The 115,343-nt window shown below is 56.8% G+C and carries 97 protein-coding genes and 1 other RNA gene (2 of these 98 only partly in view); 35 read left to right on the top strand and 63 right to left on the bottom strand.

Annotation, left to right across the window (positions count from 1 at the left end; genetic code table 11):
* The 8 genes from ACO0LO_RS12235 to ACO0LO_RS12270 form a co-directional block, all read right to left on the bottom strand.
* Positions 1 to 1,151: the 5' portion of a UDP-N-acetylmuramoyl-L-alanyl-D-glutamate--2,6-diaminopimelate ligase gene (locus ACO0LO_RS12235; RefSeq protein ID WP_422964502.1), read on the bottom strand. 376 nt of this gene lie to the left of the window's left edge; the window shows 1,151 of its 1,527 coding nt (coding positions 1–1,151); its start codon is at positions 1,149 to 1,151; its stop codon lies off the left edge, out of view.
* Positions 1,151 to 2,917 (bottom strand): peptidoglycan D,D-transpeptidase FtsI family protein, encoded by a 1,767-nt coding sequence (locus ACO0LO_RS12240; protein WP_422964503.1) that lies wholly within the window; start codon positions 2,915 to 2,917, stop codon positions 1,151 to 1,153. The genes ACO0LO_RS12235 and ACO0LO_RS12240 overlap by 1 nt, the downstream gene beginning before the upstream one ends.
* Positions 2,914 to 3,189 carry a cell division protein FtsL gene (gene ftsL, locus ACO0LO_RS12245; RefSeq protein WP_422964504.1) on the bottom strand — a complete coding sequence of 92 codons (276 nt, stop codon included), beginning with the start codon at positions 3,187 to 3,189 and terminating at the stop codon, positions 2,914 to 2,916. Before ftsL ends, ACO0LO_RS12240 begins: the two co-directional genes overlap by 4 nt.
* Positions 3,186 to 4,166: a 16S rRNA (cytosine(1402)-N(4))-methyltransferase RsmH gene (gene rsmH, locus ACO0LO_RS12250; RefSeq protein ID WP_422964707.1), complete on the bottom strand. Its 981-nt coding sequence runs from the start codon at positions 4,164 to 4,166 to the stop codon at positions 3,186 to 3,188. The genes ftsL and rsmH overlap by 4 nt, the downstream gene beginning before the upstream one ends.
* A gap of 12 nt (positions 4,167 to 4,178) precedes the next feature.
* Positions 4,179 to 4,607: a division/cell wall cluster transcriptional repressor MraZ gene (gene mraZ, locus ACO0LO_RS12255; RefSeq protein WP_188567026.1), complete on the bottom strand. Its 429-nt coding sequence runs from the start codon at positions 4,605 to 4,607 to the stop codon at positions 4,179 to 4,181.
* Between the two features lie 541 nt (positions 4,608 to 5,148).
* A complete protein-coding gene (locus tag ACO0LO_RS12260; RefSeq protein WP_422964505.1) occupies positions 5,149 to 6,216 on the bottom strand; it encodes an aldose epimerase family protein in 1,068 nt (355 codons plus the stop codon).
* A complete protein-coding gene (locus ACO0LO_RS12265; RefSeq protein ID WP_422964506.1) occupies positions 6,213 to 7,535 on the bottom strand; it encodes a XylR family transcriptional regulator in 1,323 nt (440 codons plus the stop codon). Before ACO0LO_RS12265 ends, ACO0LO_RS12260 begins: the two co-directional genes overlap by 4 nt.
* Before the next feature lie 64 nt (positions 7,536 to 7,599).
* Positions 7,600 to 7,908, bottom strand: a complete 309-nt coding sequence (locus ACO0LO_RS12270) for a hypothetical protein (RefSeq protein ID WP_422964507.1) — start codon at positions 7,906 to 7,908, stop codon at positions 7,600 to 7,602.
* 78 nt (positions 7,909 to 7,986) lie between these two features.
* Here ACO0LO_RS12270 and xylA point away from each other — a divergent pair, with 78 nt between their 5' ends.
* From xylA to ACO0LO_RS12300, 6 genes are all read left to right on the top strand, one after another.
* Positions 7,987 to 9,303, top strand: a complete 1,317-nt coding sequence (gene xylA, locus ACO0LO_RS12275) for a xylose isomerase (RefSeq protein WP_422964508.1) — start codon at positions 7,987 to 7,989, stop codon at positions 9,301 to 9,303.
* 32 nt (positions 9,304 to 9,335) lie between these two features.
* Positions 9,336 to 10,853 (top strand): xylulokinase, encoded by a 1,518-nt coding sequence (xylB, locus tag ACO0LO_RS12280; protein WP_422964509.1) that lies wholly within the window; start codon positions 9,336 to 9,338, stop codon positions 10,851 to 10,853.
* 198 nt (positions 10,854 to 11,051) lie between these two features.
* Entirely contained in the window at positions 11,052 to 11,993 is a 942-nt protein-coding gene (gene xylF, locus ACO0LO_RS12285; RefSeq protein ID WP_422964708.1) for a D-xylose ABC transporter substrate-binding protein, read from the top strand.
* A 104-nt stretch (positions 11,994 to 12,097) separates the two neighbouring features.
* Positions 12,098 to 13,678: a D-xylose ABC transporter ATP-binding protein gene (gene xylG / locus ACO0LO_RS12290; RefSeq protein ID WP_422964510.1), complete on the top strand. Its 1,581-nt coding sequence runs from the start codon at positions 12,098 to 12,100 to the stop codon at positions 13,676 to 13,678.
* Positions 13,675 to 14,814, top strand: coding sequence for a sugar ABC transporter permease (locus ACO0LO_RS12295; RefSeq protein ID WP_422964511.1), 1,140 nt, complete (start codon positions 13,675 to 13,677; stop codon positions 14,812 to 14,814). The genes xylG and ACO0LO_RS12295 overlap by 4 nt, the downstream gene beginning before the upstream one ends.
* 471 nt (positions 14,815 to 15,285) lie before the next feature.
* Positions 15,286 to 17,514: a putative bifunctional diguanylate cyclase/phosphodiesterase gene (locus ACO0LO_RS12300; RefSeq protein WP_422964512.1), complete on the top strand. Its 2,229-nt coding sequence runs from the start codon at positions 15,286 to 15,288 to the stop codon at positions 17,512 to 17,514.
* Here the strand turns inward: ACO0LO_RS12300 and ACO0LO_RS12305 are convergent.
* Complete coding sequence (locus ACO0LO_RS12305) at positions 17,444 to 20,638, bottom strand: EAL domain-containing protein (protein WP_422964513.1); 3,195 nt, start codon at positions 20,636 to 20,638, stop codon at positions 17,444 to 17,446. The genes ACO0LO_RS12300 and ACO0LO_RS12305 overlap by 71 nt on opposite strands.
* 365 nt (positions 20,639 to 21,003) lie before the next feature.
* Positions 21,004 to 21,342, bottom strand: an RNA gene (gene rnpB / locus ACO0LO_RS12310) — RNase P RNA component class A.
* Positions 21,343 to 21,461: 119 nt separating this feature from the next.
* Here rnpB and ACO0LO_RS12315 point away from each other — a divergent pair.
* The gene (locus tag ACO0LO_RS12315; protein WP_422964514.1) at positions 21,462 to 23,165 is read left to right on the top strand and encodes a thiamine pyrophosphate-binding protein; all 1,704 of its coding nucleotides are present in this window, start codon (positions 21,462 to 21,464) and stop codon (positions 23,163 to 23,165) included.
* 68 nt (positions 23,166 to 23,233) lie between these two features.
* Here ACO0LO_RS12315 and gcvA read toward each other — a convergent pair whose 3' ends face one another.
* Positions 23,234 to 24,130, bottom strand: a complete 897-nt coding sequence (gene gcvA, locus ACO0LO_RS12320) for a transcriptional regulator GcvA (RefSeq protein ID WP_422964515.1) — start codon at positions 24,128 to 24,130, stop codon at positions 23,234 to 23,236.
* Between the two features lie 280 nt (positions 24,131 to 24,410).
* On the opposite strand from gcvA, the gene ACO0LO_RS12325 reads away from it, so the two are divergent.
* The gene (locus tag ACO0LO_RS12325; protein ID WP_422964516.1) at positions 24,411 to 25,319 is read left to right on the top strand and encodes a DMT family transporter; all 909 of its coding nucleotides are present in this window, start codon (positions 24,411 to 24,413) and stop codon (positions 25,317 to 25,319) included.
* Positions 25,320 to 25,595: 276 nt separating this feature from the next.
* Here the strand turns inward: ACO0LO_RS12325 and ACO0LO_RS12330 are convergent, their stop codons facing one another.
* Together ACO0LO_RS12330 and ACO0LO_RS12335 are read right to left on the bottom strand one after the other, a co-directional pair.
* Entirely contained in the window at positions 25,596 to 25,853 is a 258-nt protein-coding gene (locus tag ACO0LO_RS12330) for a hypothetical protein (protein WP_422964517.1), read from the bottom strand.
* A gap of 170 nt (positions 25,854 to 26,023) precedes the next feature.
* Positions 26,024 to 26,809, bottom strand: a complete 786-nt coding sequence (locus ACO0LO_RS12335) for a substrate-binding periplasmic protein (RefSeq protein ID WP_422964518.1) — start codon at positions 26,807 to 26,809, stop codon at positions 26,024 to 26,026.
* 242 nt (positions 26,810 to 27,051) lie between these two features.
* On the opposite strand from ACO0LO_RS12335, the gene ACO0LO_RS12340 reads away from it, so the two are divergent.
* On the top strand, positions 27,052 to 29,277 hold the full coding sequence (locus tag ACO0LO_RS12340) for a TonB-dependent receptor (protein WP_422964519.1): 2,226 nt from the start codon (positions 27,052 to 27,054) through the stop codon (positions 29,275 to 29,277).
* A gap of 28 nt (positions 29,278 to 29,305) precedes the next feature.
* A complete protein-coding gene (locus ACO0LO_RS12345) occupies positions 29,306 to 29,992 on the top strand; it encodes a Fe2+-dependent dioxygenase (protein ID WP_422964520.1) in 687 nt (228 codons plus the stop codon).
* A gap of 146 nt (positions 29,993 to 30,138) precedes the next feature.
* On the opposite strand, the gene ACO0LO_RS12350 is transcribed toward ACO0LO_RS12345, so the two are convergent.
* From ACO0LO_RS12350 to ACO0LO_RS12360, 3 genes are all read right to left on the bottom strand, one after another.
* Positions 30,139 to 30,897: an acetoacetate decarboxylase gene (locus tag ACO0LO_RS12350; protein ID WP_422964521.1), complete on the bottom strand. Its 759-nt coding sequence runs from the start codon at positions 30,895 to 30,897 to the stop codon at positions 30,139 to 30,141.
* A gap of 9 nt (positions 30,898 to 30,906) precedes the next feature.
* Positions 30,907 to 32,022 (bottom strand): patatin-like phospholipase family protein, encoded by a 1,116-nt coding sequence (locus ACO0LO_RS12355; RefSeq protein ID WP_422964522.1) that lies wholly within the window; start codon positions 32,020 to 32,022, stop codon positions 30,907 to 30,909.
* Positions 32,023 to 32,217: 195 nt separating this feature from the next.
* The gene (locus tag ACO0LO_RS12360) at positions 32,218 to 32,727 is read right to left on the bottom strand and encodes a hypothetical protein (protein WP_422964523.1); all 510 of its coding nucleotides are present in this window, start codon (positions 32,725 to 32,727) and stop codon (positions 32,218 to 32,220) included.
* A gap of 194 nt (positions 32,728 to 32,921) precedes the next feature.
* Between ACO0LO_RS12360 and ACO0LO_RS12365 the strand changes: the two genes are divergently transcribed.
* Positions 32,922 to 33,212, top strand: coding sequence for a HigA family addiction module antitoxin (locus ACO0LO_RS12365; protein ID WP_422964524.1), 291 nt, complete (start codon positions 32,922 to 32,924; stop codon positions 33,210 to 33,212).
* A gap of 27 nt (positions 33,213 to 33,239) precedes the next feature.
* Here ACO0LO_RS12365 and ACO0LO_RS12370 read toward each other — a convergent pair whose 3' ends face one another.
* Positions 33,240 to 34,508, bottom strand: a complete 1,269-nt coding sequence (locus ACO0LO_RS12370; RefSeq protein WP_422964709.1) for a PQQ-dependent sugar dehydrogenase — start codon at positions 34,506 to 34,508, stop codon at positions 33,240 to 33,242.
* A 360-nt stretch (positions 34,509 to 34,868) separates the two neighbouring features.
* On the opposite strand from ACO0LO_RS12370, the gene ACO0LO_RS12375 reads away from it, so the two are divergent.
* A complete protein-coding gene (locus ACO0LO_RS12375; RefSeq protein ID WP_422964525.1) occupies positions 34,869 to 35,432 on the top strand; it encodes a DUF4142 domain-containing protein in 564 nt (187 codons plus the stop codon).
* A gap of 54 nt (positions 35,433 to 35,486) precedes the next feature.
* On the opposite strand, the gene ACO0LO_RS12380 is transcribed toward ACO0LO_RS12375, so the two are convergent.
* The 3 genes from ACO0LO_RS12380 to ACO0LO_RS12390 all read right to left on the bottom strand — a co-directional run bounded on the left by ACO0LO_RS12380 (position 35,487) and on the right by ACO0LO_RS12390 (position 38,602).
* A complete protein-coding gene (locus tag ACO0LO_RS12380; RefSeq protein ID WP_422964526.1) occupies positions 35,487 to 35,843 on the bottom strand; it encodes a helix-turn-helix transcriptional regulator in 357 nt (118 codons plus the stop codon).
* A gap of 156 nt (positions 35,844 to 35,999) precedes the next feature.
* Positions 36,000 to 38,144, bottom strand: a complete 2,145-nt coding sequence (locus tag ACO0LO_RS12385; RefSeq protein WP_422964710.1) for a TonB-dependent receptor family protein — start codon at positions 38,142 to 38,144, stop codon at positions 36,000 to 36,002.
* 140 nt (positions 38,145 to 38,284) lie between these two features.
* A complete protein-coding gene (locus ACO0LO_RS12390) occupies positions 38,285 to 38,602 on the bottom strand; it encodes a hypothetical protein (protein ID WP_422964527.1) in 318 nt (105 codons plus the stop codon).
* A gap of 268 nt (positions 38,603 to 38,870) precedes the next feature.
* Here ACO0LO_RS12390 and ACO0LO_RS12395 point away from each other — a divergent pair, with 268 nt between their 5' ends.
* Complete coding sequence (locus tag ACO0LO_RS12395) at positions 38,871 to 39,530, top strand: DUF1345 domain-containing protein (protein WP_422964528.1); 660 nt, start codon at positions 38,871 to 38,873, stop codon at positions 39,528 to 39,530.
* 19 nt (positions 39,531 to 39,549) lie between these two features.
* On the opposite strand, the gene ACO0LO_RS12400 is transcribed toward ACO0LO_RS12395, so the two are convergent.
* The gene (locus tag ACO0LO_RS12400) at positions 39,550 to 40,455 is read right to left on the bottom strand and encodes a polysaccharide deacetylase family protein (RefSeq protein WP_422964529.1); all 906 of its coding nucleotides are present in this window, start codon (positions 40,453 to 40,455) and stop codon (positions 39,550 to 39,552) included.
* Positions 40,456 to 40,519: 64 nt separating this feature from the next.
* Entirely contained in the window at positions 40,520 to 41,446 is a 927-nt protein-coding gene (locus ACO0LO_RS12405; protein ID WP_422964530.1) for a LysR family transcriptional regulator, read from the bottom strand.
* A 116-nt stretch (positions 41,447 to 41,562) separates the two neighbouring features.
* On the opposite strand from ACO0LO_RS12405, the gene ACO0LO_RS12410 reads away from it, so the two are divergent.
* The 3 genes from ACO0LO_RS12410 (at position 41,563) to ACO0LO_RS12420 (ending at position 44,056) form a co-directional block, all read left to right on the top strand.
* Positions 41,563 to 41,952: a tautomerase family protein gene (locus ACO0LO_RS12410; protein WP_422964531.1), complete on the top strand. Its 390-nt coding sequence runs from the start codon at positions 41,563 to 41,565 to the stop codon at positions 41,950 to 41,952.
* Between the two features lie 86 nt (positions 41,953 to 42,038).
* Positions 42,039 to 43,151, top strand: coding sequence for a threonine aldolase family protein (locus ACO0LO_RS12415; protein WP_422964532.1), 1,113 nt, complete (start codon positions 42,039 to 42,041; stop codon positions 43,149 to 43,151).
* A 53-nt stretch (positions 43,152 to 43,204) separates the two neighbouring features.
* Positions 43,205 to 44,056, top strand: coding sequence for an AraC family transcriptional regulator (locus ACO0LO_RS12420; RefSeq protein WP_422964533.1), 852 nt, complete (start codon positions 43,205 to 43,207; stop codon positions 44,054 to 44,056).
* On the opposite strand, the gene ACO0LO_RS12425 is transcribed toward ACO0LO_RS12420, so the two are convergent.
* Entirely contained in the window at positions 43,995 to 44,903 is a 909-nt protein-coding gene (locus ACO0LO_RS12425) for a LysR substrate-binding domain-containing protein (protein ID WP_422964534.1), read from the bottom strand. The genes ACO0LO_RS12420 and ACO0LO_RS12425 overlap by 62 nt on opposite strands.
* A 130-nt stretch (positions 44,904 to 45,033) precedes the next feature.
* Here ACO0LO_RS12425 and ACO0LO_RS12430 point away from each other — a divergent pair, with 130 nt between their 5' ends.
* From ACO0LO_RS12430 to ACO0LO_RS12440, 3 genes are read left to right on the top strand one after another with little or no spacing between them, the layout of a single operon-like run.
* A complete protein-coding gene (locus ACO0LO_RS12430; RefSeq protein WP_422964535.1) occupies positions 45,034 to 45,357 on the top strand; it encodes a carboxymuconolactone decarboxylase family protein in 324 nt (107 codons plus the stop codon).
* A gap of 12 nt (positions 45,358 to 45,369) precedes the next feature.
* Positions 45,370 to 45,786 (top strand): tautomerase family protein, encoded by a 417-nt coding sequence (locus ACO0LO_RS12435; protein ID WP_422964536.1) that lies wholly within the window; start codon positions 45,370 to 45,372, stop codon positions 45,784 to 45,786.
* Positions 45,783 to 46,358, top strand: coding sequence for a DUF4865 family protein (locus ACO0LO_RS12440; protein ID WP_422964537.1), 576 nt, complete (start codon positions 45,783 to 45,785; stop codon positions 46,356 to 46,358). The genes ACO0LO_RS12435 and ACO0LO_RS12440 overlap by 4 nt, the downstream gene beginning before the upstream one ends.
* A 33-nt stretch (positions 46,359 to 46,391) precedes the next feature.
* On the opposite strand, the gene ACO0LO_RS12445 is transcribed toward ACO0LO_RS12440, so the two are convergent.
* From ACO0LO_RS12445 to glgA, 9 genes are all read right to left on the bottom strand, one after another.
* On the bottom strand, positions 46,392 to 46,700 hold the full coding sequence (locus ACO0LO_RS12445) for a HigA family addiction module antitoxin (RefSeq protein WP_422964538.1): 309 nt from the start codon (positions 46,698 to 46,700) through the stop codon (positions 46,392 to 46,394).
* A 94-nt stretch (positions 46,701 to 46,794) separates the two neighbouring features.
* Complete coding sequence (gene treY / locus ACO0LO_RS12450; protein WP_422964539.1) at positions 46,795 to 49,626, bottom strand: malto-oligosyltrehalose synthase; 2,832 nt, start codon at positions 49,624 to 49,626, stop codon at positions 46,795 to 46,797.
* Entirely contained in the window at positions 49,623 to 51,749 is a 2,127-nt protein-coding gene (gene malQ / locus ACO0LO_RS12455; protein ID WP_422964540.1) for a 4-alpha-glucanotransferase, read from the bottom strand. Before malQ ends, treY begins: the two co-directional genes overlap by 4 nt.
* A 10-nt stretch (positions 51,750 to 51,759) precedes the next feature.
* Positions 51,760 to 53,658 carry a malto-oligosyltrehalose trehalohydrolase gene (gene treZ / locus ACO0LO_RS12460; RefSeq protein WP_422964541.1) on the bottom strand — a complete coding sequence of 633 codons (1,899 nt, stop codon included), beginning with the start codon at positions 53,656 to 53,658 and terminating at the stop codon, positions 51,760 to 51,762.
* Positions 53,606 to 55,759 carry a glycogen debranching protein GlgX gene (gene glgX / locus ACO0LO_RS12465; protein WP_422964542.1) on the bottom strand — a complete coding sequence of 718 codons (2,154 nt, stop codon included), beginning with the start codon at positions 55,757 to 55,759 and terminating at the stop codon, positions 53,606 to 53,608. Before glgX ends, treZ begins: the two co-directional genes overlap by 53 nt.
* A gap of 4 nt (positions 55,760 to 55,763) precedes the next feature.
* Entirely contained in the window at positions 55,764 to 58,079 is a 2,316-nt protein-coding gene (glgB, locus tag ACO0LO_RS12470) for a 1,4-alpha-glucan branching protein GlgB (protein WP_422964543.1), read from the bottom strand.
* Positions 58,076 to 61,570, bottom strand: coding sequence for a maltose alpha-D-glucosyltransferase (gene treS / locus ACO0LO_RS12475; protein WP_422964544.1), 3,495 nt, complete (start codon positions 61,568 to 61,570; stop codon positions 58,076 to 58,078). The genes glgB and treS overlap by 4 nt, the downstream gene beginning before the upstream one ends.
* Positions 61,571 to 61,595: 25 nt before the next feature.
* A complete protein-coding gene (locus tag ACO0LO_RS12480) occupies positions 61,596 to 64,937 on the bottom strand; it encodes an alpha-1,4-glucan--maltose-1-phosphate maltosyltransferase (protein WP_422964545.1) in 3,342 nt (1,113 codons plus the stop codon).
* Between the two features lie 32 nt (positions 64,938 to 64,969).
* Complete coding sequence (glgA, locus tag ACO0LO_RS12485) at positions 64,970 to 66,520, bottom strand: glycogen synthase GlgA (RefSeq protein WP_422964546.1); 1,551 nt, start codon at positions 66,518 to 66,520, stop codon at positions 64,970 to 64,972.
* 844 nt (positions 66,521 to 67,364) lie between these two features.
* Here glgA and ACO0LO_RS12490 point away from each other — a divergent pair.
* The 3 genes from ACO0LO_RS12490 (at position 67,365) to ACO0LO_RS12500 (ending at position 69,511) form a co-directional block, all read left to right on the top strand.
* Positions 67,365 to 67,979: a 2-hydroxychromene-2-carboxylate isomerase gene (locus tag ACO0LO_RS12490; protein ID WP_422964547.1), complete on the top strand. Its 615-nt coding sequence runs from the start codon at positions 67,365 to 67,367 to the stop codon at positions 67,977 to 67,979.
* Positions 67,976 to 68,677 carry an SDR family NAD(P)-dependent oxidoreductase gene (locus ACO0LO_RS12495; protein WP_422964548.1) on the top strand — a complete coding sequence of 234 codons (702 nt, stop codon included), beginning with the start codon at positions 67,976 to 67,978 and terminating at the stop codon, positions 68,675 to 68,677. Before ACO0LO_RS12490 ends, ACO0LO_RS12495 begins: the two co-directional genes overlap by 4 nt.
* Before the next feature lie 261 nt (positions 68,678 to 68,938).
* Complete coding sequence (locus ACO0LO_RS12500) at positions 68,939 to 69,511, top strand: TetR/AcrR family transcriptional regulator (protein ID WP_422964549.1); 573 nt, start codon at positions 68,939 to 68,941, stop codon at positions 69,509 to 69,511.
* 127 nt (positions 69,512 to 69,638) lie between these two features.
* Here ACO0LO_RS12500 and ACO0LO_RS12505 read toward each other — a convergent pair whose 3' ends face one another.
* Positions 69,639 to 70,499 (bottom strand): oxidoreductase, encoded by an 861-nt coding sequence (locus ACO0LO_RS12505; protein WP_422964711.1) that lies wholly within the window; start codon positions 70,497 to 70,499, stop codon positions 69,639 to 69,641.
* A gap of 172 nt (positions 70,500 to 70,671) precedes the next feature.
* On the opposite strand from ACO0LO_RS12505, the gene ACO0LO_RS12510 reads away from it, so the two are divergent.
* A complete protein-coding gene (locus tag ACO0LO_RS12510) occupies positions 70,672 to 71,583 on the top strand; it encodes a LysR family transcriptional regulator (protein WP_422964550.1) in 912 nt (303 codons plus the stop codon).
* A gap of 460 nt (positions 71,584 to 72,043) precedes the next feature.
* Here the strand turns inward: ACO0LO_RS12510 and ACO0LO_RS12515 are convergent, their stop codons facing one another.
* Positions 72,044 to 73,051, bottom strand: coding sequence for a LysR family transcriptional regulator (locus ACO0LO_RS12515; RefSeq protein WP_422964551.1), 1,008 nt, complete (start codon positions 73,049 to 73,051; stop codon positions 72,044 to 72,046).
* A gap of 279 nt (positions 73,052 to 73,330) precedes the next feature.
* Here ACO0LO_RS12515 and ACO0LO_RS12520 point away from each other — a divergent pair, with 279 nt between their 5' ends.
* The 3 genes from ACO0LO_RS12520 (at position 73,331) to ACO0LO_RS12530 (ending at position 75,373) form a co-directional block, all read left to right on the top strand.
* A complete protein-coding gene (locus ACO0LO_RS12520) occupies positions 73,331 to 74,077 on the top strand; it encodes a nitroreductase (RefSeq protein WP_422964552.1) in 747 nt (248 codons plus the stop codon).
* A 62-nt stretch (positions 74,078 to 74,139) separates the two neighbouring features.
* On the top strand, positions 74,140 to 74,679 hold the full coding sequence (locus tag ACO0LO_RS12525) for a DUF4863 family protein (protein ID WP_422964553.1): 540 nt from the start codon (positions 74,140 to 74,142) through the stop codon (positions 74,677 to 74,679).
* A 136-nt stretch (positions 74,680 to 74,815) separates the two neighbouring features.
* Positions 74,816 to 75,373 (top strand): NADPH-dependent FMN reductase, encoded by a 558-nt coding sequence (locus ACO0LO_RS12530; RefSeq protein ID WP_422964554.1) that lies wholly within the window; start codon positions 74,816 to 74,818, stop codon positions 75,371 to 75,373.
* On the opposite strand, the gene ACO0LO_RS12535 is transcribed toward ACO0LO_RS12530, so the two are convergent.
* The 5 genes from ACO0LO_RS12535 to ACO0LO_RS12555 all read right to left on the bottom strand — a co-directional run bounded on the left by ACO0LO_RS12535 (position 75,345) and on the right by ACO0LO_RS12555 (position 81,468).
* Positions 75,345 to 76,946: a methyl-accepting chemotaxis protein gene (locus ACO0LO_RS12535; protein ID WP_422964555.1), complete on the bottom strand. Its 1,602-nt coding sequence runs from the start codon at positions 76,944 to 76,946 to the stop codon at positions 75,345 to 75,347. The two genes, ACO0LO_RS12530 and ACO0LO_RS12535, sit on opposite strands and share 29 nt — an antisense overlap.
* A 14-nt stretch (positions 76,947 to 76,960) precedes the next feature.
* Positions 76,961 to 78,316, bottom strand: coding sequence for an MFS transporter (locus ACO0LO_RS12540; protein ID WP_422964556.1), 1,356 nt, complete (start codon positions 78,314 to 78,316; stop codon positions 76,961 to 76,963).
* Between the two features lie 191 nt (positions 78,317 to 78,507).
* Entirely contained in the window at positions 78,508 to 79,773 is a 1,266-nt protein-coding gene (locus tag ACO0LO_RS12545) for a Rieske 2Fe-2S domain-containing protein (RefSeq protein ID WP_422964557.1), read from the bottom strand.
* 16 nt (positions 79,774 to 79,789) lie between these two features.
* A complete protein-coding gene (locus ACO0LO_RS12550) occupies positions 79,790 to 80,110 on the bottom strand; it encodes a non-heme iron oxygenase ferredoxin subunit (RefSeq protein WP_422964558.1) in 321 nt (106 codons plus the stop codon).
* A 122-nt stretch (positions 80,111 to 80,232) separates the two neighbouring features.
* Positions 80,233 to 81,468 carry an NAD(P)/FAD-dependent oxidoreductase gene (locus ACO0LO_RS12555; RefSeq protein WP_422964559.1) on the bottom strand — a complete coding sequence of 412 codons (1,236 nt, stop codon included), beginning with the start codon at positions 81,466 to 81,468 and terminating at the stop codon, positions 80,233 to 80,235.
* A 318-nt stretch (positions 81,469 to 81,786) separates the two neighbouring features.
* On the opposite strand from ACO0LO_RS12555, the gene ACO0LO_RS12560 reads away from it, so the two are divergent.
* Complete coding sequence (locus tag ACO0LO_RS12560) at positions 81,787 to 82,224, top strand: carboxymuconolactone decarboxylase family protein (RefSeq protein ID WP_422964712.1); 438 nt, start codon at positions 81,787 to 81,789, stop codon at positions 82,222 to 82,224.
* Positions 82,225 to 82,400: 176 nt separating this feature from the next.
* Entirely contained in the window at positions 82,401 to 83,084 is a 684-nt protein-coding gene (locus tag ACO0LO_RS12565) for a MarR family winged helix-turn-helix transcriptional regulator (protein WP_422964560.1), read from the top strand.
* Between the two features lie 166 nt (positions 83,085 to 83,250).
* Here ACO0LO_RS12565 and ACO0LO_RS12570 read toward each other — a convergent pair whose 3' ends face one another.
* The 4 genes from ACO0LO_RS12570 to ACO0LO_RS12585 all read right to left on the bottom strand — a co-directional run bounded on the left by ACO0LO_RS12570 (position 83,251) and on the right by ACO0LO_RS12585 (position 86,784).
* A complete protein-coding gene (locus ACO0LO_RS12570) occupies positions 83,251 to 83,784 on the bottom strand; it encodes a TetR/AcrR family transcriptional regulator (protein ID WP_422964561.1) in 534 nt (177 codons plus the stop codon).
* Positions 83,785 to 83,836: 52 nt separating this feature from the next.
* Complete coding sequence (locus ACO0LO_RS12575; protein WP_422964562.1) at positions 83,837 to 85,060, bottom strand: MFS transporter; 1,224 nt, start codon at positions 85,058 to 85,060, stop codon at positions 83,837 to 83,839.
* 182 nt (positions 85,061 to 85,242) lie between these two features.
* The gene (locus ACO0LO_RS12580; RefSeq protein ID WP_422964563.1) at positions 85,243 to 86,016 is read right to left on the bottom strand and encodes an SDR family NAD(P)-dependent oxidoreductase; all 774 of its coding nucleotides are present in this window, start codon (positions 86,014 to 86,016) and stop codon (positions 85,243 to 85,245) included.
* Positions 86,017 to 86,289: 273 nt separating this feature from the next.
* The gene (locus ACO0LO_RS12585) at positions 86,290 to 86,784 is read right to left on the bottom strand and encodes a winged helix-turn-helix transcriptional regulator (protein ID WP_422964564.1); all 495 of its coding nucleotides are present in this window, start codon (positions 86,782 to 86,784) and stop codon (positions 86,290 to 86,292) included.
* Between the two features lie 283 nt (positions 86,785 to 87,067).
* On the opposite strand from ACO0LO_RS12585, the gene ACO0LO_RS12590 reads away from it, so the two are divergent.
* The 5 genes from ACO0LO_RS12590 (at position 87,068) to ACO0LO_RS12610 (ending at position 91,226) form a co-directional block, all read left to right on the top strand.
* Complete coding sequence (locus tag ACO0LO_RS12590) at positions 87,068 to 87,895, top strand: enoyl-CoA hydratase/isomerase family protein (protein ID WP_422964565.1); 828 nt, start codon at positions 87,068 to 87,070, stop codon at positions 87,893 to 87,895.
* Positions 87,896 to 88,047: 152 nt separating this feature from the next.
* Complete coding sequence (locus tag ACO0LO_RS12595; protein WP_422964566.1) at positions 88,048 to 88,536, top strand: nuclear transport factor 2 family protein; 489 nt, start codon at positions 88,048 to 88,050, stop codon at positions 88,534 to 88,536.
* Between the two features lie 169 nt (positions 88,537 to 88,705).
* The gene (locus ACO0LO_RS12600) at positions 88,706 to 89,281 is read left to right on the top strand and encodes a TetR/AcrR family transcriptional regulator (RefSeq protein WP_422964567.1); all 576 of its coding nucleotides are present in this window, start codon (positions 88,706 to 88,708) and stop codon (positions 89,279 to 89,281) included.
* 208 nt (positions 89,282 to 89,489) lie between these two features.
* Positions 89,490 to 90,314, top strand: coding sequence for an SDR family NAD(P)-dependent oxidoreductase (locus ACO0LO_RS12605; protein WP_422964568.1), 825 nt, complete (start codon positions 89,490 to 89,492; stop codon positions 90,312 to 90,314).
* 27 nt (positions 90,315 to 90,341) lie between these two features.
* Entirely contained in the window at positions 90,342 to 91,226 is an 885-nt protein-coding gene (locus ACO0LO_RS12610) for a type 1 glutamine amidotransferase domain-containing protein (RefSeq protein WP_422964569.1), read from the top strand.
* Positions 91,227 to 91,397: 171 nt separating this feature from the next.
* On the opposite strand, the gene ACO0LO_RS12615 is transcribed toward ACO0LO_RS12610, so the two are convergent.
* The 7 genes from ACO0LO_RS12615 to ACO0LO_RS12645 form a co-directional block, all read right to left on the bottom strand.
* Positions 91,398 to 92,171: an enoyl-CoA hydratase gene (locus ACO0LO_RS12615; protein WP_422964570.1), complete on the bottom strand. Its 774-nt coding sequence runs from the start codon at positions 92,169 to 92,171 to the stop codon at positions 91,398 to 91,400.
* Positions 92,172 to 92,314: 143 nt separating this feature from the next.
* Positions 92,315 to 93,511, bottom strand: a complete 1,197-nt coding sequence (locus tag ACO0LO_RS12620) for an acetyl-CoA C-acyltransferase (RefSeq protein WP_422964571.1) — start codon at positions 93,509 to 93,511, stop codon at positions 92,315 to 92,317.
* Between the two features lie 15 nt (positions 93,512 to 93,526).
* Positions 93,527 to 93,943, bottom strand: a complete 417-nt coding sequence (locus ACO0LO_RS12625) for a PaaI family thioesterase (protein WP_422964713.1) — start codon at positions 93,941 to 93,943, stop codon at positions 93,527 to 93,529.
* 40 nt (positions 93,944 to 93,983) lie between these two features.
* Positions 93,984 to 96,383: a 3-hydroxyacyl-CoA dehydrogenase NAD-binding domain-containing protein gene (locus ACO0LO_RS12630; RefSeq protein WP_422964572.1), complete on the bottom strand. Its 2,400-nt coding sequence runs from the start codon at positions 96,381 to 96,383 to the stop codon at positions 93,984 to 93,986.
* A 75-nt stretch (positions 96,384 to 96,458) separates the two neighbouring features.
* Positions 96,459 to 98,249, bottom strand: coding sequence for an acyl-CoA dehydrogenase C-terminal domain-containing protein (locus ACO0LO_RS12635; RefSeq protein WP_422964573.1), 1,791 nt, complete (start codon positions 98,247 to 98,249; stop codon positions 96,459 to 96,461).
* A gap of 105 nt (positions 98,250 to 98,354) precedes the next feature.
* Positions 98,355 to 98,960, bottom strand: a complete 606-nt coding sequence (locus tag ACO0LO_RS12640; RefSeq protein WP_422964714.1) for a TetR/AcrR family transcriptional regulator — start codon at positions 98,958 to 98,960, stop codon at positions 98,355 to 98,357.
* A gap of 245 nt (positions 98,961 to 99,205) precedes the next feature.
* Entirely contained in the window at positions 99,206 to 99,583 is a 378-nt protein-coding gene (locus ACO0LO_RS12645; protein ID WP_422964574.1) for an RNA-binding S4 domain-containing protein, read from the bottom strand.
* 371 nt (positions 99,584 to 99,954) lie between these two features.
* On the opposite strand from ACO0LO_RS12645, the gene ACO0LO_RS12650 reads away from it, so the two are divergent.
* Together ACO0LO_RS12650 and ACO0LO_RS12655 are read left to right on the top strand one after the other, a co-directional pair.
* Positions 99,955 to 100,623, top strand: coding sequence for a TetR/AcrR family transcriptional regulator (locus tag ACO0LO_RS12650; RefSeq protein WP_422964575.1), 669 nt, complete (start codon positions 99,955 to 99,957; stop codon positions 100,621 to 100,623).
* Positions 100,620 to 102,617, top strand: a complete 1,998-nt coding sequence (locus tag ACO0LO_RS12655; RefSeq protein ID WP_422964576.1) for an acetoacetate--CoA ligase — start codon at positions 100,620 to 100,622, stop codon at positions 102,615 to 102,617. The genes ACO0LO_RS12650 and ACO0LO_RS12655 overlap by 4 nt, the downstream gene beginning before the upstream one ends.
* A gap of 174 nt (positions 102,618 to 102,791) precedes the next feature.
* Here the strand turns inward: ACO0LO_RS12655 and ACO0LO_RS12660 are convergent, their stop codons facing one another.
* The 13 genes from ACO0LO_RS12660 to ubiE form a co-directional block, all read right to left on the bottom strand.
* Positions 102,792 to 103,589, bottom strand: a complete 798-nt coding sequence (locus ACO0LO_RS12660; protein ID WP_422964577.1) for a DUF429 domain-containing protein — start codon at positions 103,587 to 103,589, stop codon at positions 102,792 to 102,794.
* Complete coding sequence (locus ACO0LO_RS12665) at positions 103,586 to 104,749, bottom strand: phospholipase D-like domain-containing protein (RefSeq protein ID WP_422964578.1); 1,164 nt, start codon at positions 104,747 to 104,749, stop codon at positions 103,586 to 103,588. The genes ACO0LO_RS12660 and ACO0LO_RS12665 overlap by 4 nt, the downstream gene beginning before the upstream one ends.
* 9 nt (positions 104,750 to 104,758) lie before the next feature.
* On the bottom strand, positions 104,759 to 105,583 hold the full coding sequence (locus ACO0LO_RS12670; protein WP_422964579.1) for an endonuclease/exonuclease/phosphatase family protein: 825 nt from the start codon (positions 105,581 to 105,583) through the stop codon (positions 104,759 to 104,761).
* A 33-nt stretch (positions 105,584 to 105,616) separates the two neighbouring features.
* On the bottom strand, positions 105,617 to 106,084 hold the full coding sequence (gene nudB, locus ACO0LO_RS12675) for a dihydroneopterin triphosphate diphosphatase (protein WP_422964580.1): 468 nt from the start codon (positions 106,082 to 106,084) through the stop codon (positions 105,617 to 105,619).
* 249 nt (positions 106,085 to 106,333) lie between these two features.
* Positions 106,334 to 108,139, bottom strand: coding sequence for an aspartate--tRNA ligase (gene aspS / locus ACO0LO_RS12680; RefSeq protein ID WP_422964581.1), 1,806 nt, complete (start codon positions 108,137 to 108,139; stop codon positions 106,334 to 106,336).
* A gap of 91 nt (positions 108,140 to 108,230) precedes the next feature.
* The gene (locus tag ACO0LO_RS12685) at positions 108,231 to 108,857 is read right to left on the bottom strand and encodes a DUF502 domain-containing protein (RefSeq protein ID WP_422964582.1); all 627 of its coding nucleotides are present in this window, start codon (positions 108,855 to 108,857) and stop codon (positions 108,231 to 108,233) included.
* A 75-nt stretch (positions 108,858 to 108,932) separates the two neighbouring features.
* Positions 108,933 to 109,295 carry an FmdB family zinc ribbon protein gene (locus ACO0LO_RS12690; protein ID WP_422964583.1) on the bottom strand — a complete coding sequence of 121 codons (363 nt, stop codon included), beginning with the start codon at positions 109,293 to 109,295 and terminating at the stop codon, positions 108,933 to 108,935.
* 74 nt (positions 109,296 to 109,369) lie between these two features.
* Positions 109,370 to 110,809, bottom strand: a complete 1,440-nt coding sequence (locus ACO0LO_RS12695) for a sodium:solute symporter family protein (RefSeq protein ID WP_422964584.1) — start codon at positions 110,807 to 110,809, stop codon at positions 109,370 to 109,372.
* Positions 110,810 to 110,974: 165 nt separating this feature from the next.
* Positions 110,975 to 111,571: a methyltransferase domain-containing protein gene (locus ACO0LO_RS12700; protein ID WP_422964585.1), complete on the bottom strand. Its 597-nt coding sequence runs from the start codon at positions 111,569 to 111,571 to the stop codon at positions 110,975 to 110,977.
* Between the two features lie 14 nt (positions 111,572 to 111,585).
* Positions 111,586 to 113,145 (bottom strand): ubiquinone biosynthesis regulatory protein kinase UbiB, encoded by a 1,560-nt coding sequence (gene ubiB / locus ACO0LO_RS12705; RefSeq protein ID WP_422964586.1) that lies wholly within the window; start codon positions 113,143 to 113,145, stop codon positions 111,586 to 111,588.
* On the bottom strand, positions 113,145 to 113,723 hold the full coding sequence (locus tag ACO0LO_RS12710) for a ubiquinone biosynthesis accessory factor UbiJ (protein ID WP_422964587.1): 579 nt from the start codon (positions 113,721 to 113,723) through the stop codon (positions 113,145 to 113,147). The genes ubiB and ACO0LO_RS12710 overlap by 1 nt, the downstream gene beginning before the upstream one ends.
* Positions 113,724 to 113,850: 127 nt before the next feature.
* Positions 113,851 to 114,777 carry a Tim44 domain-containing protein gene (locus tag ACO0LO_RS12715; protein WP_422964588.1) on the bottom strand — a complete coding sequence of 309 codons (927 nt, stop codon included), beginning with the start codon at positions 114,775 to 114,777 and terminating at the stop codon, positions 113,851 to 113,853.
* Positions 114,778 to 114,823: 46 nt separating this feature from the next.
* Positions 114,824 to 115,343 carry the 3' portion of a bifunctional demethylmenaquinone methyltransferase/2-methoxy-6-polyprenyl-1,4-benzoquinol methylase UbiE gene (gene ubiE, locus ACO0LO_RS12720; RefSeq protein ID WP_422964589.1) on the bottom strand. Its footprint extends 215 nt past the window's final position, so only the last 520 of its 735 coding nucleotides appear in the window; its start codon lies beyond the right edge, outside the window; the stop codon is at positions 114,824 to 114,826.

Consider the following 115,343-nt stretch of genomic DNA (forward strand, 5'->3'; position numbering starts at 1 on the left):
TGGCGCTCCTGCGCTACCTGCTGCAGGGTCTGCACGGTCTTTTCAAGAGCATCCGGCGTGTGCGCGTAGTCGATGACGACCATTGCATGCCCTTGCGAACCCAACTGCTGCATGCGACCCGGCACCGGCGCCAGCATTTCCAGCGCATCCACTGCCTTGTTCCAGCTGATGCCTTCGGCCAGCAGCACTGCCAGCACTGCCAGCACATTGCTGACGTTGAAACGGCCAATCAGGTGCGTCTTGACCAGGCCGGAACCGAAGGGCGAATCCACGTGGAAGGAAGTGCCGCTATGCTGCGTGCGCAAATTGCTCGCGGATAGCATTTCCACTCCGTCAAGCGCGCGCCCCTCCAGCGTATAAGCGATCAGCCTGGCGCCGGACTTCTTGTCCTGCAGGCGTTTTACCAGGCAGCTGCCGTAGGGGTCATCCATGTTGATGACCGCGGTTCCCAACGCAGGCCAGTCGAATAAAGCAGCCTTGGTTTCGGCATAGGCTTCCATGCTGCCGTGATAGTCCAGGTGGTCGCGGGTCAGGTTGGTGAATACCGCCGCATCGAAATGCAAGCCGTTCAGGCGCCCCTGCTCCAGTCCTATCGACGAGGCTTCAATTGCCAGCGTTGCCGCACCGGCATCGCGCAACTCGGCCAGGCGGCGCTGTAATTGCACCGCATCCGGCGTGGTAAAGCCGGTTTCTTCAAGCGTGGCAACGGCACCATCCTTATACAGCCCAACCCCGAGCGTGCCGACCACCGCGCTTGGCTTGCCGAGCGCAGAAAAGGCTTTGGCCAGCCACTGTGAACAGGAAGTCTTGCCATTGGTGCCGGTCACCGCTACCGAGCGCATGGCCTGGTCCGGCTGCCCGTAATACGCGCTGGCGATCAGGCCCAGCTGCTGCTGCAACTGGGCGATGCCCCTGTGCGGTACTGCCACGGCCTCGTCCCAGTTAAAACCATTGCTCTCATATACTACTGCCGCAGCGCCATTGCTGACAGCCTGCTGCACATGGCGACGGCCATCGCCGCTGCCGATGGGGAAAGCAAAAAATACATCGCCCGCCTTGATTGCGCGGGAATCGGAGCTCAGTTGCGCGCCGGGCGCGACCTGCCTGAGCCAGTCTACTATTTCTATCATTATTTTCTTAATATTGACCATTACAAACTCTCCTGTACGCTGGGCTCAGGAATGATGCTGGTCACCGATGAATCCGGAGAAACGTTCATTGAACGCAATACATTGGCCATGATGGACGCAAACACAGGCGCGGCGACGGTTCCGCCATAGTGGCCGCCGACAGAAGGTTCATCAATCATGACCGCAACAATCACGCGCGGATTGGATACCGGTGCGAAGCCGACGAAGTCGCCGACATATTTGTGCACATACTTGCCGCCTTCCACCTTGTACGCGGTGCCCGTCTTGCCGGCTACGCGGTAACCGGCAATCCTGGCTTCCGTCGCAGTACCGCCGGGCTGGGTAACGGTTTCCAGCATCTGCCGCAGTTCATGCGCCACTTTTTCGGAGATCACGCGGTGGCCGACCGCGGGGCCATCCATCTTCTGGAAACTCAGCGGTATCAGGTCGCCGTCACGCGCAAAGATCGTGTAGGCACGGGCAATCTGGATCAGCGACACGGAAACGCCGTGACCGAAACTCATCGTCGCCTGCTCGATGGGCTTCCAGGTTTTGTAATTGCGCAGGCGTCCTGCCACGGCTCCGGGGAAACCGAGTTTGGGGGGCTGGCCGAATCCCAGGGTTGTAAACATTTCCCACATCTCTTGCGGTTGCATCTGCAAAGCCATCTTGGCGGTGCCGATATTCGAGGATTTCTGTATGACCTGTGCAACGGTCAATACGCCTTCCTTGTGGGCATCGTGTATCACTGCGGGGCCGATCTGCATCACGCCCGGCGCGGTCTGGAACGGCGTATCCGGCGTCACGCGGCCGGTGTCCAGCGCCAACGCCACGGTGAACGGCTTCATGATGGAACCGGGCTCGAAGGTATCCGTCATTACCCGGTTGCGCAGCTGGGCGCCGGTCAATACGGAGCGGTCATTTGGATTATAGGAAGGCAAATTCACCAAAGCCAGCACTTCGCCGGTCTTCACGTCCAATACCACTGCAGCGCCTGCCTTGGCCTTGTGCTTTTCCACCGCTTCTTTCAGATGCGTAAAGGCAATGTACTGGATCTTGCTGTCTATCGACAGCGTCATATCCTTGCCGTCATGCGGTTCGCGGATGGATTCTATATCCTCGACAATCCGGCCCAGCCTGTCCTTGATGACGCGGCGGCTGCCAGTCTTGCCTGCCAGGCTTTTTTCGGACGCCAGCTCTATGCCTTCCTGGCCAATGTCTTCGACGTTAGTAAAGCCGACTACATGCGCCATTGCATCGGCCTCGGGATAGTAGCGTTTGTATTCCTTGCGGGTTTCTATGCCGCCTATCCCCAGCGCAACGATTTTCTCGGCGACATCTTCCTTGACCTGGCGCTTCAGGTACACAAACTGGCGGTCGGAGTCCAGCTTCTTGCGCAATTCCGCCTCGCTCATTTCCAGCAGCCCGGCCAATTGAAGTAACTTGTCTTTAGGCGCTTCCAGCACATCATCGGGAATAGCCCAGATTGCCTTGACCGGCACCGATGACGCCAGCACCTGGCCGTTCCTATCGGTGATGCGGCCGCGGGTCGCCGGCAACTCCAGCGTACGCGCGTAGCGGCTGGCGCCCTGTTTTTGCAGGAAATCGGTCGTCATGCCCTGCAGCCACAGCGCGCGCGCCACCAGCGCAACAAACGCGGCAAACAGCATGAACAGCACCAGCCGCGAACGCCACACCGGCAGCTTTACGGCCAGCAAAGGGCTGGACAGAAAAGGCACGCCCTTGCCGGCAGCGGTGCGGGCAGTGGAACGCGGCGCGCGGCTCACTTCGAGCCTCCCGCAGTCAGGTATTGTGTGCGGTCCGGCGTTACCGGCACCATGCCCAACTCCTTGGCCGCATTGTCTTCTATGCGCGAATGCTTGCCGTAGGTAGACTGGTCCAGCTTCAGCTGGGTCCATTGCAGTTCAAACTGCCGCGACAGGCTTTGCGCCCGCTCCAGCTCAATAAACAGCTGGCGCGCCTGGTATTGCGCATTCACCAGCGACAACGCGCACAGCATCAGCGCAGCCGCCAGCACCAGGTTCAGACGGGTGCTCATGCTTTGCCCCCGTCGCGATGAACTGAATGATCGAAGGGCAGACGCTCGGCCACCCGCAGCACGGCAGAGCGTGCCCGCGGATTGGCCTCCACCTCGGCATCGGAAGGCTTGATCCGTGCGATCAGCCTCATCTGCGCCTGCGGCAAATCCTTGGTGCGTATCGGCAGGCGGCGGTCCGGCTGGGGTACGTTCACCTTGGATGCAAAAAACTGCTTAACGATGCGGTCTTCCAGCGAATGGAAGCTGATGATCGCCATGCGTCCTTGCGGCGCCAGGCGCTCATAAGCTCCCGCCAGGCCTATTTCGAGATCTTCCAGCTCTTTATTGATGAAAATCCGTACAGCCTGAAAGGTGCGAGTTGCCGGGTCTTTGCCCTTCTCGCGAGTTTTGACGGCGTGTGCGACGATTTCGGCAAGCTGTCGTGTGCCAGAAATTGGTTCGACCTGCCGGCGAGCAACAATCGCCTTTGCAATCTGAAAAGCAAACCGTTCTTCCCCATAATCTTTTATAACCTCCCTGATTTTTTGTTCATCTTCGGTCGCCAGCCACTCCGCCGCGGACATTCCGCGGGTAGTATCCATGCGCATGTCCAGTGGGCCGTCCGCCCTGAAGCTGAAACCGCGTCCTGCGTCATCCACCTGCGGTGACGAAATACCCAGATCCATCAGAATGCCATCCACCTGCGGCATGCCGCGCTCCAGCAGTTCCTGCGAGATCGTTGCAAAACTGTCATGCACGATGGTGAAACGCGGATCCTGGATTTCATTGGCGCTGGCGATGGCCTGGGTATCCTTGTCGAACGCCACCAGGCGGCCATCGGGGCTCAGGTTTTCCAGTATCTTCTTGCTATGGCCGCCGCGACCGAAAGTGCCGTCCACATAGATGCCGCCGGCGCGTTCGCCCCCCAGGGCCAGCGCCTCAACGGCTTCGCCCAGCAGCACCGTACGGTGCGTGAAATCTGCTGCTTTCTGAGTCATCATTGCGGTCAATCAGAAAGAAAAATCACTCAGCACATCGGGCATGCCGTTGGCGATGGCTTTCGCCTCGTCTTCAGCCAGCTTCGCGGAATCCCAGATTTCAAAATGCGAGCCCATGCCAAGCAGCATCACATCGCGCTGCAGGCCTATCGCCTGGCGCAGTTCGGGCGCAATCAGGATACGGCCGGCGCTATCCATTTCCACATCCGACGCATTGCCCAGGAATATCCTTTGCCAGGTGCGCGCCGACATAGGCCAGGACGCAATCTGTTCACGATGGGATTCCCAGGTAGGGCGAGGAAACAACAGCAGGCAGCCGTGAGGGTGGCGGGTCAGGGTAATACGGCCTTCGCACTGAACCGCAAGGGCGTCACGGTGCTTGGCAGGGATGGACATCCTGCCTTTTGCATCGAGATTGAGTGCTGACGCCCCCTGGAACACGCTATTTACCTTTTTACCCTGAACTTATATTCAATAATTTTCTGGTGCGGCGGAAGAGTTTTTCCACCACAAAAATACACTTTTTCACACTATCGCCCACTTTAGAGGATGCGTTACACCCGGTCAAGCGAAATCAAGTACAAAAATGCGAAATTATTGAATGAAGTCAAGGACTTAGCGCATTTACTTAAAACACTCAAAAAGAAGAATATTTAAATAAATTAGGGACTTACACGACATTGTAAATGTTAGCTCTTAGCTATAACCATGTGTTTTGCTAAAAGATGCGCTAAAAAATGAGAGTCGCGCGATGCTTGAGAAATCGCGCGTGGGATGAGGGCTGACGCGCGCGATAAAAACCGGCGCGTATGATTGAAAATGGTGAACGGAGCGTAAAATTAATCTAATTTCAATAACTTACTGCAAACATCTTTCATTTTGGCCCACATTGATTTGCAATCAAAATGAAAACTTATTCAACCACAAAACGTCCCATCATTCTGGGGCGATGGGCCGGGTGAATGCGATGATTAACTTATTCTTAGCTCACCGTTAACTGATAGGTCGTGATCTGGTGATACTCCTGACCAGGCCGCAATATCACAGCTTCCGCGTCCGGACCGTTGACCTGATTGGGGTAAGCCTGTGCTTCCAGGCAAAAACCGTCATGTTTTGCATAGGCGGCCGCCGCCCTGCCCTGCACTCCCGCCAGGAAATTTCCGCTATAGAACTGCAGGCCATGCTCGGTAGTCGATACTGATAGCTGCCGGCCTGAACCTGGGTCGTAGACGGTCGCTACCTCTCGCAAAGGCTGGACGTTGCGGCTCTGGCCCGGCTCATACGGGCTGGAATGTTGCGGCCGAAGGCAATAACAATGGTCGAAACCTCCGGCTACCTTGAGTTGCGGATCGGGCCAGGCCAGGCGCGGCCCGATGGGGGCCGGCTGACGAAAATCGAAAGCGCTGCCTGCGACCGTGGCAACGTCTACCGGAATCAGCCGGGCATCCACTTGCAGATACTGGTCGGCATCGATAGCCAGGATGTGGTCGCAGATATCGGCAGCGCCGCCGTTCAGGTTGAAATAGCCGTGCGAAGTCAGATTAAGCGGTGTCGGCGCATCGCTGGTGGCGCGATAGTCAATACTGAGGCGGCCCTCATCATCCAGGTTATACAGCACCGACACATGCACGTTGCCTGGATAGCCCGCATCGCCTTCCGCCGATTCCAGCGTCAGCCGCAAGCCTTCCAGTTCTATGCTGGCCTGCCAGAGCGCCAAATGAAAACCTGCATCGCCGCCATGTAAATGATTGGTGCCGTCATTGCGGTCGACCAGGTAGTCGGCGCCGTCCAGCGTGAAGCGGCCATCCGCGATACGGTTGCCCCATCGCCCTATCAGCCCGCCGAAATAAGGCGGATTGCTTTGATAAGCCTCGCAGTCCGGATAACCGAGCAGGATGTCGGCTACCTTGCCGTAGCGATCCGGTGCCCACCATGAAATCAGAGTGGCACCGCGATCACTGATGGTGACTCGCATGTCATTAACGTTGCGCAGTGTGTAGAGGGTGACGCCGTGGTCGGCGGCAGTGCAGGTGATTTTGGCTTGAGTCATAAGACGTAGTTCTTTTCTGTTTTGTGTGCCTGAGGCGCTGCGGTCATCCGGTCCCGGTATTCGCGCGGGGTGCAAGCCAGTTCGCGCTTGAACACCGCGTGCATGTATTGCACGGACGTGAAGCCGCAACTGATGGCGATTTCAGCAATGCTGCGGACTTCTTGCCGCGCTTCGGGCTGATGGTTCAGCTGATTGTTTAGCGGGCTGTTCAGTTGATGACTCAGCTGATTGTTCGGCTCATTATCCGAATAATTATCCGGATAGGGATTTTCCAGCATGCTCTTGGCGGCGTCCAGCTTGAAGCGCAAGATTTCATCATGCACGCTGCGCCTGATCTCACGACGGAAGTACCCCTCCAGCGTGGAACGCGAAACGCCCACATAATCGGCGACCTGTTCGGTCTTGATGCCCTGGCACGCGTATTGGCGGATGAAGTGCATCGCCTGCATCACATGCGGATGGTTGAGTGCATCGTGGCGGCTTGACGCCAGCACGTTGATACCGGCAGGCGGCACCAGGATGCGGGTGCCGGACAGGCGTGCACCGTGCAGCATCTGGTGCAGCAGATGGGCTGCGCTGCGGCCCATTTCACGCGTGCCCTGGATGACCGAACTGAGCGGCACCCGGGTCAAAACACGCGCCAGCGGGTCGTTATCGATGCCGATCAGCGCCACCTGCTCCGGCACCGCAATACCGGCGCACAGGCAAGCCTGCAGCAACTGGCGCGCACGGGCATCGGTCACCGCGATGATGCCGACCGGCTTAGGCAGCGTCTGCAGCCAGGCGATCTGCTGCTCCACCGCCGTATCCCAGGAAGGAGCACTGGTGCCGACGCCGCGATAAATCTCCCCGTGCATGCCGTCGCGCTGCATCAGTGTAACGAATGCCTTCTCACGCTCCTGGGCCCAGCGGTTCACTGCCGCTTCCGGCAGGCTGAAGCAGGCAAAGTGGCGCAAGCCTGCTTCTATCAAATGATCGTAAGCCAGCTTGACGAGCTTGAAATTATCGGTTGCGACGTAGGGCGTGTCTGGCGGGTAGTCACTTTCCTCGGCGTACGATCCACCCACCGCCACCACAGGCAGGCTGACCCTCGCCAGCGCTTCGCAGACGGCAGGATCGTCAAAGTCGGCAATGATGCCATGGCCGTGCCAGCGTTCTATGCCTTGCAAGCGACATCGAAAATCTTCTTCCAGAAAAAGCTCCCAGGACGCGCGCGTACTGCCCAGATACTCGCCGATGCCGGCGATGATGTCGCGGTCGAAAATTTTGTTGCCGTTGAATAAAAGGGCAATACGGTGCATTGCCGGCATTTTTGTCATCCTGCGGTCTCCTGACTTTTTTTGCTTTTTCTCTTTTCTGCTTTTCTTACGTTTGTTGCGCTTATTACGTTTGCTGCGTTTGCTGCAATGCCGAACCTGCTTTCGGTGTCACACCACCTCCGCCGCGCCATCCTTGCTCCACCCTTACTGCTTTTGAGGCAAACGCTGCAATTTCATAAAAAATTATTAGTTTGACATCAATAGACCAGTTTAAATGACGGCCATCCATTTGTCCTGATTGTACCGAGCACGGCTCCTGGCCGTCAGCCCAATTGCTGTTTTGTGCAGTTGCAAACAAAAGAATCGCTACCGCGGCTGGTGGATTTCGTAATTGTGGAGCGCCGAACCCGGTTGTTAGTATGGCGCCAGACATTACAACGCAACACACACTGCCATTGCGAGACCTGCCTGAACGGCAAAATCCGCACCCACACCCGACTGGAGATTATTGATGAGCCATTTCCCTGCTGTTGCCCCTATCAAGTTTGAAGGACCGCAAACGAAAACACCGCTGGCGTTCCGTTACTACGATGCCAACAAAATGGTACTGGGCAAACCAATGCGCGAGCACTTGCGCATGGCAGCCTGTTACTGGCATAGCTTCGTCTGGCCAGGCTCCGACGTATTCGGCGCCGGCACTTTCCGCCGCCCCTGGCATGCAAACGGCGATGCCATGGAAATGGCGCGCATGAAAGCCGACGCTGCGTTCGAATTCTTCAGCAAGCTGGGAATCGACTATTACACCTTCCATGATACCGATGTCGCTCCAGAGGGGGCCAGCTTGGCGGAATACCGCAACAACTTCGCGCAATTGCTGGACGTGATGGAACGCAAGCAGGAAGAGACGGGCGTGCGCCTTCTATGGGGTACCGCCAACTGTTTCAGCAATCCACGCTATGCCGCCGGCGCCGCCACCAATCCCAATCCTGAGATGTTTGCCTATGCCGCGACACAGGTATTTACCGCGATGAATGCAACCCAGCGTCTTGGCGGCGCCAACTACGTATTATGGGGAGGCCGCGAAGGGTATGAAACACTGCTCAACACCGACCTGAAACGCGAACGCGAACAGCTCGGCCGCTTCATGAGTCTGGTGGTGGAGCACAAACACAAGATAGGCTTCAAAGGCAGCTTGCTGATCGAACCGAAACCGCAAGAGCCAACCAAACACCAATACGACTACGACAGCGCAACGGTGTACGGCTTCCTTAAGCACTACGGCCTTGAACAAGAGATCAAGGTGAATATCGAAGCCAACCACGCAACGCTGGCAGGACATAGTTTTCACCACGAAATCGCCACCGCTGCGTCGCTGGGCATCCTCGGCAGCATCGACGCTAACCGCGGCGATCCGCAGAACGGCTGGGATACCGACCAGTTCCCTAATAGCGTCGAGGAATTAACGCTGGCCACTTACGAAATCCTGAAAGCAGGCGGCTTCACCACCGGCGGCTTCAACTTTGACGCCAAGGTGCGCCGACAAAGCATGGATGAAATCGACCTGTTTCACGGCCACGTCGGCGCCATGGACGTATTGGCCTTATCGTTGGAACGAGCTGCCGGCCTGATAGAAAATGATCTGCTGGAAAAATTCAAATCCGAGCGCTACGCAGGCTGGGACAACAGTTTCGGCCAGCAGATGCTGAGCGGCAAGCTGAGCCTTAGCGATATCGCCGAGCACGCGTTCGCCGGACAGATCAATCCGCAGGCAGTCAGCGGTCGCCAGGAAATGCTGGAAAACCTCGTCAACCGCGCCATTTTCGGCTGATGCCGCATTCGTAAATTCATTCCTTAACCATTATGTTCATCGGTATTGATCTAGGCACTTCCGGCGTGAAGGCGATCCTGCTGGATCGTCAGGACCGGGTGTTGGCGAGCGCCAGCCGGCACTTGTCGCTATTGCCGCAAATGCCGCAAAACCCCTTGTGGCGCGAGCAGCATCCAGCGTCATGGTGGACTGCTTGCGAGCAGGCAGTCATGGCGCTGCTGCGGGCAGCAAAAGAACTTGGAATCGCCGCCGACGCAATTGAAGCGATCGGCCTCACCGGCCAGATGCACGGGGCAACCGTGCTCGACGATGCTGGCCACGTGTTACGGCCGGCAATTCTGTGGAACGACGGCCGCTCGTTTGCCGAATGCGCAGAGCTGGAGCGACGCGTGCCGGCGTCCCGGCAGATCACCGGCAACCTGATGATGCCCGGCTTCACTGCACCCAAGTTGTTGTGGCTATCCAGGCACGAACCGCAGGTATTCGAACGAATTGCCAAAGTACTGCTGCCCAAAGACTGGCTGCGCTATGAGCTTACCGGCGATTACGCCAGCGATATGTCGGACGCCGCCGGCACCATGTGGCTGGACGTTGGCCAGCGTACCTGGAACGATGAACTGTTGCACGCGACCGGCCTCAGTCGCGCGCATATGCCGGCACTGTACGAAGGCCCACAAATAACCGGGATGCTGAAACCTGAACTGGCGCAACGTTGGGGCTTGCAGCAGATACCGGTGGTGGCAGGTGCCGGCGACAATGCGGCGGGCGCGATCGGCGTCGGCATCGTGCGGCCTAGGCAAGCCATGCTTTCACTGGGCACCTCGGGAGTGTACTTTGCCGCCACAGACGGCTTCCATGCCAATCCGGAACGCGCTGTCCACAGCTTTTGCCATGCTTTGCCTGCAACATGGCATTTGATGTCGGTCATGCTGTCGGCTGCAGCCTGCCTGGATTTCAGCGCCCAGCTGACTGGTTATGCCGACGTGGCCGAGCTCCTGGCAGACGCAGAACAACACGGCGCCAATGACATTTCACCAGATGCTCCGCTGTTCCTGCCCTATCTGAACGGTGAACGCACACCGCACAACAATCCGAACGCGCAAGGCGTCTTTTTCGGCATGCGGACAGGTATAACACGCGCCGATCTGGCGTTGGCGACGCTGGAAGGCGTCGGCTTCGGTCTCAGCGACGGTATCGACGCTGTCAGTAGTTGCAATGGTAATGCCACAGCAGCCGCAGCCGAAGAAATCACCTTGATCGGCGGCGGTTCGCGCAGCGCTTTCTGGGCGCAAATGCTGGCCGATATCAGTGGCCGGCGCCTGGTGCGACGGCAAGGCGGCGACGTCGGTCCGGCGCTGGGCGCAGCACGGCTGGCGCGCATGGGCGTGGCGGATAAGAGCGGCGACAGCGCCTCCTTGCTCGACATCTGTCCGGTGCCGCCGCAGATTGCCGTGTATGACCCACATCCGCAACGCCATGCGCAATACGCGCAGCGCCGTAAAAAATTCGCGTTGTTGTATCAGCAGTTGTTGCCCGTGTTTTCAGCATGAAAATGAAATTGCATCCGTAGCGCCCAGCAGCCCCTCCCCCGTGAAGTACCAGTAGTGCATTTAGCCGCATCAAATGAAGTTAACTAAAAACATATGACAGGAGACAATGTAATGAACAATATCATCAGCAATGCTATCAACAAAAGTCTGTTAACGTTGATATCGGTAGCAGTATTGTCACTCACCAGCTCGGCCGCCATGGCCGACGCCAAAAATCCCAAGATCGGCTTTTCGATCGACGATCTGCGGGTAGAGCGCTGGGCCCGCGACCGCGACTTTTTTGTCGCCGCTGCCGACAAACTGGGCGCCAAGGTATTCGTGCAGTCGGCCGACGCCAGCGAGCAGCGCCAGATTTCCCAGATCGAAAACCTGATTTCACGCGGTGTCGATGTGATCGTGATCGTGCCGTTCAACGCCACAGTGCTGAGCAACACCATCAAAGAAGCCAAGAAAGCCGGCATCAAAGTGGTGTCGTATGACCGTCTGATCCTCAACGCCGACATCGACGCCTACATTTCCTTCGACAATGAAAAGGTCGGCGAGATGCAAGCCGAAGGCGTACTCAAGGCTGCGCCTAAGGGCAACTACTATCTGCTCGGCGGTTCACCGACAGATAACAATGCCAAGATGTTGCGTGAAGGCCAGATGAAAGTATTGAAGCCATCCATCGACAAGGGGGACATCAAGATCGTCGGCCAGCAATGGGTCAAGGACTGGAGTGCAACCGAGGCTTTATCGATAGTTGAAAACGCCCTGACAGCCAACAATAACAAGATTGACGCCATTGTCGCGTCCAACGATGGCACAGCCGGCGGCGCGATCCAGGCGCTGGCTTCACAAAAAATGGCTGGCAAGGTACCGGTGTCTGGGCAGGATGCCGACCTTGCCGCAGTCAAGCGCGTGATCGCCGGGACGCAATCCATGACGGTTTATAAACCACTGAAGCTGATTGCCTCTGAAGCGGCCAAACTGTCGGTGCAATTGGCGCGTAACGAAAAGCCCGAATATAACGCTCAATACGACAATGGCGTTAAAAAGGTCGACACCATACTGCTCAAGCCCACTACGCTGACCAACGCCAATGTCAACATCCTGGTGAGCGATGGCTTCTACACCCAGGCACAGATAAGCAGCAAGTAAGTTTCGCAGCCGTATCAGCTGACAAAGCGAGGGGCGCTGCACCTGCATTTACATCTGCATCTGCATCTGCAACGTTCCTCCATTCAATTACTGCGAGAAGTTACATGTCTGAATATCTGCTGGAAATGCAGGGAATCGTCAAGGATTTCGGCGCTGTCCGCGCACTCGACGGCATCGACATCAAGGTCCGGGCCGGTGAATGCCTGGGCCTGTGCGGTGAAAACGGAGCCGGAAAATCTACCTTGATGAAAGTGTTGTCAGGCGTTTATCCGCAGGACACATGGCAGGGCGAAATCCTGTGGCAAGGCCAGCCCCTGCAATCACAATCGATGCGCGACACCGAAGCCGCAGGCATCATCATCATCCATCAGGAACTGATGCTGGTGCAAGAGCTGTCGGTCGCGGAAAATATTTTCATGGGTCACGAGATAACGTTGCCGGGCGGCCGTATGAATTATCCCGCCATGTACAAGCGCGCCGCCGAACTGATGCTCGAACTCAAAATGCCCGACATGAATGTGGCGCTGCCTGTCTCGCAATACGGCGGCGGCCACCAGCAACTGGTGGAAATTGCCAAGGCGCTCAACAAGCACGCCAAGCTGCTGATCCTGGACGAGCCATCGTCATCACTCACCTCCTCGGAGATCGCCGTATTGCTGGACATCATCCGTGACCTCAAGGCCAAGGGTGTAGCCTGTGTCTACATTTCCCACAAACTGGACGAGGTGGCCGCAGTCTGCGATACGGTGACGGTTATCCGCGACGGCAGGCACATTGCTACCACGCCCATGCAGACGATCAAGGTCGATCAGATCATCACCCAGATGGTGGGCCGTGAAATCACCGCCATGTATCCGGACCAGGAACATGACATAGGCGAGGTGATATTCGAAGCGCGCAATATAAGCTGCTACGACACCGACAATCCAAAACGAAAAAGGGTGGACGACATTTCCTTCAGCCTGCGGCGCGGAGAAATTCTGGGCATCGCCGGCCTGGTGGGAGCCGGCCGCACCGAACTGGTATCGGCCCTGTTCGGCGCGTATCCGGGCCGCAGCGAAGGCGAGGTCTGGCTGGACGGCGCCAAGGTCGATACCGGTACGCCGCTGAAATCTATTCGCCTTGGCCTGTGCATGGTGCCCGAGGACCGCAAGCAGCACGGCATTGTTCCCGACCTGAGCGTCGGCCAAAACATCACCTTGACCGTGCTCAAGGATTTTTCTCACCATAGCCGCATTGACGCCGCAGCAGAACTGAAAACCATCAACAATGAAATATCACGTCTGCATTTGAAGACAGCCAGTCCATTCATGCCGATTACCAGCCTGTCCGGTGGCAACCAGCAAAAGGCAGCGCTAGCGAAAATGCTGCTGGCGCGGCCCAAGGTATTGATCCTGGACGAACCCACGCGCGGCGTCGATGTTGGCGCCAAGGCGGAAATCTACCGGCTGATGGCAGAACTGGCACGGCAAGGCATGGCCATCATCATGGTTTCGTCTGAACTGGCCGAAGTGCTGGGCGTATCCGACCGCGTGCTGGTCATCGGCGAAGGCAAGCTGCGGGGCAACTTCATCAACCAAAGTCTGAGCCAGGAAACCGTGCTGGCCGCAGCCATCGACCAGTCGTCGCAATACCTGGCATCACAGCAGGCCGCAAACGCCGGCAATCTTCAGGAAACTCTATGAGTGTAATTAATATCAAGCAGTTGTTCCGGCAATATAAAATGATGGCCTTGCTGATAGCCATCGCCTTGATCTGGGCGTTCTTCAGCTGGAAAACGGAAGCTGGCTTCGTCACACCGCGCAATTTGTCCAACCTGCTGCGCCAGATGTCGATCACCGGTATTGTCGCCTGCGGCATGGTGCTGGTGATTATCGGCGGCGAAATCGATTTGTCGGTCGGTTCCATGCTCGGTTTGCTCGGGGGCATCGCCGCCGTGCTGGACGTGACGCACCACCTGCCGCTGGCGCTCAACCTGGCGCTGGTGCTGTTACTAGGTTTGGGTTTTGGCCTGTTCAATGGCTACCTGACAGCCTATATGCGGATTCCTTCTTTCATTGTCGGCCTCGGCGGAATGCTGGCGTTTCGCGGCATACTGCTGGGTGTCACCGGCGGCCTCACCATCGCCCCGGTTTCCAGCGACCTGGTATATCTGGGGCAAGGCTATCTGCCGCCGCAATTCGGTATTGCGCTAGGCCTGGGTTTGTTTGTGCTGGCGCTAGTGCTGACCTGGCGCCAGCGCAGCAACCGCCGGCAACATGCTTTGCCTGTGCCACCGCTGTGGCGTGATGCGTTGCGCATCCTGCTGATCGGCGCGATCCTGCTGGCCTTTGTACGCACGCTCAATACCTATGATGGCATCCCGGTACCGGTCTTGCTATTGCTGGGCCTGCTCGGCCTGTTCAGCTACATCACCACGCAAACAGTGTTCGGCCGCCGGATCTATTCGGTCGGTAGCAATATGGAGGCAACCCGCGTATCGGGCGTCAACGTGCAGGCGGTGAAGCTGTGGATTTTTGGCATCATGGGCTTGATGTGCGCACTGGCTGGCCTCGTCAATACTGCTAGGCTGGCGGCCGGTTCACCATCAGCGGGCAACATGGGGGAGCTGGACGCAATCGCTGCCTGCTTCATCGGCGGCACCTCGATGCGCGGCGGTTCGGGCACTGTGTACGGGGCATTGATCGGGGCGCTGGTGATGGCCAGCCTCGACAACGGCATGTCGATGCTGGATGTCGACACCTACTGGCAGATGATCGTCAAGGGCAGCATCCTGATGCTCGCAGTATGGGTAGATGTTGCAACACGCTCCAGCCGTTGACCATGTCGCCCGTCCAGACGCGGGCGCAACCCTTCAGTGCATCAATATAAGCTTATCACTGGCTTGCAAGACGGGCCTGGAGATCGCGGGGCGCAAGGCTACTCACGAATTCCTTGCACGCGAATATAGTAAGCCAGGACGGGCAAGCAGAGAGGCATGCCCAAACTCAAAATCGGCTGACAATGCTGTAAATCATACGCTGCGCGGCTTACACGCATCTGGAACAACATAAAGTTTCAATAAAGAAATATCCTCTAAGGTTGCGATGCGCATTTTTTGTGCAAGTTTCCGCCACTTTCTTGATCTTCACCCCCCTGAAACCCACGGTAATGGGCCATCCTGATCTGAAAGATGGCAGGCCCGGCCTGCTTTGCTCCAGGAGGACCTTGCCTCCGGGCACATAGTTTGCTTGAGTCAACACATTACAACTCTATCGTGTATGCATCTTCCTGATGGCGGTGCACCACCCCTATGCCAGCAAGCCCTGCCAATAAACTGAGCCAATTCGATCAATCGGGAGTTCTCAGCACGCTACTGAATAATCTGGACGGCATGGTATTCCGCTACAGGAATGACGGCCGGTACAGCATGGAACTGGTCAGCGCGGGCTGCAGCAAAATCACCGGCTACCCCGCCGATGACGCCATTTACGCGGACCGCCCCTCCTATGAGCGCCTGTGCGAGCCGGAAGACCTGGAGCAACTGCGGGGCAGCGTGCGGGCTGCGCTCGAACAACAGCAGCCGTATGAGGTCGAATACCGAATAACGCACGCCAATGGTGAATCGCGCTGGCTATGGGAGCGTGGCGTCGGCGTTTATGGGGAGACCGGCCAGCTGGAGGCCGTGGAAGGGCTGGTTTCCGACATCACGGTGCGCAAGCAGGCCGACCAGGTCACGCTGGAAGTGGAAAGAAGGTATCGCAGCATTGTGGAAAATGCGATAGAGGGGATATTCCAGTCCACGCCACAGGGATATCTGTCGGTCAATCCCGCGCTGGTGCGCATCTACGGCTACGCGTCGCCGCAACAGATGATGAGCGAGCTAAGGCAGATCGACACCCAGCTGTATGTAGAAACCGGGCGCAGGCAGCAGTTCATGCAGTTGATGCAGCAATTGGGCTCCATCAGCAATTTCGAATCGCGCGTGTACCGCAAGGACCGCAGCATTATCTGGATCTCTGAAAATGCGCGCACCGTGTATGACGACGCAGGCAACATCCAGTTTTATGAGGGTACGGTAGAGGACATTACCGATCGCAAGCTGCACGAGGCGGAAGTCGAACACCGGGCCAGCCATGACATGCTGACCGGCCTGCCCAACCGTGCCCTGCTGCAAGAGCGCCTGCAACAGGGCATCATGCAGGCGCGGCACCGCGGCACGCGGCTGGCGCTGGCTTTCCTGGACATAGACCAGTTCAAGTACATCAATGACAGCCTGGGCCACCAGGCCGGCGACCAGCTGCTGCAGATCATGTCCGAAAGGCTGCTGGCCTGCATGCGCGACAGCGATACCGTCGCCAGGCTGGGAGGCGACGAATTTGTGCTGCTGCTCAACCATCATGCGGACGGCGACGAGCTCGATTCGGTAATGCAGCGCATACGCAGCAGCGTGTCGCAGCCCTGCCGCATAGACGGGCGCGAGCTGACGGTCACCTGCAGCATAGGCATCAGCCTGTATCCAGGCGACGGCGAACATGCCGACGTGCTGCTGAAAAACGCCGACGCGGCCATGTACAAGGCCAAGGAACTGGGCCGCAATAACTACCAGTATTATGCCGGCGTGCTGACCCCGGCCGTGGCCGACCGGCTGGACCTTCTGAACAAGCTGCGCATCGCGATACAGAACCGGCAGTTAACGCTGCATTACCAGCCGAAGATAGACCTTGGCACCGGCCTGATCCACAGCGCCGAAGCGCTGATACGCTGGCGCCATCCGGTACAGGGAATGATATCGCCGGCCGAATTCATTCCGTTGGCGGAAGAGACCGGGCTGATCATGCCGATCGGCGAATGGGTCATCCACACCGCCTGTGCGCAGGCCATGCAATGGCTGATGCAAGGCCTGCAGCCGCAGCCGATACGCATCGCCGTGAATATCTCGCCGCGCCAGTTGCATCATGGCGACCTGGCGCAGATCGTCCGGCACGCCCTGGAAGAAACCGGGTTGCCGCCCAGCCTGCTGGAACTGGAAATTACCGAATCGATGATGATGCACAATATGGACGCCAGCATCGCCACGCTGCACCAGCTGAAACAGATGGGGGTGTACCTGTCGGTGGACGACTTCGGCACCGGCTACGCCAGCCTCAGCTACTTGAAGAAATTCCCGGTGGATTGCCTGAAGATCGACCAGTCATTTGTGCGCGACATCGTGGTGGACAAGGATGACGCTGCCATCGTCAAGGCCATTATCTCGCTGGGGCATATCCTGAACCTGTCGGTGATTGCGGAGGGCGTGGAAACCCAGGAACAGGCCCGCTTCCTGCAGCAGAATGCCTGCGACTGCGCGCAGGGTTATTATTTCGGCAGGCCGATGGACAACGACGCTTTTTCGCTGCTGATTGCCGGTACAGGCTCTCCTGGGCAGGCGATGGCAGGGAGCGAGGGCATTATCACTCCGCTTAACACCCTCATGCAGGCACCATTTCCGTCTGCCGCTCCAGCAGCGCCACAAACTCATTCTCGGGAACCGCTTTACTGAAATAGAAACCCTGGTATTCATCGCAGCTGGAATCGGCCAGCGTCTGTAACTGGGTCGCAGTTTCCACACCTTCGGCGATGACTTTCAGGCCCAGCGTATGCGCCATTGCCACGATGGCGAGCACGATGGCGGTATCGTTGGGATCTTCCGGCATATCCTTGATGAACGAGCGGTCAATTTTAACGCTGTCGACCGGGAAACGTTTGAGGTAAGCCAGCGAAGAATAGCCGGTGCCGAAATCGTCTATCGACAGCGTAAAGCCGGCCGCCTTCAGGCCATCCATCAATACAATCGCCTGCTCCCTGTTGTGCATCACCATGCTCTCGGTGATTTCAAATTCGATGGACTGCGGACTGACGCGCCAGAACTCAACCACGCTCTGCACGTCGGCCAGCAGGTTGGCATCGTTGAACTGCGCACCCGACAGGTTGATGGCCACCCTGCCGAAGGATTTATCCACCGCCTGGAAAGCCAGCACATCGCGGCAGGCAATGTCCAGCACCAGCATGCCCAGCCGCCCTATCAGGCCGGCCTCCTCCGCCAGCGTGATGAACTCGCCGGGAAACAGGATGCCGCGCTCGGGGTGGTTCCAGCGCACCAGCGCTTCAGCGCCGACGATGCGGCCGGAGGCTATATCCAGCTTGGGCTGGTAATACACGACGAATTCCCGACGCTCCAGCGCCCGTCGCAGCCTGGCCTCGAAGGCAAGGCGTTCCACAGTATGCACATTCATTTCGGATGCATAGAACTGGTAATTGTCCTTGCCCCGGTTTTTGGCCCGGTACATCGCAATATCGGCATTTTTCAGCAAGGTCTGTGCATCCTTGCCGTCGGCCGGGTAGGTCGCGATGCCGATGCTGGCGCTAAGCTGGCATTCCTGCCCGCGGATATCGAAAGGCAGCGCCGACTCTATCAGCAGCTTGTCCGCGATGTCGCTGAGATCCATCGGGTTGTCATACTGGTCCACCAGCAGGATGAATTCATCGCCGCCGACACGGGCAATGGTGTCCGATTCACGCAGGCAGTTCTTGAAACGCCTGGCGATGTTACGCAATACGGTATCTCCTTCGTCGTGGCCGAAGGTATCGTTGATGTTCTTGAAGCGGTCCAGGTCTACAAAAAATACCGCCAGCCGCGAGCGGTTACGCTCCGCGTGCGCCAGCGACTTGGCCAGATGCTGGTGGTACAGGAAGCGGTTAGGCAGGCCGGTCAGGTCATCATAGTGGGCCAGCTTCAGGATTTTCTCTTCCGAGCGTCTATCCTCGATCGCAATGCTGGCGATGTCGGTAGTAATGCCCATCAGCCCCATGTCTTCGTCGTTGAGCGGGGTACGCACGGTAAAGAATAGCGTAAAGGTACCGAGCAGCTGGCCGTTCTTGCCCATGATGGGCCAGGCGCCGCAACTGGCAAACCCGGACAGGTTTTCCAGTGCATTGATAAACTGCATCTCGGGCGCCGCCTGCACGTCTTCCACCCACACCGGCGACGCATTGATGACGGCCTCGCTCCAGACGCCATTACCTTTGCTGACCACCAGCCCCTGCAACTGCGGCTTCAGCATTTCCGGGAAATTCTGCCCCACCAGGCGCGAAAAAGTGCGCTGGTCGTCGTCCAGCAACTGTATGCCGCAGCGCCAGTGCGGGTTCAATTTTTCTACAAACTGGCACACCGCTTCCAGAATGCTGGATAACTCTTCGCCGCTGCCTATCAGCTGCAGCAGGCGGTTTTGCCCTTCCAGCAGACGCTCGGTATATTTGCGCGAATTGACGTTGCGCATCACGCAAAACAGCAGTATCTCGCTTTCGACCTCGACCCGGCTCAGCGTAATTTCGTTGAACTGCAACTGGCCGTGTTTCTGCGTGGTCCATTCAAAGCGCTGCGCCGTGCCCTCGAACGCCGCATCCACCAGGGTGGCAACGAGATTGTCGCGGCCCATGCTCGGCAACTGGTTGACATGCTGCGAGTTCGGCGAGAATCCGCCAGCGCGCTTGCCGATGATATCGGCTGCAGATTCCACGCCGAACAATGCAATGGCGGCAGGATTGCAATCGACATAGAGGTAATCGCGGTTGATCAGCAGGATCGCATCCTGTGCCTCCTGGTACAGCAGCCGGTAGCGGTTCTCGCTGGCCTTGAGCCGCGTATTTGATTTGCGCAGGTGGCCGATATGCCACACCAGCACTGCCGCCAGCAGCAGGATGAAGCCTATCGTCAGTGCCGCAAAAAATATCCTCTGCTTGAGCCGTTTGTTCCAGCTGGACAAAATGCTGCCCATGTCACGCGCGTACACCACCGTGATCGGGAAATCCGCCATTTTGCGGTAGGTATAGATGAGCTCGGCGCCGTCGCCGACAAAGGACTTGTCCTGCAGCACCCCCTCTTCCGATCTCTGCCTGATACTGCCGGCGACAGCCGACCGGCTGGCGTTGAGATTCAGATAACGCTCGTCAAAAGGCGAACGGATGATGATATTGCCTTCATTGTCATGCAACGAAATGCTGGCTTCGCCATCCCGCGCAACCCGCTCATAGAACTCATTCAGGTAAGCCAGGTCGATCTCGACCTGGATCAGCCCGGCGTACTGGCCACTACGGCTATAGATATTCCTGGCAACAGGCAGAACCCAGCGGCTATCCTGCCCGAGCTTGACCGGCGCGCCGACGATGACATCCCGGTTTTGCGGATGATGCAGCAGAAATTTGACGTACTGGCGCTCGCTCAGATCCGCTTCGCTGGCCGGAAACTGGAACGAGGTTGCCCACAGGTGCCCGGAAGTATTGATTACTGCGATGGATTGCAGGAACCTGGAGTCCTGCCGCTGGTTGACCAGGATTTGCCGCATCGCGGCCTCGTCTTGCAAGATGGCGTCGTCGTCATTCCTGATGCCTTCGGCGGCAGCGCCTATGGAACGCGTCGCATCCTGCAAAATGCGGCTGGCATGCTCTTCCAGTACCCGCACGGCGAGGTAACTGTTTTCCTGCGCGGACGACAGCGTCAATACCTTGTCTTGTGAGACCGACCACCATGTTTGCCCTAGAATGGCAATAATAATCAGACTGACAATGAACAAGAATACAGTCGTGGGTACATCACGCTGTTCCCGGCTGGCGATGGTTCTTTCCATGCAAAAGACCTTTAACTAAAAGCTGAAAGCCGCGTCCGTAAATTAAATTACCGATTATGAATGGCTACAGATTGCTTAAAGCTTAGAGCAAACGAGGGAAAGAGGCGCTATTGCCCTTTCTGCAAAGGGCGGCAAGATGCTGAATCAAAATGGTCGTCTCTTATATTATTGTCAATAAAGCGATGGCTTACGCCGCCTGCTTTCATGAAGTGTACCACCGGAAATTCTGTATTGCAGATAGATGCAGCTATACAACAAATTGCCTGCAGGCAGAAAAGCACGAAGGGAAATAATGAAGGAATGGATGGGGCAATCCGAACTGGCTGCCCGATGACAGATGACAGATAACAAACGGGGGGAAATAAAAATGAAGCAAGCCGGTAGGCCGGATTCTGTTACGGCACTCGGCATTGCTGCTCCGTGCTATGACAATCATTCCTCTAGGCGCTGGATTACTCCAGCGCTCAAGCTTTCTACCCGCACGCTCCGCGAGCAGCATCAATGCGTGCCTATTTGAAATTGCTCCGGGTGGAGGTTACCGCGTTTCACCGTAACTAAATACGCTCGTCTCTGTGGCCCTATTCCTCGCCTTATACCTTGCGGCTTTCAGCGTACGGCCGTTAGCCGTCACCCTGCTCTATGGAGTCCGGACCTTCCTCCCGCCTTACCATTACGATAAGGCCAGCGATTGTCTGGCTTGCTTCAGGCCGTATTGTAACAGCGCCACCGCAGAGCGCCTAATAATCCGGGTACCCGGATACAAATAACAAGATCCTGTGCGTTTCTGGTAGCGTATGGTTTTTTCCTCTTATCCGATATTTTCATGCTCAAATCTCGCTCCGGTGGTCAGTTGGTCGTGGATGCCTTGCAGGTTCACGGTGTGGAGTTCGTTTTCGGCGTGCCCGGTGAAAGCTATCTGCCGGTGCTGGACGCGCTGTACGACAGCCCCATACGCTTCATCATCAATCGCCAGGAAGGCGGCGCGGCATTCATGGCCGATGCCTATGGCAAGATGACGGGACGCCCCGGCATCTGTTTCGTCACGCGCGGCCCGGGCGCCACCAACGCAGCGATCGGCGTCCACACCGCATTTCAGGATTCGACGCCGATGATCCTGTTTGTCGGCCAGGTAGGCAATGATTTCGTCGAGCGCGAAGCCTTCCAGGAAATCGACTATCGCCGCATGTACGGGCAAATGGCGAAATGGGTGGCGCAGATAGACCGCACCGACCGCATCCCTGAGTATATTGCACGCGCTTTCCAGGTCGCCACCAGCGGCCGCCCCGGCCCCGTCGTGCTGGCGCTGCCGGAAGACATGCTGGCCGGCCTGGCCGAAGTGGCCGATACCCGCTGCTACACGCCGGTACAGGCTGCGCCGTCCGCGCTGCAGATGGCTGAACTGCGTGTCCGCCTGGCGCGTGCGCAGCGTCCCATTGCGATCCTGGGCGGCAGCGGCTGGGATGCCGAAGCTTGCACGCAGATCAGCGAATTCGCCGCCGCCAACCGCTTGCCGCTTGCATGCGCCTTTCGCTTCCAGGATTTGGTGGACAATGCGCACCCGAATTACGCAGGCGATGTCGGCATAGGCATCAATCCCAAACTGGCGCAACGCATCAGGGAGGCCGACCTGATCCTCGCCATCGGGCCGCGGCTGGGGGAAATGACCACCAGCGGCTACACCATCCTGCAGGCGCCGGTGCCGCAGCAAAGCCTGATTCATATCCATGCCGATGCACTGGAGCTGGGCCGCGTCTACCAGGCCGATATGCTGATCAACAGCGGCATGCCGCAGATTGCGGCGGCACTGAACAGCATGCCGCCGGTGGATGCGGCGGCATGGCAGGACAGCGCCGCAGCCGCCAGGGCCGATCTGGCGAACTACCAGCTGGAACCGCCGGTCTTTAAAAATACAGACGTCCCGCTGAACCTGTGGCAAGTGGTGCAAGACCTGATGCAGGCGGTGCCGCGCGATGCGATCATCACCAACGGCGCCGGCAATTACGCGACCTGGGCGCATCGCTTCTACCGCTACGGCGGCTGGCGCACACAACTGGCGCCGACATCGGGCGCCATGGGCTACGGCGTGCCGGCCGGCATCGCCGCCAAGATCATGCAGCCGGAACGCACCGTCGTCACCTTCGCCGGCGACGGCGAATACCTGATGAATGGCCAGGAACTGGCCACCGCCGTGCAATACCGGGCCGGCGTCGTCATCATTGTATTCAACAATGGCATGTTCGGCACAATACGCATGCATCAGGAGCGCGAATTTCCCGCTCGCGTCTCGGGCACCGATCTGCATAATCCCGATTTTGCAGCACTGGCACGGGCCTACGGCGCTTCGGGAGAAGTAGTCACAGCGACGGCGGAATTTGCACCGGCATTGCAGCGTGCGCTGGCGCATACCCGCGATACCCGCCTGCCGGCCCTGATAGAGCTGCGCTACGACGGCACTCTGATCACGCCGAATGCCAGTCTGGACGCCATACGCAAGACAGCGCTCGAAAACCGCGCCAGGAACAGTTGATCATGGTTGAGCGCGGTTGACGGCAGTTGATGCCGGGAGCCGAACTGCCGGCGCATCCTCGCCGGCGGCTATCTTCCTTCCAGCGCCTCAACCTCTTCCAGCAGCCACAGCCTGAACTGCATGGCTTCACGGCGCAAAGGCGTATCGGCCGGATACACCAGATAATAGGCAAATGGCGCGCGGATGGCGGTCTTGAACGGCATTACCAGCCGCCCATCCGACAGCTGCAAGCTGACCAGGGATTTGCGTGCCAACGCAATGCCATGCCCGGCCACTGCCGCTTCAATCATGGTATTGGAATCGTCAAAAATGGGCCCCTTGCTGCTGTCGACGCCTGTCGCGGACATCGACTTCAGCCACAAGACCCAGTCATCTTTCTGCACATCGTGCAGCAATGTATACGCACCCAGTTCCCCCGCACTTTTCAAGCGCCTGCGAGAGGGCAGCAAGCGCGGGCTGCATACCGGATACAACGCATCGTCGATCAGCAACTCAGCGTTCAGTCCAGGATAACGGCCCAGTCCATGGCGCACCGCGATGTCCACCCCGTCATGAACGAAATCCGCCAGCCTGTGCGTTGTACTGATGCGCACGTCAATGCCGGGGTGCGCCGCATGAAAGCGTGGCAGGCGCGGCAACAGGTATTGCATTGCGAATACGGTGGTGCAGCTCAGCGTGACGACAGGTTCGGCCGCTGTTGCCGTCAGCCGCGCGGTCGCCTCTTCTATCTGCCGGAATGCCGACCGTATTCCCAAAAAATACGACATGCCCGCTTCGCTCAGGCTGAGCTTGCGCGCACTTCTGACAAACAGTACCACCCCCAGCGCTTCCTCCAGTTTGCCGATCTGCTGGCTAACCGCCGCCGGCGTGACATGCAACTCCTCTGCAGCATGCTTGACGCTCAGATGGCGGCTGACGCATTCAAAGCAGTGCAGCGCGTGCAGAGGGGGAAGTTTGCTCGTCATGATTAAGTTTTTCTATACCTTCTTCAGAAAAAATGATTTGCGGCAGCGATATGCGCATGGTCCAATAGCTGCACATGCATTAGAAGAATTTAACACTGGATGAGGCCGGCGGCAATTTTAAACCACTGGCAAGGCAGGCAGCGCGGCTGAAAGGGTTCACATGTCCGAATCCAGCCAGACTAGCGTCACCGGGGTGATTATCATGGCGACATGGATCGCTGAGCGGCGCGCGTCACACACCTGTCCCCTAAATCCGGAATAACCTGAATGGAGACTTATCTTGAGAGTATCAGACATCGTCCGCCTGCTCGGCCTGTCGGCCATCTGGGGCGCCAGTTTCCTGTTTCTGCGCATTATCGCGCCGGTGATAGGCGCCATGCCGACTGCGTTTTTCAGGGTGCTGTTTGCCACGGCAGGACTCATTGTCCTGCTGCTAGCGATGCGGGTGAAATGGGACATGAAAGGCAAGCTGGGCGCAGGCATGCTGCTGGGCGTGATCAATTCCGGCATCCCTTTCGTCATGTACAGCCTGGCAGCCAAGGTGCTGCCGGCCGGCTATTCGGCTATTTTCAATGCGACCACGCCACTGATGGGGGTCGTGATAGGCGCGCTGTTTTTCAAGGATAAGCTGACCGGCGCGAAGATCGCCGGCGTTCTGTTCGGCCTGGCCGGCGTGGCAGTGCTGACCCGTACCGGCCCCGTGCAGGTCAGCGGCGACATCCTGCTGGGCGCGGCAGCCTGTCTCGCCGCCACTGCGTGCTACGGGCTGGCCAGCTTCCTGACCAAGCGCTGGATATCGGACAAGGGCGGCCTGGACAGCAGGCTGGTTGCCTTTGCCAGCCAGCTGGGCGCCACCGCCGTGCTGCTGCCGTTTTTCGGCTACACCGCCATCAGCGCCCCTCCGGCCAGCTGGGGTAATACCGGCGTATGGCTGGCACTGGCAGGACTGGGATTGATCTGCACGTCGTTTGCCTACATCCTGTATTTCAGGCTGATTGCCGATCTGGGGCCGGTGAAGTCGCTGACGGTGACTTTCCTGATCCCGCCGTTTGGCGTGCTGTGGGGAACGCTTTTTCTGGGCGAGCAGCTGTCGTGGGCGCATGCAGTGGGTGGCGCGCTGATCGGCATTGCAGTGTGGATGGTACTGAAACCGGCGACAGCGCCGGCAGGAAGGATTATGAAAGCATAAGCAAGGACCTGCGCATTGTCCTACAGAAACTAGGCAGCGGGTCTGATAACGCCGCCGCCCGGCGGAACTTACACTACAGGCTGTGATAGAACTCAAGGGAGCACAGCATGTCCAAATACCCGGCAACCGTATTCGTGGTGATCCCCGTCATGGCGGCAGGCGTTATGGGATTCATTCTTTGCAGCGGCGATTTCCTGCACCACGCGAATATCTTCTTTCCGTTCTAGCAGACGTCCGGCAAGAGCGGCGTCTGGCTTGCCATGCCGGTGAAACAGCTCACTGCTTTTCCGTCGCGACCAGGGTGGCGCCTGCCTGTGTCAGCGCCTCAGCGCCCGCTGCTTCGCATTTTGAGCAATAGCGCTCTTTCACCTGGGTTTTGGTTCCCCAGTAAGACAGTGGAAGATTGGCGTTCATTGTCAATTTATCGCACAGCGACACCGATTTCGACAATGCAGTGGATAAGTGATAGAACTTGGTGCCCGCCACCCCTTCGGTAATATAGAGCGCATTCAGAGCGGATTTCAGTTGATTCACGTTTTACATCCTAGTGTTGGTACTTGTTACTTGTTGCATATTCAGGGCTGTACGTCTAAACGCACGATGCAAGTATACTACGGTCCTTTCCCGGCGGCAGCACCCGCTTTGCGTACGGTAGTTTTACTCTAATCCTGCATACGGCATTGACATTGCCGGATCGGCACAATTCAGTCAGGCTTGGGGGCCTTTAGTATGCGGGCCAGCTCACCGGATTTTCGCCCCTTCGCCAGTGCATCGTTGATACTGGCGATAATACCCCTGTCCTTCTCGGCAGCGATGGAAAAATAGACGTTTTCCGTTTGCATCGGCCGCGGCAGCACGCGGAAAGACAGGCTCCTCGGTACCAGCATGTCTTTTACCTCGCTGGCCATGAAACTATTAATTCCGGACTCCACCTCTTCCGCAGAATCAGTCGCCAGCTGGTAGACCAGCAGGGCATCCATTCTCCTGCTCAGCAGCTTTTTAAGCCGTGAAGAACGAGAAGAGATGTCCTCCTCCACCTGAAAAACCCTGTTCCTGCCGCGATCAAATTCTTCCCCGTAGCTATAGCCGCGGACAGCGCCTATCTTTTTGCCTGCCAGATCCTGCATGGAATTAAAGGGAAAAGGCGTGTCGCTGCGCGTAACCAGCCATAGATTATTGGCATACGCCGCATCGGAAAAATGCAGGTAACCAGCTCGCTCTGTATTTTTCGACAAGCCCAGCACCAAACCTTCGCCGTTGCGCGCATACAGATCCAGCCTGCCCCATGGATACATGCGCACATCAAATCTGACGTCCAGCATACGCTCCAGATAAGCCAGCAGCCTGCGATGCGTGGCGCCGAGCGGCCGCTGGCTGCCTTTCTCGTCCAATGCCTCTCCGGCCAGCAAAATGACACTGCCGGGAGCGCCATGCGCAAACCCGCAGCATAAAAACAACAAAAATACAGCGATGGCGTAGCGAAAAGTCATCCGTTTTTCTGCCCAGCCCTAGAGGAATCGAAGACCGATCTTACAAGCAAGCATAGGGAAGCGCAAACACATCCTCAGCATCATTCCGGCATGCCCAGCCCCGCTCGTCGGTCCAGATACAAACAGAAACAACAATAGTTCTCATTTACTTTACAATTATTAGTTAGCTACCGAAATAATTAGCATTCATACTGGCGCTATCCGATTTATTTACTCCTTATATTCACAGAAAGAGTCCGAAAATGACCCGCCGCACTCCTATCGCAGCAGCTTTGCTGACCCTGTTTGCAAGTCCTCTTCCACTGCTGGCCCAGCAAGCCGCACCGCAAGTGAGTGCACAGATAAGCGCCGCCCTGCCCGAGGTCGTCATCCAGGGCACTAAAAACGACTTCGCACCAGGCGCGGTATCGCTGGGTAAGCTGCCCGCCGACATCCATGACATCCCGCAATCGGTTACCGTGGTCAACAAGGCGCTGATGCAGTCGCAAGGCGCTAATTCCATGTCCGACGCGCTGCGCAATGTTTCCGGCATCACGCTGGGCGGCGCAGAAGGTGGCCAGATCGGCAACAACGTCAACCTGAACGGCTTTTCGGCACGCACCGACATCTACCTGGACGGTTTCCGAGACCGTGGCCAGTACTTCCGCGATACCTTCGCGCTGGACTCCATTGAAGTGTTGATGGGGCCGTCGTCGATGCTGTTCGGCCGCGGCTCAACCGGCGGCGTCATCAACCAGGTGACTAAAAAGCCAACGCTGAAGCAGTTTACCGAAGTGGGCGGCTCCGTCACCACCAACGGCCTGGTGCGCGCAACGGCCGACTACAATACACCGATCTCCGATACAGCGGCCGTCCGCGTTGAAGTGATGGGCCAGAGCGGTGACGCAACAACACGCGACCAGACCAGACTGCAGGATTTCGGCATTGCGCCGTCCGTCAAGTTCGGCATAGGCACACCGACTGAAATCACGCTGTCCGCGCTGCTGCAACATAACCACGACATGCCCGACTACGGCGTGGGCCCGCTGAACGGCCACCCTGTCACCGTGGACCGCAATACCGCTTATGGCTATAACAGCGACCATACCGATTCCGACATCGCTGCCTTTAATGCCTCATTCCAGCACAAGCTGACATCCGACATCACGCTGCGCGACATGGCGCAGATCAACTATGTCAAGACCGATGCGATAGAGACTGCGCCGCAGACCATAGGCACTGTCGGCCCGGGCGGCTTTACACCGCTGCCTGTAGCAGGCATCAGCAACCTGCCGCTGTCCAGCCTGTATGAACGCATCCAGAGCCATGACCGCAATATCCGCGACTATTCGATATTCAACCAGAGCGAACTGGCAGCCAGATTTAGCGCCGGCGGCTTCAAGCATGAACTGCTGGTAGGCCTGGAACTGGGCCATGACGGCTACGACAACCAGGGCTTTTACCGCAACGGCAGCTGCAACGGCGTTGCGCTGAACCCGGTTGGCGGAACCTCGGGCTACATCGCCTGCGTTCCGGTGCTGAACCCGAACAACGGCAACTCTCCGGCCAACGTGCCGACCAGCGTCGGCAACCGCGCAGGCGGAACGGCCAATACCGTGGCAACCTATTTCAACGATACGATAGAGCTGACCCCGGAATTCAAACTGGCAGGCGGCCTGCGGTATGACCGCTACATCGCCAGCATCACCAACTCCATCAATGCCCTCAATACCAAGGGCAGCACGGCGCTGGCAAGTGCCAGCCAGACCGTCAACTTCACCAGCGTGCGCCTGGGCGGCATCTGGCAGCCGAGCAAAGAGCAGTCTTACTATATTTCTTATGGCACCTCGTTCAATCCTTCGCTGGAACAGCTGACAGGCACGACCGGCCAGCAGAACCTGGATCCGGAAAAAAACAAATCGTATGAACTCGGCGGCAAATGGGACCTGGCAAACGGCAACCTGGCATTGAACTCAGCCATTTTCCAGATCCAGAAAGACAATGCGCGCAGCCAGATCAGCACCGGCATCTACGAACTGGAAGGCACCGTGCGTGTCAACGGTTTCCGCGCCGGCGCTACCGGCCGCGTCAACAAGGAACTGCAGGTCGCCATCAACTACACCTATCTGGACGCCAAGGTAGTCGGCGCCTCGGCAATCGACGGCACTCTGGGCAAGACCCCAAGCAATACGCCAAAGAACACGCTGACCGCCTGGTCCACGTATGAAGTGGCGCCGCACTGGGAACTCGGCGGCGGGCCGGTCTACATGTCCAGCCGCTTCGGCAATCCTACCAATACCGTGCAAGTCGGCGGCTATACCCGCTGGGATGCCACCGCGGCCTACCGCCAGCCTAAATACGACATACGCCTGAATGTATTTAACCTGGCCAACAAAATGTATTACGATGCGCTGATCCAGTCTGACGGCGGCCGCTCCGTTCCCGGTACGGGACGTTCGGCAATGCTGTCATTCAACTATCGCATGTAATTGCCGCTTTTATCGATCAGGAAGACCCATGCTGGTTTGCATACCGAAGGTACTCGACGCTCAACAACTGGCCGACGTGCGCGCGCTACTGGCCCAGGCAGGAGATGCCTGGGTGGATGGACGGGCAACGGCCGGCTACCAGGGGGCGCCGGTCAAGTTCAACCAGCAGATTGACGAACGTTCCGAAACGGCGCTCCAGTGCCAGCGCATCATCCTCACGGCGCTGGAGCGCCATCCCTTGTTTATCAGCGCGGCGCTGCCCAATATTGTCTACCCGCCGATGTTCAACCGCTACGGCGAAGGCATGCACTTTGGCGCCCATGTAGACGGCAGCGTACGCATCCATCCGCACAACGGCCGCAAGCTGCGCACCGACATTTCCGCCACGCTGTTCCTGACCGACCAGCAAGAGTATGACGGCGGCGAACTGCAGGTCGAGGATACGTACGGCGTGCACTCAGTAAAACTGGATGCCGGCGACATGGTGGTCTATCCCGCCACCAGCCTGCATACGGTCACCCCCATCACGCGTGGCATGCGGATGGGCTGCTTTTTCTGGATACAGAGCCTGATCCGCGACGACGGCCAGCGTGCGATGCTGTTCGACCTGGACAATGCTATCCAGACGCTGAACCAGACGCAGGCGGATGAGATTGCGCGCCGCAAGCTGATAGGCGTGTATCACAACCTGCTGAGGCAGTGGAGCGAGACCTGAGGAACGGCTAAACGCTTGTGCAGACCGGCGGAGGTAGCCTGGGTGGAGCGCAGCACAACCCGGGAGCGCTCCACAGGCTAGCGGTCTGCCTCCCGGATTGCACTACGCTCCATCCGGGCTACCAATACAGGGCATTGATCTCCCTGCTATCCCCTTCTCGCCCCCGGCTGCGCCAGATAATCATGGGCCACCGTGCCATACGGCAGCGTCAAATCCGCCAGCACATGCACCGCGGATAAAACCTCCAGTACCGGGAGACCGGCCACCGGCGCCAGCGCATGCGGATTCAGCTGCAGCGAACCGGGACCGCCCCAGGCGCCCTTGATGATGATGTCCGTCAGGCTGTACTGCACCAGTTCACAGATACGCGGCGTGCCGTCCACATGCGGTACGATCTTCAGCAGGAAGCTCGGAGTTTCCATCGATTTTTTTACCGCAGCGGAGTCCAGGGTCTTGTGCTTGAAACCCATGGTGCCGGTAGCCACGCGAAAATCGCTATAGTCCAGCGTGCCAATCAGCGTGTCCTTGTGCACCCTCAGTTCAGGTTCGCCTAGCTTTTTGGGGAAACCCCATAGCTCGCGGCCGGCGGCGATAGGCGGATGATCGTTCAGGTACATGCTGTGCACGTAGCCGCCCTCCACGCCGTCCAGCGTTACCGGTATCACCTGCCCTGATTCGCAGTAATGTCCGAAGCCGGTTGAATCCGGCATGTTGATGAATTCGTATTTGACGATGGGCTCCACCATCTTCAGCGGCGCCGGTATCATTTTTTGCAGCAGCGCCGGATCGGTGCGATAGGTAATGATCAGGTATTCGCGGTCAACAAAACGGTAAGGCCCCGGCGGAAAAGCCGGATTGTGCAACGGCATCGCGAACGCATCGCGCAATACTTCTTCCTCAGTCATGGCGGTCCTTTAGTCTTGGGGGAGTTCGTGAATGATCAGGCCGGCATGCGGCGGCAAGGGCTGCAGCCACGCCTTATGCCTCAGCGCGCGCTGGCAATCGTGCACGCCTGCCTGCCAGCGGAGCTGTATGGTTTCCGCACTGAAGTCGATGTCCTTGAAATACTGGTCCTGCGGCGTCGCCTTCATGATCAGGTTGACGACGTTGACGGTATGGTCGGTGCCCAGCTTGACCAGCGCCTGGACTTCTTTTTTCTTGCGCTCCGCAGCGGGGATTTTTTCCGACAGGATGCGTATCGCCTTTTGCAGATCCCGTATCACCTGGTAAATTTCCAGCTGCTCCTGCGAGCGGCTTGCATACTGGATGCTCTTGTAGCGCGCCAGCGCTTCCGCGATGGATTTAGGCCGTGTCTCGCTCGGGTCCCACAAATCGATCATGAAACATAGCGCATCCTTGTCGATGCCGTCACTCAGGAAAACCGTCAGCGGCGAATTGGAATAGATGCCGCCATCCCAGTAAGCCTTGCCCTCAATTTCTATCGGCGGGAAACCAGGCGGCAATGCCCCGCTGGCCATGATGTGTTCCGGCAGTATCTTGCCGTTCTTGCTGTCGAAGACCACGCTCTGCCCGGTGTCGATATCGACCGCACAGACACTGATGCGCATCTTGCCGCTGTTAAGGTAATCGAAATCGACGTATTTTTGCAGCGTTGCCTTCAGAGGCGAGGTATCGTAAAAACCCATTTCATTGAGCGGTACGACGGTATTGATATCGGGACTGGCGCCGGCACGCGGCTTGAAGAAACCATCCACGCCGTTGACCAGGGTACCCAGTGTCGTCATCGAATGGGTCAGGTTGCTGAGCGGCGTAAACGCATTCCACCATCCCGTGGCGTTTGGCGCCCACGGCGCCAGGCTGTCCCAGAATGCTTTCAGCTGCGCCCCACGGGTTTCGGGCGGATTGCCGGCGATCAGCGCAGCATTGATCGCCCCTATCGAAGTGCCGATGACCCAGTCGACTGCGATATCTTTCGCATGCAACTGCTCGTACACGCCTGCCTGGTAAGCACCCAGGGCGCCGCCGCCCTGCAGTATCAGCACCGTACTTTGATCTGCCGTATTTGCCATTGATGTCCTCTGCAATGTCGTTGTTGGTCGTCAACAGCCAAGGCTGCCGCCTGCATACAGCTTAGCTGCCAGTGTGACACAAGCCCTGCCTGAAAAAAACATCGTAATGTAACGGCATGCAAGACAGTCAATGGAACGGACGCAGGCAGATATTCACAGAATGGATGACAGTCGCGGGGAGCCGCAAAACCGTCGCTATGCAGAGTGCCCAGCCAACCTGCGCCGGGTAACGCTCAGGTTGGCTGGAAATTCTTTTTTACAGATGGGGCAGTGATAGAAGGGCGTGCCGCCTGCCTCTGCCTTAAGATGCTGCAAGGCAGATTTCAGCCCGCAATCCATGCAGTGCTGGCAAAAGAATTCGGGTGCTGCCTTGCTTTCCTTGTGGCTGCCGCGTGCAGCGGTCTGCGCGAGCCAGCGGTAGGCCAGCACACCGCTGGCAATTTCGACCAGCGTGTAGCCTTCGCGGTTGGTGCTGGCAATTTCCAGCTGCTGTATGGTCTGGCGAGCATCCGCCAATTCCTGATGGACCGTGGCGAGTTCTTTTTTATGCAGCGCCAGCACCTGCTCCGCAGTCTGCAACTGCTTGTTGGACTGCGCGATGACAAGTATCAACTGGTCCGTATCCCGCATCGCCAGGGCGCTGCCGCCCAGCTTCTGCGCATTGTGCAACGCTTCCGTCAGTGCGTTGACCAGATACATATCCATTGAAATCCTCTGATGTTGAGAGTTGCTTTTTTTATATTATAGTAACAAAACCGGGTATTGCGCCAGCAGGATTTGAATTCGCGGGGAAAGCCCGTACGAAATGCCCCTTGGGCAATCGTTTAAGACCTCCATGGTTGGCTATTTAACTGCCGGGACAAAGGCTTCGGGCTACAGTCAGTTTTTGTGAGGAGACAATGATGGCTGCCAACCTGGACAATGCGAGCGTCATGCTGCCGGACATACATCCCGGCAATATCCTGCTGGATGAATTCCTGCTTCCCTTGAATATTGTGCCCAAAGACATCGCGATGCGTACTTCGCTCAGCGTTGCCACGATCAACGGCATTCTTTCGGGCGTGATCGGCATCGATCCGGATATCGGCCACCAGCTGGATACCTGTTTTGAAATGGATGAGGGTTTCTGGTTCGGACTACAGCAGAACTACTATGATGAAATAGCGACGGCGCTATGCATGGAGCAGTAGCGCCGTCGCTTATTCTGCCACCGCGTGTTAGCGGGCTGCGGAAGTCACCCGCCAGATGATATTGCCGACGTCATCGGCCACCAGCAGCGCACCTTTTTTATCTACAGCCACGCCTACCGGCCTCCCCAGTGCCTGGTTCTTGTCATTCAGGAATCCGGTCAGCACATCTTCCGCATTGCCGCTGGGGTGCCCGTTGATGAAGGGAACGAAAATCACTTTGTAGCCGCTATGCGGCTTGCGGTTCCATGAACCGTGCTGGCCGACAAAGGCGCCGTTCCAATAGCGTTCGGGAAAAGCCTTGGCGTCGTAAAAAGTAAGCCCCAGCGATGCAGTATGCGAACCCAGTGCATAATCCGGCTTGATGGCCTTGGCCACCAGATCCGGCCGTTGCGGTTTCATCCTCGTGTCCACATGCTGCCCGTAATAACTGTAAGGCCAGCCATAGAAGCCGCCATCCTTCACCGATGTCATATAGTCGGGTACCAGGTCGTTGCCGAGTTCATCCCTTTCGTTGACGGAAACCCACAGCTCGCCGCTGGTGGGCTGCAGCCCCATGCCGACCGGATTCCGGATGCCGCTTGCAAAGACACGCCTGGCGCCGCTACGAATATCGATTTCCAGGACACCTGCGCGCTCGGCCTCATTTTCTATGCCGTTTTCACCGACATTGCTATTGGAGCCGACAGCGACATACAGCTTGCTGCCGTCCTTGCTGGCGACGATATTCTTGGTCCAGTGGTGATTGATGGTGCCAGCAGGCAGGTCGGCGATCTTGACGCCCGCTTCGGCAATCTGCGTGGCGCCTTCCTTGTAGGGGAAACGCATGACCGAATCCGTGTTGGCGACATACAGATCATTGCCGACCAGCGCCATGCCCAGCGGCGAATTCAGGTTTTGCAGGAACACGGTCTTGGTTTCAGCAACACCGTCGCCGTCGGCATCGCGCAGCAGCGTGATCCTGTTGGCGCTCTCGACGCCGGCGCCGGCCTTCTTCATCACCTGCTTCATGACCATGCCTTTGATACCCTTGCTATCGTCCGGCTTGGGCGGCGCATTGGTTTCCGCCACCAGCACGTCGCCGTTCGGCAGCACGTACACCCAGCGCGGATGGTTGAGCTGGCCGGCAAACTGGCCAACCGCGAAACCCGCAGCCGCCTTGGGCTTGCCGCCGTTCGGCCAGCCCACCGCGGGTGCTATATTGACAGTCGGTATCAGCGTGGAACTTGGTTCCGGCAGCACAGGATTGTTTCCCATGCCGGCCTTGCTGTCGCCAACCGTTTGCGCCAGAACCGCCATTGGAGCGGCAGCAATAGCGATCAGCAGTGCGGCAGCCAGATGCGATAGAGGAAAAGGATGTCGGTGGGCGCTCCCCTGAAAACCGATCTGCGGTGTGAGCAGTGTGCGCGGCATGCGTGGTGGCTGGAATAAGGCTGGCAGAGCCGGCACAGGCAGGAGAGAGGTCATGGCGTTTCCCAAGGAAATGAACTTGCCCAGCGTAACGCCGCAGCGACATGTTCTCTGTGTGGTAAGCCACACAGACTCCCACCCCGTCTTGTTTCCTGCATTCCTACGCTCGCTCTGTTGTCATTCCTACGGAGCGCCTATACGCAGACTACGGGAAGCCGGATAGCATCGGGCTTTTATACGGAGAAAAATATGAACATACCTTCTTTTGCCCGTGCGGGTATCCGCAAAAACATCTTCCCCCGTCATGCGGTAGCGGTACTGCTCTCGCTGGCCGGCGGCTTTGCCGCGACTCATGCGATGGCAGCCGACCTCAACAGCGCGGACAAGCAGTTCATGATGTCGGCAGCCCATGCCGGCGCCACCGAAATCCAGGCCAGCCAGGCTGCTTCTACCAAGGCTGGTTCAGATACGGTGAAAAGTTTTGCAACTCAGATGGTGGACGACCACAGCAAGGTGGCGGATGAACTGAAAGCCCTTGCCGACAGCAAGGGCGTGCAGATAGAGGCCCAGCCTGACAAGAAGCAACAGGCGACAATTAACAAATTGAATGGCCTGGACGGCAAGAAATACGACAAGGAATATGCGGCCGATATCGGCGTCGCGGCGCATAAGGATGCAGTGGCGCTGTTCAGGAAAACTTCGATGAACGCCAAGGATCCGGACGTGAAAAGCTTTGCCACAAAAACCCTGCCTTCACTGGAACACCATCTGCAGATGGCGCAGGATTTGAAAACCAGCGTCGATAAGCAATAACGGCAATAACGGCGGGCAATGACAGGCAGTAGTATGGCCTGCCTGCTTTGTGCGTTAAGGGGCAGGCCTGGACAGCGATGGCAACAGGAAGCAAGCCAGCACATCCCTGGCTTCATCGCGCCGTTCGCGGCCATGCGCCGCGTCATATTCCCATTGCTGCATGTGCCAGAAACCACTACCGGTTCCCAGGTAATCATCCAGCATCGCGCCCAGCGCCGGCGTAATCCCGATGCTGCCCTGTAGGATGCTGTGTACAGTGCCGATATCCAGCGCAGTTCCCTGCGCCAGGTCTTCCGGGCTCACGCGGTGCAGCGCGAGGAAGCGCCGCAGCAGGACGGCGCCCGGCGGCAGATCCTCCGTCTTCGATTCCGTGCGCGACTCCACGCGCTTATAGTCATGTTCCGGCTTCATTTACTACCTCCTGTTACAACAACTGTAGACGAAAGCGCTGCGCAAAAATGTGTTCCAGCGCACAGTTTTCAATATTGCCGACGTTCTTGCGACGCAGGTCGTGGGGTTTTCGCCACATATTTTTTGATCATTAGCTATTCGCCAATATCGGCGGCGCTAACGGAACGCATAGGCCATCGACAGCCCTGCGCTGCCGTTGCGGCCGGGTGCAGCTTCAAAAAAGCGACCGTTGCTTTCATTGACGATGACGGAGCCTGCATATTTCCGGTCAAAAAGATTATCGACGCGCGCGTATGCATTCATCGTCCACCTGTCTTTTATCCACAAGTAGCCGGTGCTGGCGGACGCCGTGAAAAACGCCGGTGCTGCATCGCTGTTGGCGTCATCGACGCTGACGCTGTCCACGTAGCGGCCCTCCAACGAAGCACGCCAGCCCTGCGGTGGCGTCCATGCCAGCGAACCGAACAGGGCTTGCCTGGCCACTCCCGGCAAGCGCGCGCCGGCGGCAATGACGGGGCCGGAGGGGCTCGGGGCGTTGCAAGGGCCGGGAATGCAGATACGATCGCGGTAGCTTGCATCCAGCAGCGTATAGGCAAGCCGGGCTTGCCAATCGTCTGCCAGGCTGCCTATCCAGCCCAGCTCCACACCCTGGCGCAGCGTGCGCCCGGCGTTGCGGTAGGTGGCCCGCCCTCCGCTGTTGGTATCGATGACGATTTCGTTGTCGGTGGTAGTCCGGAACAATGCGGCGGTCAGCAGCCCCTGCGCGGTCTTCAATTTGGCGCCGGCTTCCGTGCTGACGCTGGGCGAAGCCTGCAAGCCGAAGTTCAGGCCGGGGGCATTGCCGGGCTTGTAGGCCAACTCATTGAAGGTGGGGGTTTCAAACCCCCGGCCTGCCGATACATACAGATTCAGGTCCGGCAAAGCCTGGTAGCGTAGCGACGCCGCCGGCAGTGCTTTCTGGTAACGCACCGCGCCGCTATCATCGCCATTGCCGCTATTGATGAAATGGTCGTTCGAAAAGAACTGCACCACGCTGTGGCGCAGACCCGCGTCCACCGCCCAGCGTGGCGACACGTCCCAATGGGCTTGCAGATACTGGTCCACATTGCGCACAGTATTGTCTTCATCGCGGCGCAGGCGGCCGAGTTGGCCCAGTCTGCCCAACGCGGCGCCGGCAACGCCACCGGTATAGTTGTCGTAGCCGCGCCTGTGCTCAAACATCTCATCGTAAGCCAGCCCTGCCGACAGTGTCAGCGGACCGCCGGCCAGACTGCTCCTGTGCGTCCAGCGCAAGTCTGCGCCGTCGTAATTGCGGTCCAGATCGATCACGCCACCGGCGCTGGCAGGGCTCAACTGCGCAGACGGTGGAATGGCCTGGAATTGCTGCGTGCTGCGCCGCCCCGTATAGGCTATCGCATACAAAGAATTATCTGCATCGATGCGCTTTTCATAAACCAGGCCGCCCTGCGTCTGGCTGACTGTTTTACGCGTGTTGTATAGATCCGCCAGCGGGGCGCTGCGGGGCGCGGTTTCGAACTGCTGCCGGGTCAGGCCCAGGGGGTCCTGCGCCGTCAGGTCCACGCTATTGAGCATGAACGTCAGCTTGCTGGAATCATCGGGATGCCAGCCAAACTTGGCATTGCCCAGATTTTTCCTGGCCGCGCTGTGGTCGCGGTTGCCTTCCGTGGAAAAGCGAGTCGCGCTCAGCAGGTAATCAATGCCGCCCCACTCCGACGCGGTCAGCCCGCTGGCCTGCACGCCATAACGGTAAGTGCCGAAACTGCCCGCCGAAGCAGACGCCGACACCATGGCAGGTGCGCTACCGTCTTTGGTGGTTATGTGTATGACGCCGCCCGACGAATTGCCGTACAACGCCGAAAACGGACCGCGCAAGATATGTACGCTGTCCGTTGAAGTAATGTCGATATTGGAGGTCTGGCCCTGACCGTCCGGCATCGTGGCGGGAATACCGTCCACATACAGCCTTAAGCCCCGCACGCCGAAGCTGGAGCGCGCGCCGAAGCCGCGTATGGACAATTGCAGATCCTGCGCATAATTCTGCCTGTCCCGGATCTGCAGACCGGCCACGCCGCCCAGCCCCTCCGACAAGTTGACCTGCAGCCTGCCCTCCCGCATCTCCTCGCCGTCGATTACATCCACCGATGCCGCAGTAGTAAATGGGGAAACGGTATAACGCGGCGCGGTAATGATGACAGTCGCCAGGTCTGGCTGCACTTCGGCAGCGAATACCGCAGGGGCTGCTGACAGCCCGGCGAACAACGCCACACACCACCGTCGCAGATGCCGTATCGACAGGCCAAGCAGGCGCAGGTCTTCCGGACCATCATTTTTCATCATTTCATATAGCCGTCAAGGCGGAAATATAGCAGCCAAAATAAAACGCCCTTGCAGCAAGGGCGTTGACTACCGGCAGGATGAGCTTAATTGGAAGAGGCCGGCATTGATGCTGATGAGGCGGCAGGATCGGTGCTGGTGTTACTGCGGTGCTTGACGACTTTGCGCTTTTTACCTGTCGTATCGGTAGAAGCATTAGGGTCGCGGTTATTGACCTGGCCGGCCTGTGCCGGGTAAGTATTCTTTTTGGTGCCTGTCGACGGATCTATGGAACTGCTGCTGGCCGCACTGCTGGCCATATTCGCTGGAGGTGTATCGGCGGCCTTGGTAGTTTGTGCATGGGAAGCGGCTGCAAAAAGCAGCGAACAGCTGAGCACGGCGATTGATTGGACTTTATTCATCATGATTCTCCTGGAGATAGGGTGAGAGACCGTCTCTTAACGGTCTCGTAAAATACCTACCTAGCATAATTGACAATAAAGCCGGCACAGATAGGACGGCAGCGGTGAGCAACGTAGGAGATGGCGAATGCTGTGCCCAACTGCTGTCAGCTTTTTGTCAGCATTCCGTCAAGCTCATGACAGAATCGGAATATATACTTAAAGCAACATCAGAAATCTGCTTCGGTTTATTGCCCACGCGGACGATCTACATTACTAGAGAGAAAAGACTATGCAGACCCTCCGCAAGATCGTCCACAATCGCCCGCGCCTGGCTTCCGCCATTTTGCTGGGCATCGCGGTAACCCTGCTGCTGCCGGCACACGTCAACCCCGTTACCCGCGCGCTGATAGGCTGGAACGCTACCGTGTGGTCCTACCTGTGCCTGATAGGCTGGCTGATGGTCCACGCCAGCCATGCACGGATACGTACGATCGCCGCGCGCGAACACCGAGGGGCGATCGCCGTGCTGGCAATCATGTGCGCCGCGTCCGTGGCAAGCCTGGCCGCCATCGTCATGGAACTGTCGCAGATCAAGGACCTGACGCTTAGCCACAAGCTGCTGCATTACGTGCTGACCGGCTCCACGGTGCTGGGCTCATGGTGTCTGGTCGCCTTCCTGTTCACCTTTCACTATGCGCTGATTTTCTATAAGTCCCACATACAGCAGCAGCACTGCCTGCGCTTTCCGGACGACGAGCAAAATCCGGACTTCTGGGATTTCCTGTATTTTTCATTCACCATCGCTGTTGCCGCACAGACTTCCGATATTGCAGTGACAAGCAAATCGATGCGGAAAACGGTGCTGGCGCAATGCATACTCAGCTTCCTGTTCAACGTGGCCATTCTCGGGCTGACGATCAATATCGCCGCCAGCCTCGTGGGCAATTAAGCCTGCCCTTGGATTGGCTTCAGCGCAGCGACCTAGCGAATGCAGGGTCGCTGAGCTTTTCGAAGGTGTAGCCGTCGGCCAGCAAACGTGTCACCAAAGCATCCAGCTGCTTCAGCGTATTCGGGTGAATTTCATGCATCAGGATAATGCCGCCGTTGTGGGCGCGCACTGAAGACAGCACGTGCTCGAAAAAATTTTCCCTGTTTTGCGCCAGCACGCCGCAACTCAGCGCCTCCTTGGTATCCACGCTGCCTTTATGGTCAAACGCCCAGTCGCAGGTATCCACGTGCCAGCCAACAATCTTGTAGCCCCGTGATTTGAGCAGTTCATTCGTCTCGCAGGAAGAATTTCCATACGGGTAGCGGAAATATTGCTCGCTGACCGTTTTTTCCAGCAACGCAGCAGTCTTGTCTACTTCGCTCTTTTGCTCGGTCACCGGCACATCATGAAAATTGGGATGCGTCCACGAATGGTTACCAATCAGCGCCAGTTCGGATTCCTGTACCAGCGCCAGCAATTCCGGATGGGCCTGTACTTTTTCACCAATCATGAAGAACGTGGCGGGAATATGATGTTTTTTCAGCACCGATAAAATATATTCGGTCTGGCCCGGTTCCGGACCGTCATCGAAACTCAGCACCAGTTTCTTTTCCGGCGGGGCGTCCGATATTTCCGATTCATAGCGGCATTGATGGTGCAGCACCTCGGCGTCAATATTCAGATGCTCTTCCAGCTTCTTCATCCTGTGCTTGCGGATGACCTTGCTTTCTTCAGACGCAGCATGCGGGTCTGCCTGCACTGGTGAAACAGCCGGAGCGGGGACAACAGGCGTCTGCTGTGCATGCCCTGGCGGCAGGCAGCATGCATAAAACAGCGAAGCAGACAGCGCCGCCAGCAAACGGGCGGTTTTTTGTAATGTAGTCATGTACTGAACGATAAATTAAAAAAATAAAAATTCTGATAAAAACGGCGTGCGTAACTGCCGGACTTCATTTTTTCGCCTCGCGACGAGATGGCTGGTTGTAGGCGGAAACACCGGCAAGCAGGGAATCCGCCAGTACTGTCGCGGCGAGCTTCAGATTACCCATCTGCATGGGATGAACCAGCCAGATATCGAGCTTAAGTGAAAAATCCCTCACCTCGACAATTGACAGGCGGCTACGCGACGCGCTGTGGCGCAATACGCTGCGCGGCACCAGCCCTAACCCCAGGCCGCCCGCCACCAATCGCAACTGCATTTCCGTCCCGTGGGTGTCCACGCTCAGCTTCAGGCTCCGGCCCGCACCTTCCATGGCCCGCTCTAGCGCAGCGCGGTAACCGCAACCGAGCGGGTTCAATACCCACTGCTGCTGCGCCAGTTCTTCGACGCTGCTACTACGTTCCAGCAAGGGTTTCTGCCTGCTCTGCACTACCAGCACCTCTAGCGTAGAAATAAAACTGCCAGCCATTCCCTCGGGCAGGCTGGCCGGGGAAGGCAGCATCAATGCCGCCGCATCGAGCTTGCCCTGAGTGATCTGCTGTTGCAGATCAGGACTCCAGGCGGTATGAGAACGCAGTTCCAACTTAGGGAAGGCGGATTTCATCGCTACCAGTGTTTCGTACAGCGCCATATCGGCTACCAGCTGCGTCAGGCCGAAGCGAAAAACACCACTTGGCGCCGCATCCTCCCTTGGAATCGCGAGCAGTTGCTGAGCGTCTTGCAATAGAGGCAGAGCATGCCGGTACAAACGGTGCGCCAGCGGCGTCGCTTGCGGCGGCTTGCTATTGCGGTCGAATAAACTCGAGTCCAGCGAGTCTTCCAGATGCTGGATGCGGCGCGAGATAGCAGACTGCGTCAACGATAGCGCAGCAGCAGCGCGCGTGATCGAATGATGGTCCATGACGGCGACAAAGGCTTTAAGGTCTTCCAGCAACATGCTTAACTCTCATGATAGTGATGATAATTATGCGCTTGTAGCGAAACGAAGGCTAGCCTAAGCTGCCTTTACCGGACCGCATTTGCCGATCCGCGCCATCTTACTGAAAGAACATCATGCCATTTGCAAGAATCAATCTCTCCAAAGACGCTACTCCCGAACTTGTTAAAACCGTCAGCGGCGTCGTCTACAAGGCAATGACAGAAATAGCCAACGTGCCGCTGCACGATAAATTCCAGGTCATCACCCGGCATGCACCAGACGAATTAATCTTTCCGGCGGAAGGTTACCTGGGCATAGACTATTCTCCCGGCATCATCTTTATCCAGGTGACATGGAATACAGGGCGCAGCGTGGAAATCAAGAAAGCGTTCTATCGCGCGATCGCAGATGACCTGCATGTGAAAGCCGGAGTGCGCAAACAGGATGTATGGATCAGCCTGGTGGATGTCAACCGCGAAGACTGGTCTTTCGGTAATGGCGACATGCAATATGAGCCCAAATAAAACGTCCGGATAGCGCAGAGGTAAGGATCGTTCAATACATTCGCCTGCAAACTTGTAAAGCTGGAGTTTTCCAGGAGGAGAACACCATGCAAAAGCTTATTTCCCTGATCAGCGACACCGAAACCCGGCCTACCCCGCAGATGCGGCAGGCCATTGCCAATGCAGAAGTCGGCGATGAACAGCGCGGCGAAGATCCCAGCGTGACCCTGCTGCAGGAGCGCGTTGCCGAGCTGTTAGGAAAGGAAGCCGCCTTGTGGTTCCCCGGCGGCACGATGTGCAATTTTGTCGCAGTCCGCGTGCATACACAGCCTGCAGATGCCGTAATCTGCGACCGCATGGCGCATATCGTCAGGGCAGAATCCGCCGGCATAGCGATGAGTTCAGGCGTGTTGCTGGAACACATACCGACCGAGCGCGGCATTTTCACCCCCGCAGAGCTGGACGCCGCGCTATCCCGGCTGCGCACGGTAGGCGCCCCATACGGAGCGCCAGCCACGCTGTTGTGCGTGGAGCAGACCCATAACTTCGGAGGTGGTGCGGTATGGTCGCACGAAGAACTTGCCGCCGTCTCGCGTCACGCCAGATCAAACGGTTTGGCCACCCACATGGATGGCGCCCGTTTGATGAACGCCTGCACCGCTACCGGCACCAGCGCCGCCGCGTTCGGCAGCCTGGTTGATAGCGTGTGGATAGATTTCACCAAAGGGCTGGGTGCACCGATAGGTGCAGTGCTCGCCGGCAGCCGCGATTTCATTGCTGAAGCACGCAGGCAAAAGCATATTTTCGCCGGCGCCATGCGGCAGGCGGGCATTGCTGCGGCAGGCTGCCTGTACGCGCTGGATCACCATGTGGAACGGCTCGTGGAAGACCATGCCAATGCGCAAAAGCTGGCAACCGGTTTGCAGGCAATAGACGGCATTCACGTACGCACCGCCGTTCCGGAAAGCAATATGGTGTTCTTTACTCCGGCGCTAGGCGGCCTGACCAACAGGGAGTTTCTGGCGCTGTTGCAGGAATACGGAGTAAGAATGGGCGAAGTCAGAGGTGAAATACGGGCAGTAACACATCTGGACGTTTCGCCAACGGACATTGACTGCGCCTTGTCAGCGATCAGGAAGATAGTGGATGCGGCGAAGAAACAAAAAACGTCCCGTCCCGCGGCTCTTGCCCCCTCCCTGCTTGCAGGCTATGGCTACTGAGCAGGGAAGAAACGCCTATACTGGGTTTAGCTGACTAAATAATGGATGGAGCCATGACCCGGCGAGCGCCAACCGAAAACCGCACCGATGTGTGGACCGACACTGCGCTGGATGCAGTGGAATTTCTGCGCGCCGACTACCGGGACTTGTCGTTCTCTCCACATGTCCATGAAACCTATGCGATAGGCATCATTGAAGCGGGAGGCCAGTGGTTCCGGCCGGAGCGGCATAGTGCGCTTGTCATGCCGCAAGGTACTTTATGTGTGATTAATCCGGGAACAGTGCATGAAGGCCATGCGGCAGACCAGGCCGGCTGGCGCTACCGTATGTTTTACCCGCCCGTATCGCTGGTGGCAAGAGCATTGGCGGAGGAAGGTGGGCCGCCACAAAAGGAACTCTCTTTCCACACCCACGTGATAGACGACGCGGTGCTTTATCGCCGCTATTGGCAGATGCATGAAGCATCGCGCAGCCAGGCGAGCCTGCTGGAACGCGAATCGCGGATGCTGATGTTCTTGCGAACATTATTTGCACGGCATACCTGCGCCGCCACAGACGAGCGGCCGCAGGCAGCGCGCGTCGCCTTGGTGGTGAAGGATTTCTTGCACGCGTACTGCGAAGACAATATCAATACTGTCGATTTGGCAAAGGCAGCCCATGTATCCGAAACCCAGGTCATCCGGGCTTTCACCAAATTCGCAGGTTTGCCGCCGCATGCTTACCTGATCGGCCTGAAAGTGGAAAGGGCCCGTCACTATATACGGCTGGGCATGTCCTTAGCGCAGGCTTCTGCGCAGGCGGGTTTTGCAGACCAAAGCCATCTGGCAAGGCATTTCAAGCGCATCACCGGACAGACTCCAGGCCAATACGCCGGCGCTGCGGCAAGGCCAGCGATTCCAGGATAATTTCCCGCAGCCTTTGCGCCGCATCATCCAGTTCCGCTTCTCCCTGGCTGATACTGAGCCCCAGCGCCGGCAACGGCGGCAAACCAGTTGTAGCGTCATCCAGTACGGACAGGTTGGCCGGCAAGCCTATTTCGGTACGCACGGTCACGCCGAGGCCGGCGGCCACCGCGGCCCAGATGCCGCTCAGGCTGGTACTGGCAAACGATATGCGCCACGGGATACCCGCACGGTCCAGCGCGGCGGTGGCAGCCGAGCGCATCAGGCAAGGCGCTTCAAAGGCAACCAGCGGCAAGGGATGCTCCGCACTGGGCATGGGGAAGGCATCGGTGGCCGAAGCACCTATCCAGCGCATGGGCAGCGAACCCACCGCCTGCGCATGCGGAATGGCGACGCCGGCATCCCAGGTCAGCACCAGATCCAGGCTGCCGGCAGCGATCTGTTCCAGCAGCGACGCATTGCGCGCGACTTTTGCCTCTATCCTGACCTTGGGGTGCGCCCTGGCAAAGCGGCCCAGCACCTCGGTCAGCACGCGCTCGCCGAAGTCTTCCGGCATACCTAACCGGATCCAGCCTTCCAGGTCCACGCCGCGCATCGCAGTTGCGGCCTCATCATTGAGTTCCAGCAGGCGCCGCGCATAGGCCAGCAGCGTCTCTCCGGCAGGCGTCAGCTCCAGGCCGCGGCCTGCCTTGCGCAAAATCGGCATGCTTACCTGGTCTTCCAGTTTTTTCAGCTGCGCGCTCACGGCAGACGTGGACCGCCCCAGCCTGTCAGCCGCCTTAGCAAAGCTGCCTAGTTCCACGCCTGTCACAAAGCTGCGTAGCACATCCAGGTCAAAAGTAAGCTTCATCTGCAACCATCCCGTTTTTATGAACTATTTATCAAAAATTATCTGATTTTCTGAACAAAGATATGCCGGTATCCTGATGCTGTCAATCGCAGCACACTCACAGCCAACCTATTTCGTTTCAGGAGCAAGCATGGGCAAGAACTCAACTATCGGAAAACAAAGCATGGGCGACATCGCACCGAAACTGGCGGAGCTGACTGATAAGGTGCTGTTCGGCGACATCTGGGAGCGCGATGGCTTGGCGCCGCGCGACCGCAGCCTGATTACGGTCGCGGCTCTGGTGGCAATGAACCGTGGCGAACAACTGCCGTTCCACCTGAATCGTGCACTGGATAACGGTGTCAGCAAACCCGAACTGGTAGAACTGGTGACACACCTGGCGTTTTACTCGGGATGGCCTACCGCCGCCTCGGCAGTGATGGCGCTGAAAAATCTGGATGCAGGAACAATTTAACAGGAGACCAACATGCCCTACGCAAGAATTTCCCTTTTACAAGGCAAGCCCAAGGAATACCTGGAAGCGCTTTCCGCCAGCCTGCATCAGGCGCTGGTAGAGAACTATGACGTTCCCGCTGCAGACCGCTTCCAGGTAATCCACCAGCATGCGCCAGGTGAACTCGTGTTTGACCGCGACTATATGGGCGGCCCGCGCTCGGATGATTTTGTGCTGATCGCCATTACCGCCGGCAGGTTGCGCTCCAGCGCGACCAAGCAGGCTTTTTACCAAAGGCTGGTTGAGTTGCTCAGCGCAGCGCCGGGAATAAGGCCTGAAGACGTCATGGTCGTCATCACGACTACGGCAATGGAAGACTGGTCATTCAGCATGGGCCGCGCGGCTGCGCAGGCTGAAAAACACCTTAACCATGGACGGAGTGACACATGATTGCAATGCAATATAGCTTTACACTGCCTGCCGACTATGACATGAACATCATCCGCCAGCGCATCGCCAGCAAGGGCCATCTGCTGGACAATTTCCCCGGACTGGTCTTCAAGGCCTACCTGAGTGCAAGCAAGGACATGGCGCCCTCTGGATCGACTGAAAACCTGTATGCGCCTTTTTATCTATGGGAAAGCAGCGAGGCAATGAACCGCTTTTTATGCGGTCCCGGCTTTGTCGCCGTAAGCACGGCGTTCGGCTGGCCCGCCGTAAAGACCTGGTCGGTATGGCATGGCAGCCTGGGCGAACACATTGCCGACGCCCGCCATGCAACGCGCGAGGTCATTGCCATACAGCCGTTTACCGCGCTGGCCGAACTGCAGGAAAAAGAAACCCGCATGGCACAGGAAGACCTAGCTGTGCACGGTGCACTGGCAGCAGTTACCGCATTTGAGCCGGCAAGCTGGAGCCTGGTGAGAATGAGATTATGGCGCGACGAGAACCGTGTCATGCCGCGCGAACAGATGCAGCACTATGCAGTCGGCCACCTGTCGCTGCCCGGCCGCAAAGGTTGATGCAGGCTTGATGCATGGATGAGTCCAGCTTGTTCAGCGCGCCGGCAACGGATGCGCGCATAGCCTGAGCGCGTCATCGTATTCTTGCTGCAACTTCAGCCAGAAGCCGCTGTCCAGGCCGAAAAAGGAATCCAGCTTGCTGCCGATCTCGGGACTGACAGCGATCTTGCCCATGACGATGCCGTTGACGGTCCAGATGTCCAGCCCAGTACCCTTTGCTAGGTCTTCACGCGTCAGTTTGAACGGGGTCAGAAACTCCATCACAAGAATATGCGCCGGCTGCAGCTGCGAAGGGTTCCAGCTGGCCGGAGCCGGGCTATCGTTATGCGAATTTAATTTCATATATCCCCCGTGAGTTGACAGAAAATATATCGCGGAATTCAATCGCCTTATGTGTGCTAGCGAACCAAAGCCGACAATTTTGGCGCGATCGAGACTATACAGCAGACACCATCGTTGCAGTCAGCAACGCCAATGGCAAACCTGCCAGCGTTTCTCCCAGCGCCAGGCAAGCTGCGTCTGCGGCCAGCCTGTTGTTGTGGAAATGGCTTTCCCACACGGCAGGGGAACCGGCTGGTAGATGGACCGACGTACCCTGCCACAAGCCATCCTGCCACACTGGAACCTTGTCCGCCGCCTGCAAGTTTGCGGGCAGACGTACCGTAACGACAATGACTGCACTATCCTGGTGCCTGCGCATGAAGGCCAGCACATGCTCCGCCAACGGGCCTGTGACTTCCAGCGGCACATAACTGCCGTCCGAGAAAAGCGCCGCATGGCGCGCGCGCAGCGCCAGGGTTACCGCGATCAGTTGCTGCTTGGCGCGGCCGCCGCGCCATAAAGGGCCAGTGAGCGGTAACCCGGCACCATCATCCAGTGCCTGGCGACGCAGCGAATAATCGATGTTGCTCCGGTTGTCGGGATCGACCAGCGTCAGGTCTTCCAGGTCGCTGGCCTGGTATAGATCTGGAACACCCGGCATCGTCATCCGCAACAAGGTCTGGGTCAGGCTGTTGACAGCCGCCGCCGGAGTGATCTGATGCACCCACGCCGCCAGGTCCTGTAAAAAAACCGGGCTGGATTGCGTATCCAGGACAAGCGCAAGAAATGCCTGGCAGGCTTCTTCATAAGCATGATCCGGCTCTATCCAGTCGGAAACCTGTTTGGCTTCGCGTATCGCTTTCGACTGCCACTGAGCAATACGCTGCGCAAACAAGGACACACCCTCTGCATCTTCCGGCGATAGTTCCGGAGGCCATGCGCCGACCAGCATCTGGTACAGCATCAGTTGGTCCGCGGAGGACGGCGCGATTAGATCGGGACCGCCGTCCTGCGCCTTCAGCTGCACGCGCAGCAGGGCATGCGAACTCATCCAGTAATCCAGTTTCTCCGCCCACTGCTGCGGCATTTCGCTAAGGACCGCAAGCCGCGCACGCAAGTCTTCTCCGCGTTTATGGTCATGCGTTGCTGTCGCCAGCATCGCATGCGGAAATTCCTTTGCCCGGGACAGGGAGGCATTGTGAAAGCCCTGCGGGCTCAGCGAAAACTGGCCTGGACTGGAGCCGACCTCATTACGCGACAGCAATCGGCCATAACGATAGAACGCAGTATCTTCCACCGATTTTGCCGCCAAAGGCGGCGTCAATTGCTGGAAGCGGGTGATGGCGCGCTGGCGCAGCGGATCGACAAATTCACCGCCATCTTTATCTTGCAGGCTGCCGGCGCTGCCCAGCCATTGACCGATGGCGTCCAGCAGCCCATGGTCGGCGCTGCGCAAATGCAGCCGGGCCTGTTGCGCAGCGTACTCAAATACGGCCTGGTCGGCGGCATCGCGCCCGTCCGCGGCGACATAGGTGCGGTACACGGGGAAATGTAACAGAAGCTGCTGCAAGACGCGGCGGATTGCCGCCATCGAAAAATCCCGGGTCGCGATATCATTGCGGGCCACCGCCAGCAGCGCGCGCGCAGCGGCCTCGAATTCTCCGCTCAGGTTTGCTGCGAGCAACTGCCACCGGGCGGACCGGACTTCGCTTTCAAAACCGGAAGCGCTTCCGGTCTCGCGCTCCCATAGCCCGGTAAGCGCCTGCTCCCCTTTTTCATCATGCTGTAAGGCGCCTACCTGATCCATGAAATCGTAGCCTGTGGTGCCATGCACTGCCCAGTCCGCGCGCAGCTGTTCTCCCGGCGCCAGGATTTTCTCCACGACCAGATAGGGCTCCCTGGCGGCATCCAGCAACTGCAGCCGGTTCTGTAATTTACGGCAGTAGGCCCTGGGGTCGGCCAGGCCATCCACGTGGTCTACCCGTACGCCGTCAATCAGCCCCTGTCCATACAGCTGGAAAACCAGTGCGTGCGATGCCTCGAAGACGTCGTCACGTTCCACCCGCATGCCGACCAGGTCGCTGACTTCGAAGAAACGCCGCCAGTTCAGCTGGTCCGCGGCACAACGCCACCAGGTCAGCCGGTAGTGCTGCTGTTCCAGCAATGCATGCATCGCAGATATACCGTCGGCTTGCGGCGAAGAAAAACGCGCTAGCGCCGCGTCGATGGCGGCCCTGCCTTCGGCATTCTGGCCGGCGGCTTGAAGTGCCGCATACACTTCGGCAGCCTGGCGATGCAGCGCTTGCTGGAAAAACTGTACCCGCATGCGGTCTGCATTGGTCAGCACCAGCTGTTCGCACAAAGCCACAACAAGCCCGAGTGCGGATGCGTCGGAGCGCGCCAGTATTTCCAGATAGCAGACCGGCGATATCGGGAAACGGTGATCATGATAGGCAAGGCTGATTTTTCCATTACCCGGATCGAAACGCAGCGCCAGGTCCCCGCCGGATAATATCTCGCCGTACTGTGCAGCGAGCACCGGCGCCAGCATCTTGCCGGAGAGCAGCGGATCTGCCGCGTTCCAGTCTATGTCAAACCACTCCGCATAGGGACTGCCCTGCCCCCATTCCAGCACATCCTGCCACCAGCGATTGTCCGGGCCGACACCCATGTGGTTAGGTACGATATCGATAATCAGGCCCATGCCGGCTTCTCGCAGCCGCACCGCCAGCCTGCGCAAGGCCGGCTCGCCGCCCAGTTCCGGGTTGATGCTGCCGGGGTCGACAATGTCGTAGCCATGCTTGGAGCCGGGCCGGGCCGTAAAAATCGGCGATGTGTAGAAATGGCTGATGCCCAAGGCAGCATAATAATCAACCGTGGAAGCGGCATCGTCGAAGTTGAAGCCCTGATGCAGTTGCAGCCTTACCGTTGCCCTTGGAATACTCATGATTTTTCTTTACGGTGGGATCGTTGATCATCAAGCAGTTGCAGGCGCGCAGCCACAGCGGGCGCATCCAGCAGGCCCTGCACATCTGCCGCCAGCCGTCGCCGCCAGTTGGGGTGCACGTCGCCGGAGCCGGGAAAATTGGGCTGCTCCGCCAGGCCAAGCGCGTCTTCCAGCGGCAGGACAGCTATTTCCGCCTGGGTGGCATTCAGGAAGCGGATGATTTCGGCCAACGGCGCCGCATCGGCTTCCGGCTGCGGGGCATCGCCCTGGGCGCAGCCGGCAAAGTCCATGGCTAGCCAGAGTTGCTGCCTTTCTCGCGCACGGTCTGCTATCGCTTCGTCCCTGGCTTCGCCGTGCTCCAGCGTGCCAAGCTGGGCGCGCCATGCAATATCGTGCCCGCTCCACCAGCCTGCGATGGTAGGCAGGTCATGCGTGCCGGTAGTGCCTGTCGCGCCGCGCCGCCAGTCATTGGGCGCAAAGAAACCGCCGCCGTCGCGCTGGAACCATAAGACCTGGATTCCCATCAAGTTTTTTTGCAGCAGCTGTTCGCGGAAACCGTCCGGCACGGTGCCCAGGTCCTCGCCGATGACGACCGCCTGGTGGCGCCAGGATTCCAGTGCAATCAGGCGCAGCAGGTCCTCCATCGGGTAATGCAGGTAGGCGCCTTGCGACGCCGGTGCGCCATCGGGCACCAGCCACAGGCGGCCCAGGCCGAGAACATGGTCGATACGTATGCCGCCCGCATGTGCAAACACCGCGCGCAGCATTTCCAGGTAGGCACGGTAACCCCTGTCCCGCATTGCATGCGGAGAAAAAGCGCCCAGCCCCCAGCTTTGGCCATCCGGATTGAACAGGTCCGGCGGCGCACCGACCGACAAGCCGGCGATGATCTCGCCCTGCCGGCTCCAGGCCTGGCTGCCGCCGTTATCCGCCCCCACCGCCAGGTCTGCTACCAAGCCTATGCACATGCCGGCGTTGCGCGCCGCGTGTTGTGCGCCATCCAGGCCGACAGCCGCCTGCCATTGCAGGAACAGATGAAATTCCACTTCCCCCATATGCTGCAGCGCAAATTCCAGCACCGCATCACCATCAGGGTCGTGGTAGGCAGCGGGCCAGTTCTGCCAGCCGCCAGGCGTGCCCGCGGTCTTCATCCACGCATGCAGTGCTTCAAACCGCGCATGCGATTCCAATGCCTCGCCACCGCGGCGGCAGAATTCCCCAAAAGCGGCATGCTCGCCTGCCAGCCCATCCTTATTCGCCACAAAACGGCGGTACAAGAGGTGCAGCACCTGCAGTTTAAGTGCAGCAGCTTGCGGCCAGTCCAGCAAGGGCAACGCCTCCAGCCCGCGCCAGCGTGCCGGCGTATCTGCGCCAAGCTGTGCGATCGCCTGCTGCAGCCCGTCTTCGCCAAACAAGGCCGCGGCATCGATATGCAGCACATTCAGGAACAAGCGGCTGGACGGGCTATACGGACTGTAATTGCGCGGTTCTGCGCTGAACATCGCATGCACCGGGCTGATCGCCAGCATGGCAGCGCCTTGCTGCGCTGCCGATTCCGCGAGCATGGCCAGGCTGGAAAAATGGCCTATGCCGCCGTCACCGGCATGCCGCAGGCTGTATAGCTGCGCCGACAATCCCCATAGCTTTAGCGGCCCCTGTGCCGTACCGGTACGCTGCGCGCATAAGGCATCTTCTATGCCGAAACAGCGCGGCGGTGCAATCGCCAGCGTTACAGAATGCCCGCCCGTCTCCAGCCTGTGGTAGCCGATACTGGTGACCGGCGGCAATTCGGGCACACTTTCGCCGTCAGAAAAACGGCCGTCGATAAGTCCCCCCTGCTCCAGCAGGATACGGTAGTGCTGGCCTTGCAGGCCGCTGTTTAACGGTAGCGCCAGCGTTACGCCAGCCTGCCCGGTGATCAGCGGCGGCAGCGATGGATCATTCTCCTGTTCCATCAGCTTGCGATAGCTAACCTGGCACTGCGCCTGCGTATTGCAGGGGAGCTTCAGCGCGGCCAGGATGGCGCGCAGGCTGTCGCCGGACACCGCCTGGTGCTGTCCATGGGCATCTATCCAGTGCGTGGCGAGGCCGGCAGCCTCGGCCAGCGCTGTCAATGACATCATATCGAGATCCTTATCCGGCATACGGCTCGCCTCCTATCGACCCCATAGCTTCCGGCACGCCGGACAATACGGCAATGAACGCATAAGCCGGTAACTCCTTCCTGCGCAAGCTCATCGCGCTGCCTCCGTATTCAAACAGGATGCGGCCGGACGCGTCCACGTCAAAAAAACAGCCTGAAACAGCAACATTGTCCGGGCCCAGATTAACCGCAATCGACAATATGCTTCCATCCCCCATACGCCACGAGGCCGCCACCGCAGCACCTGCCAGCGCCTCCGCACCCAGCGCCACTGCCCCCGCCAGGCGCGGCATGATATTCACCCGCCGGATATCCAGCAAGGTCTTCGTCCACTCGCGCCAGGCCGCCCCGTTTTCACCACCCGCATCCGGCATGGAATGCCTGAAACTGCCGACATCATTCGGATCGGGTATGCCGGCGAGCCGGGCGGGATCGGAAAATGCAGGAACATGCGCAAACTCGTTGCGGCGGCCATTGCGAACCGCGTCTGCCAGTTCAGTGTCCTGATGATCGGTAAAATAGACGAAAGGCGAGCGCGATCCGCTTTCTTCTCCCATGAACAGCAGGGGTATCTGCGGCGACAGCAGCAACAACGCATTGGCCGCGCGCAGCGCGCGATCCTCGGTCAACGAGATCAGCCGATCGCCGAAAGCGCGGTTGCCGACCTGGTCATGGTTTTGCAAAAACAGTACAAAGGCACTGGGCGGCAGGCCCACGCTCGGCTCGCCGCGCGGCTTGCCGCTGACGATGGAAGGCTGACCCTGGTATATAAAACCCTGCGACAGGCAACGCGCCAGCTTTTCAGCAGGACTGTCGGAAAAATCACGGTAATAGCCCTGCTGTTCTCCGGTCAGCAATACATGCAGCACATGATGCCCATCGTCATTCCATTGCGCGTCAAAGCCGTCTTTCATCAAGTGCGCAGCATTGCCTTCATGCTCCAGAACCAGGTGCACATGGCGTTCAGGCCCGGTTGCCTGGCGGATCTGGCGGGCCAGTTGCGGCAGCCATTGCTGCTCCGAAATGGCGTGCATCGCATCGAAGCGCAACCCGTCGAAACGGAATTCATTCAGCCAGTAGATCGCATTGTCGGTAAAAAAACGACTTACTTCGGGCATGCGAAAATCAATTGCAGCACCCCATGGCGTGTGCAGGTCTTTGCGAAAAAAAGGCGAAGCATACGCTCCCAGGTAATTGCCGTCAGGGCCGAAGTGGTTATATACAACGTCCAGGAATACCATCATCCCCAGTTCATGGGCGGTATCGACCAGCTGTTTCAACTGCTCCGGCGTGCCATACGCAGTATCAGGCGCATACGGAAGAACACCGTCGTAGCCCCAGTTGCGCGAGCCCGGAAAATCTGCGACCGGCATCAGCTCTACAGCAGTAATGCCCAGCGACGCCAGCTCAGGCAGCTTCTGCGTCACGCCGGAAAAACCGCCCATTGCACCTGCGTGCAATTCATATAGCACGGTCTCTTCCCACGGCCGCCCGTACCAGCCAGTGCAGCGCCACTGGTAGCTGTCCGGGTCGGTCACCACGCTGCGGCCATGCACATCCGACTCTTGCAGGCGAGACGCCGGGTCGGGCACCATTACCGGCGTACCGTCCGACGCATTCAATCCGGGAAAGCAGAAGGCATACCTGGCGCCTGCGCCGCAGCCCGCTTCCACCTGGAACCATCCTCCTTCCTCAGCCTGCATCGCCAGCGGCGCAAGCCCATTGATGACGACACTGGCGCTTTGCTTGTCCGGCGCCCACACGCGGAACAGCGTGCGACCGGGCGCGACCAGTTGCGCGCCGAAGCCGGCATTTATATGCGATGTGGCCGAAGGATCAAACGACGACATCATCGGCAACCAGTAAGAGTGCGCTGTGGGCAGCGACATTGATCTTGTTGTCTTGCGGACGCCTGGGCTCGGCCGGCGACACACTTCCGCCCGCCACTGTCGCGGTCGCATCCTCCGCAGCGTCGATCAGCACGCGCCACGCGATTTGCGGCTGCGGCAGAATGAACTCGCGCTCTTCCGAGTGCGCATTCAACAGCAGCAGAGAAGCTGTCAGCGTGCCAGGCTTGCCGCCGACGCCTTCCAGCACGCGCGCCCTGCGTAGCGCCAGCAGGCGGCCGTCGGTAAACTCCCATTTTTCCTGCGTCATCTCCGACCCGCTTTCGTCATACCAGTCTACATCGTGCAGGCCTGGACCCACTTCAGTCTGGCCGGTAAAGAAATAGGGATGACTAAGCGTAGGCCGCGTCTTGCGTGCCTCTATGCAACGCCGTGTGAAATCCAGCAGCGCACTGCCCGGCTGCTCTTCGACCAGGCTCCAGTCGAACCAGGATGTTTCGTTGTCCAGGCAATACGGATTGTTGTTGCCGCCCTGGGTACGGCCAAACTCGTCGCCGCCCAGCAGCATGGGTGTGCCATTGGAGAAGAACAGTGTCATCAGGTAAGCGCGTTTTACCTTCTCGCGGGTGGCGACTATTCCTGCATCCTCGCTCGGCCCTTCAGCGCCCCAGTTGAAGCTTTCGTTATCGTTGGCGCCGTCGTTATTATTATCACCGTTGGCTTCGTTATGCTTGTCGTTATAGCTGACCAAGTCCTGCAAGGTAAAGCCGTCATGTGCGGTGACAAAGTTGACGGAAGACCAGGGGCGCCTGCGATGATGGTTGAACAAGTCGGGAGAGCCCAGCAGGCGGCCGGCAACCGCGCCGCGCAAGCCGGCTTCGCCTTTCCAGAACCGCCGTACGTCGTCGCGAAAGCGCCCGTTCCACTCCGCAAAGCCGGCCGGATGATTGCCGATCTGATAGCCGCCGGGCCCTATGTCCCAAGGTTCGGAAATCAGTTTTACCTGCGACAGCGCCGGGTCCTGCATCAGCGCATCAAAAAATCCGCATCCGGGGTCGAAGCCGGTGGCCTCCCGGCCCAGCGTGACGCCCAGGTCGAAACGGAAGCCGTCCACATGGAATTCCTGCACCCAGTAACGCAGCGAATCCATCACCATCTGCAAGACGCGGGGGTGCGACATATTGACGGTATTGCCACAGCCGGTATCGTTGACCAGGTAACGTGGATTGTCTGCCTGCAGCCGATAGTAGCTGGCGTTATCCAGCCCACGGAAAGACAGAGTAGGCCCCAGCTCGCTTTCTTCACTGGTGTGGTTGTACACCACATCCAGGATGACTTCTATACCCGCAGCATGCAGGCAGCGTATCGCACGCCGCATCTCGTTCAGCGAGCCGTCGGCCAGGTAGCGCTGTTCCGGCGCAAAGAAAGATAGCGTGTTGTAGCCCCAATAGTTACTGAGGTTTTTTTCAACCAGGCGGCGATCCTGCACCAGCCCATGCACCGGCATCAGTTCCAGTGCGGTGACCCCCAGCTTCAGCAGATGGTCGATTACATAGGGGTCGCATAGCGCGGCAAAAGTGCCGCGCTGGTCAGGACGTATGGCATCGGCGCGCATCGTCAGACCGCGCACATGCGCTTCATAGATCACGGTTTTTTCCCACGGCGTTTTCAGTGCGCGATCGCTACCCCAGTTGAAATGCTCATCGCTGACAACGGATTTCGGCATGGCCGGTGCGCTGTCGCGCCTGTCGAAGGACAGGTCGGCGCGGGCAGATTGGATGCGGTAGCCATATAACGCATCAGTCCAGCGCAGGCGGCCATGGATTTTCCTGCTGTATGGGTCCAGCAGCAGCTTGTGCGGATTGAAGCGGTGCCCCTGCTCCGGCAGGTAAGGGCCGTGTGCGCGATAACCGTATAACTGGCCGCCATGCACGTTGGGGATATAGCCGTGCCAGATTTCGTTAGTGCATTCAGGTAGCGTATAGCGCATGATCTCGCGCCTTCCCTGCGGATCAAACAGGCACACTTCTATTTTGTCGGCATTGGCAGAAAATACAGCAAAATTGGTTCCCGCCCCGTCGGTATGCGCGCCCAGGGGATAGGGTAAACCGGCCCTGATGGCCGGATGATTTTTTTGCTGCATGTAGTTAATCCTTCCTGAAAATCACGGTAGAAAGCGGGGGCAGCGTCAGCATCAGAGAAAACGCGTGCCCATGGCTAGCGACAGGCTCCAGTACGATGGAACCTTCGTTGCCGATGTTGCCGCCGCCATAGACAGCAGCATCCGAATTGAATACCTCAGACCATGAGCCGCCGGCCTCTTGCCCCGGCAAGTCCAGACCAACGCGGTAACCGTACCGCGGCACCGGCGTCATATTGCTGACAACCAGCATGGTCGTATTTTGTGTGTTTTGAGCGTCCTGTGCATTAGTGCGCAGGAAGGCAAAGACGCTATTGGCCTGGTCGTCGCCCACCAGCCAGCGAAACGCCGCTGGGTCGGCGTCGCCTGCATGCAGCGATGCCTCTTTGACATACAGACGGTTAAGGTCGCGCACCGTACGCTGTATGCCGCGGTGCGCGGCATCATCCAGCAGGTGCCACTCGGGCGACGCATCGTGATTCCATTCACCCAGCTGGCCGAACTCGCAGCCCATGAACAGCAACTTTTTGCCGGGATGGGTAAACATGAACCCCAGATACGCGCGCAGATTGGCAAGTTTCTGGCTCAGATCTCCCGGCATCTTGTTCAGTAGGGAAGCTTTGCCATGCACCACTTCATCATGCGAGATCGGCAGCATGAAATGTTCTGAATAGGCATACGCCATGCTGAAGGTCATCTCGTTGTGATGATGGCGGCGGTGGATGGGTTCGTGCTGCATATAATGCAGCGAGTCGTGCATCCATCCCATATTCCATTTATAGCTGAATCCGAGGCCGCCCCGCTCCACCGGTGCCGTGACGCCGGGCCAGGACGTGGATTCTTCCGCGATCATCATTGCACCCGGGCAGCGTTCCGCCACCACGCCATTCAACTCCCGCAGGAAGGCAACCGCTTCCAGATTCTCTCGCCCGCCATGGACATTGGGCACCCATTCGCCGGGCTTGCGGCTGTAGTCCCGATACAGCATAGATGCCACCGCATCCACCCTCAGTCCGTCGATATGAAAGCGTTCCAGCCATTCCAGCGCCCCGGCGATGAGGAAACCCCGGACCTCGTTGCGGCCGAAGTTGTAGATCATCGTATTCCAGTCCTGGTGGAAACCCTCGCGTACATCCGCGTGTTCATATAACGCGGTGCCGTCGAAGCGTGCCAGGCCGTGGTCGTCCGATGGAAAATGCGCCGGCACCCAGTCCAGGATCACTCCCAGTCCCGCATTGTGGCAACGATTGACGAAGTTGGCGAAGTCTTCAGGGCTGCCGAAGCGTGCAGTCGGCGCAAACTGCGACAGTGGCTGATACCCCCAGGACCCGCCGAAAGGATGCTCCATCACCGGCAACAATTCCACATGGGTAAAACCCATGCCGACCGCGTAAGGGATCAGCCTGTCGCCCAGTTCCTGCCAGCTCAGGCTGCGGCCGCCTTCCTCCAGGATGCGCAGCCAGGAAGCGACATGCAATTCATAGATGGAAAGCGGCGCCTCCGGTGCGTGCCTGCGCCCGCGCGACGACATCCATTCATCATCGGTCCAGCGCAGCGGCGCGGAAGAAGCGACAACGGACACATCCGATGCGTCTTTCAGCGTGGCCCGCGCAACAGGGTCTGCCTTGGCGGGCAGCAGCACGGCGTCTGCGCCGACCAGCTCATATTGATACTTTGCGCCCGCACCTATACGCGGCACAAACAGTTCCCATACGCCGGCATCGTGACGTATCCGCATGGCATGCCGCCTGCCGTCCCACTGGTTAAAATCGCCAATAACGGATACGCGCTGTGCATTCGGCGCCCATACAGCGAAGCGCACACCCGCAATACCGTTCACCGTCATCGCGCGGGCGCCGAGGCAACTGGCCAGCTCGCGGTGCCTGCCTTCACGCATCAGGTGCAGGTCAAGATCGCCCAACAGGGGACCGAAAGAATAAGGATCTTCAGTTTCCTGCAACACGACTTCACCCTGGCCGTCGCGCCATTCCACTTGCAGCAGATATTTGTCGCCGTGTTCAAGCCCCCGTACCGGGCCGCTAAACAGGCCTGTGGCGCCACCATCCTGCTGGACAGGCGGCAGCTCTGCCAGGAGTTCGCCCGTGGCCGACAGCACGTTCACCTTGGCCGCGCCGGGGTGAAAGGTGCATACAGACATTACATCGCCGGTACGGTGCGGGCCGAGCAGTGCAAACGGGTCACCCAGCCTGCCCTGCACTAGCGCGGCCACCAGTGCAGTATCAGGCGAATCGCCAAGGCCACCGGCATAGCCGGCACCTTCATTGGCTGACAACGGAACTTGTTTTTCTTGGATCATATTCATGGATTCAACAGGCGTTCAGAAAGTGAGAACAGGCCGTGCAAAGGCACTTCTATCCAGTCAGGCCTGTGAGCCGCTTCGTAGCACAGTTCGTATGCTGCTTTCTCCAGGCAGAACAAGGTCAGCAATGCGGTATCGGCCGCATGGGCCGCATCGGGAGCGCTGTCCCTGTAGGCTTGCAGGAAAGATTCGCGCGACTCCGCCACGTATTGCCGCAATATCTCGGACTTGCGCTGCTTGACGGCGTCGCTCAAGTCGCCTGGCCCGACACTGCCTGGCCCGCGCTCGTCGGCAAATGCCGCCGCATAGTCGATAGAGCGCAGCAGGCCTGCAACATCCCGCCACGGGCTGTTCTTCTCGCGCCGCTGCGCCAGCGACAAAGCGGGAGCTCCTTCAAAATCTACCAGATAGGCATCGCCGGAAGACACCAGCACCTGGCCCAGATGGAAATCGCCATGCACGCGAATGCGCAGCGCGCCGTCCAGCTTACCGGCCAGCGCTTTTACCGCGGCCTCCACGGCGGTACGCTGTTCCAGCAGCCGGGCAACCATGGGCTGCAGATCCTCATCCCACTGGCGGGAACTCTGCAATAAGGTGTATGCCAGCTGCAGCTGTTCAAGCGCCTCATCTATCCAGTGTTTTGCATCTTCCAGGCCAGCTGTCTGCGGAGAAAAGGCCTCTTCAGCGGAAGGCTGCGCAAGCACGCTATGCAATTGCCCCAGCCGCTGCCCAAGGACTGCTGCAAAACGGGTCAGCTCCTGAACAGGATCAACGGCATTCTTGACCGGGCTAAGCGCACTGCCCGTTCCTGGCTCAGTGATATCAATGGTATGGATCGCGCGTGCCAGCGTGTCCAGCGTCCAGTGCCAGGCATCACCCTGGTTGTGCACGAAGGCTTGCAGCAACACCAGCGTACAGGGTTCTTCATCTGTCCCGCCGTCGGCTTTGGCATAACGTGTCATCTCACCCAGGATAGGCGGCGTATTGGCATAGCCGTGCTCAGTCAGATAGCGCGCCATTTCCACTTCCGGATGCAGGCCGGGGGTAAGGCGGCGCAATACTTTAAGCACAATGCTTTCTCCGACCACCAGCGAACTGTTTGATTGTTCGCCCGACAGGCGGCGGATATCGGTTGGGCTCGCCAGCGACAACGCGCCGGCGCCACTGGCATCAAAATTTGTGCAACGTATATCACCGCATGGCGACGGGATAGTGGCGCCATCGCGGATCAATTCCAGAATGCGGATCGCAAATGCATCCAGCGCAAACGCATCGGTCAGCAGGCCGACACGACGGTCACGCCTTACCCTTGCCAGCGCCAGTTGATGCGCCGCGCCCGACGAGGTTGCCGCTTCTGCTTCGAACCCCAGCGGCAACAGGTAGCGTTCAATACTGCCGCCGCTGGCCACCTCAAGTTCCGCCATCAGCATCGGAGGCGTTGCAGTGCCGGTAGCGGCCTGCGTCGGCACGGTAGCCTCCGGCAATACCGTAGTGCAGGCAATGCGGACCGAATCCAGGCCACCGTGCTTGCCTGAATACCAGCGGCGCTTGGGCAGGTAAAGCGGCAGTATTTCTTTTTCCAGCGTGGTGCGGGCGGCGCCGTTGATCAGGTCGTCCAGGCCGTTGCGCAACACCAGAGTCAGATAGTCCGGCATTGGTTCGGCGGCAGGCGTATACCACGACGGCAGTTCGGTATTTTCCGCCAGCACGAACCAGTAAAAGCCAAAAGGCGGCAGCGTCAGTATATAAGGCAGCCGGCCCACTGGCGGAAATGCGGCGCCCCCTAGCATTTCGATAGGGACACGGCCTTCCAGCTGCGACAGATCCAGCTGCACCGCCTCCGACGAGCCAGACACATTCGCGACACAAAGGATGGTTTCCATGCTGCCTTTCTTGCCCGAAGCAGCGTCGCCGCCGGTCTGGTATTCGCGCAAATAGGCAAGCACCTTGCGGTTATCCGGATACAGCAGCCTGAAGCTGCCGCGTCCGAACGCGCGGTGCTTGCCACGCACTTCGAGCAAGCGCCGCATCCAGTTCAGCAGCGAATGGGGATCTCCATTCTGCGCTTCCACATTGACTGCCTGGTAACCGTACAGCGGATCCATGATGGCAGGAAGCACCATCGCAGCGGGATCCACGCGGGAAAAGCCGCCGTTGCGGTCGGGCGACCATTGCATGGGCGTACGCACACCGTCCCGGTCGCCAAGATGGATATTGTCGCCCATGCCGATTTCATCGCCGTAATAGATGACCGGGGTGCCGGGCATGGATACCAGAAGACTGTTCAGCAGCTCTATCCGGCGGCGGTCACGCTCCAGTAGCGGCGCCAGCCTGCGGCGTATGCCCATATTGATGCGGGCGCGCCGATCTGCCGCATAATAGTTCCACAGATAGTCGCGCTCCTTGTCGGTCACCATTTCCAGCGTCAGCTCGTCATGGTTGCGCAGGAAGATCGCCCACTGGCAGTCGGCCGGAATTTCCGGGGTCTGGCGCAGAATGTCGGTAATAGGGAAGCGGTCCTGCTGCGCCAGCGCCATATAGATACGCGGCATCAGCGGAAAGTGGAAGGCCATGTGGCATTCGTCGCTGTTGCCGAAATACTGCTGCACGTCTTCCGGCCACATATTGGCTTCTGCCAGCAACATGCGCCCTTCGAAATTCTGGTCCAGGTGGGCACGTATCTTTTTCAGTATATCGTGTGTCTCATCCAGATTCTCGTTACTGGTGCCCTCCCGCTCTATCAGGTAAGGCACCGCGTCCAGCCTCAGCCCGTCGATGCCGATATTGAGCCAGAACGACATGACGTCCAGCACTGCCTTCAGCACGGCAGGGTTATCAAAATTCAGGTCAGGCTGGTGCGAATAGAAACGGTGCCAGAAATACGCATTGGCTACCGGGTCCCAGGTCCAGTTGGATTTCTCGGTATCCAGAAAAATGATGCGCGTGCCGGCATAGCCCTGATCATTGTCCGCCCAGACATAAAAATTGCGCGCGGCGGAACCCGGCTTGGCAGCGCGTGCGCGCTGGAACCACGGATGCTGGTCAGACGTATGGTTGATGACCAGTTCGGTAATTACGCGCAGGCCACGTTTGTGCGCTTCTGCAACGAAGCGCTTGGCGTCGGCCATGCTGCCGTAATCTTCATGTACATCCTTGTACTCGGCGATGTCATAGCCGTCGTCCTTGCGCGGGGACGGATAGAAAGGCAGCAGCCAGATGGTATTAACGCCCAGCCGTGCAATATAGTCCAGCTTGGCGATCAAGCCGGCGAAGTCGCCGATGCCGTCATTGTTTTCGTCAAAAAAAGACTTTATATGCACCTGGTAAATCACCGCATCCTTGTACCAGAAGGCATCGTCGTTCGTGCCGATGAACGCGCTGCCCTTCTTGGGCGCGAGCGCGCGGTCACGCTTGCCCGTATGCGCTGCAGCAGGTTTGCCGGCATCTCCATCTTTACCGGTGCCTTCATGGCCGTCCAGGATAGTATCCAGCATGATTTTCCTTTAATTGCCTACGTATTTATGTCTTTACATACTCATGGCCGCGCGGATGTGCGCGCCAGATTGAAAATGGCATTTCGGGCTTGTCCAGCTGTATACGCTGGTGCTTTCCCGTCCATGTAAAGCGCTGTTCATTGACGAGGTCCGTCACATCCAGTGACGCATCGTCAGTCAGCCCGAAGCGCCATAGCGGCAGTTCGATGTCGGCGGTATGCGCATGATACGGATCCAGGTTGATTGCGATCAGCAGTACATTGCCGGTGAACTTGCCGTCCTGCAAATCCACTTTTGAAAAAAACAGGATGTTGTCATTTGATGCGGGCAGGAATTCCGCGTTCAGGTGCGTGTGCAGCGCAGGGTTGTCGCGCCGTATGCGGTTCAGCATCGTGATTTCGTCGACGATATTGCCGGGCTTGTTCCAGTCCCATGCGCGGATTTCGTATTTTTCTGAATCCAGGTATTCTTCCTTGCCGGACATTGCCTGCGCTTCACATAATTCAAATCCACTGTAGACGCCCCACAGGCCCGACAACGTTGCTGCCAGTGCTGCCCGCAGCAAAAAGCCGGGGCGGCCGGAATGCTGCAGGAAATAGGGATTGATATCCGGCGTGTTGACGAAGAAATGCGGCCGGAAGAAATCACGCGGCGCGGTCGTCGACAGCTCAGTCAGATAATCAATGAATTCCGCCTTGGTATGGCGCCAGGTGAAATAGGTGTATGACTGTGAGAATCCCAGCTTGGCCAGCCTGTACATCGGCTTGGGACGGGTAAAAGCCTCTGCCAGGAAGATTGCATCCGGATGGCGTCTGCGCACGTCGCCTATCATCCATTCCCAGAACGGCAGCGGTTTGGTATGCGGGTTATCGACACGAAACACCTTGATGCCCTGCGCTGCCCAGAACAGCACGGCGTCGCGCAACGCGCACCACAGTGAAGGCACCGCACCATCACCATAAAAATCGACATTGACGATATCCTGATATTTCTTCGGTGGATTTTCCGCATAGCGGATGGAACCATCCGGCCGCCATGCAAACCATTCGGGATGCTGCTTCAGCCACGGATGATCGGGCGCGCACTGGATCGCAAAATCCAGCGCCAGTTCCAGCCCATGCTCCGCAGCTGCAATCCGCAGTCTCTGGAAATCGGTTAGCGTGCCCAGTTGCGGATGGATGTCGGTATGCCCGCCTTCGGCAGAACCTATCGCGTAAGGACTGCCGGGATCGCCGGCTTGCGGCGTCAGGCTATTGTTTTTTCCCTTGCGGTTGATACTGCCAATGGGGTGGATGGGCGGAAAATACAGCGTATCGAAACCCATTGCTGCAATGGCAGGAAGCCGCCTGATGACGTCATCGAAATTACCGTGGCGGTTGACATCGCCGCTTTGCGAGCGAGGAAACAGTTCATACCAGCTGGCAAACTGAGCCGCCTTCCGTTCCGCATCGATGGCGCAAACCTCGCTGCGGTGGGAGAACTCCCTGATACCCACTGTTCTGAACAGACGCGCGGTGTCTTCCGCCAGCAATACAGCGATGCTGTCTTCATTTTTCGGTAAGGATTTCTTTCCGGGCCTTGCTTGCAGTTGACGAACGATATCCTGTAACGCTGCCGATTTGACAGTATCGCCGCCAAATTGCTGGAGGGTCTTCTGCACCAGCAGACGCCCCTCTTCCAGCTCCAGCGTGACGTCCAGTCCCGCTTTCACCTTCTTGTCCAGTTCATCACGGTAAGTGGCAAACGTATCGCGCCATGCCTCCACTGCAAACTGGTAGCGGCCTACCCGCTCCAGTGACAATTGCGCCTGCCAGCGGTCGTTTTCTGCGGAAAACATAGGAATCTCCGCCCAGTCTGCCTTGTCGATAGTGCGCCATAACAGCGACGCAGCAAGTTTTTCATGTCCGTCGCTAAAAATATCGGCGCCTATGTTAACCACGTCACCTGCCAGCGCCTTGGCCGGAAAACGACCATCGTCAACGCGCGGGGATACGGCTTCAATCACCACCCGCGGCTGGCGGGCCGCAGTTTCGGTTTCGCGTTTTCCGGATTTTGCTGTAGATGCGATGGCAGGAAGCTGCCGCATTTGATAAATGCGCAATTCGGCGGGCTGCAGCACAATGTCATCCGCTTGCACACCGCTGTCCCGCGACGGCCAGATCTGGTTTTCTATCACCATCCCAGCCGCATATCGTCTGATTGCCTGCGGCGCCAACCGGTGAGTTACGCACAGATCCAGGTTGATTGCCGCAAGGCGGATACCGGTTTCCCCTGTGCGTGGCGCAAGTGCCAGCAGCGCAACGGGATCCTCGGGCAGAGAAAGCAGCCGTACGTTTTCCTTGCTACTGTTATTCTGCAACTCGATTTGTTTGTTGCCTTGCATTAGTTCTTGCGACAGGTCAAACAGCGGGTTTTCAAATGCCTTTACAAATGCCTGTGCAGAAAACGCGGGCGCAATCTCTTCTTCCATGCCGTGTTCAAAACCCATCGGTACCATCATTCCGTCGCCGCTGAGAACCGCGATATGCAGGGCCCGTAAATAGAGCGAACGGCGCATGGCAGGCAATGGGGTGGCGACACTGGCGGCAAGCCTGGCGCCAAACGGATTGTCGGGAAAGCTTATTACAGGCGCAATTTTTTTCTGTCGCCATAGACCATCCAGATAGCGCCGGCTGAGGGTTCCTGCATCGCCATCGCGGTCCGGTGCAGCAAATGTCGCATCGAATCCACTCTGATGGATGGCTGCCTCGGTATTCGGATTGTGCTGGACATCGATCCACGCAAAAAAACTTGCCTTCGCATAGAGCGGCCTGAGCTGTCCTATCATTTTTTTCCAGGCAAGCGCATCTATAACGTCCGAGGAAACGCGGCAGACCAATCCCTGTACGCCACTGTCCAACAGGCTCTTGAGCCTGTCCAGACAAGAGACGAACAGAACATGTCCCTGTTCTTCCGATTCCGGGAATCGGGGTGAAAGTAGTGATTTACCGGGTTCACTGCAAAGGCTACGCCATTTATCCGCCGGAATAACCTGTGCGAAGCGAGGGTCAGGCAGCGCATCGATGTGAGGCACACTGGAGAATAATTCAGGATTGGCTTGCACAACCGGATCGCTGATGTTCCAGCGATCTATACCGGCGTCCGTAACAAGCCGTAATCCATGGCGAGCGCATCTGCCGGCAAGGCTGCCCAGCGTGGCCTCACGATTGCTGCTCAATGCCGAATCATGCAAGCCCCCCAGAGGTGCGGCAAGCAGATGGTCGAATCCCAGGCTTGCGATCCGCTGCAATTGCACGTCGTCAAACCAGGCAGACAGTGCAACCGCAGTGGGAACGCAATAAATGCGCGGATGAAAATGAATGTCCATACGTCAGACGCCGCCATGGAAGAAAGCCGGCATCAGGCGATCCGGTTTTCGCTGGACCGGCGTTCGATGATGTGCGTGGCATTTGCAGCTGCCGGCATCAGCGATGCGCGGAACAACTCTGCCGCCTCCGGTTGAGCAATCTCCGCATACATGCGTATGTAGCGCGATACCGGCTCTTTCCACGAAAAGTCGCACATCATTGCATCTGTCTGCATGCGTTTCCACACGGCCGGCTGAATGGACAACTCAAGGGCGCGCGAGACCGCTGCATGCACGTCCTCCACTGACTCTCCATCAAACAGGATGCCGGTAGCGCCACGATCGACCGCACCTTCCAAGCCCGCATCTACGACGGTGTCGCACATGCCGCCCACGCGGGAGCAAACCGGGATAGTGCCGTACAGCATGGAGTAGATCGGCGTCAGGCCAAAGGGTTCAAAGCGGCTGGCATGCAATAATATGTCGGCACCGGCATGCAAGGCATGTGCGGTGTCTTCATCGTAGCCTATGCGTACGCCGACCCGGTCGGGATAGTTGGCAGCCAACTCCAGAAACTTCTGTTCATACTGGTGATCGCCGCAACCCAGCACGGCGAGCTGCATAGTGGGATGCGCTTCGAGCAAGGCCGGCAAGGCATCCAGGACCACATCGGCCATTTTCTGGTGCGTCATGCGGCTGCCCAGCGCGACGATGCGCGCGAAGGGCTGCAACGGCAAATTAAACCGCTTTTGCAGATCCCGCTTGCAGACGACCTTGCCGCGTATATCGTCATTATTGTAATTTTTGGCGATCAGCGTATCCGAGCCAGGGTTCCACAACTGCAGGTCAACGCCGTTCGGTGTTGCCACCAGCGCGTCCTTGCGCTGCCTCAGCACACCGTCCATGCCGTTGCCGAAGCGTGGCGTCAATATCTCTGACGCATACGTTTCACTGACCGTGGATATCCTGTCCGCGTAACGGATGCCGGCCTTCATGAAGCTGATCTTGCCCCAAAACTCCATGCCGTCTTCGGACACCATTTCAGAAGGAATGCCGAGCTCCGGCGCCAGCTCCGCGGAATAGTTGCCCTGGAATGCCAGGTTATGGATCGTCAGCACCGTACCGATGTGATGAAGACCCTTGGCTTTCAACAGCGCTGGAATCAGGGCTGCATGCCAGTCGTTGGAATGAACGATATGCGGCACCGGAAAACGCGTCTGGCCGGCGCAGATTTTGACGGCCGCATGCGCCAGGGCGGCAAAGCACACCGCATTATCATCAAACTCATTGCCGCTATGGTCGACATAGGGGTTCGCGCTGCGCTGGTTGAACTGCGGGGTATCCAGCAGCAGCACCGGGATGCCGGTATCAGGCATGTACCCTTGCAGCAGCTCGCCTTTACCCCCGGGAAGATCGCTCAGATCGGCAACTTTGCGCAGGCCGCTGGCGCCGCGCAATGCAGCCGGATAGCCCGGCAACAATATAGTTGCCTCTACGCCTTGCTCTTCGAGCGAAAGCGCCAGCGCAGTAATCACATCCGCCAATCCGCCCGTTTTCACCAGCGGAACAGCTTCGGAACTAACAAGGAGTACACGTGGCCGCATGATATTTTCCCTTTAAAGATTTATCGTTTTCTAAACTGAAAGCAAAATTAATTTAATAGCACTTTAATTTTTCTACGGTTAGGCCGATATCAGCAGCGGTCACGCAGCACTGTAAGACAACACTGACAGTTGTTAAAATTAATCGAAGAAGTTCGCTGGAATGTTCCTGACGCTGGCCAGGCTCACCGCAACTGAGCAAGCAACGGCCCCAGCAACGACAGGGCGAACAAGGGATTTAAGTCCGTGGCTTGGAGTGATTTTTGGACGAGAAGCGATCTTCGATTGATCCTTCTCCGAAAAACGTGGAGGCCAACTTGTTTTGTAACGAAGCTTTGCAAACCACCGCATAGGGAGTCGGGTCTGACTCAAAACGCTATGTTTAGCTTGCGCGAAGTGCCTTCCTCTCAGTTGCGTGAACTTCTCCCGTGACGACAGAGCTGGAGCTTGCCCGGGCAGCCTGGTGCGCCGCGAATGACGCGTCATGGCAGCAGCTATTTCTGGCAAAGGCCGAGGTCGATGCTCTGGCAAGCTTAAGCCGGCTCAAGGCGGCACGGCCAAATTACATAAACGGACAAGTCAGGCCGCTCACGTCGTGCACCCGGACTATCCTTACGCATCGACCATCAGGGAAACCGGCAAGTAGCAAACAGGATGACAATATCGTTCCTGAAAATCTCTGTGATGAGAATTTAATTTAACGTCCACAATCGAAATCATTGCCTGAAAAAAATATTCCTAAAAAACAGGATGATGATATGATTCCACATCAGGATGTCAATTAACATCCTGATGAAGATAACGAAATCTCTTTTTTTATTATATTTAACTATACTGGGGACTTAAATTGAGCGTTGACTATATCTTTGATTACAGGAGTCCGTTCTCGTATCTGGCAAATAGCCAGCTGTCCACGCTGGATACGAAGGTCAACTTCATGCCGGTCGATATCATCGAAGTGATGAAGCTGGTCAATAACCAACCTTCGACACTGTGCCGGTCCAAAGCCAAATATGCCGGTCAGGATGCGATGCGCTGGGCCAGGCATTATGGCAGCAGCTACGCGCCAAACAGTGCACTGTTCCTGGCAATCCGCGAAGGGAAAGTGGATGGTTCCTTATTATCCAGGGCTGGTTTGGCAGCACAGAAATTGGGAATCTTCTCCAAAGTCCACGACGCCCTTTTTAGCGCCGTATGGGCCGGCACGGACCAACTGGCGACAGAAGAAGACCGTCTGCAATTCCTGGAAAAATTAGGCTTGCAGGACTCAGGCCTGTGGCAACTTGCGGATGACGCGTCAATAAAGAAAGAGATGGCCGAGCAGGTCCAGGTGTCCGCTGACCGTGGCGTCTTCGGCGTTCCTACCTTTATCTTGCAGAATGAGATGTTCTTTGGAAACGATCGCCTGGATTTCCTGCGCGACCGCCTGACCAACTCTCCAGAACTTCAGGAGGCCGTATGAGCAACAAACTTGCCCTCGTCACCGGTGTTGGCCCGGGAACCGGACTGTCGATTGTAAAGCGCCTTGTACATGGAGGCTACGATGTGGCGATGATCGCGCGTAGCGATGAACGGCTTCGCGATTTCCAGAAATCCATTCCAGGAGCGAGCGCGTGGGCGGTCGATGTTACCGACGCCGACCAGTTTGCAATAACACTGGACCAGATTCATGGTCAGCTTGGCGCACCTGAGCTCGTCATACACAATGCAGTCGGCGGCGTATTTGGGAATTTTTTGACAATCGACCCTGCTGTACTGCAAAGAAATTTTCAAACCAATGTCATGGCATTCTTGCAGCTGGCCCGGCATGTGTCTCCAGCCATGATTGAAGCAGGTAAAGGCGCAATCATCGCGTCGGGAAATACTTCCGCATTAAGAGGCAAGAGTAATTTCGCCGGATTTGCCCCCACCAAGGCAGCCCAGCGGATATTGGCGGAATCAATGGCGCGCGAACTGGGCCCTAAGGGGATACATGTCGCCTATCTCGTCATCGACGCGGTAATCGATCTTGACTGGACCCGGAAGATGCGGCCCGATGCGCCGGATGACTTTTTCATCAAACCGGAAGACATCGCCGAGGAAATCTGGCATCTGGCGCACCAGCCAAAAGGGGCCTGGTCCTTCAATGCCGAAATTCGCCCTTCCAAGGAGACCTGGTAGCCCCGTATCGCCGCGGCGGCTGTCAACATCCGGTGCATCTGAAAAAACCTTGAACTGTCTTTATACCTCGCCTTTCAGATGCACACCTTTACTTTACTAAAAATGAAAGCTCATCTGTTCGCCAAACGATGTCAACTAAAGAGGACCAACCGTCAGGAATACAGCGGACATTCGCCTGTAACGGTACAATGACGCGATTCAAGCTGCGGCAGCGGCAGCGGCAGCGGCAGTATCGAAATCTTCAAAGGATACGAGAACAATATGGGCCATTCCCAGGCAGACAAAGCGGCAACGCATGAGCGGATCATACGTATCGCCGCACGCCTCTTCCGCGAGGATGGCCTCGATGGCTTGAGCGTTGCCAATATCATGAAAGCGGCAGAATTGACCCACGGCGGATTCTATAAACATTTCGAATCCCGTGATCAGCTTGTTTCCGAAGCTCTTGCTTTCGCGTTGCAACAGGGCAGGCAGCCCCGGGGCGATCCCGACTCCAATAAGCCGAAAGCGAGTTTGGAATCTGTCTTAAAAAATTATCTTAGCGAAGCCCATAGGGACGAGCTCGGCACTGCTTGCGCCGTAGGCGCCTTGGTCAGCGATGTCGCAAGAGCGAACGAAGATGCAAAAGATCTGTACACGGCCCAGGTCAAAAAAAATCTGGACTCTCTTGAATACCTGATTGCCAGCGAAGATGAGAACGGGCGCATGAAGGCCATGGTGGCCTACAGCGCCATGATTGGCGCTGTAGGCCTTTCACGCGCGGTGTCGGATGAAAAGCTCTCCGGCGAATTGCTCAAGCTTGTGCGTAAATACCTGGTTACTGAATTCGGCTGACAGGATCGCATCTATTTATCGCAACGCAGACCTAGCCCCCCGGAGCAGACTGCTGACCGGGTGCGCTCTTCCGTGGCGCTTTTTCGTGGCACCCTACGCCGCATCAACCCATCTCCTCCCAAGATTTTTACATTGCATTCAACGCCGCTAACGTCGCCGCGTCAAGTTGCAGTGCGCCCGCTGCGACATTCTCGCGCAGATGTGCTACCGATGAGGTGCCTGGAATGACCAAAATATTCGGTGAGCGCTGGAGCAGCCAGGCCAGCGCCACTTGCATAGGCGTGGCGTGCATCGCTGCGGCGGCCCGCGTCAACACATCCGACTGCAGCGGTGTAAACCCACCCAGCGGAAAAAACGGCACGTAAGCAATGCCTTGCGCCGCCAGCGCGCCGATCAGGGCATCGTCGCCGCGATAGGCGAGGTTGTATTGATTCTGCACACAAACGATATCGGTAATCTGTTGCGCCTCCGCCACCTGCTGCGCGTCGACATTGCTGAGTCCAATGTGCCTGATTAACCCCTCCTCTTTCAGACGCACCAGCGTCGCGAGTGCCTCGGCGATCGACGATCCATCGGGCCCGGCCACGCCAGGTGCACGCAAATTGACTACATCAAGCACCGACAGCCCCAGGTTGCGCAGATTGTCGTGGACAGCTTCACGCAATTGTTGTGCGGATGCTGCCGGCACCCACGACTGGTCCGCTCCACGCAAAAAGCCAATCTTGGTCACGATGGTCAGCTTATCCCGGTACGGATGCAGCGCCTCGCGAATGATTTCATTGGTGACGTGCGGCCCATAAAAATCCGAGGTATCGATATGGTTGATGCCAAGTTCAATGGCTGCTCGCAGCACCGCTACAGCGGCGGCACGATCCTTGGGAGGCCCCCATACATGCGGGCCGGCCAGTTGCATCGCACCATAGCCCATGCGATTGAAGTGGATGTCGCAATGGGCCGGTGTGAATTGATCAAGGGAAGGGATATACATGCTCATAAAAACTCCTGGGTGGATGATTGACCGGGAAAGATCCGCCGCGCTCCGGGTTCGCAGTGCAGTGGAAACGGCATGGACACATGATAGCGAAGACAGTACTGTGTGATAATCGGGGCAATGCCGCACAGCTTGTACGAAATTCCGCACAATGAAAAGGAACCCGCCGATGAATACCGACATTCATTCCATGGCCGACCTGTCCACCTTTGCCCTGGTTGTGCAGCACCGGGGATTCCGCCAAGCCGCACGCGCCAGCGGGCAATCCGCCTCCGCGCTGAGCGAGGCCATGCGTCGGCTGGAGAACCAGCTCGGCATCCGCCTGCTGCTGCGCACCACCCGCAGTGTGACGCCGACCGAGGCCGGAACATTGCTGTTGAGCCGCCTGCAGCCCGCCCTGAACGAAGTCGCCGGCGCGCTCGACGTGTTGAATGAGCTGCGCAACAGCCCGCGCGGCACGCTGCGCCTCAACGTGCCGGTGAGCGCCGCGCGCTTTTTCCTGCAGCCTATCATCGAGCAGTTCCTGAATGCATACCCGGATATCGTGCTCGATATTGTGGTCGATAATAATTTTGTCGATGTCGTCGCCAGCGGCTGCGACGCCGGCATTCGCTACGGCGAACGGCTTGAGCAAGACATGATCGCGGTTCCTATCGGCCCCCGCACGCAGCGCTTTGCCTTGGCTGCTGCGCCGGCTTACCTCGCACAGCGCGGTAAGCCGGCGCACCCGCGCGATCTGTTGCAGCACGCCTGCCTGCGCGGCAAATTCTTGAGCGGCGCCATCTATCAATGGGAATTCGAGCGCGACGGCCAGACCTTGAGCTTCGAACCCAGCGGCCCGTTGATCTTTACTCCTACTGTGGCAGATCTGGCGGTAAGTGCCGCCGTGGCAGGACATGGCATCATCTACCTGTTTGAGGAATGGCTGGCGCCATACATGGATGCAGGCCAGCTGCAACCGATATTGCAGGACTGGTGGCTGACTTTTCCGGGGCCGTTTTTATACTATTCGGGACGACGGCACCTGCCCGCGCCATTGCGCGCGTTTGTGGATTTTATTCAGGCACCGGTTGCTGGCTGAGGCGATCTCCAGACCTCCTCGCTCAACAGGCTTACGCCTATGCCGCAGGAGTCAGCATATCCATACGGTCTTGACGCCAGCCTCCATCGCGGAATTAGGTTCGCCCTGCCCATTTCAAAGTCTTATTCGTGGCGCCCAATCATGAACGCCACTCGAAGATTCAAGTCCCTGAAATAGGGAGGCAGGTCACGTCGACGAAAGCATACCCCAGAGTGCAACGCAACTCGGGCGGTGTCGTAAAGTGCCACGAAAAGTGAGACCAGAAGAGCCCAAAATGGTATGTTTCAAGAAAAATTGCCACAGAAGTTGCGACTGTTTGCCGTGAAAGATGAAATTTTATCCAGTCTTGCCAAGGAAGATGAGATTTTTCTACCCTAACAGTTTTCGATAGGAAGCAAGTCCAGCTGACTTGCCCGAGTAAAATCAACTAAAGGGGTATGAGGAAATAAAGATGGGAGCTTCATACTGAACCAAGGTTGCTTGCCGTAACGCCTTTAATGCCAATGGCAATCTCTCCCACCAGCGATCTGAGCCAGCATTGCGCCGGATCAATGTCGTTATGCGAGTGCCAGACAATATCCATACGCTGGGAAGAGACCTGATAAGGCAATTCCTGAACAAGGATAGGATAAGTCTTCGAGAACACTTCTGCTAGCGGCCGAGGCACAATGGATAGCAAGTTACTGTTCTCGATCAACATAGGAATTACCAGAAAATGTGGAATGATGACCTGCTTGCGCGGCGTCAATGTGATCTCCTGTAAGGCATTTTCTAAGGCAAACCGGTCATACATCTCAGACTGTCTAGCCAGCCCTCTTTCCAAAATAAATCCCTTTACGGCGCCATCCTCTTCGCCGCCAAGCGACACTACTACAATTGAATGGCGAGAAAGATCTTCCAGGTTGATTTTTCTAGTGGCAATAGGATGTTTCTTCCACATGATCAAAACTTCGTCCTGTTGTATTAACAGCTGCGACCGCAAACGATCCGGGATGCTGCGAAACATTCCGATCGCTATATCGATGCGCCCAAGGTCGATTTGCTCTGCCAGGTCAAGGCGCGTGGAAGGTCGTATCACGAGATCGATACCAGGAGCGACTTTGGCTAATACCTGATTTAGATGTGGCATGAGAATCGCGGAAGCGTAATCGTTCGCCGCAACCGTAAATGATCGGCGCGCCGTCGGTGCATGGAACGGAGAAGCCGCGCGCGCGAGAGCGCTGCTCATGCTTTGAAGGGCCGTCCGCAACGGGACGCTGATTGAAAATGCGTAATCGGTTGGCGTCATGCCCTTGCAGGTCCTGACAAAAATTTCCTCTCCCAGACTTTCCCTTAGTCGAGACAACGCGTGACTCAACGCCGATTGACTCAGCCGTAGGCGTTGGCTAGCACGAAGTACGCTGCGCTCCTCCATCACGGCATCGAAGACGCGCAAGAGATTCAAATCAATTCTATCAAAGGGGATCATTTGAAACAGCCTTTCAAGTTTTACTCGTCATATCGAATTGACTATCGCCAACGAAAAAAGCAAACAGGCAGTATCGCATTGCTAGCAACTGCCCTCGTATTGAAATTTGTGCATATCGGATATGCAAAACGGTCCCTTCCAATTTGGTATTCATCATGCGAACATCCCTTCATTACAGATAGGCCCTTGAATCGCATGGTCAACTCACTTCACCATATATGTCACTCACGTTTAGTTACCGGCGGCCTGATAAATTAAAAATAAAATTGGAGATTAAGCATGGATTCCTTCCTTCTATTCGATGACCCCGAGCTTGCCGAAGGTGGACAGAAAGAGAGCCATTTGCGCGATGCAGTCGACAGCGTCATGCACGGCAGAAAAGCGGTTAGAAGCTTTCTAAAAAAGCCGGTAGAAAAAAAGTTAGTCGCCGAAATTCTGGAAATAGCGCGAACTGCGCCAAGCAATTCAAACACGCAGCCTTGGCGTATATATGCTTTAGCGGGAGAACCAAAGGAAGCGCTCAGTAAGGCGCTCTGCGAGGCCCATAGCAATCGCCCAGATGAATACACGGCCTGCTACAAGCATTTTCCCGATGTGCTTGGAGAAAAATTTCTCGCACGCCAGAACAATTACGCAGAAACATATTACAGATGCCTTGGCATCGAAAGATCGGACCAGGCTGCTCGCGCGGCCCAAACAGGGCAAAACTTCCTATTTTTCGGTGCGCCAATTGGGTTCATCTTCACCATAGAGAACACTCTTGAGCGGGGAAGCTGGCTAGACTACGGCATGTTTCTTCAAAGTATTATGCTCGCGGCGAAAGCCCGAGGCCTTGATACTTGCCCCCAAATTTCGTTCGTGAAATACCACGAGATCATTCGAAAAAATCTGCCAATCCCCAACAACGAAATAGTCGTCTGCGGCATGTCTCTGGGTTACGCCGATCCTGCGAAGCGTGTGAATTCTCTTAGCCTGCCGCGGGAACAGATTGAATCATTTACGTCGTTTTTCGGATTCGAGCAATAACTTGTACTTCACAGCAATTCACTTGTAACAGCTAATTCAACATCTAACATACGAGGACTAACGTGAATAACCGCGATGAACTTATCAAGCATAGCATCGGCTTTCTTGAAGGAATCAAGAATATGACAGCAGGTACCAGCGTCGAAGAGTGGCTGAACCAGACCTATGGACCGGGAAGCTTTCTGTATGACCGGCTAGCAGATCTGATCAAGCTAGGCATCCAAGAAGGCTGGGCCGCTAACGTCGAAATTAAAGGGCAACGATATCGGCGCAGCCGAATCTGCGAACCCTCCGCGGAAACACTTCATTTCAGTATCACTGCAGTCTATATGGATAGCTGCAGTAACGATCCCGAGGAAACTTTTCGAGGCGATTATCATGCCCACCCGTATGGTGAATTGAACATGGTTATCCCGCTCAACGACGGCGCCATGCTTGGTGGTCCGAACGGCTGGTGCAGTGCGGGATGGACGGCGCCCTCACCGGGCAGCCATCACTATCCAGAGGTCAAAGGAGGCGCGGTGATTGCCCTGTTCTTCCTGCCCGCGGGCCGTATTTCGTACGACATCCAGGCACCGGAACAAGTCGCAGCGCTGGCCTAACGTCCAGCTCCACAAGGTCATGGGTACACCCTCTTGGGGGGGGTACCGCCATCAATTTTCGAGCTATCGCGCATCTCAGCCGACTACCCATTTACGAAAATACCACTCAACCAGCGTCACTTCTTATCAGGCAATTATGACAAATAAAATTCAAATACTCGGCATCGCAGGCAGCCTGCGCGCAAATTCCTTTAATCGATCTCTGCTTAAAAATGCACAAGAGCGAATGCCAGCCGATGCCGCTCTTGAAATCTATAGCCTGGACGACTTACCTGTCTATAACCAGGATCTAGAACAGGCACTACCTTTAAGCGTAGAACGCCTGAAGGCCGCCATCGCTCGCTCAGATGCAATTCTCTTTGCCACACCAGAATATAACTATTCCATCCCGGGCGTCCTAAAAAATGCCATTGATTGGGCTTCGCGTCCGGGCGGCGCCAGCGCCTGGGCAGGCAAGCCCGCCGCCATCATTGGAGCGACCGCAGGGACCCTTGGGACTGCTCGTGCGCAATATCACTTGCGCCAGATACTGGTCGCACTTGATATGCCGACGGTCAACCAACCTGAGGTAATGATTGCCGGGAGCAGAGACAAGTTTGATCCAAGCGGCCATTTGCATGATGAAAAAAGCATCCAGATCCTCGATGCCTTACTCAAAAAATTTATCAGCTTGGCGCACGCTCATGCCAGGTAATCGGCATTGATTGATAGGCCTTCGCAGAGGCGGGGGCAAGACGAAATACATTCACCAGGTTATTCAGTGCCGCAGCCTGATCCTTCATGGATTGTGCCGCGGCGGCAGCTTGCTCTACAAGGGCCGCGTTTTGCTGGGTAACCTGATCCATCTGCACGATTGCCTTGCCAATCTCACCAATTCCCGCACTCTGTTCACGGCTCGCTACGGTGATTTCGGCAACAATATCCGTCACCTGTCTGACACTGTCCACCACAGTCGCCATCGTTCTGCCCGCCTGTTGCACCAGACGCATCCCTGCGTCAATAGTTTCACCTGAATTGCTGATCAATGCCTTGATCTCCCTCGCTGCAGCTGCAGACCGCTGCGCGAGATTGCGTACTTCCGACGCCACCACCGCAAAACCTCGTCCCTGCTCCCCCGCCTGAGCGGCCTCCACAGCGGCATTCAAAGCAAGAATATTCGTTTGAAAGGCAATAGCGTCGATGACGCCAATGATATCGACAACCTTTTTCGAGGATGCATCAATTCTGGTCATCGTCTCTACCACCTGGTCGACCGTTTTTCCGCCTTCGATTGCGACTTGCGACGCGGATTCGGCCAACTCGCTGGCGTGCCGGGAATTGGCAGCATTATGTTTAACAGTAGCGGTCAATTGTTCCATTGCCGAGGCTGTTTCTTCCAAAGAGCCGGCCTGCTGTTCCGTACGTTTGGAAAGATCGAGATTGCCCGCCGCAATCTCAGCCGATGCAACGCCAATGGTTTCTGCACTGAAGCGCACCCTGGTGACAATATCGACCAATCCATTATTCATATTCCGCAATGCCCCAACCATGCGTCCGGTTTCGTCCTGTGCCGAATATTTGATCTCGCGGCTTAAATTGCCCGTAGCGACTGCGTGTGCAAATTGCGCTGCCTCATCAAGCGGCAAGGTAATCGAACGCGTCACTCCATATGCACAGGCAATTGCCAGAAAGATAGCGGCAACTACCATACCTACTATCAGCGTGAAGCTATTATGGTACTGCGCGCTTATTTCCATGCTGCTCTTGTTCATTAACTGCCCGCCCAATATGGTCATCTGCCACATACCGTCCCTGAATGCATGGATGTCTTCGCCTAGCGAACCATGTAGCAGAACAGTAGCAGCCTTGCTATCGCCCGTGCTGACCAACTTCATGAATTCATTCAGTCCCACGGAATACTTGGCATCTTTGTCGCGCAAAGCAATATACATTTCCTTGCCCTTGGGAGAACTGAGTATTTTCCCTACTTGCAATAAATTGTCATCATTTTGCTTTTTCAGATCAACCATGGCCCCTAACTCTGCCTTGATCTTTGCCGGATCATCATCGATCAGCGCATTGCGCATCGAAATTTCCAGCGTATCCAGGCTCATGATTAATTTATTAAACGCAACAGACTTTGGGTACAAATCCGAACTCATTAAGCCAGCAGCCTGGTCCAGAGCATTCATCCTGATGAGAGCGATCACTGCCGTGCCGAGAAAAAGAACGATGATGGCACCAAAACAAATCGCCAGCCTCAGGCTGATTTTGAGATTTTTAAACATCGTGGCTCCCGATTCTATTCTGCGACCGTCGAGGGTCGGATCGACTGAACAAATAAGGCTATTCCAGCAATGGAAGATGGAATCGCCAGCAACGCTAGAATGTGGCCGATGCTATACCCCGCACTTAGAAGGGGCCCACCCGAAAATGCGCCGACGACACCGCCGAATCTGCCTACGCCCAGCATCCAGGCAACACCCGATGCCCGTGCCCGCGTCGGATAATACGACGATGCTAGCACCGGCATTGACGTCAACGCGCCAGCTAGAAAAACACCAGTCGTAAAAATCAGCCAAGGCAATGCCTCTATGCTTGCAAGGCTATATCCGGTAGCCCAGACGAAACAGCCTGCCAGTAGAAAACTGACTGCAACGACACGATAGGAATTGACCTTGTCCATCAGCCAACCGCAGATAAGAGGGCCGAGCCCCGCTCCCAGGGACAGCAATGCGGTCATCAAGGCCGCCTGTTTTACGCTGAAGCCGGCTTCTCGCATAAGGGTCGGCATCCAGCTCGTCAAAAGATAATAGACGACGAGCCCCATGAAATACGTCAGCCACAACAAATAGGAACCGACCCGATATCGCGGACTGAATAAAATTGCCAGAGGCGCCTTGCCTGCACCAGCGTCGTATGGAGGGACCGTATAGCCTGCAGCCGGTTCTTTGAAATCTTTGCTGATGCGCTTTAAGACCTTCGCTATCTGCTGGGTAGGATTCCCGTTCACTACCATGAAACGGATCGACTCAGGCATCGTCAACAGTACGGCTGTCAGTACAATAGGTATCACACCGCCGACGATGAAAATGCTTTCCCAGCCAAAATTCGGGATCATCCACGCTGCGGCAAATCCGCCTGTAGACGCACCGAGAGTAAAGCCGCAGAACATTAGATTGACCAGCAGCGAGCGATGCTTTGCCGGAGAATACTCTGACAGCAGTGTCACTGCATTCGGCATCGCCGCGCCCAGCCCCAGGCCGGTCAGTAACCTGAGTACAGTGAGTTCCGCCATCGAGTCGGCATAGGCGCTTACCAGCGTACAGATGCCGAAGAACAGAACAGAGCCTAGAAGAATGCGCTTGCGACCGAATCGATCACCCAGCGGTCCAGCCACGAGTGCACCCAGTGCAAGACCGACCAGGGCCGCACTAAAAAGAGGCCCCAGCGCAAGTTTCGAAACGCCCCATTTTGCCGCCAGCACCGGCCCCACATAACCCACCGCGACAGTATCGAAACCGTCAGCTGCAATGATAAGGAAACACAACAGCATAATCCACCATTGCAACAGTGAAAATTTACTTCTATCGATAACTGCAACAACGTCTAGGGGTTCGCCGGCCGGGTCCGGTTCAAAGGTAGTTGAACTGTGCATGATTTGTCTCTTTTATAGTTTAATAATGAAGCCAATCCTCATGCCAGACCGGCATTGGACGAAATAGTGGCAAAACAATTCTGACAGACGGATGCATTGCCAGGAAATGATCTCTTTGCACTAGTGAATTGAATACCGTGCATCTGCAATGCACCCGCTGTCTTCGGATGCAGAATGGGTCAGGGATTCGATTATTCGATTTCGCCAGCTGCTGCGCGTTCCCGGTAATGCTCATCGGTCATGACGGTATTCCAGCAGCTTGTCTCAAGTGCGTGGTTTTCCGCTTCATCGCGAATCAAGTTTGTAGGCTCCTTGCCGCTCCGCATGTCACGAAGGAATTCACGATATGTCCTGCGTAGCATGGCAACGCCCCTATCGGACTTTCCAAGATTTTCAAGCGCATGTATGGCGATCGGTCCTATCGATTCAGTGGCTTCCAGATCATCCGGTTCTCGTTGTGCTTCCAGATACGGACGTTCGCGTTGGCCAGGACGGAACGGGGTTTTGGTCCATGTACCCGGCATCCAGTCTGCTATGGGTTCACCGTCGGCGCCCTTCGGCCACGCAACAATACTCATGCCTCGAATATGCTCATCGTCGACCGGCACACACCAGCTCATTTCAGTTGCCTTTTCACGCCAGATTGGCTCATCGCCGTGGCGATGGATATTCGCCACCAAATGGATGTTCGGCAGAATGACTTCCGTGTGTCGCTCCAGCCAGTGACCGTTCGGCAGTCGCTTGACAAGGTTATAGCGCTGTCCTAACTTCGTTTTTTCCCATGATATCTTTGGAGCAGCTTCTCCTTCCTTGTCGCTCAGCACACTGTTGAACTGGTCGCCGCTGATCAAATTATGGAGTTGGGTAAGATGCCATGGGTCTTGTTGATTTTCGAAATGCTGCAGCCAATTACAGTCTCGTACGAATCCGATTGCCCTGTCGTCCCATAACCGCATGCCTCGTAATACGACGTCATCCCGATGACGCGTATCAATAATGTCGAGCATCGGAAAAAGCGGAGCGGGTATATCCGGTGGTCCCATATAAATGAACACAAGGCCGCCAAATTCCATAACAGGATAGGCCGGATGCTGGATGTCCATCTTTTCACAAAATTCTGCCGTCTCGCATGGCATCTCAACGCATTTTCCTTCGGTGTCGTATAGCCAACCGTGATAGCAGCAGCGCAGGCCACGCTCTTCGATGCGGCCGAATTCAAGCGAAGTTCCGCGGTGTGAGCAATGCGGCTCCAAGGCGCCGACTCGCCCTTGCTTGTCTCGAAATGCCACAACCTCTTCAGCGAGGATCATGATTTTGACTGGTACGTCTTTGAGATCGTCACTCAAGCAAAGTGGTTGCCAGTAGCGGCGCATAAGCTCCCCCATCGGGGTGCCGGGTTTGATTGATGTAAGTTCGAGGTCTGGGCCAGGTACGACGCGGCCATATGCTGATTTCATGATGTCGTCTCTTCTTTCAGGAATGTTTGCGGAGGTAGATTTTTTTGTCTTCGATGCGGGTGTCAAACGGGAGGACGTCACGTGTCGCCGGACCACGGGTGCATTTACCGGTTGGGATATGAAATAGTGCCCCGTGCAAAGGACATTCAACATATTCACCGTCGATAAATCCCTCGGACAGGAGCGCATCGGCGTGAGGGCAGATGTCTTCGATCGCGTGCAGTGTGCCGTTGATTTTATAAACGCCTACTGCGACACCTTCTATCTGCACGGATATCGGTACCTCTTCGCTTACGGCATCAAGTTTTGCCGCATAAACCCATTCGGATGGTTCCACGTTTTATCTCCTAATAAATTATCGATTTCGTTCAAAAAATTGTGATGAATGCTGCCGCCGGTTCGCGACGTCGTTGAAAACATGCGGGGAAGGCGGCATTTCCCCTCTAGCTTCTTCTGTCGTCAGGCAGAATCTGTTGGAAATGCCGAGAACTTGAATTCCGGATTGCCGAGATCGCAGTCTCGTACCGCGATAGCACTTTCGATCAACCGTCGACTCATGCGTAGCTCACGCGCTGCGTTGACGCCGATTGCACTCATTACCTTGTCCCCATCAAGCAAAAATGTAATGTGGGCATCTTTTCGGTCGAGATTGCGACGCACAGTCCGATGATGCGATTGTGGCCATCCAAATATCTGCAGGTTGATATCATGCTGGTCGGACCAGAACCACGGAAGGGGGTCATACATGACGTCCTGGCCAAGAGCGACCTTGGCAGCAATGACCGCCTGGGCGGTCGCGTTCTGCCAGGATTCAAGGCGAATGGGCCGACCGGCCCAGCGATTGGGCGCTACCGCAACGTCGCCGGCCGCTAGCACATCTGGATCGCTCGTAACGCAGCGGTGATTTACCAGGATGCCGCGATCGCATTGCAGGCCTGCCTCGGCCGCGACTTCATCGTTCGCTAGCAGGCCAGCGCCAAAAACAACCAAGTCGGCGGTTAAGAATTTTCCGTCCGAGATATTCAGACAAAGTGATCTGCCGAAAGACCCAATCGCGCTCACCTCCGAATTCAGGCGAACATCAACACCTGCCAAGCGATGCAATTCCAGCAGATATGCCGACAACTCGGGTGGAAGCATGCGCGTGCAAAGCCCGTTCACCCTCTCAAGCAAGACAACCGATTTCTCCATGGTACGCGCCGTTGAGGCTACTTCAAGCCCAATCCAACCACCACCGACAACACATATTGTTTGGGCGGTCTGCAAGCCTTTATGCAAGCGAACACAGTCATCGAGTGTTCTTAACGTATAAACTCCCGGCAGATCCATGCCGGCAACCTCGGGGCGCAACGCGCGCCCTCCTGTGCAGAAAATAAGCTTTCCGTAGGTAAGTGTTGATTGATCCGATAACACAATTTCTTTTGATCGAAGATCAAGCGACTGGCCACGCACGCCTTTTCGCCAAGTAAGCGACAGTCCATCTAACAGCGCGCTGTCAAATATTTGAGGAGAAGTTGAAATCGGCTGCTGTAGCAGAGCCTTCGACAAAGGGGGCCTTTCATAAGGCGCATGGAGTTCTTCGCTCACCAACGTGACCTCTCCTTCATACCCCTCATCCCGAAGTGTTTTTGCGGCCCAGATACCTGACTGACCACCACCAAGAATTACCACTGAAGATGGTTCTTTATTATTCATATCGCCTCCGAATATAGGTAGTACACGCCCTAAATATATGTCGTATACTACGCATTGTCAACGCACTATACGCAGCCCAATCTTATTTGTCGTATAGGCGGAACTAAACATGGGAAAAGTTTTTTCGACCGGCGGGAACCTCACAACCAGGCTAGGAGGGTGCCATCACTGCCTGCGGTGAGTTTTTTCCAGAAGCGAACAGTAAGCGCCTAGAGCGACGTCCCGTCTTCACGCATTGAGAAAACATGGCGGGACAAACAAGCAACAACAGGCTTTGCGCAATGCAACGCTTTGATTCATCAACCAGGAGAAAAAATGATGGGAACAGATGTGCAGCAATCCGACTACGAGGCAGGCCTACGCACTCGCCGGAGAGTGCTGGGGGACGAATGGGTCGATAAGACGCTGACCAATAGAACGGAATTTAATACCGAGTTTCAGGAACTAATCACTCGCCACGCGTGGAACGATGTCTGGGGCCGTGATGGGCTTTCGGAAAAAACACGCAGACAAATTGCCATGAGCATGATGCTTGGCATTCGCGCCTATGAAGAGTTCTCACTGCACGTCCGTGCCGCGCTTGATGCCCCGCTTGATTCAGGGCTCACACCAGATGAAATCAAAGAGCTCATCATAATGGCCGCAACGTATTGCGGCGTGCCTGTTGCAAATCACGCCTTTGGATTGGCCGGCGCCATACTTGCCGAACGGAAGCGATCAAAACATCCGGAAGCAGATTCGAGTCTGCAGGACTAATTGACCCGAGTTGGAAATAGCATCGGTATTCAAGCGGGATGCAAGCATTTTTTGTTCGGCCACGCTTCCTGACTGGTTGCTTTTGGCGACAAGGCCACGAGATTTGATATTTGGTGTTTTTACCCACTTAGATTGAATATAACCTTAGCACCGGCAATCGAGATACAATTTTGCTCATGAAAAAATCCGACATAAAGAATTTCTCATCTGAACGCTCCTCCTCTGCAAAAAAGCAGACAAACTCTAGCAAGAGTGGGGAAAGGCAGGTTTCCGGTAAAGCGTTGGTCGAGACGTTTGACCTACATAACTCTCCGGGCCATTTGCTGCGACGTTGTCATTCCCGGGCGCGTGCCATTTTTGATGATTTGATCGGCCGTGAAACAGGCCTGTCCAAGCAGCAGGTGGCGCTGATGGTAACAATCTCTCACACGCCAGCGGCGACGCATGCCCAATTGTCGGAAGAAACAGGTTTTGACCGCAATACTCTGGCCGATACTATCGATCGCCTTATTTCGAAGGGCCTAGCCGTACGCGAACGGTCCGTCAGAGACGCGCGCGCCTACGAAATACGACTCACCGAACAGGGGCAATTGCAGCTGGAAGACTTGATTCCTCTTAGCTTTGAGGTCCAAAGAAAGATTGTTGAGCCACTTCCGGAAGCGTCGCGCCAGCATTTTATTGAGTGTCTACAAATACTGGCAGGCATCTCCGAATCTGAATCACCCGCCGTCGCAGCGGATATGACCACAAGTACTGCTGTAGGGTCAGCCCCTATTGATGCCAGGAAAGTGCCACGGGTAATGAAAGAAATCAAACCAGCGTTAACTCCCAAAAAGCGGAATGACGGCATGCGCAAATAACAGCGCCTGTCTCGCATCATTACCAATGTCCACCGGAGGCCGAGAAGTGCCTCGTACATGCTTATTGCCGGCTGCCATCCCCGTGGAAAATAGGCCACCAGAAACACGGAAACAAAATCAACGGCGACATGATTTCCCTATTTTCCGTGTCATATATTTGATCGACCTACAAGGTCTCACGGTTGGCACTCAGTATTTCTTCGGCAAATTCCGGGTCGTCGACCAAACGTGCAAGTACGAGCGCGCCCACCAAGGTCGAAAAGGTGGCGATGGCGGTGCTGCGGGTTGGTAAGCCGGCGACAGCTGTTAGCCCAACGAGCTGGTCAATTGTGTATCGCAGCCGGTCGGTCATTTCATGCCTCGTTTCAGCGGACTGAGGTGAAGTATCGCCTGCCAACGCCGCAAACAGGCATCCGTCGGTACGGTTTTCTACATGGGCAATACTTAGATATTTGCGAAAGTTATCGGCAATAGATTCGGCGATATATTCCTTCTGTTGCCCCGCCGAGTGAAAAATTGCCTGCGCCATGAGGTCTTCCCTCGACTGAAAATGCCCATAGAATGCCCCGTGTGTCAGGCCAGCGTCTTTCATGACATCCGCCAGAGAGACCGCCCCGAATCCCCGATTTCGGAAAAGCCGAGCAGCCGACGCAAGAATATTTTGTCGGTTCCTGGCAACCTGATCTCGAGTCACCTTCATATCGTTTCCTCTGAATGAGTTGGGCAGCTGACGTTCACGCTTCAGGGCGCCTTCACTTCAATGGAATTCTGCGCGGCAATGGAGAAAGTGCGTCGTCTTTTCGTTTCATATTTCCAATGAAATATACCGTGATTACCGCCAGCGAAAGTATTAATGCACCCAGCCACATCGAGCTTTGAAGATTGACACTATTCACCGCGACCCCACCCGCAAATGACCCTACACCAATTGAAAGTTGAAATACGCTCGTATTCATTGCCTGCGCCGCCTCAGGGGTCTCTATCGTGGCATCGTATAACCAAAGCTGCGTGCCTACTGGAGCCATGCCCCACGAGAGCGCCCACATCATTAAGGCCGCCACTACTACAATAATATTGCTCGCGAATGCGGCAACCATCAGTAGCGAGACTAAAAATATCCATACCGTCGCTACGATGGTTTTTTGCAGATTACGGCCGGCAAACGCACCGCCGACAAAGTTACCGATAACAGTGACAACGCCGTAAGCAAACAGTACACCGCTGAGCATCCCTGCATCGAAGCCTGCCGTCTTCTCCAAATAAGGCGTGATGAATGTGTATCCCGCATATTGCCCACCTACGATAAAGACAACGGTCAGCAAAATCGCGCGAACTCTGGGCACACCTAACAGGCCAAAGAAATGCCTGACATTGACTCCACGTCTGCTTGCGATTTTCGGCAAGAAGGCCAGCTGAAGAAAGAAGCACACAATCGCGAGAACAGACGCCCCTAAAAAACCTATACGCCAGTCGAAATGAGTACCGATATAGGAGCCAGCAGGTACAGCCACCACCGAACCGATTGATATTCCCGCAAACACGATTGACGATGCTGCATGGACTTTTTCCGGTGGAACCAGCTTTGCCGCAGCAGTAATGGATATCGCCCAAAAGCCCCCTATTGCTATTCCGAGGATGATGCGGGCAACCAGTAGAACTGCAAAACTTTCAGCTTGCCAGGACATAATGCTGGATATGATGAGCAAGAGGGTAAGTCCAAGCAAGACGCGTTTTCTATCGATTTTCCCTATTGCTATTGCCGTTATCGGCGCGGCGATGAAACCCAAAATGGCCGTTGCCGTTACTGCCAGACCCGCGGTTCCTTCCGTAATCCCGAGATCTCGGCTTATGCCGCTGAGCAGGCCCACGGGCAGAAACTCTGTCACCACCAGCGACAATGCACCAAGAGCGATAGCGAAGACCCCCATCCATGACTGTGTGGGTGCTTCAACTGAAATATGCGAATACGCCGTCATTACTGCTTCCTTATTTGAGAATGATTGGTGCTGAATTGTTTAAAAAAATACCGCACAATCGATATGCGGAATCAATGACTCGATCAAAGGCGTATGCGTCTACAAGGTGATGAAGATGAACCTACGAACTCGCACTGCACCGTCAAATTTTCCAAGGCGAAGAAATTTATCGCCTGGCATGACTACACCAGATAAACCGGCGCACCCAACGGTGCGCCTGTCGCGCCGCCATCCACAACGATCTCTTGCGCAGTGATGTTGGCCGATGCAGCGGATGCAAGGAAAAGGACCGTGGCCGCGACTTCATCTGCTTCGCCGAGTCGGCCCAAAGGAATCTTGTTACGTAATTTGAGTTCAAGTGCTTCCATTGCACGTGGATCCGGAGCCACTGCATCCCAGATAGGCGTGCGTGTTGCACCTGGTGTAACCTGGTTCACGCGAATACCCTTTGGAGCGAGTTCCGCAGCCAGAACACGGGTCATTGAACGAACGCCTCCTTTGGTCGCTGCATATGCCGACCAGCCCGGCACTCCTTGCGTGGCATGTACTGAACCATTCAAAATCACTGAAGCGCCGTGGTTTAAATAGGGCAGGCTGGCTTGTACGGTGAAGAAAACGCTCGTGAGATTTGTTGCAACGATGCGGGAAAATTCGTCTGCCGTGCCCGTCGCGAGCGGCGTCATTGCCGCCATACCTGCGTTTGCAAAGAGAATATCTATCGATCCGAGCTCACTCGCAGCTGCAGTGACCGCCGCTTCAATCGACGCTACGTCGGTGATATCCAGCAGAAAGACAGAGAGGTTTGGCCCCAGCTCTTGGGCAGCCAAATCCAGCGTGGCGTGATTCCTTCCAGTGATCGCTACTTTTGCACCAGCTGCGATGAACTGTCGCGCTGTCGCCAGCCCGATACCACTGTTGCCGCCTGTGATTAATGCGTTTTTTCCTTGAAGGTTCATAAGTTGCTCCCGGTTTGTTGTTGATCGAGGTCCAATTTCGACCTTTTGAGTAAAGCGATTATAAATAGTTTAATAACGCAACCAGATTGGGGAAAAAAATTGCCACTTTAGTGTACCTAACTACCCCATTCGGACGAAAAAATAAACAAATGCGAGAAGAGCGGGTGCGATACAGCAAAATGTTTCATCATCTGTTCACCTGGTGAATAAACCGCCCCACTAAGATGGACCTAAACCCCGCCCGCATCAGAATATTGGTGCGCCAGAAAGCGTCTATGCACGTGCGGCGGTCTTGCGAGTGGTCGAGGGTGACGCTTCAAGAATGACGTTCTTGGGCATGAACACATCGTCTTGATGCAGCTTTCGCCCATCTTCTGATTTTAGCTCCAGCTTACGCAAGGGTCGCATTCTTTTTGCATCCAATGGAACAGATTCTTCCTCATTGGGCTCATATAAATATTCAGCACCCCACTGGCCCAATGCGACAAGCACAGGCAAAAGCGAACGCCCCTTTTCAGTCAATTCGTATTCCGAATAAGCACTTCCATCCGAAGCTGGTACGACGGCAAGTATCCCTTCTTCCGTCATCGCCTTGAGGCGAACAGTCAGGATGTTCTTGGCCAATCCCAAGCTTTTCTGAAATTCGCCAAACCTGCTTACTCCAGCCATCGCATCACGAATAATCAGCAATGACCACCAGTCGCCAATAATGTTGAGGGAGCGCGCGATAGCACAAACATCTCCATCCAAACTCTTTCTCTTTACCATGTCCACATCCTTGAAGAATACCTAGGGTATGGTTTGAATAGTAGCACATTTGGTTTCTTTTTTAAACCTCTTTAGTTTCGTAATAAAACCACAATGCCAGCCGGTCGCATTTTTGGAAAGCATGCAGCGCATATAAATTCGCCTTTGTTTTGCGTCAAAAAATACTAGTTGCGTTATTAAACTAAGTTTGGTACGCTTAATGTGGTTTCATAATAAAACCACTTGATGAATCTCATCAAACCGCATTCAACCCAATTTGGCTATCGAGCAAAAGGAATTAATCATGACTACCCACAAACGACTCCGCATCACAGAAATAACGCCTGCGTATTGGCGCGTCACGATCGGAAATCCACCGATCAACCTGTATGACCCGGAGATGTTCGCCGAGTTACGCGTGCTGATGGATCGCATTGAAACCGACGAAGAACTGAAGGTAGTGGTCTTTGACAGCGAGAATCCCGACTATTTCGTCGCCCATTACGACCTAGTCCGCGGCGAGGTTATTCCGGATATGCCAGGGGCCGCAAAATTTGGAGAGTGGCCGAATTTCGTAACTCGCTTGGCGCAATCTCGCGTCGTCAGCATCGCCTCGTTGCGGGGCCGCGCCCGCGGGCATGGAAGTGAACTTGCACTCGCTTGCGATATGCGCTTCGCCAGCTTGGAAAAGGCGGTACTTGCACAAGTAGAAGTCAGCGTCGGCGTAGTACCTGGCGGCGGCGCTACTGAATGGTTATCCGCTCTGGCCGGCCGCTCGCGTGCTCTTGAAATCATTACCGGGTCCGATGACTTCGATGCTGCGACGGCAGAAAAATACGGTTGGGTAAACCGAGCGATACCAGATGCTGAGCTGGACGCATTTGTTGATAACTTCGCGCGTCGCGTGGCGAGCTTTGACAAACGCGCATTGGAACTGGCGAAAAAGCTGGTGAATTCGCGTGCCGGCGTACCATCTGATGCTGAGCGATGGGAATCAAACCATGCATTTATAGGCACCACCACCTGGCCGAATACGCAGCGCCTGATTGCTTCGCTGCTTGAGAAAGGCTTGCAACAGGAAGGGGATTTTGAGCTGCGTCTGGGCCATCACGTCGGCAATTTGAATAAATAATCGGCCCTTCGCCATAGAAGTCCAACAGCGCCGCAACGGCGCTGTATCTGTAATGGGCCCTTGCGGTTGATGAGGTGATTCGCGGCGCGGGTGGACAATAGGGCGTGGCTATCTTTTCGGTGTAAATCACCATTTCCCTGAAGGACACTGACATGAGTTCAGCACGTGTATTACTTGAGCAATTCTTAAAAGGTTTGGAGAATCTTGATCATGGAGTAGACCAATGCATCGACCTCTTCGCAGAAGACGGGATACTCGAATTCCCTTATTTTCCTGCGATAGGCCTAAAGCGGCGGTTCGAAGGGCCCATCGCTATACGCACGTTACTTGAAACAGTTAAAGTCCAGGTCACCTCGTTCGAAATCAGTGCACTCATAATCCACGACATGAAGGATGAATCTTCGCTCTTTGCCGAATATCATTCTAAAGGGCGAATAAAGGCTTCCGACCGAATTTATGTGCAAAATTACGCAAGTTTTTTAGTGGTACGCGACGGAAAAATTAAATTGTTGCGTGCATATTTGAATGTTATCGCAACAGCGAAAGCATTGCTTCCCAACGGAATTGCTGACGTTCCCGGATTCCATTTGCTAGACGCCGATTGTCCTTCAAGGCCTGTGTATGCAGCGATTACCGATTAGACGCCGAGCGCGACTTTAGTTGAGTAAAGTTGGTAGACCGCCTCCCGAGTCTCTTTAACAGAATACAGAATAGTCTTGATTTTCTGAACCGATCGTTCTAGAATCTGCGTCAAACATGTCAGACTACTTAAAAGGTAGTTCTGCATTGTATTTTTACAGGGACTCGTAAATGGGCAGGCACAAAGAATTTGAACCGGAAGAGGTACTGGAAAAAGCCATGGCCCTCTTCTGGCGCCAAGGCTTTGAACGGACTTCGATGCAGGAGCTAGTGGAAGCAATGGGGATCCATAAGCGCTCTATATACGACACTTTCGGTGACAAGCACACGCTGTTTCTGATGGCGCTTGAACGCTACGCTGACATCGCCGATCGAGATTTGCGCCAGGCCGCAGTGAGAGATACCAATGCCCGCCTGATGATCAAAGACTTACTAGAGTCGTCCATTGTCATCGCTGCCGACAATTCCCTTGGCTGTTTGCTGGTGAATTCTGCAACCGAAGTTTCCGGATACGATAGTCAGGCTGCCACGAGGATCAATGACAACTTTGATCGTTCGGCGAAATTGATTACGCAAATCGTCGCCCGCGGACAAGCGAAGGCGGAAATCAGTGTCAAGTACGAAGCTGCCGGACTTGGCTCTATCATTTTTAACACCTGGGTCGGGATCAGGGTGCAAGCTCGCAGCGGAATTCCCGTCGCGAAGTTGCAAAAAATGGTCGATAGCGTGATTGCCCTGCTCGACTAAAATTTTTTACCCCTTTCTTTACCAATCGTTCTCAAAAAAAATTGACAGAAGATAGAAATGCAGAAGGTGTGCTTTCAGTGATCCGAAAAACAACGCCCCATTCTGGGCGCAAATTGCCCATACCGTCAGCTGTCCATCGTCCAGTTGCAATCAATGTTTTTACAGCCGGCATCCGAAAGGACGCCTTTATTTACATCAGGAGTCATAAATGAATATCAGTAACACTCAAAATCTTCCCGGCAAAAAAGGCATTGCTATCGTCACGGGCGCTTCGGCGGGATTAGGCGCTGTATATGCTGATCGTCTGGCCGGACGCGGCTACGATCTAATCTTGGTTGCTCGGCGCGCTGATCGACTAGAGGCCATGTCACAGCGCCTTCGTACTAAACACGGTATCGAGGTGAAAATACTGGTAGCCAATTTGACTGAGCGCAAGGACCTTGAACGCATCATCACGGAGATATCCGCTAATCCGAACATCACCCTCTTGGTCAACAACGCCGGTAACGCAACACTGGCACCCGCACCATCGTTAAATGATGAACAAATCGACGCCATGCATAAACTGAACGTCGATGCCCTGGTCGGTCTTAGCCAAGTCGCATTGCGCAAGTTCCTTGAGCGTGATTCTGGAACGATCATCAATGTCGGCTCCGTCCTTTCTTTTCAAACTATAGGATTGAGCGCGGTGTATAGCGGGACCAAAGGCTATGTGCTGAATTTCACTCGCGGATTACAGATTGCGGCGGAAGGCACGAACGTCAAAGTACAGTTGGTACTGCCTGCATCTACAGCTACAGAGCTGTGGGACCTTTCCGGCGTGCCACTGGCAAACCTGAACCAAAGCTCAGTCATGACTGCAGAGCACTGCGTCGATGCAGCGCTGGCCGGATTGGACCAGGGAGAAGCGGTAACCCTCCCTTCCGTGGAAAACAAACAGCTTTGGGATGCATTCGAGGCTGCACGCACGAATCTGTTTGCGGCAACTCAGACCGGGAAACCTGCATCACGCTACGCAGTCGAATCAGCATAATCATAAAGAAAATCTAAAGAGGATCACATGAGCGTCTTTAAACCTTTAGGTCAAGCATTACTTATGTCTTTGGCCGGCATATCTATCACTTCTGCCGCGGAAGCTGTTCAACAACCAACCGCGGGTCAAGTACTCGTTGTTTTATCGGGAGAACAAGAACTTGCTCTCCGCGACGGCAAATCATATAAAACAGGCTATTTCTTGAACGAGCTTGCCATCCCGCTCAAAAAAATCGTAGATGCCGGATACATGCCCGTGTTTGCAAGCCCCGGCGGAAAAACGCCTGCGATGGATGCAAATTCGAACAACAAGTTCTTTTTTGGGAATGATGAGTCCGCACGTGCGGCGGCTTATAAATTCGTATCTGATTTTGCCGCTCTAAAGCATCCCATCAAACTCAGCAATGCCGCGAAGTCTGGCTCCCGTTCATACGCCGGGATTTTCATTCCAGGTGGACATGCCCCAATGCAGGATCTGGTTCATGACAAATCCCTTGGCAAAATTCTGCAATCATTCCACGAGGCTGGAAAGCCTACTGGCATCATTTGCCACGGTCCAATCGCTTTGCTTTCCGCGACTTCAGACCCTGTAGGCTACGAAAAAGCCTTGATCAATGGCGATAAAGCTGCAACTAGCCGCTATGCAAAAGACTGGCCATACGCCGGCTACCGCATGACTGTTTTTAGCAACTCAGAAGAAAAACAAGGCGAAGGCCCTGGTAAGCAACTAGGAGGCGAGGTCAGGCTTTACGCAGAAGACGCTTTGCGTGCTGCGGGCGCCAACCTTGACGAAGCAACTGACTGGCAAAGCAAGGTCGTAGTGGATCGAGAACTCGTCACAGGTCAACAACCTTTTTCGGATAAGGCATTTGGGGATACGTTCGTCAGCCAATTGAAAGCAGCTCATCAATAAATGATAGACAGAGCAACCGCTTTGGTGCCAGTAACACCTTACCTGCGGTTGCTTGCTTCTGCGTCATTTATTAGTCTGGTCTCGGTAGCCAAAAACACCAATTTCGACTTCTCTCGCAAAAATCTCAGCTTCTGTGGCACTTTACGGATATGCTGACAAGCGGTAATCAAATCAAGAAAACTTTGAAAAATCCGGCTTACGCTTTTCAAAAAACGCGGTAAACGCCTCTTTTGCTTCCGGTGCTTTCAACATCTCGCCAAAATTCTTGTTCTCTTCTTCCATCTTCGCGACAATCGCCGCGGCCTGGTTACCCTTCATCAGGCGCTTGGTGGTGCGGATGGAGTTGGCTGGCAGTGCGGCCAGTTTGGCGGCCTGCTTCTGCGCATAGGGCAGCAACTCTTCCAGCGGCAGCACCTTGGTGGCCAGGCCCATGTCCCAGGCGTCCTGGGCTGAGAAAGCTTCTCCCAGCATCAGTTTTTCCGCCGCGCGCGGGTAGCCGACGATTTGCGGGAACAGCATGCTAGATGCAAATTCCGGGCACAGGCCCAGCCGCGTGAAGGGCATGGAAAGCTTGGCATTGTCGGCCAGGTAGACCAGGTCGCAATGCATCAGCAAGGTGGTGCCTATGCCTACTGCGGCGCCGGATACGGCTGCCACGACAGGCTTGCTGGACTGGCTTAGCGCCTGCATGAACTGGTAAACCGGCGGCGTGCCGCCCTGGGCGGTGCTCGGCGCATTCTTCATGAAATCTTCCAGATCGTTGCCGGCTGTGAAAATTTCCGGCCTGCCGCTAATCAGAATGGCACGTATGGCGGCATCCGCTTCGCCGTCTTTCAGCGCATCGGCCATCGCCTGGTACATCGAAGCGGTGATGGCGTTTTTCTTTTCCGGGCGGTTGAAGCTGATGCTCAGAACGCCGTTTTCTTTGTGGGTCAAGATATCCATTGTGTGTCCTGTCTCATTTTTATAATAAAAAACCGCACATGAAAGCTCAAGTGCGGTCGTTGTCTGTGGCTAAACTAGCGGCCGCTGCAATTCGTTGCCTGTTCCTGCGGTTCTGGTAAGCATCGCAGACAGGCAGCAGTTCATTACATGTTCTCGAAAATACCGGCCGCACCCATGCCTGTGCCTACGCACATCGTGACCATGCTGTACTTTTGCTTGTTCCTGCGCATGCCGTGAATGGCAGTGGCGGAGCGGATCGCACCAGTTGCACCCAGCGGGTGGCCAAGGGCAATCGCGCCGCCCATAGGGTTGACCTTGGACGGATCCAGGCCCAGGTCCTGGATCACGGCCAATGCCTGCGCTGCAAACGCTTCGTTCAGCTCGATCCAGTCCAGCTGGTCTTGCGTGATGCCGGCTGCGCGACAGGCGGCAGGAATCGCAAACTTGGGGCCGATGCCCATGATTTCAGGTGGCACACCGCGAACAGCGAAGGAAGCGAAACGCGCCAGCGGCGTCAGGTTGAATTCTTTCAGGATTTTTTCGCTGACCAGGATCAGTGCGCCTGCACCGTCTGAAGTCTGCGAGCTGTTGCCGGCGGTGACGCTGCCCTTGGCGGCAAATACCGGCTTCAGCTTTGCCAGGCCTTCCAGCGAGGTGTCCGGACGCGCGCCTTCATCCCTGCTGACGGTGCGGGTTTTGATATCAATCTGACCGGTTGCCAGATTGGGGAAGCGCTCGATGATCTCGACCGACGTCATTTCATCATCGAACAGGCCGGCGGCTTGCGCAGCCAGTGCCTTCTGGTGGGAAGCCAGCGCAAACGCATCCTGCGCTTCGCGCGAGATCTTCCACTGGTTGGCGACTTTCTCGCCCGTCAGGCCCATGCCGTAGGCCATGCCGACATTTTCATCTTTCAGGATGGCCATGTTCATCGACGGATGGTGGCCCATCATCGGCACCATAGACATCGATTCGGCGCCGGCCGCGATCATCACGTCAGCCTGGCCGACACGGATGCGGTCGGCCGCCATGGCCACCGCGGTAATGCCGGAAGCGCAATACCGGTTGATGGTCACGCCTCCTATGGTGTTAGGCAGGCCGGCCAGCAGCACGCCCATGCGCGCCAGGTTCAAGCCCTGTTCTGCTTCCGGGAAGGAGCAGCCGACGATCGCATCTTCGATCAGCTTGGGATCAAGGTTAGGCACCTGCGACAGCGCCGATTGCAGCGCGCGCACCAGCAGGTCGTCCGGACGCATATTCTTGAACATGCCGCGCGGCGCCTTGCCGATAGGGGTGCGGGTGGCGGCGACGATGTAGGCGTCTTGAAGTTGTTTTGTCATTTCATTTCTCCTGATTCATTCATTTGATGGCGCGACGGGAAGCTTCGCAATCGTGCCTTGCGCAATAGCGCATAACAGTTCCTTACCTTCATTCACCACGAACAGGTCGCAACGGCAGGCGGCCTGCGTTTTTCCTGCATGCACGGCCACGGCGCGTGCAATGATTTCCTGTCCTATGGCGGGACGGAGGTAATTCAGTTTGTATTCCGACGTAACGACTGCGGTCCCGAGTGCTGCACCACCGGCAAAGGTCAGTGCATTGTCGGCGGCATAGCTGAGCACGCCGCCATGCACAAAGCCATGCTGCTGTTTCAGGTCATCGGTAATTGCGATCCGCAATTCCGTGCCTCCGGTATCGAAGCGGGTGAGGCTGGCCTTCAGCAGCCTGCTGAAAGGCTGGCTTTGCAGCGCTTCCTTACCAAATTGCAGCATGTCCATGGCGTGTGCGGCTCCGTGTCAGTATGCGGCCGGCCTAGTTGCGGACCGGTTTGCCGGTCTGCATCATGCCCATGATGCGTTCCTGCGTCTTGGGATGGTTCAGCAATTCCATGAAGGCCTTGCGTTCCATATCCAGCAGCCACTGCTCGCTGACCACGCTGCCCTGCTCGACTTCGCCGCCGGAGACGATCTCAGCGATCATCGTGCCCAGCTTGTAGTCATGCGCAGAGATGAAGCCGCCGTCACGCATATTGATCAGCTGCGCAGAGATGGTTGCCATGCCGTAGCGGCCTGCTACCGGCACCTGCACCTTCAACGGCGGACGGTAGCCGGCGTCGAACATCGCGCGCGCTTCTACCTTGGCAACATGCAGCAGTTCATAGGCATTGAAGACGATGACGTCATCCGCCGACAGGTAGCCCATCTTCTGCGCTTCCAGCGCGGATTTGGATACCGCTGCAGTGGCCGCATTGGTGAAGTAGTTTTTCAGGAACTGCAGCAGGTCGTTGCCCTTGGCATCTTTTGCTGCGCGCACCGCTGCTTCTTTCAGGCCGCCGCCTCCGGGAACCAGGCCTACGCCCACTTCCACCAGGCCGATATACGACTCTATCGACGCCACGCGTTTTGCCGCGTGCAGCGCCAGTTCGCAACCACCACCCAACGCCAGGCCGGCTACGGCGGCAACGACGGGCACGCTCGCGTATTTCAACGCCTGGTGCGCCTGTTGCAAACGCGCGATTGCCGGTTCGATGGCTTTGACGCCACCAGACATGAACAGCGGCAGCATTGCCTGCAGGTCGGCGCCGGCAGAGAAGGCGCCGCCTTCGGCTGCGTCGGTATTCCAGATGACCAGGCCCTTGAAATTTTTCTCGGCTTCGGCAATCGCTTTTTCCATGCCGTCGATGACGCCAGGCCCGATGACGTGCATCTTGGTCTTCAAAGACAAGATCAGCACATCGTCATCCTGGTGCCAGATGCGGACGGACTCATCTTCAAAGAAAGTCGTGCCCGCAGTTTTGCCGTCCGGCGCGCCTGCGCCCAGTACCGGTGCGCGGAATGCCTGGCGCTGGTACACCGGCAATTCGGAACGAGGTACGTAAGTCTTGCTGCTGGCAGACCAGGAACCTTCGGGCGTATGCACGCCCGAATTTGCGCTAACCGGGCCATCGAATACCCATGCCGGCAGCGGCGCATTGCACAGCGCCTTGCCTGCATCGATATCTTCCTTGACCCAGTTGGCAATCTCTTGCCAGCCAGAGGCCTGCCATGTCTCAAAAGGGCCGGTGTTCCAGCCGAAGCCCCAGCGCATCGCAAAATCGATATCACGTGCGTTGTCGGCGATGGATTCCAGGTGGAAGGCAATGTAGTGGAAAGCATCGCGGAAAATCGCCCACAGGAACTGTGCCTGCGGGTTGGTCGATTCACGCAGGGTCTTCATGCGCTTGACCGGGTCTTTTTCTTTCAGCATGCGGGCAACGACGTCATCGGCCTTGCCGCCGCCGGCAACATATTCACCCTTGGCAAAATCCAGGCGCTGGATATCCTTGCCTACCTTTTTATAGAAACCGGCGCCGGTCTTCTGGCCCAGTGCACCGGCGGCAACCAGCTTGGCCAGCACGTCCGGTGTTTTGTAGATGGCGAAGAAAGGATCGCTTGCCAGGTTGTCCTGCATGGTCTTGATGACATGGCCCATCGTATCCAGGCCCACCACGTCGGCGGTGCGGAACGTGCCGGAAGACGCGCGGCCCAGTTTCTTGCCTGTGAGGTCATCCACCACATCCACGCTCAGGCCGAATTTTTCAGCTTCGTAGATAGTTGCCAGCATGCCGAAAATGCCAACACGGTTGGCGATGAAGTTCGGCGTATCCTTGGCGCGTACCACGCCCTTGCCCAGCGTCGTGGTCAGGAAGCCTTCCAGCTGGTCGATGATTTCCGGGCGCGTCGCCACGGTCGGAATCAATTCCACCAGGTGCATATAGCGCGGCGGGTTGAAGAAGTGCACGCCGCAGAAACGGGCTTTCAGCTCGGCATCGAAGCCTTCAGACAGTGCCGTGATGGACAGGCCCGACGTGTTGGATGCGAAGATCGCATTCGGCGCAATGTAAGGTGAGACCTTCTTGTACAGGTCGTGCTTCCAGTCCATGCGTTCTGCGATCGCTTCTATGATCAGGTCGCAGCCCTTCAGGATGTCCAGGTCGTCTTCGTAATTGGCGACTTCGATATACGAGGCATCATCCTTGTTGCCCAGCGGCGCAGGGTTGAGCTTTTTCAGGTTGTCGATTGCGCGCAGTACGATGCCGTTTTTAGGGCCTTCCTTGGCCGGCAGGTCGAACAGCACGACAGGCACCTTGGCATTGACGCAGTGCGCTGCAATCTGCGCGCCCATCACGCCGGCACCCAGTACCGCCACTTTTTTTACGATGAAATTAGTCATTTTTTACCTCATGTGTCTCATGTGGAATGACACCCGGGGCAGTCCATCAGCATGGTCGGCCCGGGTGCTTGTTGCTTAGAACAGGTCTGCTTCCAGAGCCATCAAATTGGCAGAGCCGGAACGGGCCTGGCGGATCAGCATTGCTGTTTCAGGCAGCAGGCGGCCGATGTAGAAACGGGCGGTCGCCAGTTTGGATGTGTAGAACGTGTCGCCGGAATCTTTTTTGGCCAGCGCGATTTTTGCCATTTGCGCGAAGAAATAAGCATAGACCAGATGACCGACCACACGCAGGTAAGGCACAGCAGCAGCGCCGACCTCATCCGGGTTCTGGAATGCCTTCATACCGATTTCCATCGTCAGCTTGGTGACCTTGTCGCCCAGGTCGGCCAGCGGCGTAATGAATTCGGCCAACTCTTCATTGGTGCCGTTTTCTTCCACGAAAGCCTGCACCTTGGCGCCGAACTTGCGCAGCTTAGCGCCGTTGTCCATCAATATCTTGCGGCCCAGCAGATCCAGCGACTGCACGGTGTTGGTGCCTTCATAGATCATATTGATGCGGGCATCGCGCACATACTGCTCCATGCCCCATTCGGAAATGAAGCCGTGGCCACCGTATACCTGCAGGCACTCGGAAGTAGCTGTCCACGCATTGTCGGTAATGAAAGCCTTGATGATAGGCGTCAGCAGCGCGACTTCGTCGGCGCAGTTCTTGCGCACTTCTTCATCGGGGTGGTTCAGTTCCTTGTCCAGCTGCAGCGCGACATAGCCGCTGAAAGCGCGCGCGCCTTCAGCGTAGGCTTTTGCCGTCAGCAGCATGCGGCGCACGTCGGCGTGCACGATGATAGGGTCGGCTGGCTTGTCCGGCGCTTTCACGCCCGACAGGCTGCGCATCTGGATGCGGTCTTTGGCGTACACCAGTGCGTTCTGGTAGGCGACTTCCGTCAGGCCCAGGCCCTGCATGCCCACGCCCAGGCGTGCCGCATTCATGAACACGAACATCGCAGCCAAACCTTTGTTGGGGCCGCCGATCAGCCAGCCGGTCGCGCCGTCCAGATTCATCTGGCAGGTTGCATTGCCGTGGATGCCCATTTTTTCTTCGATCGCGCCGCAGAAAATAGGATTGCGCGCGCCGTTGGAGCCATCTGCGTTCGGCAGGAATTTAGGCACGATGAACAGCGAGATGCCTTTGGAACCTTCCGGCGCGCCTGGCAGGCGGGCCAGCACCAGATGCACGATGTTGTGCGACATGTCATGCTCGCCGGCGGAGATGAAAATCTTGCTGCCGGTGATCTTGTAGGAACCATCGTCCTGCGGTTCTGCCTTGGAACGCAGCATGCCCAGGTCGGTGCCGCAATGCGCTTCAGTCAGGCACATCGTGCCTGTCCATTCGCCGGACACCAGCTTTGGCAGGTACAGTGATTTTTGTTCCGGCGTGCCGTGCTCGTGGATGCATTCATAGGCGCCGTGCGACAGGCCGGGATACATGGTCCATGCCTGGTTGGACGAATTCAGCATTTCGTAGAAAGAATTGTTCAATGCCAGCGGCAGGCCCTGGCCGCCGTATTCCGGATCGCAGGACAGCGAAGGCCAGCCGGCCTCCACATACTGCTTGTAGGCTTCTTTAAAGCCTTTTGGCGTGGTGACCGTGTGCTCGGCCTTGTCATGGTGGCAGCCTTCGCGGTCGCCGGAGTGGTTCAGCGGGAACAATACCTCGGAAGTGAATTTACCGCCCTCTTCCAATACCTGGTTGATGATGTCGGCATCGATTTCTGCATACTTCGGCAGGCTCTTGAATTCATTTTCCACTTGCAGCAATTCATGCAGCACGAACTGCATGTCACGCAAGGGAGCGACGTATTGACCCATGATTTTCTCCTGATGGCCGGTAAAGGCCAGATAAAATAGTTATAACGAATGTGTCTGAATCTGTAGTGTCTACATCTAATATCTAAATTTTTTATTGCAGGTGTCTCAAACCTGCTCTGCGGTCTGCCGCGAATAATTTTCGATCAATCTTTCAAACCCGATTTCCGCCCTGTCCACGCTACCCGGCTTGCGCAGGAAGCGCGCATCGTGATGGAGCGCCAGGATCAGTCCGTACATTTCGTAGACGATCTGCTCCGGATCCACCTCCGGGCGCAAATGGCCCAGCTGTATCGCCTGGGTGGTAGCGCGGCGCAATGCGCCCTGCCACGCGTGTATCATGCCGACCAGTTCATCGCGTATTGGACCCTGGCGGTCATCGTATTCCGCTGCACCGCTGATATAAATGCAACCGGACGCGATCTCGACCGTCACGCGCTTGACCCACAGCGCAAACATCGATTGCAGACGCGGCAAACCACGCTCTTCCTTCATGCTGGGGTAGAACACTTCCTGCTCAAAGTGATGGTGATACAGCTTCAGCACTTCAATCTGCAAATCTTCACGCGAGCCGAAATGGGCAAACACGCCGGATTTGCTCATGTTCATCTTATCGGCCAGCAAACCTATCGTCAGCCCTTCTATGCCGTCGCGGCTGGCGGCATCCAGCGCAACGTCCAGAATGGCGGCGCGGGTCAGCTCGCCTTTACGCATGAATTTCGATGTCATATTCATAATGCACTTAATCGTGTTGAATGATCCATAGTTGCTATTTCTGCTTGCTACTATGTGAATTAATCGAACGCTCGTACTATTAGGCACGGCGCTATAAAAGTCAAACCGGAAACCGTGATGTGACCGTGTTTAGAGGAGAGTATCTACTTGCTTTGCAGTGTTTACGCGGATTTCCCTGCATTCCGAAAGCTTTCTTTCCTACAAGGAACATCATAGCCGCGATCTCAGCTGCGGGTAAAATCCAGCAGGCGGCGATCCCGCTTGGTGGGCCTGCCGGTGAGCGAGGCGCCCGGTTCACGGAAATATTTTCTGTCCTGCGCTGCCTTCACGCGCTTTTCCGTGCTTTCCGCGGTCTCCTGATACATGGTTTGCGCCACCGTGGCTGACCCGCGCACTTCCAGCGCGCGCAGCACCTGCAGCTCCCAGACCTGGTCCGCATGCTGTATCTCCAGCATGTCGCCCTGCCTGACACTATGCGCCGGTTTTACACGCTGGCCGTTTTGCAGCACGCGGCCCAGTTCCACCGCGCTCGTTGCCAGCGTCCTGGTCTTGAAAAACCGCGCGGCCCACAGCCACTTATCTATCCTGACGGTATCGCTCATCTGTTATCGCCTGCCCCTGCCATTGCTGGAAATCTTCGCCGTATTTTCACACGGCCTACCTATTTTTTGCACTGTATTTCAGCACTCCCGCAACTTATTTAAGGGCGATACAGGCATTTTTCCGGCATGCACCTGCCTGGCGCCGCATATGTGCCGGGCCCTAGCCAATTGCTGCACCGCGCATAGACAAAAGCTTGTACGAACGTACAATCGACTTGCCAAGCAATTGCTTTCCCTGAAATTGAAGCCGAGTCGTCGCCCGGCTTGCCGATCCGGCGCAAGGCGACGGTTATCGGCCCCACCCTGCAGCCACCCAACCGGTGTCTTTAATGGCGGGGCCAACCACCCTGATCTTCACAAGAAAGAAGCCGATGAGCTCAGTGAATGATTTAAGCGGAAAAAAGCGGGCTATCCTGGTCGCTGCGGAGAAGTGCTTTGCCATGCAAAGCTACGAAGGCGTATCGATCAGGGACATCGCCCACGAGGCGCAAGTGCCTGTCGCACTGGTGGGATATTATTTCGGCGCCAAAAACGAGCTATACCACGCCATCTACGAACACCGCAGCAGCTATATTGCAGAACGCCTATCTGACCTGCACAAGGCCACGCAGCATGCCGACCCCGACATGGCGCTGAACGCCATCATCGCCGCCTTCATCACGCCGGTGCTCAGGTTGAATGAGCAGCCGGATGGGGTCAATTTTTCACGCATGGTGATGCGCGGCGTCATAGACCAGCATGAAGCCAGCGCGCGCATCACACGGGAATTTTACGACCCTATGGCAAGGGAGTTCATTTCCGCGCTCAGCAGTGCACTGCCGGCGGCGCCGATAGAGATCATTTTCTGGTGCTACCAGTTTGCGCTGGGAGCCTTGTTGCACCATGTAGTAGACACGCGCATAGAAAGACTTTCCGAGGGCCTCTGTCCTGCCCGCAACGCCGCCGTGGCTACGCCGCACCTGCAGCGCTTCATCACCGCCGGCATACGCGCCGCAGCACTTGCCCCTCCCCATCCATCCGTCAAGGAACACCCAGCATGAACGACGTCAGCAACAAACTACTCTGGACCCCTACCGCAGAACGCATCGCCGGCACCCGCATGCATGACTATATGCAATGGCTGAGCAATAATAGGAACCTGCAGTTCAGCGACTACAATGACCTGTGGCGATGGTCGGTGGAAAACCTGGAAGATTTCTGGGAGACCATCTGGCAATATTTCGACGTAAAAAGCAGTGCCCCCTACAACAGCGTGCTCAGTACGCACGCCATGCCGGGTGCAAAATGGTTTGAGGGTTCGCAGATCAACCTGACGGAGCAAGTCTTCCGCTTTCACCGGGATGACGCCGGCGCAAAGCAGCCGGCTATCCTGTTTCAATCCGAGCCGGACATCGCCGCAGGAAAAATCCACGCCATGAGCTGGCAGGAAATGCGCCGCCAGATCGCCTCGGTTGCCCATGCATTGCGCGCGATGGGTGTGGAACGCGGCGACCGGGTGGCAGCCTACCTGCCGAATATCCCCGAAACCGTCATTGCGTTTTACGCCTGTGCCAGCATAGGCGCCATCTGGTCCAGCTGTTCGCCCGACATGGGCAGCCCCAGCGTGCTGGACCGCTTTGCGCAGATCCACCCCAAGGTGCTGATCGCCGTAGACGGCTACCGCTACGGCGGCAAACCCTTCGACCGCATGAGCGTTGTGGAAACCCTGCAGCAATCGCTGCCCAGCGTCCAGCAGGTCGTGCTGCTGCCGATATTGCATGACGAACTGCCGGCAGGCAATTTCGCCAGCTGGGACAGCCTGCTGCAGCACGATGTGGAGATGCAGTTTGAAGCACTGCCTTTCGACCATCCCTTGTGGATCGTTTATTCATCCGGCACCACCGGCATGCCCAAGCCCATCGTGCACAGCCAGGGAGGCGCACTGCTGGAGACATTGAAGGGCCATGGGTTGCAAATGGACCTGGGAGAACAGGACAGGTTCCACTGGTTCTCCACCACCGGCTGGATCATGTGGAACTCGCAGGTGACCGGCCTGCTGGTCGGGTCAGCGATCTGCCTGTATGACGGCAACCCCGGGTATCCGGACCTGGGCACGCTGTGGAAGTTTGCAGAACATACCAAGGCCACTTTCCTCGGAGCCGGCGCCGCCTACTTTGCCAACTGCATGAAGGCTGGTTTAGAACCGCGCAAGATCGCCAATCTGGACCTTATACGCTCGGTAGGCTCGACAGGCTCGCCGCTATCGGAAGAAGGCTTTGAATGGACCTACCAGCAGGTCGGCAGCGACATCATGCTGGCCTCGATCAGCGGCGGCACCGACATCTCTGCTACCTTTGTCGGTTCCTGCCCCATCATGCCGCTATATTCGGGCGAGATCCAGAGCCGCAGCCTAGGCATCGCGGTCTACGCAATGGATGAACAAGGCAAGGTGCTGAATGACGAAGTGGGAGAGCTGGTCGTCACCAAACCCATGCCGTCGATGCCGCTGTTCTTCTGGAACGATCCGGAAAACCGCCGCTATCTGGATAGCTATTTCGACGTTTACCCCGGCTGGTGGCGGCACGGCGACTGGATCAGGATCACCCCACGCGGCGGTGCCGTCATCTACGGCCGCTCCGACACCACCATCAACCGCCACGGCATCCGCATGGGCACCAGCGAAATCTACCGCGCCGTGGAAAGCCTGCCCGAAATACTGGACAGCCTGGTGGTGGACCTGGAATACCTGGGCAGGGAATCGTATATGCCGCTGTTTGTCGTGCTGCGCGCGGGCAGCGAGTTGAATGAAGAGCTGGCCGGCGCGATTAAAACGACGATCCGTACCGCGCTTTCCTCGCGTCACGTGCCAAACGAGATCTTTGCGGTGGCGGAAATTCCACGCACGTTGTCGGGCAAGAAGATGGAACTGCCGATCAAGAAACTGCTGATGGGCACGCCCATCGACAAGATCGCCAACCGCGATGCGATGGCGAATCCGGGCAGCCTCAGTTATTTTGAGAAGTTTGCGACCGCGAGGGAAGCAGCAAATAATTGACCTGGGCGAGCATGACTTGTAATACGGATGGAGAGCGGCGTACAGAGGAAGCAGCCTGGATGGAGCGCAGCGCAATCCGCGGACGTGAGCCTGCAGACCGCGGACCACATCCCGGATTGCGTTGCACTCCATCCGGGCTACCACTCTCTGTCTATTGAAGTATCAAGCGGAGCATCAAGCGCCGACTATCCAGCCTTCCAGTGCATCAAACTCCGGCAAACCGTAATGATCGTCGCGGCGCTGCCATCCCCAGGCAGCGCTCAGCGCGCACAGTACGGCATCCAGTAAATCGCCGCTGCCGTCGGCCACCAAGGCTTGCCGAAAATCGCCACATCGCAAGGGTATGCCAAGCTTATATTGCCCGGCCTCCAGCGCCGCAATAATCTGCTCGCGCCTCGCCAGCCTTTCTTCGGTGTGCTTGGCCTTGTCGTCGCTCTTGTACGATGCCTTGGTGATGCTCCTGGCCAGCATCCCCGGGTAAGCTTCCAGCGCGATGCGGCTGTCTCCGGCATGGATGCCGGGAATGCTGATGCCCGCCTCCAGCAGGCGAGGAACGCCTGCATGCAGCATATACGCCACCGGCGGGTTGACCCATTTCATGGAAGGCGAAGATCCGGCGGGGCGGTCGGTAGCGCGGTGCGCAAACTTGTTACCCGCCTCGCGCGCATCGCAGAATGCCTTGAAGGTGCTGCGCAGTTCGGCACGCGAAAGATCGCGCAGATGCAGGATCAGGTCCTGCCATTGCAACGGCCAACCCAGATGCTCCACCAGTTCGCGCGGCAAAGAAAACGGCAGGTCAAAACCCGCCACCCAGGGGCCCGGCTGGCGCAGCCATGTCTCGAACGAGGCGAAGTCATGCAGCGATTGCAGCGACTCCAATAAGAATGTGTCGCCGTGCAAGCGGCCGGATGCAACGGTAATACCCTTGCGGCGGGACGGCGCCGACGTAAAATCCACCCCATGCAGTATCAAGCATAGCCCCCTAAGGTCGCAATGCGCATCAGGCTGCGGTAGATGATGTAGGCTGTGCCATACCATGCACGCTTGTACCAGGGCTGGTTATTGTAGTCTTCGACTGCAATCAGCACGCCATCGGCCACGCCCTGCTCCAGATGCGCGGTCAGCTCCTGCGTAAACCCGGCATCCCGGATCACCACATTCGCCTCCTGGTTGACAAACAAGCTCAGGCCGTCGAAATTGCTGGAGCCGACGGTCGCCCATTCATCATCCACCACGGCCACCTTCGCATGCAGCTGCGTCTTGCGATACTCCACGATCTTGACACCATGCTTCATCAGCTTGGGATAATAAGAATGCGCGACCGCATCCTGCAGCTGGAACTGGCCGACGCCGATCAGCAGCGTCACATCCACGCCGCGCGAAGCGGCGGAAATCAGCGCGCGGCGCAGTTTGCGGCCCGGGGCAAAATAGGGATTGGCGAGGATGGCCTTTTTGCGCGCCAGGCCCAGCGCCTGCAGGTAGGCACGCTGTATCGTGGCGCGGTGCCGCAGGTTGTCGCGGACGATGAAAGCTGCAAAGCTGGGTTCCTTCACATCCGGCTGAACCTCTTCCCGCAAGTTCAGCAGCAATTGCAGGCGCGATTTCAGCGCGAGCTTACCCAGCCGCAGCCACTGCGCATAGACCTCCAGGTGGATCTGGTTCAGCAGCGGACCGGTCAGGCGCACTGCGAAATCCCAGCGTGGAAAGGCCAGCGGCACTCTGGTGTCATCGTCGGAGATCATGTCGTCAATGATATTGAGACCGCCTACCAGTGCAATTTTCTGGTCGATCACGCAGATTTTGCGGTGCGTGCGCGCCAGGCCGCGCCGGAACCAGGGGTTGAAGCGGCGGAATTTGACACCCGAACGGGCAAAGGTTTCCAGCAGCAGCTTGGACCGATGGTCGCCGCTGCCCAGCCAGTCTGCAATGACCCTGACATTGACGCCACGCTGTGCGGCCCTGCCCAGCGCTTCGGCGACCAGCAGGCCGGTGACGTCCAGAGAAAAGATATAGGTTTCCAGCAGGATGTCCTGCTGAGACTGGTCTATGTCTTCGATCAGCGTAGAAAAGTATTCGGCACCGCAATGCAGGAGCCGGACATCATTGCCGCCCACAAAATTGAGTTTGCGCATTGACGTAGTTTACGCCTGGCGCGGCGAATATTCCAGCGTGGCGACAATCGGCACATGATCGGACAATTTCGACCAGGGCGCGCCGCTCATCACCTGTGCGGCCTCCACTTTGAAGCCGCGCACGTACATGCGGTCCAGGCGCAGCCATGGCAGCCCTGCAGGAAAGGTCCTGCCGGTCTTGATCTTGGGCCTGGCGCCGGGGCCTATGCCTGCCATTGCGGCGACCCGCATCGGCATCGATCCTATGCCCGCATGGCGGGTGCCGTCGTCGAACACTTCGACCACGCCCAGCTCTGCATACAGCGTATGGTTGAGGCTATTGCTCCAGTCATTGAAATCGCCGGCAATGATCAACGGCGCATCCGGCGGCAGGCTGGTATGGATTTCCTTGATCAGCGCCTGCACCTGGCGCCTGCGGCTGACTGCAAACAAGCCCAGGTGGATGACAAAACAATGCACATCCGCCGCAGGCGCGCGGATGACAGTGTGCAGGATGCCGCGCTGCTCGTAAGCGTGGTCCGAAACGTCATGGTTGGCGGACGAGGCAATTTCGAAACGGCTCAGCAAGGCATTGCCGTGGTGGCCGTGCTCATAGACTGCGTTCATGCCATAGGCGGAGTGGCGGGTTTCCCCGGCCAGGAAATGGTGCTGCGACTGCGCCGGCCACTGCATGTGCTTGACGGCATGCTGGTCGTGCTGGCCCTGCACTTCCTGCAGGAAGACCAGGTCGGCATCCAGCAGGTCTATCGCCTCCTTGATGCCGTGGATGCGGGCGCGCATGCCGAAGGCAGTGACGCCCTTGTGGATATTGTAGGTGGCGATACGCAGTTTCATGTCAGGTCACCCGTTATGCCGGTCCATACCGGCTTATGTCATCAAAAAATTCGGCAGCTGCAGGATGGCTTCCGCGTTCGACGACGAAAAGCAGCGGTCGGCGGCATCGCGGTAAGGCAGCCATACATGGTGCAGATGTTCGCGCGGCGCCAGGCGGACCGGGATATCGCGCGGCACCTGCAGGCTGAACACATGTTCGGTGTTCTGCGTCACCCCCGGCGCATAGCGATGGCGCCACACCGGGTAAATTTCATATATGTTGGACAATTGCCAATCCTTCAGCACCAGCAGGCCCGGTGAAGTTCCCCGCACGTCTATGCCGGTTTCCTCCTGCACTTCGCGCGCAGCGGTTTTCGGCAAGGCTTCTTCCGGCGCATCCTTGGAGCCGGTTACCGACTGCCAGAAACCGGGCTTGTCGGCGCGCTCTATCAGCAACACATCCAGCTCCGCAGTGTGTATCACCACCAGCACAGATTCAGGAATTTTATAAGACATCATCATCCACGATTATTGCCTGGGATTCGGTGCGTATGCGCTGCTGGATAGCTGGCTAATTGCTGACTCATTGCAGATGCCATGTACACCAATACATCCATTGCAGCGATGCAATGAATTCTAATAGCAATATCCACGCTGATCAGTACGGTAGCCAGCATAAGGCCTGACAACACGCACGGCGAATTCCCGGCTTGAAGACATAAAAAAAGGCGCGGATCACCGCGCCTTCATTATGCCATTGAACTAGCCTTATCAGGACTTCACTACCGGCTCGGGATTGCGCAAACGGATATGCACTTCCCTCAATTGCTTTTCATCCACAGGGGATGGAGCGTGGGTCAGCAAATCCTGTGCGCGCTGGGTTTTCGGGAAAGCGATCACGTCGCGGATGGATTCCGAACCTGTCATCATCGTCACGATACGGTCCAGGCCGAACGCCAGGCCGCCATGCGGAGGCGCGCCGTATTGCAACGCATCCAGCAGGAAGCCGAACTTTAGCTGTGCTTCTTCGGCATCGATCTTCAATGCGCGGAATACCTTGCTCTGTACGTCGGCACGATGGATACGGATCGAACCGCCACCCAGTTCCCAGCCGTTCAGTACCATGTCGTAGGCTTTGGAGATGCACTTGCCCGGATCGGTTTCCATCAGATCTTCATGGCCGTCTTTCGGCGCAGTGAAAGGATGGTGGGTTGCAGACCAGCGGTCGTTGGCTTCATCGTATTCAAACATCGGGAAGTCGATGACCCACAAAGGCTTCCAGGTGTCTTCGAACAGGCCTTGCTTCTTGCCGAATTCGCTGTGGCCGATCTTCACGCGCAATGCGCCGATCGCGTCGTTGACGATCTTGGCCTTGTCGGCGCCAAAGAAAATCAGATCGCCATCCTGCGCGCCGGTCTGCTCCAGGAGCTTCGCCAGTGCCGCGTCATGGATGTTCTTGACGATAGGGGATTGCAGGCCGTCGCGGCCCAGTGCTTTTTCATTGACCTTGATGTAAGCCAGGCCCTTGGCGCCATAAATACGCACAAACTGATCATACGCATCAATTTCAGAGCGCGGCATATTGGAGCCGCCGGGTACGCGCAAGCCGACCACGCGGCCGTTTGGCATGTTCGCCGCACCGGAGAATACCTTGAAGTCCACGTCCTTCATCACATCGGTCAGGTCGGTGAATTCCAGCTTGACGCGCATGTCCGGCTTGTCTGAGCCGTACAGGCCCATCGCGGTATCGTAGCCCATCACCGGGAAAGGATTCGGCAGGTCGATGTCCAGCGTGTTCTTGAATACCAGGCGTATCATGCCTTCGAATATGTCGCGGATTTCCTGTTCGGACATGAACGAAGTCTCGCAATCGATCTGCGTGAATTCAGGCTGGCGGTCGGCGCGCAGGTCTTCGTCGCGGAAGCATTTGGTGATCTGGTAATAGCGGTCGAAGTTGGCAACCATCAGTAATTGCTTGAACAGTTGCGGCGATTGCGGCAGCGCGAAGAATTCGCCGGCATTGACGCGGGAAGGCACCAGGTAATCGCGCGCGCCTTCCGGCGTGGATTTGCCCAGCATCGGCGTTTCAATATCGATGAAACCATTGGCATCCAGGAACTTGCGCACTTCCATCGTGACCTTGTAACGCAGGCGCAGGTTGTTTTGCATCTGCGGGCGGCGCAGGTCCAGCACGCGGTGCGTCAGGCGTGTGGTTTCGGACAGGTTGTCGTCGTCCAGCTGGAATGGAGGCGTTACCGACGGATTCAGCACTTCCAGTTGATGGCACAGCACTTCTATCTTGCCGGATTTCAGGTTGGCGTTGCCGGTGCCTTCAGGGCGATTGCGCACGACGCCGGTGATGCGCAGGCAGAACTCGCTGCGCACCGCTTCAGCAGCGGAGAACACGTCGGCACGGTCCGGATCACAGACTACCTGCACCAGGCCTTCGCGATCGCGCAGGTCGATGAAAATAACGCCACCGTGGTCGCGACGGCGATGCACCCAGCCGCACAGGCTGACGGTTTGACCAAGAAGAGCCTCAGTGGTGAGGCCGCAGTAGTGGGTACGCATGGACATATCTAATTACCTGTCTTTGTTCAAAGTTATCAATAATTCCGGCCGGCCCGCCATCATGTAAATGATGTAACGCTCCGGCGCTGAATGCTTATTATGGCTGCAAATTGGGGGCGTCTTTTTTTACCGGCAGATGCTCCGGAGCGACAACGCCCATGGAGACGATGTATTTCAGCGCCGCATCCACGCTCATATCCAGTTCTATCGTGTCGGCCTTGGGCATCATCAGGAAAAATCCCGATGTCGGATTCGGCGTGGTAGGCACGTAGACGCTGACATATTCACCTTGCAGATGGTTGGCGACATCGCCGCCGGGCACCCCAGTCAGGAAGGCGATGGTCCACGAACCCTGGTGCGGATACTGTACCAGCATGGCCTTGCGGAACGCATTGCCGGACGACGAAAACAGCGTATCCGAAACCTGTTTGACGCTGGAATAGATGGAATTGACGATGGGAATGCGGTTCAGCAGGCCCTCCCAGATCGATACCAGATATTTGCCAATGAAGTTCTGCGTCAGCAGGCCGGTGACGAAGATGATCAGCAAGGTCAGGATGGTGCCCAGGCCCGGAATGTGGAAGCCGACGACGGCCTCCGGCCGCCATTGCACCGGCAGCAGCAGTAGGGACTGGTCCATGGTGCTGATGATAGCGTTCAATACCCATAGGGTAATTGCCAGCGGCACCAGTATCAGCAAACCGGTAATGAAATATTTACGCATTACACTCGCCATTCTATTAATCAAATTGCAAACCCGGGAAGGCTGCGGTCAGGCCCATGCCATGCACGCCATGCTTCAGGCCGCTTTGGTGTCGCTGCCGCCGGATGTGGAGCCCGTGCCGGCGCTGTCGCTTGTGCCGGAAGAACCGGCAGAGCTGGAAGAACCGGAACTGTCTTTGGACGAAGAAGCCGCTTCGGAACCTTCCGAGCCGCCGGTATTGACGGCAGGTGCGGAAGCCCCGGCGGCGGCGTTGTTCCCGCCGCGGAAATCGGTGACGTACCAGCCTGAACCCTTGAGCTGGAAACCGGCCGCGGTTACCTGCTTCTTGAAGCTGGCCTTGCCGCAATGGGGACAATCACTCAGTGGCGCGTCGGACATCTTTTGCAAGACATCCTTGGCAAAACCACACTCTTCACAGCGGTAAGCATAAATCGGCATCTCTCGCCCCAAAAAAACCTGATAAAACCCTGAATTATAAAGGTTTTTTGGGTAAATTTGCGCACTGCACCGCTTTACACCGAATTAGCATGGGCCGCTACCGGGTTCCTGACAAACTGCGGCAGCAGCGAACCCAAGATCATGCCGGCCAGGCTGACCAGCACGCCCACCAGTTGCGGCGGCCAATACCCCTCGGGAGCGACCATTTCCAGGATGATCCAGACGGCCAAGCCCAGCACGATGGAGGCCAGCGCGCCCTGGCTGGTGGCACGCTTCCAGTACAGGCCAAACGCCAGCGGCACAAATGCCGCCACCAGGGTGACCTTGTACGCATTTTCCACCATCTTGTAGATGCTGGAACCGGTATTCATTGCAAACACGGTAACAATTGCCGTAAACACCAGCACAACCACACGCATCATGAACAGGAACTGCTTGTCGCTCTGCTTGGGCAACATGGCTTTGAGGATGTTTTCCGAAAAAGTTACCGAAGGCGCCAGCAGCGTCGCACTGGCGCAGCTCTTGATCGCCGACAGCAAGGCGCCGAAGAACATTACCTGCGCAAAAATGGGCACCTTGGTCATGATCAGCGTAGGCAGGATCAGTTGTGAATCCTTGTCGATCAGGCTTTCCACCATCTTCGGGTCGATCAATGTTGCCGAATAAGCCAGAAACATGGGGATGAAGGCAAAACAGAAATACAGCACGCCGCCCAGCACCGAAGCGCGGCCGGCAATCTGCTCGTTCTTGGACGAGGCTACGCGCTGGAATACGTCCTGCTGCGGAATCGAACCCAGCATCATCGTGATCCAGGCAGCGAAGAACCACAGCATTTCCTTGCCGGTCGGCGCCGGCCAGAACTCCAGCTTGCCGGCATTGGCTGCGTGCGCAATCACCGTGCCGGGGCCGCCGACCATGCCGGACACTTCCCAGCCTATATACAGCATACCGATGACGATGATGATCATCTGGATGAAATCGGTGATTGCCACCGACCACATGCCGCCCATCAAGGTGTACACCAGGACGCTGGCGGCCCCTATCATCATGCCGATATTCATCGAGATGCCGCCGCCGGATACCACATTGAACACCAGCCCCAGCGCCTTGATCTGCGCCGCCACCCAGCCCAGATAAGAAACGACGATACAGATCGTGACCAGCACTTCAACGGCGCGGCCGAACTTGTTCCGGTAATAGTCGCCTATCGTCAGCAGATTCATGCGATACAGCGGACGGGCAAAGAACAGGCCGACGAAGATCAGGCACAGCGAAGAACCGAAAGGATCGGCAACCACGCCGCGCAAGCCCTCCTTGACAAAGGTGGACGAGATGCCGAGCACGGTTTCAGAGCCGAACCAGGTCGCGAATACGGTGGCAGTGACCACATACATGGGCAGCGCGCGTCCTGCGATCGCGTAATCCTTGGAATTATTCACGTAACGGGCAGCGTACAGGCCTATGCCTACCGAGATAACCCAATAAAGCACGACAAACCAGATCAGAGTGTTCATGAGAGTATTAGCTAGAAGAACGGCCACACGGCCAGATGGTCAAACGATCAGGAAGCGGCCTGGATATCCCGGCTCGCAATAAAAAAACCCGCAACATTTTGCTGCGGGCAATTATAAAGCCAAGCAATTGCAGGCAGATGCGAATAAATCGATTCTGCCGCCAAATTAGCGCCTGCGCCACACTTTCCAGCGCTCTTTACCCTGAAATGCAGGAATCGAATCCGCTACTGCCGCATCTTCGAGCAATTCAAACGCAGGCAGCAGCAACTCGTCCAACTCCTGCTCGGCAATGCCGAATGGCGGACCTTTCGGAGAATTATCAAAAAAGAAATAACCGGCGAGCAGGCCGCCGGAGGGCAGCAATTCTGCCCAGTGCGCAGCGATGGCCGGCCGCATCTTTGGCGGCAAGGCACACAGGAAGGCGCGCTCATAGATCATGTCCAGGCTATGCGCAGGCCTGAAACTGAAAAAATCGGCCTCCACGATGCGCTCCGCCCATTTGCCGGCAGCGGCTTTGGCGGTTGCCACTGCGGCGGCGGAAAAATCGATGGCAGTCACATCCCAGCCGGATTCGGAAAGAAACACCGCCTCGTAGGCGGCGCCGCAACCCGGGATCAACGTCACCAAGGGCCGCGATGCCTGCCTCGCAAACTCCTGCAACGCCTGCGGCACGCCGCCCTTGTCCCAAGGTGTGAAGGCACGCTGGAAGCGTTCATCCCAGAAATTGCTGGCGGTAGGGTCGCGGGTATCGAACGGTTCCATGGCTTTGCCCCTTGCTACATGTAGTACAGATGAAGCAGCAACTGCGCTACCAGTGCGCCGGCGATCATGCCGCCGCCGAAGTAGATGACGATGCGCAGCAGCCGGTTGGTGGTCCTCTGCTCGGCCAGCAGGCTGGCCAACACTGCCGTATCTTGCCGAGGTTCACTGGCCAGCGTTAATGCCTGATGCGCCAGCCGCGGCAACTGCGGGAAGATATGGCTATAGCGCGGCGCTTCGGCCTTCAGTTTTTCCAGCAAACCGCGCCAGCCGACCTGGTCGCTCATCCAGCGCTCCAGGTAAGGTTTGGCGGTTTTCCACAAGTCCAGGTTGGGATCCAGCTGCCGGCCCAGTCCCTCGATATTCAACAGGGTCTTTTGCAGCAGCACCAGTTGCGGCTGCACCTCTACGTTGAAGCGGCGCGAGGTCTGGAACAGACGCAGCAGCACCTGGCCGAATGAAATGTCTTTCAATGGCCGGTCGAAGATGGGTTCGCAACAGGCGCGCACGGCGGATTCCAGTTCATCGACGCGGGTTTCCTTCGGCGCCCAGCCGGATTCAATGTGGGCCTCCGCCACCCGCTTGTAGTCGCGGCGGAAGAAGGCCAGGAAGTTTTGCGACAGGTAATCCTTGTCGAAATCAGTCAGCGTGCCGACAATGCCGAAATCCAGTGCAATGTAGCGGCCGAAGGTTTCCTTGTCGGTAGACACCAGGATATTCCCCGGATGCATGTCGGCGTGGAAAAAACCGTCACGGAACACCTGCGTGAAAAAAATCTCGACGCCATCGCGCGACAGCTTTTCCATGTCTACGCCTGCATCCAGCAGCCTGCTGCGCTGTGAAATCGGAATTCCATTCATGCGCTCCATGACGATCACTGAAGAAGAGCAATAATCCCAGTACATTTCCGGCACCAGCAGCAGCTTGGAGTCGGCAAAGTTGCGGCGCAGCTGGCTGCCATTGGCGGCTTCGCGCATCAGGTCCAGTTCGTCATGCAGGTATTTGTCGAATTCACCGACCACTTCGCGCGGCTTCAGCCGTTTGCCGTCGGCCCACAGTTTTTCCAGCCAGCCGGCGGCAACGTGCATCAGCGCCACGTCCTTGTCTATCGATGCCTTCATGCCGGGACGCAGCACCTTGACGGCAACCTTGCGGCCGTCTTTCAGTACAGCGAAATGCACCTGCGCAATCGATGCGGACGCGACCGGAATGCGTTCAAATTCAGCAAACAGCTGTTCTGGATGTGCGCCCAAGGATTTGGTAATCTGCGCAATGGCCAGGTCGGGATCAAATGGCGGCACCCTGTCCTGCAGCTTGGACAGCTCGTCGACGATATCTTCCGGCAGCAGGTCGCGCCGCGTCGATAGCACCTGGCCGAACTTCACAAACACCGGGCCCAGGTCTTCCAACGCCTTGCGCAAGCGCACGCCGCGTGGCGCGGAAATGTCCCGCCAGAAGATCAGCTTGTCGATCAGTTTTGCCAGGCGCGGCACGGCCAGCCCGGAGATGGCGATTTCATCAATGCCGTACAGGATCACGATACGGATGATTTTCAACAAACGCAAAAATTTAAGCACTAGCGCAGCCTTTCCAGTTTTTCGATGCGCTTGGTCAAACGCTCTACATCGTCACGAATCCTGCTTACCTCATTGCCAAGTGCAGCCACTGCGGCGGGCCTCACCAGCATAGGCTGCTCTTCCAGGAAGTATTCCGCCAGGTTTTCCTGCAGCTTCTGATGGGTTTCCCGCGCGGCCTGGGCGACAGACTTTGCGCCGGCGACCATGCGTACCGCGGCAATATCACCGAACAACTTGCCCAGGTCTTCTTCAGCTTCCCAGCGCAACGACTGGCTTAGCTGTGAAATCGTATTGGCAAAATCAGCATCGCCATCCACCTTGACATAGGAAAAGGCGCGTTCGCGGTTTTGTGCGATCAGCGGCAAATCGCTGAGCCGAATACTGATTTTGACATTCGACGCCGCATCCGCCGAAGCGCCCTCCACCATGCCGTCGGCACTGACTTTCAGCCTTACCGCAAATAATTCAAGGTCTATATGCGCCAGCTTGCCGGCATGCTGGCGCAGCTTGTCCCTGGCCCAGGCTTCGGGTGCCAGCAGGTGGTTGATGACGGAAGTGATAGCTAAATGTGGAATCATAGGCGCTTAAATAAAAACCGCCCATGCTTGCATGGGCGGTCTCAAGTTTAACAGCTTATCGACAGCTGGGGCTGCTGAAAGGCAATCAGGATCATACAGGAGCAGCCATTACAGTAAGCGGCAGGCGCTACGACAGCTGCTGTATACCCGCCAGCACCCAGCCGCCTTGTCCATTCAGCGGCTTGGACAAGTTCCACACCTCATTGAAAGGCTCGACAGGCGCATTTGCAGCTTCCTTGATCATGCCGGAGAACCTAATGCTGGCAAGATGGTCGTTACCCACCTGCTCCAGGCCCAGCAATTCGGCATCAATGGAAACGACATCGGTGACATTGGCGCTGGCGCCGCGCTCCTGTATCTGCAGCTTGATTTCGGCATACATTTCCGGCGTGGTGAATTCGCGGATATCGTTGATGTCGGCCCTGTCCCAGGCTGCCTGCAGGCGAATGAAATACGTTTTTGCGTTGCGCAGGAAGGCGGGCACGTCGAAATCGGCCGGCACGCCCCACGGTCCGGCTGCCGCCGGGGCAGCGAGTTCGGGCGCCTGGTAAGCGTAGGCCTGCGGCTCAATACGCGAGCCTATTTCCGGCACCGCGGAGGAAGATCCGGCATAGACCGGCTGCTGATACTGGGCTGAAGGATAGGACGGCACCGCAGCCACAGGGCTGTTTTTGCGGAACATGCGCACAATAAACATGACCACAACAGCCAGCAGCGCCAGCGTCGCGATGGAGCCCAGCATGCTGCTCAAGGCACCGCCGAACCCCATGCTGGAAAACATCGCACCCAGCAACGCGCCACCGATCAGGCCACCGACTATGCCTTTCCATGGACTGGCCGGACGCGGCGGCACCGGTGCATTAGGGCTTGCCGCTGGAGCAGCGGGCGCCGGCGCGGGCCTGGCCGCATTGGACGGAGGGCTAGCCTGGCGTGACACATTGCTGGACTGGCGGCCTATGGAACCGCCGCCGCCCAGACGCCTTGCATCGGCATCGGACACGGTCACCGCCAGCGCGCTGGCGACAACCATCATTGCTATAAAGAATTTTTTCATGATTTACCGCCCTGGCCTGCATCCATCAATGATGAGCGGCAGGCGCTTAAAGTTTAATACCGGTGTGTAAAGCGGCCACACCTGCCGTCAGATTGTAATATTGCACGCGCTCCAGGCCCGCCTCCTGCATCATGCCCTTCAGCGTTTCCTGGTCGGGATGCATGCGAATTGATTCGGCCAGGTAACGATAGCTTTCGGAGTCGTTGGCAATACGCTGCCCCAGCCACGGCAATACGGAAAACGAATACACGTCATAGGGTTTTTGCAGCACAGCCGGCACCTTGGAAAACTCCAGCACCAGCAACTTACCACCCGGCTTCAGCACCCTGCGCATTTCCGCCAGCGCCTGGTCCTTATGCGTCATGTTACGCAGGCCGAAGGCGACCGTCACCCGGTCGAAGTAGTTGTCCTGGAAAGGCAGTTTCTCAGCATCACACAGTAAGGTGGGGGTAATCAGGCCCTTATTCAATAGGCGGTCGCGCCCTACCCTGAGCATGGATTCGTTGATGTCTGTATGCCATACCTCGCCGGAAGAACCTGCCTGCTTGACGAATTCCTTCGCCAGG

This window comes from Undibacterium sp. TJN25 (genome assembly GCF_049339885.1).
In the GTDB taxonomy this organism is placed as follows: domain Bacteria; phylum Pseudomonadota; class Gammaproteobacteria; order Burkholderiales; family Burkholderiaceae_D; genus Undibacterium.

What these genes read in the sequence shown, in the direction of transcription:
- ftsL (WP_422964504.1), bottom strand. Translation starts at nt 3,189, where the DNA reads ATGAGCACCCGTCTGAACCTGGTGCTGGCGGCTGCGCTGATGCTGTGC.
- rsmH (WP_422964707.1), bottom strand. Translation starts at nt 4,166, where the DNA reads ATGACTCAGAAAGCAGCAGATTTCACGCACCGTACGGTGCTGCTGGGC.
- ACO0LO_RS12260 (WP_422964505.1), bottom strand. Translation starts at nt 6,216, where the DNA reads ATGACTCAAGCCAAAATCACCTGCACTGCCGCCGACCACGGCGTCACC.
- ACO0LO_RS12265 (WP_422964506.1), bottom strand. Translation starts at nt 7,535, where the DNA reads ATGACAAAAATGCCGGCAATGCACCGTATTGCCCTTTTATTCAACGGC.
- ACO0LO_RS12270 (WP_422964507.1), bottom strand. Translation starts at nt 7,908, where the DNA reads ATGTCTGGCGCCATACTAACAACCGGGTTCGGCGCTCCACAATTACGA.
- xylA (WP_422964508.1), top strand. Translation starts at nt 7,987, where the DNA reads ATGAGCCATTTCCCTGCTGTTGCCCCTATCAAGTTTGAAGGACCGCAA.
- xylB (WP_422964509.1), top strand. Translation starts at nt 9,336, where the DNA reads ATGTTCATCGGTATTGATCTAGGCACTTCCGGCGTGAAGGCGATCCTG.
- xylF (WP_422964708.1), top strand. Translation starts at nt 11,052, where the DNA reads ATGGCCGACGCCAAAAATCCCAAGATCGGCTTTTCGATCGACGATCTG.
- xylG (WP_422964510.1), top strand. Translation starts at nt 12,098, where the DNA reads ATGTCTGAATATCTGCTGGAAATGCAGGGAATCGTCAAGGATTTCGGC.
- ACO0LO_RS12295 (WP_422964511.1), top strand. Translation starts at nt 13,675, where the DNA reads ATGAGTGTAATTAATATCAAGCAGTTGTTCCGGCAATATAAAATGATG.
- ACO0LO_RS12300 (WP_422964512.1), top strand. Translation starts at nt 15,286, where the DNA reads ATGCCAGCAAGCCCTGCCAATAAACTGAGCCAATTCGATCAATCGGGA.
- ACO0LO_RS12305 (WP_422964513.1), bottom strand. Translation starts at nt 20,638, where the DNA reads ATGGAAAGAACCATCGCCAGCCGGGAACAGCGTGATGTACCCACGACT.
- ACO0LO_RS12315 (WP_422964514.1), top strand. Translation starts at nt 21,462, where the DNA reads ATGCTCAAATCTCGCTCCGGTGGTCAGTTGGTCGTGGATGCCTTGCAG.
- gcvA (WP_422964515.1), bottom strand. Translation starts at nt 24,130, where the DNA reads ATGACGAGCAAACTTCCCCCTCTGCACGCGCTGCACTGCTTTGAATGC.
- ACO0LO_RS12335 (WP_422964518.1), bottom strand. Translation starts at nt 26,809, where the DNA reads ATGACTTTTCGCTACGCCATCGCTGTATTTTTGTTGTTTTTATGCTGC.
- ACO0LO_RS12340 (WP_422964519.1), top strand. Translation starts at nt 27,052, where the DNA reads ATGACCCGCCGCACTCCTATCGCAGCAGCTTTGCTGACCCTGTTTGCA.
- ACO0LO_RS12345 (WP_422964520.1), top strand. Translation starts at nt 29,306, where the DNA reads ATGCTGGTTTGCATACCGAAGGTACTCGACGCTCAACAACTGGCCGAC.
- ACO0LO_RS12350 (WP_422964521.1), bottom strand. Translation starts at nt 30,897, where the DNA reads ATGACTGAGGAAGAAGTATTGCGCGATGCGTTCGCGATGCCGTTGCAC.
- ACO0LO_RS12355 (WP_422964522.1), bottom strand. Translation starts at nt 32,022, where the DNA reads ATGGCAAATACGGCAGATCAAAGTACGGTGCTGATACTGCAGGGCGGC.
- ACO0LO_RS12360 (WP_422964523.1), bottom strand. Translation starts at nt 32,727, where the DNA reads ATGGATATGTATCTGGTCAACGCACTGACGGAAGCGTTGCACAATGCG.
- ACO0LO_RS12365 (WP_422964524.1), top strand. Translation starts at nt 32,922, where the DNA reads ATGATGGCTGCCAACCTGGACAATGCGAGCGTCATGCTGCCGGACATA.
- ACO0LO_RS12370 (WP_422964709.1), bottom strand. Translation starts at nt 34,508, where the DNA reads ATGGCGGTTCTGGCGCAAACGGTTGGCGACAGCAAGGCCGGCATGGGA.
- ACO0LO_RS12375 (WP_422964525.1), top strand. Translation starts at nt 34,869, where the DNA reads ATGAACATACCTTCTTTTGCCCGTGCGGGTATCCGCAAAAACATCTTC.
- ACO0LO_RS12380 (WP_422964526.1), bottom strand. Translation starts at nt 35,843, where the DNA reads ATGAAGCCGGAACATGACTATAAGCGCGTGGAGTCGCGCACGGAATCG.
- ACO0LO_RS12390 (WP_422964527.1), bottom strand. Translation starts at nt 38,602, where the DNA reads ATGATGAATAAAGTCCAATCAATCGCCGTGCTCAGCTGTTCGCTGCTT.
- ACO0LO_RS12395 (WP_422964528.1), top strand. Translation starts at nt 38,871, where the DNA reads ATGCAGACCCTCCGCAAGATCGTCCACAATCGCCCGCGCCTGGCTTCC.
- ACO0LO_RS12400 (WP_422964529.1), bottom strand. Translation starts at nt 40,455, where the DNA reads ATGACTACATTACAAAAAACCGCCCGTTTGCTGGCGGCGCTGTCTGCT.
- ACO0LO_RS12405 (WP_422964530.1), bottom strand. Translation starts at nt 41,446, where the DNA reads ATGTTGCTGGAAGACCTTAAAGCCTTTGTCGCCGTCATGGACCATCAT.
- ACO0LO_RS12410 (WP_422964531.1), top strand. Translation starts at nt 41,563, where the DNA reads ATGCCATTTGCAAGAATCAATCTCTCCAAAGACGCTACTCCCGAACTT.
- ACO0LO_RS12415 (WP_422964532.1), top strand. Translation starts at nt 42,039, where the DNA reads ATGCAAAAGCTTATTTCCCTGATCAGCGACACCGAAACCCGGCCTACC.
- ACO0LO_RS12420 (WP_422964533.1), top strand. Translation starts at nt 43,205, where the DNA reads ATGACCCGGCGAGCGCCAACCGAAAACCGCACCGATGTGTGGACCGAC.
- ACO0LO_RS12425 (WP_422964534.1), bottom strand. Translation starts at nt 44,903, where the DNA reads ATGAAGCTTACTTTTGACCTGGATGTGCTACGCAGCTTTGTGACAGGC.
- ACO0LO_RS12430 (WP_422964535.1), top strand. Translation starts at nt 45,034, where the DNA reads ATGGGCAAGAACTCAACTATCGGAAAACAAAGCATGGGCGACATCGCA.
- ACO0LO_RS12435 (WP_422964536.1), top strand. Translation starts at nt 45,370, where the DNA reads ATGCCCTACGCAAGAATTTCCCTTTTACAAGGCAAGCCCAAGGAATAC.
- ACO0LO_RS12440 (WP_422964537.1), top strand. Translation starts at nt 45,783, where the DNA reads ATGATTGCAATGCAATATAGCTTTACACTGCCTGCCGACTATGACATG.
- ACO0LO_RS12445 (WP_422964538.1), bottom strand. Translation starts at nt 46,700, where the DNA reads ATGAAATTAAATTCGCATAACGATAGCCCGGCTCCGGCCAGCTGGAAC.
- treY (WP_422964539.1), bottom strand. Translation starts at nt 49,626, where the DNA reads ATGAGTATTCCAAGGGCAACGGTAAGGCTGCAACTGCATCAGGGCTTC.
- malQ (WP_422964540.1), bottom strand. Translation starts at nt 51,749, where the DNA reads ATGATGTCATTGACAGCGCTGGCCGAGGCTGCCGGCCTCGCCACGCAC.
- treZ (WP_422964541.1), bottom strand. Translation starts at nt 53,658, where the DNA reads ATGTCGCTGCCCACAGCGCACTCTTACTGGTTGCCGATGATGTCGTCG.
- glgX (WP_422964542.1), bottom strand. Translation starts at nt 55,759, where the DNA reads ATGCAGCAAAAAAATCATCCGGCCATCAGGGCCGGTTTACCCTATCCC.
- glgB (WP_422964543.1), bottom strand. Translation starts at nt 58,079, where the DNA reads ATGAATATGATCCAAGAAAAACAAGTTCCGTTGTCAGCCAATGAAGGT.
- treS (WP_422964544.1), bottom strand. Translation starts at nt 61,570, where the DNA reads ATGCTGGATACTATCCTGGACGGCCATGAAGGCACCGGTAAAGATGGA.
- ACO0LO_RS12480 (WP_422964545.1), bottom strand. Translation starts at nt 64,937, where the DNA reads ATGGACATTCATTTTCATCCGCGCATTTATTGCGTTCCCACTGCGGTT.
- glgA (WP_422964546.1), bottom strand. Translation starts at nt 66,520, where the DNA reads ATGCGGCCACGTGTACTCCTTGTTAGTTCCGAAGCTGTTCCGCTGGTG.
- ACO0LO_RS12495 (WP_422964548.1), top strand. Translation starts at nt 67,976, where the DNA reads ATGAGCAACAAACTTGCCCTCGTCACCGGTGTTGGCCCGGGAACCGGA.
- ACO0LO_RS12500 (WP_422964549.1), top strand. Translation starts at nt 68,939, where the DNA reads ATGGGCCATTCCCAGGCAGACAAAGCGGCAACGCATGAGCGGATCATA.
- ACO0LO_RS12505 (WP_422964711.1), bottom strand. Translation starts at nt 70,499, where the DNA reads ATGTATATCCCTTCCCTTGATCAATTCACACCGGCCCATTGCGACATC.
- ACO0LO_RS12510 (WP_422964550.1), top strand. Translation starts at nt 70,672, where the DNA reads ATGAATACCGACATTCATTCCATGGCCGACCTGTCCACCTTTGCCCTG.
- ACO0LO_RS12515 (WP_422964551.1), bottom strand. Translation starts at nt 73,051, where the DNA reads ATGATCCCCTTTGATAGAATTGATTTGAATCTCTTGCGCGTCTTCGAT.
- ACO0LO_RS12520 (WP_422964552.1), top strand. Translation starts at nt 73,331, where the DNA reads ATGGATTCCTTCCTTCTATTCGATGACCCCGAGCTTGCCGAAGGTGGA.
- ACO0LO_RS12530 (WP_422964554.1), top strand. Translation starts at nt 74,816, where the DNA reads ATGACAAATAAAATTCAAATACTCGGCATCGCAGGCAGCCTGCGCGCA.
- ACO0LO_RS12535 (WP_422964555.1), bottom strand. Translation starts at nt 76,946, where the DNA reads ATGTTTAAAAATCTCAAAATCAGCCTGAGGCTGGCGATTTGTTTTGGT.
- ACO0LO_RS12540 (WP_422964556.1), bottom strand. Translation starts at nt 78,316, where the DNA reads ATGCACAGTTCAACTACCTTTGAACCGGACCCGGCCGGCGAACCCCTA.
- ACO0LO_RS12545 (WP_422964557.1), bottom strand. Translation starts at nt 79,773, where the DNA reads ATGAAATCAGCATATGGCCGCGTCGTACCTGGCCCAGACCTCGAACTT.
- ACO0LO_RS12555 (WP_422964559.1), bottom strand. Translation starts at nt 81,468, where the DNA reads ATGAATAATAAAGAACCATCTTCAGTGGTAATTCTTGGTGGTGGTCAG.
- ACO0LO_RS12560 (WP_422964712.1), top strand. Translation starts at nt 81,787, where the DNA reads ATGGGAACAGATGTGCAGCAATCCGACTACGAGGCAGGCCTACGCACT.
- ACO0LO_RS12565 (WP_422964560.1), top strand. Translation starts at nt 82,401, where the DNA reads ATGAAAAAATCCGACATAAAGAATTTCTCATCTGAACGCTCCTCCTCT.
- ACO0LO_RS12570 (WP_422964561.1), bottom strand. Translation starts at nt 83,784, where the DNA reads ATGAAGGTGACTCGAGATCAGGTTGCCAGGAACCGACAAAATATTCTT.
- ACO0LO_RS12575 (WP_422964562.1), bottom strand. Translation starts at nt 85,060, where the DNA reads ATGACGGCGTATTCGCATATTTCAGTTGAAGCACCCACACAGTCATGG.
- ACO0LO_RS12580 (WP_422964563.1), bottom strand. Translation starts at nt 86,016, where the DNA reads ATGAACCTTCAAGGAAAAAACGCATTAATCACAGGCGGCAACAGTGGT.
- ACO0LO_RS12585 (WP_422964564.1), bottom strand. Translation starts at nt 86,784, where the DNA reads ATGGTAAAGAGAAAGAGTTTGGATGGAGATGTTTGTGCTATCGCGCGC.
- ACO0LO_RS12590 (WP_422964565.1), top strand. Translation starts at nt 87,068, where the DNA reads ATGACTACCCACAAACGACTCCGCATCACAGAAATAACGCCTGCGTAT.
- ACO0LO_RS12595 (WP_422964566.1), top strand. Translation starts at nt 88,048, where the DNA reads ATGAGTTCAGCACGTGTATTACTTGAGCAATTCTTAAAAGGTTTGGAG.
- ACO0LO_RS12600 (WP_422964567.1), top strand. Translation starts at nt 88,706, where the DNA reads ATGGGCAGGCACAAAGAATTTGAACCGGAAGAGGTACTGGAAAAAGCC.
- ACO0LO_RS12605 (WP_422964568.1), top strand. Translation starts at nt 89,490, where the DNA reads ATGAATATCAGTAACACTCAAAATCTTCCCGGCAAAAAAGGCATTGCT.
- ACO0LO_RS12610 (WP_422964569.1), top strand. Translation starts at nt 90,342, where the DNA reads ATGAGCGTCTTTAAACCTTTAGGTCAAGCATTACTTATGTCTTTGGCC.
- ACO0LO_RS12615 (WP_422964570.1), bottom strand. Translation starts at nt 92,171, where the DNA reads ATGGATATCTTGACCCACAAAGAAAACGGCGTTCTGAGCATCAGCTTC.
- ACO0LO_RS12620 (WP_422964571.1), bottom strand. Translation starts at nt 93,511, where the DNA reads ATGACAAAACAACTTCAAGACGCCTACATCGTCGCCGCCACCCGCACC.
- ACO0LO_RS12625 (WP_422964713.1), bottom strand. Translation starts at nt 93,943, where the DNA reads ATGCTGCAATTTGGTAAGGAAGCGCTGCAAAGCCAGCCTTTCAGCAGG.
- ACO0LO_RS12630 (WP_422964572.1), bottom strand. Translation starts at nt 96,383, where the DNA reads ATGACTAATTTCATCGTAAAAAAAGTGGCGGTACTGGGTGCCGGCGTG.
- ACO0LO_RS12635 (WP_422964573.1), bottom strand. Translation starts at nt 98,249, where the DNA reads ATGGGTCAATACGTCGCTCCCTTGCGTGACATGCAGTTCGTGCTGCAT.
- ACO0LO_RS12640 (WP_422964714.1), bottom strand. Translation starts at nt 98,960, where the DNA reads ATGCGTAAAGGCGAGCTGACCCGCGCCGCCATTCTGGACGTTGCGCTG.
- ACO0LO_RS12645 (WP_422964574.1), bottom strand. Translation starts at nt 99,583, where the DNA reads ATGAGCGATACCGTCAGGATAGATAAGTGGCTGTGGGCCGCGCGGTTT.
- ACO0LO_RS12650 (WP_422964575.1), top strand. Translation starts at nt 99,955, where the DNA reads ATGAGCTCAGTGAATGATTTAAGCGGAAAAAAGCGGGCTATCCTGGTC.
- ACO0LO_RS12655 (WP_422964576.1), top strand. Translation starts at nt 100,620, where the DNA reads ATGAACGACGTCAGCAACAAACTACTCTGGACCCCTACCGCAGAACGC.
- ACO0LO_RS12665 (WP_422964578.1), bottom strand. Translation starts at nt 104,749, where the DNA reads ATGCGCAAACTCAATTTTGTGGGCGGCAATGATGTCCGGCTCCTGCAT.
- ACO0LO_RS12670 (WP_422964579.1), bottom strand. Translation starts at nt 105,583, where the DNA reads ATGAAACTGCGTATCGCCACCTACAATATCCACAAGGGCGTCACTGCC.
- nudB (WP_422964580.1), bottom strand. Translation starts at nt 106,084, where the DNA reads ATGATGATGTCTTATAAAATTCCTGAATCTGTGCTGGTGGTGATACAC.
- aspS (WP_422964581.1), bottom strand. Translation starts at nt 108,139, where the DNA reads ATGTCCATGCGTACCCACTACTGCGGCCTCACCACTGAGGCTCTTCTT.
- ACO0LO_RS12685 (WP_422964582.1), bottom strand. Translation starts at nt 108,857, where the DNA reads ATGCGTAAATATTTCATTACCGGTTTGCTGATACTGGTGCCGCTGGCA.
- ACO0LO_RS12690 (WP_422964583.1), bottom strand. Translation starts at nt 109,295, where the DNA reads ATGCCGATTTATGCTTACCGCTGTGAAGAGTGTGGTTTTGCCAAGGAT.
- ACO0LO_RS12695 (WP_422964584.1), bottom strand. Translation starts at nt 110,809, where the DNA reads ATGAACACTCTGATCTGGTTTGTCGTGCTTTATTGGGTTATCTCGGTA.
- ACO0LO_RS12700 (WP_422964585.1), bottom strand. Translation starts at nt 111,571, where the DNA reads ATGGAACCGTTCGATACCCGCGACCCTACCGCCAGCAATTTCTGGGAT.
- ACO0LO_RS12710 (WP_422964587.1), bottom strand. Translation starts at nt 113,723, where the DNA reads ATGATTCCACATTTAGCTATCACTTCCGTCATCAACCACCTGCTGGCA.
- ACO0LO_RS12715 (WP_422964588.1), bottom strand. Translation starts at nt 114,777, where the DNA reads ATGAAAAAATTCTTTATAGCAATGATGGTTGTCGCCAGCGCGCTGGCG.